The sequence below is a fragment of the Fluviicoccus keumensis genome (assembly GCF_004217445.1).
In the GTDB taxonomy this organism is placed as follows: Bacteria; Pseudomonadota; Gammaproteobacteria; order Pseudomonadales; family Moraxellaceae; genus Fluviicoccus; species Fluviicoccus keumensis.
The window spans coordinates 853,499-954,650 of record NZ_SHKX01000010.1 but is presented as its reverse complement, the minus strand read 5'-3'; the positions used below and the strand labels follow the sequence as shown (position 1 = coordinate 954,650).

Here is a 101,152-nt window from a genome sequence, read left to right as displayed (position 1 = left end):
CAAAACCCTATCCGATGCTGACAAAACCGAGGAAGATTGCGATTGAAGAGATCCGGCGAAATGGCCACCCGAAAAAGCTTAAGTAAGTGCCATTCCCCTCAAAGCCTTATTAGATCTTATTAAGGAAAAATCAGAAACTAATCAATTTATAATTTCAACCCACTCCAATATTGTACTACAGCACCTAGGCTGTGCAGCAGATGCAATAATCTACCACGTAACATCCGATAGAACAAATCAACCCTTTACAACCGCAATCGAATACATTCCGGAATCATCAGAAGCACGCATCAACATTCTTCGGGAGCTTGGATATTCACTTTCAGATTTTGATCTTTGGGAGGGATGGCTTTTTCTTGAGGAGTCTTCTGCCGAAGTGATAATCCGAGACTACTTAATACCCTGGTTCACTCCAACGCTTTCAAGAATAAGAACTTTATCGGTGGGCGGCACAGGTAAAATGGAGCCTGCTTTTGAAGACTTCAGAAGATTAACTTTATTTACGCACCTTGAAAAGGTATACAATGATCGTACATGGGTTCGTGTTGATGGAGACCCATCAGGTTTGAACGTCATCGAAAAACTTAAATCAAGTTACAAAAGCTGGAATCAAGACCGATTCAAAACATACAAGCATCCTTACTTTGAGCACTATTACCCAACCGAATTTTCAACCCAGATTGAGGCAGTTACTAATCCAGGACAGGTATTAAAAAAGGAAAATCGAGAACTTAAAAAGAATTTATTGCTAGAAGTGAAGGCATGGCTTGATCAAGATCATAAAAGAGGAAAAGAAGCCCTCGCTGAATCCGCCCGTGAAATAATTGATGACTTAGTTCAGATTCAAAAAACCCTGTTTCACAGATCAACTTAGTAATCTCACGAAATTTTTCTAGTCTTTTTTCTTCGGATGCTTCACCCCCCGCTGCGCCACCGCCGTGAACGGATCCTCCGGCCACGGATGCTTGGGATAGCGCCCGCGCAAATCCTTGCGCACCTCGGCATAGGCATTGGCCCAGAAACTGGCCAGATCCTGCGTCACCGCCACCGGCCGCTGCGCCGGCGACAGCAGATGGATGGTCAGCGGCACCCGCCCGTTGGCCAGCCGGGGCGTTGCCATCAGTCCGAACATTTCCTGCAGCTTCACCGCCAGCACCGGACAAGGATCGGCGGTGTAATCAATGGCGATGCGCGACCCGGTCGGCACCTCCAGCTGTGTCGGCAACTCGCGCTCCAGCGCCTGTTGTTGCGGCCAGTCCAGCATCGCCGTCAGTGCTTCGTGCAGCGGGAATTTCGCCAGATGGCTGAAGCGCGTCACCCCGTCCAGCCACGGCCCCGCCCACTCACCGAAGGTTTCAGCCAGCGCCGCATCACTGACATCCGGCCACTGTTCCGGCTCCAGCCGGTGCAGCCAGCCCACCCGCGCCTGCCATTGCCGCAGACCGTCAGTCCACGGCAGCAGGCCGACCCCGGCGGCGCGCACCGCCTCCACCATCACCCGCCGCACCTGTTCCGGCGAAGCCGAGGCCAGCGGCCGGTCTTCCAGCACCAACGCGCCCAGCACGCGCTGTTCGCGCGCCTGCACCGCTTGTGAGGCGCCGTCCCAGCTGACGAATTCCTCGCGGCGGATCGCCGCGCCCAGCACGTCTTCCAGATCAGTCACGCGCACGGTCGCGGCCAGATAGATCTTCGCCTCGCGCGCCTGCCCGTCCAGATCGGCCACCACCAGCCACGGCTCGCGCGCCAGCCGGTCCTCGTCGGGCAGGAACGCGCCGCGCCCGTTGGCCAGCACATAGCGCGCCGGACCCCCCGGCCGCCGCTGCGCCACGCGGTCGGGGAAGGCCAGCGCCAGCAGCAGTCCGGCGGCTTCGGTATCGCCGCGTTCGCGGGCACCGCCGCCGCGTTCATACAAGCGGCGCGCACTTTCGCGGACCAGTTTCAGGCGGCCCCGATCGACACCGCCGCCCGCGTGTTCGCCCTGCACCAGCAGCAGCCGGTCGTGCAGGTCCGCCCCGTGGCCCTTGGGCAGCAAATCCCGTTCGGACAGTAACGCCGCGAGATCGGCGGCCAGCTCCCCCAATCCCCGTTCACGCCCGCGCAGCACCATGTGCGCCAGGCGCGGCGTCAGCCCGAGCTTGAGCATGGCGCGGCCGTGGGCGGTGATCGCGCCCTTGGCATCCAGCGCCTCCAGCCATTGCAGCAGCTGCACCGCCTGCGCCCAGGAGGCGGCGGGCGGCACATCCAGCCAGGCCATCGTCGCCGGGTCGGAGACGCCCCATTGCGCCAGTTCCAGCACGGTGTCGCAAAGGTCGGCCTGGGCGATTTCCGGGGTGGCGAAGGGCGCGAGGCGGCTATGTTCGTCTTCCCCCCACAAGCGGATGCAGACGCCCGGTCCCAGCCGCCCGGCGCGGCCCTTGCGCTGCTCGGCGTTGGCGGCGGAGAGGCGGCGCGTCACCAGCCGGGTCATGGCGCTGCCGGGGTCGTATTCCGGCGCGCGCAAGAAACCGGCGTCGATCACCACGCGCACGCCCTCGATGGTGAGGCTGGTCTCGGCGATGGCGGTGGCCAGCACCAGCTTGCGCTGTCCGGCGGGCGGCGGCGCGATGGCGAAATCCTGCGCGTCACCGGCCAGCTGGCCGTAGAGCGGGGCCAGGCGCACATCGTCGGGCAAGCCCTCTTCCAGCCGCTCGGCCAGACGACGGATTTCACCCTCGCCGGGCAGGAACACCAGCACCGAGCCGGTTTCAGTCGCCAGCGTCTGGCGGATCACCAGGGCGAGATGGTCCAGCCACGGCGTGCGGCCGGGCGGGCTATAGCGCACGTCCACCGGATGCATCTGCCCCGGACAACGCAGCACCGGGGCATCGCCGAGCAGACGGGCGATGGGCGCGGCGTCGAGGGTGGCGGACATCACCAGCACGCGCAGATCCTCGCGCAGCACCTGCTGGCATTCACGCACCAGCGCCAGCCCCAGGTCGGCCTGCAGCGAGCGTTCGTGAAATTCGTCGAAGATGACGATGCCGTAGCCGCTCAGTTCCTCATCACCTTGCAACAAGCGGCTGAGAATGCCCTCGGTCACCACCTCGATGCGGGTGGCGGCGGAGACGCGGGTGTCGAGGCGGGTGCGGTAGCCCACCGTTTTCCCCACTTCCTCGCCCAGTTGCGCGGCCATGTAGCGCGCGGCGGAACGGGCGGCCAGGCGGCGCGGTTCCAGCATCACGATTTTCTGTCCGGCCAGGAAAGGGGCGTCGAGCAGCGCCAGCGGCACGCGCGTGGTCTTGCCGGTGCCCGGCGGGGCCTGCAGCACGGCGGCGGTGGCGTCGGCCAGCGTGGTCAGCAAGGAAGGAAGGACGGCGTCGATGGGCAGGGACATGCGCGGCGGTCGGCGGCTGAAGGAAAGCGGCATTATACCCGTGCTTCCCGGCGGGCCGGCATCATGGCCGAAGCGTCCGGGTCTTGATATTTGTTAAATTTCCTTATAAATCATATGGGTAAAACCCACTCCCCGCCGACCCGTCAAACCCGACTGTTTTCGTCAAATATTTCCTTAAAAAACAACAAGAATGATTCTCCTTAAGGGTAAAAATTTAGTGCTTCACAAGTGATACAGGCGGGTGTATAACTAACTCAAAGACCTTATTTCTACTGTGGAGATTGCATCATGAACTGGCGTCTGGCTGGCATTCTGTTTGCCCTGGTTTTTGTGGTGGTGGCGGGCTCGGTGATGACCGCTGCCTTGGCGATGGGTTACACCGACAGCACCGCGATGGTGGCGACTCTGGTTCTCGGCTTCCTGGTTTCGGTGCCGGCCACCATCGTCGTGACCAAGCAACTGCAGGAATTCATCAAGACCGTGCCGCACTGAGCGGGCCTGTTTTAGCAGGGACGGGGGTGCCCTATCTCCCCTGTCCCTTTTTTCCAACCCGGCTCCTGTATGCGCCGCCGCAGCTTTCCCGGCGGCGACCATGACATCTGACACTTTTCCCGGCGCGCATCCGCGCCCACACTCGGTTCCGTCCGTCCCCGACGCCGGAGTCCGAGATGCCTGTCGCCAAACCCTCGTCAGCCGTTGTCCCCCTCAACCCGCCCGCCCTGCCGGATATCCCCGGACTGGACCGTTTTGAAGGCCGCATCCTGCACGTCGCCGCGTGGGACCCCCAATACCCGCTGGAAGGACGGCAGGCCGCGATCGTCGGCGACCTTTTCGCCTGCGTACGGTTGATTCCCGCCATCGCCCCCCGGCTGCGGCACCTGACGGTGTTCCAGCAGGCGCCGGTGTGGGTGGCGCCGCAACCCGGTCCGGTGCTGGCGGCAATGCTGCGACGAATGAAGGCGACGCCGGGAAGCCTGCTCGGGGTCTGGCAGGACCGTGTCATGGAGGAGCTGTGCAAGTGGCATCTGCGGTCGCAGATTCCCGCCGCCGCACTGCGGCAGCGACTGATGCCGGACGAGCGTTGCCGCGAACGCCGCTATGTCTTCGCCAACGATTACTACCCGGCCTTCAACCGCCGCAACGTGACGCTGATTACCGAACCGCTGGCGCGCGTCCGGCCTGGCAGCCTGGAAACGGCGCTGCAACGCCGCCATCCGGTCGACATCCTGATCATTGCGCCCGGCTACGCGGCTCCGGCCGCCATGTCAGCGGCGGCCGTCATCACGCCACATCAAACTGGCTTTCAAACTGCGTCCACTTGATGCGCAGCACCTGATGCGGCGTGCGTTGCAGGGCGGTCAGGTCCGCAGGCGCGGCATTCGGGTTTTTCGGCAACGCCAGCAACACGTCGCCATCGGCCAGATCGACGACGAAGCCCACCTTCCCGGCCACCACCGTCACCGCTTCCGGTTCGCCCTCGGCGGGCTGGTGCACCGGGGCCAGCAGCAGCGGCCGCCGGTTGCGCGCCTTGCGGCCCTTGATCACGGCGGCGCGCGGGCGGGTTTCAAACACGTAGTCGGCGGGTTTCCAGTTGTTGCTCATGGGATGTCCTGGGGGTTGGCGGAAGCACGATGATTCCCGAAGTATTGTCCCCGGCACCGGTTTCGGCAAGCGGCTTTGCGCCGCATCGCGAGGGCGGTCGATACGCCTGAAATTTTTCGTCACAGATTTGCGAGGCAGGCCCGGTTTCGTGTCTTGCCACCGTCACATTTCCTCCCTAGTCTCGAAGGGTGCCTGCCCCGGCCGGGGCGGATGGTGACCGGTCGGACAGGCCGCCCCGTCCCCTGCCAACGGTGCCCGTGATTATGGAAAATTCCCACGCTTCCCGCCGCAAAGCCTACGTCATTGATACCAACGTCCTCATCCACGACCCCAACTCCGTCCTGCAGTTCGAAGAACACCGCGTCATCATTCCCATGACCGTGCTGGAGGAACTCGACAAGCTGAAATCCGTGAAAGCCGCCGTGGCCGGCGAATGCCGCGCCGCCATCCGCCTCATCGACCGCATCCTTGGCGACGCCGAGCCGGAACAGATCCGCCAGGGCGTGCCGATCTTCCGCGAGGCCGAACGCACGCACCTGGGCACGCTGTCGGTGCTGATGGACACCCACGACATGCCCACCAAGGAGCCGCTGTCGAACGAGCTGAACGACAACAAGATCATCAACCAGCTGGTGGCGCTGCAGGCGGGCGACATCAACACCAAGGTGGTGCTGGTGACCAAGGACATCAACATGCGGCTGAAGGCGCGCGCCTGCGGGCTGGCCGCCGAGGACTACCACAACGACCAGCTGGTGTCGGACATCAAGCAGCTGTCCAGCGGCTGCCTGGAAATCGAGGGCTCGTTCTGGAGCCGGGTCAAGGCGGTGGACACCCTGCACCGTCACGGCGAGGTGCTGCATTTCGTACCGCGCGAATACTTCACCGAGCCGCTGTTCCTGAACCAGTTCGTGATTGACGACGAAGGCTTCACCGGCATGGTGCGCGAAGTGACCGGCGAGAACGTGGTGCTGGCCGACCTGAAACGCGACACGCTGATGCACCGCCAGGCCTGGGGGCTGCGGCCGCGCAACCTGCATCAGGCGCTGGCGCTGCACCTGCTGATGGATCCTTTCGTGCATCTGGTGTCGCTGACCGGCGCGGCCGGTTCCGGCAAGACCATCCTGGCGCTGGCCGCCGCCATTGAAATGACCGTGGTCGGCAAGCGTTTCAACAAGATCATCGCCACCCGCTCCACGCCGCCGCTGGCGGAGGAGCACGGCTTCCTGCCCGGCACCGAGGAGGAGAAGATGGACCCGTGGCTGGGGGCGATCAGCGACAACATCGAGGCGCTGCATCTGGACGACCACAGTCCGTCCGGTTCCATCCAGTATGTGAAGGAGAAGGCGAACATCCAGTTCAAGGCGCTGAACTATATTCGCGGGCGCAGTTTCCAGAAATCGTTGATCCTGATTGATGAATGCCAGAACCTGACGCCGTACCAGATGAAGGCGATCATTACGCGGGCGGGGGAAGGGTCGAAGGTGGTGTGTTTGGGCAATCTGGCGCAGATTGATACGCCGTGGCTGTCGGCGACCAGTTCGGGGCTGACGTACATGTGCGAGCGCTTCAAGGGCTTCCGGCATGGCGGGCACATGCGGCTGCAGGGGGTGCCGAGGTCGGTGCTGGCGGAGTATGCGGAGGCGAACCTTTAAACGGGCAATGACCGGGGCGGGAGCGCATTGCTCCCGCTCCCCGGAACTGCTAGCGTGGACTTTCCCCAGCTTCCGGAGCCCGGCTCGTGTTCCCCACCCTTGCGCTGCTCATCGGCAGCTTCGCCGTGATCCTGATTGCCGCCCGGCTGCTGACCACCCCGGCCGCCCCCGCCGTCCGCAATGTCACCTGCCCCCGCTGCCAGATCACGCAGATCGCCCTGCGCAAACCGGCCAATGCGCGCCAATGGCTGTGGGGCGGCTACACCTGTCCCGGCTGCGGACTGGAAATGGATCGCTGGGGAAAACCGCTCAAGTCCTGAGGTGCGGCGGCCGCACTCGCCCGTCCGGCGGAATTCCGTGGCGGCCCCTTGGCATCCTCCGGCGGATGAACTATCACTACATCACCCCCATCCCGGATCAAGGAACCGAACCATGACCCCCTACCTCACCTACAACGGCAATTGCCGTGAAGCCATGCAGTTCTACTGCGACCGCTTGGGCGCGACGCTGCAGATGATGATGCGCATTGGCGACGCGCCGATGGCCGACCAGATTCCCGCCGACCAGCACGACCGCATCATGCATGCCCGCATCCAGCTGAACGGGCTGGTGCTGATGGCCTCGGACGCCATGTCCGGCTTTCCCTGGGAGGGCCACAAGGGCTTCTCGCTGTCGCTGAACCCCACCGACCCCGCCGAGGCCGAGCGCCTGTTCGCGGCGCTGGCCGATGGCGGCACCGTCACCATGCCGCTGGAAAAGACCTTCTGGGCGCGACTTTTCGGCACCGTCACCGACCGCTTCGGCGTGCCCTGGATGGTGAATTGCGAATGAAGACTTCCGGACAAGGTTTCAGCCTGCTGCTGGCCGGCAGCACCGGCGTGGTGGGGCAGGAAGTGCTGCGTCTCGCGCTGGCCGACCCGCGCGTGACACGCGTGGTGGCGCCCACCCGCCGTCCGCTGCCGCCGCATCCTAAGCTGGAAAATCCGGTGGTGGACTTCGGCGCCCTGCCCGCCGACGCGCCGTGGTGGCACGTCGACGCCGTGGTCTGCACGCTGGGCACCACCATCAAGGTGGCGGGCTCACAGGCCGCCTTCGCCGCTATCGACCGTGACCTGGCCATCCGCATGGCGACGCTGGCGCGTCAGGCCGGAGCCGCGCGCTTCGGCCTGAATTCCTCACTGGGGGCCAGCCCCTCCGGCAATTTCTACCTGAAGACCAAGGCGGAAGCCGAGGCCGGTATCCGGGCGCTGGGCTATGCCAGTTACACCATCGTCCGCCCTTCGCTGATTGACGCCAAGCGCGGCGAGTCGCGGCTGGGCGAGGAAATCGGGCTGGTGGCGATGGGCCTGTTCAAGCCGCTGGTGCCAAAGCGCTACCGGGCGGTGAAGCCGGAGGCGATCGCCCGGGCGCTGCTGGAAGGCGTGCTGGCCGGGCGGCCGGGCGAGGACATCGTCGAGTCGGAACGGCTGCAGGGCTGAACCGTCTCAGCCCTTGGGAAAGAGGATCATCTGCGTGCAGCGGAACAGGGCGATGGTCTTGCTGCTGGCGGCATCCGTCACCACGGAATCCCAGACCTGGGTGGTGCGCCCCGCGTGCACGGCCGTGGCGACGCAGCGGATGGTGCCCTCGCGGGCGGTGCCGAGGAAATTCGATTTCAGCTCGATGGTGGTGAAGCTGACCGCGCCCGGCGGCAGGCTGGCCATGCAGCCGTAACCGGCGGCGGAGTCGGCCAGGGTGATGACGGTTCCGGCGTGCAGGTAGCCGTTGGGGGCCAAGTGATGCGGCCGGATGTCGAGTTCGGCCTCCAGGCGCTTGTCGCCGACGGCGGTGACGCGCAGGCCGAGGTAGCCGGGCAGGCAGCCTTCGGCCTGACGGTTGAAGGCGGAAAGGTCGGGGGTGGTCATGGCGGAGGCTCCGGGTGGGGGATTCCGCCATAGTAGGTTCTTAAATGGAACTAATCAACCGGAAGCGATGAACCGGATGGTCGTGGTCAAACCCTCGTGCTACGATGTATTACAACGTAATACACTTTCAGGGGTGCCGCATGTCCACCACCATTTCCATGCGCGTTGATGACGAACTGGTGCATCAACTCGATCTGCTGGCGACTTCCATGGGTCGCAGCCGCAGCTATGTCGTCAGCGAGGCCATTCAGGCCTATGTCCGCGAACAGGCCTGGCAGGTGAAGGAGATCCAGGAAGCCTTGCGCGAAGCCGACGCCGGTGACTTTGCCGATGCGGCGGAGGTCAATGCGGTTTTGAGCAAGTGGAGTGCTCATGCGGGTTAAGTGGCTGCGGACGGCGCTGTGGAATCTGGATGAAGCGGCGGCATGGATTGCCCGGGATGACCCCAAGGCGGCGGCCGGGTTTGTCGCAGCTGTTCAGGAAACGGTGGGAAGGTTGGCGGAGTATCCGGCCATGGGGAAGGCGGGCCGGGTGGAGGGGGTGCGGGAAATGCCGGTTACGGGTTATCCGTATCTCATTCCTTACCGGGTCGTCGGTGAGGAACTACAGGTGTTGCGGGTGTTTCATGTGCGGCGGCAGAGGCCGGAGGAATGGGTGTAAGAAATGGATATCAAACAGCTGACGGACATCGTGTACGAAGATCTGAATCCAGTGATTACAAAGGTCTGTTTCGCTGCAGAACATAATATTGCCCTCACGCTGGAATGCGATGACTGGCAAGGAGGCGCTGATCGGAGAAAATTCTTGCTCCTCTGTGATTTAGTTCGAGAGTCCACGATCACGGTTGGGGATGCAGGATATTTGGATTTCTGTGATGACCATCCTGTCTTACAGGGTCATAAGGGACCGCAGGGAGAACTGTATTTCTCATCAGCCCCAGTGTTTCCTGAATCAGTCTTTTTCAAAGCCCATGATATTCTTGGGAAATATCTCAAAGACTGGCTTGATCCCAGTACCTTTCTGAACGGATCTCCAGAGAACCTCAAGAAGTACCTGCTGAGTGGTAATGGACTGTTGGCTCGGGGCCCCTTCGGACCCCTTGAGGCCCTTGCCAAAGGATTAAGCAACGAATTGAGGCTTAACCTCGTACCAACCGTGACACTCCATGAGGCCTGGAAAGCCCTGATCATTGATTCATCATGGATGATCTGCAAGACGGTTCATGTTCAAGAAATCAATGATTGAACGGGTGAAACTCACACATCAATCGCCGCCGCCGACCCCGCCTTCTTCCTTAACTCGAACTTCTGGATCTTCCCCGTCGACGTCTTCGGCAACTCCCCGAATTCCACCGCGCGCGGCACCTTGAACCCCGGCAAATGCTTGCGGCAATGATCGACGATCTCCGCCGCCGTCACGCTCGCCCCGGCCTTCAGCTCAATGAACGCGCACGGCGTCTCGCCCCACTTCGGATCGGGCCGCGCCACCACCGCCGCCGCCATCACCGCCGGATGCCGGTACAGCACATCCTCCACCTCGATCGAGGAAATGTTCTCACCGCCGGATATGATGATGTCCTTGTTGCGGTCCTTGATCTTCACGTAACCGTCCGGATGCAGCACCGCCAGGTCGCCGGTGTGGAACCAGCCGCCGGCAAAGGCCGCCTCGGTGGCGGAGGGATTCTTCAGGTAGCCCTTCATGGTGATGTTGCCGCGGAACATCACCTCGCCCATGGTCTCGCCATCGGCGGGCACCGGCTGCATCGTCTCCGGGTCCAGCACCGTCATGCCGCGTTGCAGGTGGTAATGCACGCCCTGGCGCGCGTTCAGGCGGGCGCGTTCGCCCACGTCCAGTTCATCCCATTCCGCATGCTTGACGCACACCGCCGCCGGACCATAGACCTCGGTCAAGCCGTAGGTGTGGGTGATCTCGAAACCCATCTGCTCCATGCCCTCGATCAGCGCGGCGGGGGGCGCGGCCCCGGCCACCATCGCCTTCACCGGATGGTTGATGCCCGCCTTAATGCTGTCGGGCGAGTTCACCAGCAGGTTGTGCACAATCGGCGCGCCGCAGTAATGCGTCACCTGCTCGGCGCGGATCAGGTCGAAGATCACCTGCGGGTCCACCTTGCGCAGGCAGACGTTGACCCCGGCGCGGGCGGCAATCGTCCACGGGAAGCACCAGCCGTTGCAGTGGAACAGCGGCAGCGTCCACAGGTAGACAGCGTGCTTGGGCAGGTCCCATTCCAGGATGTTGGAAATGGCGTTCAGCGCCGCGCCGCGATGGTGGTAGACCACGCCCTTGGGATTGCCGGTGGTGCCAGAGGTGTAGTTGAGGCTGATGGCGTCCCACTCGTCGGCGGGGAAATGCCAGTCGTAAGCGGCGTCGCCCTGCTGAAGGAAGGCCTCGTACTCGATGCTGCCGATGGCCTCGCCCGCGCCGGTGTAGAGCGGATCATCCACGTCGATCACCAGCATCGGGTGCTGGCGCTCCCGCGGGGCCACCGCCTGCTTCATCACCGCGCTGAATTCGCGGTCGACAATCACCGCCTTGGCTTCGCCGTGGTCGAGCATGAAGGCGATGGTTTCGGCGTCGAGGCGGGTGTTGAGCGTGTTCAGGATGGCGCCGGTCATCGGCACGCCGAAATGCGCTTCCACCATGGCGGGAATGTTGGGCAGCATCACCGCCACCGTATCGCCCTTGCCGATGCCGTGCTTCGCCAGCGCCGAGGCCAGGCGGCGGCAACGGGCGTAGGTTTCCGCCCAGTTGCGGCGGACGTCGCCATGCACCACCGCCAGCCGGTCGGGGTACACCGCCGCCGCCCGCTCGATGTAGGACAGCGGGGTCATGGCGTTGAAGTTGGCGTCGTTGCGGGGCAGGTCGCGGTCGTAGATGTTGGCCATGATGGGTTTCTCCTTGGGAATTTTTATGGGTTTGTTTGGGGGATAGGTTTATCAGATATTCCGTCGATGGCGGAAGGAATTACGCCCTCCTGTGGAACAGGGGGGCTGCCCGCAGGGCTGGGGGGTAACGGCGGTACGCTGAACACGACTCCTGTAACTAACCCCGTGTTCTGGCGACTTTCCGCAACCCCCCCGGCCCCTGCGGGCCTCCCCCCTACTGCGTAGGAGGGAATGACCAGTGGCCCTCAATGCTTGTGCGCCCCGTCCGCCCCGATGCCGGTCATCGAGCGGATGAACTGCGCGTCGAACAGATCGCGTTCCTGCTGCGCCCGCTTGCTGTTGTCGGTGATGGAGAAGAACCAGCAGCAGAAGAAGGAGAGCATCATCGAGAACATCGCCGGGTTCTGGTAGGGAATCGGCGCTTCGGTGCCGAAGTGGAAGGTTTCCACCCACACCGCCTTGGTCAGGCAGATCAGCGCCACCGAGGACACCATGCCCAGCACGCCGCCCGCCACCGCGCCGCGCGTGGTCAGCTTGCTCCAGAACATCGACATGATCAGCACCGGGAAGTTGGCGGAGGCGGCAACGGCGAAGGCCAGGCCGACCATGAAGGCCACGTTCTGCTTCTCGAAGATGATGCCGAGGATCATGGCGAACACCGCCAGGCCGATGGTGGCGAAGCGCGAGACCTTCATTTCCATCTTTTCAGTGCTGCGGCCGTGGGCTATAACGTTGGCGTAGAGGTCATGCGACAGCGCCGACGCGCCGGAGAGCGTCAGCCCGGCCACCACCGCTAGGATGGTGGCGAAGGCGACGGCGGAGATAAAGCCGAGGAACAGGTCGCCGCCCAGCGCATGCGACAGGTGCACCGCCGCCATGTTGCCGCCGCCGCGTAGCTCCAGTTTGCCGGTCACGGCCATCTTGGCGGCGTCCAGGTATTGCGGGTTTTGCGCCACGAACAGGATGGCGCCGAAGCCGATGATGAAGGTGAGCAGGTAGAAGTAACCGATGAAACCGGTAGCCACGAACACCGACTTGCGGGCTTCCTTGGCGTTGTTGACGGTGAAGAAGCGCATCAGGATGTGCGGCAGGCCGGCGGTGCCGAACATCAGCGCCAGGCCCAGCGAGATTGCATCCACCGGACTCTTGAACAGCGTGCCGGGACCCATGATCTTCAGGCCATCCGTCTTGTTCACTTCGCCATAGACGCGCACCGCTTCGCCGAACATCTTGTCGAAGCTGAAATCGAAGTGGTACAGCACCATGAAGGCCATGAACGACGCGCCGCCCAGCAGCATCACCGCCTTGATGATCTGCACCCAGGTGGTGGCCAGCATGCCGCCGAACAGCACGTAGGCCATCATCAGCGCGCCGACAATCAGCACGGCGGTGTTGTAGCTGAGGCCGAACAGCAGCTTGATCAGCTGCCCTGCCCCGACCATCTGCGCGATAAGGTAGAAGGACACCACCACCAGCGTGTTGATCGCGGCCATGGTGCGCACCGGCGTGCGGGCCAGACGGAAGGAAGCGACATCGGCGAAGGTGTATTTGCCCAGGTTGCGCAGGCGCTCGGCCACCAGGAACAGCATGATCGGCCAGCCGACCAGCCAGCCGATGGAGTACAACAGGCCGTCATAGCCCTTACTGAACACCATCGCGGAAATGCCGAGGAAGGAGGCCGCCGACATGAAGTCACCGGCAATCGCCAGGCCGTTCTTGAAACCGGAAATGCCGCCGCCCGCCGTGTAGAAGTCCGAGCTGGACTTCATGTGGCCGGACGCCCATTTGGTAATGCCCAGCGTCAGCCCGACAAAGACCACGAACATGCCGATGGCGGTCCAGTTGGTGGCCTGCTGCACGGTCTGGCCGAGGTCGCCGCCCGCCGCCAGCGCCGAGCCGCTGAGGAAAGTCAGGAGCAAGGCGCCCCATTTCGACATGGAATTCATAGTTTCACCTCGTCGCGCAGCAGCTTGTTGAGGGCGTCCAGTTCGCCGTTGGCGCGCCAGACATAGATGCCGCAGAGGATGAAGGCGCTGAGGATGACGAAGATGCCCAGCGGGATGCCGATGGTGGTGACACCGCCCGACAGCGATTCGTGCAACAGCTTGGGCTCGAAAGTCACGAGGAGGATGTAGCCGAAATAGATCACCCACATCAGGGCCGCGAGGCTCCAGCTGAGGACGCGCTTCTTGTGCACCAGTTCCTTGAAGTGCGGGTGGTCGAGGATGTCCTGTATCTGGTCTGGTTTCATGGTCTGTTCTTCTAGTTGTGGCCAGCTAGCCGGTAAGGAGTAACGTCGCGCTTGCCGGCGACGCGGGGACTTCTGATGATGAAAAACTAGCAGGCGGGAAGCCGCTTGGCTCTTAGACCTTGGTCGAGGCGGGACGGACGGCGGGGAATTGCCCCCCACCGCGCCTTCTGTCAGACTGACCCTTAGAATAAGAATGACATGGAGGACGCGGATGCCGCGCACACCGCCCCCGGAACCCGAACCTGCCGACACGCCGCTGACCGCGCGTGACTTCGCGGAAAGCGAACAGCGCCGCCGTCTGGATTACCTGCTCAAGGTGGGCGGCAGCGTCTGCCTGCTGATGGCCGCCATCATGGGCTCGTTTGTCTCGCCCGGCCTGGGCCTGCTGAACGCGGTGGGCGGCGTCTGCCTGTTCGCCTGCCTGCGCTGGGCGCTGGCCGGACCGGGCACCGGCCGCATCGAGGCGGGGCTCAACCTGGCCGCCGGGCTGATCACGCCCGTGATCCTGACCAACGCCTGGCTGACCGGGCAAAGCCAGTCCTTCATCATGGCCTTCATGCCCACCATCCCGCTGGTGGTGATCCTCATCTGCGGCCAGCGCTTGGGTGCGATGTGGATGGGCATCGCCGCCGCCGCCGCCATCGGCATGGGTGTCGCCACCGACCTGCTGCCCGCGCATCCTGTCGACCTGCCGTCCACTGTCATCCTGGTGCTGATCCAGCTGGCGCAGATCGCGGTGTTTTCCACCTACAGCTTCGCGGTGCGCCGCTCCACCGAGATCCACATCGAATCGCTGGACAGCGCCAACCGCCTGCTGACGCGGCAGAAACAGGTGATTGAAGAGCAGGCAGCCGCCCTCGCCCGCAGCCTGGCGACGGTGCAGGCGGCCAGCCAGGCCAAGTCCGACTTCCTCGCCACCATCAGCCACGAAATCCGCACCCCGCTAAGCGGCGTCATCGGCCTCAACAACCTGTTGCTGGATACGGAGCTGACCGACGAGCAGCGCCACTTCATCGAGCTGGCGGAACAGTCCGGGGAAACGCTGCTGCGCCTGATCAACGACCTGCTGGACGTGTCGAAGATCGAGGCCGGACGGCTGGAGCTGGAACACCTGCCCTTTGACGCGCGCGGCCTGATGGACGACGTGCTGCGGCTGACGCATGTGCAGACCCGGCAGAAGGGCCTGGGCCTGCGCGACGAAATTGAAATTCCGCAACAGCTCAGCGGCGACGCCGCCCGGCTGCGTCAGATCCTGACCAACCTGCTCGGCAACGCCGTCAAGTTCACGGCGCAGGGCGAAATCACGCTGCGCTGCCGCGTGCTGGAATCCCTGACAGACACGGTCTGGTTGCGTTTCGAGGTCAGCGACACCGGCATCGGCATCGCGCCGGAAATCCAGGCGCGGCTGTTCGAACCCTTCACCCAGGCCGACAGCTCCACCACCCGCCGCTTTGGCGGCACCGGGCTGGGACTGGCCATCAGCCGCTCGCTGACGGAGCTGATGCAGGGTCGCATCGGTCTGGACAGCGCCCCGGGCCGGGGCAGCACCTTCTGGGTGGAACTGCCGTTCGGACGGGTGGACAGCGGCGTTCAGGCCGCCAGCCGGAACAGCGGCGCCCCGGCAAGGCCGCCCGCGGATCACGGACAACCGCTGGTGCTGCTGGTGGAAGATCACGCCGTCAACCAGTTCATCACCCTGCACATGCTGCAACAGCTGGGCTGCCGGGTGGAGACGGCCGTCAACGGCCAGGCGGCGCTGGATGCGGTTCGCCACCATGCCTTCGATATCGTCTTCATGGATTGCCAGATGCCGGTGATGGACGGCCTGACCGCCACCTGCGCCATCCGCGCCACGGAAGCGCCCGGCGAACACCTGCCGATCGTGGCGCTGACCGCGCAAGCGATTACCGGCGACCGCGAACAGTGCCTGGCGGCGGGCATGGACGATTATCTGGCGAAACCGGTAACGGCGGAGGAGTTGCAGGCGGTGCTGGCGCGCTGGCTGAAACCGCTCAGCCCGCCTTCCGGAACGTCAGGTTGAAGCGGAATTCCCCGCATACCGGATGCCGTCCCGGCGGCACCGGCCGCACCGCATGAAAGCCCAGCCGCGCCGACCGCCCCCACACCAGCACATCGCCATCCTGCACCGGCAGGTCGCGGCCGCGCCCTTCCGGCCGGTCACCCCACCAGGCAAAGCGCGTCGGCAGCCCCAGCAACACCGAGACGATCGGCTGGCTGAAGTCCTGCTCGCTGTCGTCGTTGTGCCGTCCCATACCCACCCCGACCGCATAGCGGTTGACCAGACAGGCGTCCGGCACATAGTCGGCATAACCGGCCAGCGCCGCCGCCTCGCGGGCCAGCGCCAGCCACGCCGCCGGGATCGGCGGCCACGGCCTGCCGGTCTCAGGATCGACGGTGCGGTAGGCGTAACCGCGGGCGCTGCTGGTCCAGCCCAAGGCGCCGCAGTTGGTCATGGCGGCGGCGACCGGGTGACCCATGCGGGTCATCATGTGGCGGAAGGGCGCGACGGCGGCCACGGCGCACAGGTCCGCCCACAGCGCGGCGGCCGAGGTGAATTGCGGCAGCAGCCAGACTTCCGGCTGCACCGCTTCGGGCTGGAGCAGAAAGGAATCCTGACGCATGGCTAAGGCTCCACTCCCGCCATGCCCGCCTCCCGGGCGATCATCGCCTGCTTGCGCTCGCCGCCCCAACGGTAGCGGCTGAACTCGCCGCTGGCGCGGATGACGCGGTGGCAGGGAATCAGGTAGCCGATGCTGTTGCGCGCGATCGCCGAGGCCACCGCCCGCGTCGCCGCCGGTTCGCCCAGCCCGGCGGCCACGTCCTGATAACTGCGGATTTCGCCGCTGGGAATGGCCAGCAAGGCTTCCCATACCTTCAGCTGGAAGGCGCTGCCGCGCAGCAGCAGCTTCAGCGGCTGCTCCCGCTCGCCTTGGGCGGGAAAGGCCAGAGCCGCCGTCGCCGCCACGGCGGCGTCATCCCGCTCCAATACGGCGAAGGGCCACTCCGCACGCAGTTCCGCTTCCAGCGCCGCGAATTCCCCGGCGCGGTCGAAAAAGGCCAGCTTGCAGACGCCGCGCCCGGTTTCGGCCAGCAGGCAGTCGCCAAAGGGCGAGGCCGCCGCGCCGTAGCGGATGTGCAGGCCGCGACCGCCCTGCCGGTATTCGCCGGGGGTCATGCCCTCGCAATGCAGCATCAGGTCGTGCAGGCGGCCCGGCCCCGACAGGCCCGCCGACAGCGCCGCGTCCAGCACCGGCTCGCGGCGCAGGCGCTGCTTGGCGTTTTCCTTGGTCAGGTATTGCAGGTACTGCTTCGGCGACACCCCGGCCCACTCGCTGAACAGCCGTTGCAGGTGGAACTCGCTGAGACCGACATGACGGGCGATGTCGGCCAGCGCCGGTTGCCGCCGCCGGTGGTCATCCAGATAGCGGATGGCCTCGGCGACGACGGTGTAGGGGCGGCTGTCGGGAAGGGTCATGGCGGGTCGGTCCGGCGGTGGAGTACAGGAACAGGGTGGCGCAGCAGGCATCGTCCGGCAACCCGGTTCTTGCGCATGCAGACGTTGTACACCGGAACGCACCCGCGCCCGACTAGACAGCGATACCGCGATCCGGCCGCAGCACCCGGAAAGCCCCGAACGCCGCCAGCGCCAGCGCCGCCGCCAGCCCGAAGGCCGCCGCCGGATGCAGCAGCCACAGCGCCCCGGCCACGAGTGAGGCGGGCAGGTACAACACGCCGGTGACGAAGTTGTACAGGCCGATCGCCGAGGCGCGGCGCTCGTGTTCCAGATCGGCGATGAAGGCCTTGGCCTGCGCCTCGTCAATAGCGTAGAACACCCCGAACAGCACGAACAGCGCGATCACTTCCCCCTGGGTGCTGGCAAAGGCAAAGCCCAGGCACATCACGGCATAGGTCAGATAGCCCGCCTGGATCATGCGCGGCCGCCCCACCCGGTCGCTGAGCTTGCCGATCAGCGGCGCGGCTATCACGCAGGCAATGTTGAACAGGGCGTAAAGCAGCACGATGTCCTTCACCGCGAAACCGACGCTGTAGGCGCGCAGCAGCAGGAAGCTGAAGCTGAAATAGGCCAGCGAGAAAATGCCGGAACCGAGCAGATAGCGCTTGAAGGCGGGACTGAGCGTCCCCCAGGCGGCAAACAGCGGCTCGCGTTCATGCGGCGTGCCCGGCTTTTCCTCCACCCGCGCCAGTACCAGCACGCTCAGCACCGCCGGCACCAGCGCCACCGCGAACAGGATCTGGTAGGTGGACACGCCTTCCCCCAGCCACGACAACAGCGCCCAAGCCAGCAACGGCCCCAGCACCGCCCCGGACTTGTCCAGCGCCTTGTGCACGCCGAAGGCGTAACCGCGATTGCCCCGCGCCGCCACCGCCGCCAGCCAGGCGTCGCGCGGCGGCCCGCGAAAGCTTTTCCCCAGCCGCTCAATGACGCGGAAAACCGCCAGCCCGGTAATCGAGCTGCTGACCAGCAGGATCACCTTCGCCAGCGTCGAGAAGCCGTAACCGGCCAGCGTGAAGATCTTGCGCTGACCGGTGCGGTCGCTGAGCCGTCCGGACAGGTAATTCAGCGACGAGGCGGACAGGTCGGCCAGGCCTTCGATCAGGCCGAGCAGCGCCGCCGAGGCCCCGGCGACGGTGGTGAAGAAAATGGCGAACACCGAGAAGATGATCTCGGAACTGAGGTCGGTGAGGAAACTGACCAGACCGAGTTTGAGGATGTCGGGATGCAGCGCGGGCTTGTCGTCTTCGCGGGCTGTCGGCATGACAATTCCTGACGGGTGGAAAGGGGGAATTTCTTGAGTCTACGCCATCCGCCGCCGTCGGCCCGCAAGAATTGCGTCGGGAACCCGCCGATTATCCCGTTTATGGAAGAGACTTTCCCATAATCCGGTATTTATCCAATCTGGTACGAGCGTCTAAGGTAGACCTACTCCGGACAGGGCCATTGCCGCCCGCATCCGGTCCACAGGCATACCGTCCACCGGGAGTCCGCTTATGTTCGGTTGGGGCAAGCGCAGTCAGGAGCACAAGCTCGTCATCGGCGAACAGCCGCCGGTGGCGCTGGCGAAAAACGAAACCGTGCTCAACGGCGCGCTGCGGCACGGCATCGCCTTTCCGCACAGCTGCAAGGTCGGCGGTTGCGCCGCCTGCAAGTGCAAGCTGGTGTCCGGCCAGGTGCGCGAACTCACGGACAAATCCTACCTGCTGTCGAAAGAGGAAATCCGTGACAACTTCATCCTCGGCTGCCAGAGCATCCCGCTGTCGGACGTGACGGTGGAACTGCCGGTGAACCCGCTGGCCAACCAGCACACCACCGGCACCCTCACCCGGCAGGTGATGCTGACCCACGACATCGCCGAGGTCTTCCTGACGCTGGACGATCCCGTCCGCTACCTGCCCGGCCAGCACGCCTCGCTGCGGCCGCTGCAGGGCGACATTCCCGCCCGTTGCTATTCCTTCGCCCATCGCTGCCACGAGGACGGCAACCGCGAGATTTCCTTCTTCGTGCGCCGGGTGCCGAACGGCAGCTTCTCCAACTGGCTGCTCGATCCCGCGTCGCGGGATCAGCGCATCGCGGTGGAAGCCAGCCTCGGTGATTTCCACCTGCGTCCGGGCAACAGCGCACTGGTCTGCATGGCGGGCGGCAGCGGCCTGTCGCCGCTGATCTCCCTGCTGGAAGGAGCCTGCGATACCGACGCCATCAACCGGCCGGTGTTCCTGCTGATGGGGGCGCGCCGCCAGCGCGACCTTTACTACACCGACGAAATCCGCGCCCTGCAGCAACGCTGGCGCGCGACTTTCGCCTTCATTCCCGTGTTGTCGGAAGAACCGGCGGACAGCGACTGGCGCGGCCTGCGCGGCTGGGTCACCGAGGCGCTGACGCCGGAGATGGCCCGCAACGCCCAGGGCTACCTGTGCGGGCCGCCACCGATGATCGACGTGGCCATCGAGCGCCTGACCGCACTCGGCATGGACCGCGACGCCGTGTTCTTCGACAAATTCTCCGATCAAACCGCGAGGTGAACCTCATGTTCCGCTATGCACGCTTCTTTATCGGGCCGGTCTTCTTTACCGGCGTGTCGCTGCTGATGGTGCTGGGCCACCAGTGGCTGTGGCTGCCGGGTTTCCTGCTGATCCTGTCGGTGGTGCTGTTCGACCAGATGCTGTCGCACGACTCCGTCGACCAGCCCTATGCCCACAGCGGCATCCTCGACTTCGCGCTGTACCTGTCACTGCCCGCCGCCATGACCTTCTTTTTCATGCTGTTCTGGGTCGCCGGCAGCGGCACGCAGGACCCCTTCGGTTACGGCGCTTTCGTACAGTCGCTGACCGGGATCGATGTCATCGCTGCCCGCAACGACACCGCCTGGTATCACTACGCGCTGATGTTCGTCATCCTGGCGCTGCCCGCCACCGGCATCGGCGGTCTGGCCGGGCACGAACTGACGCACCGCACCGCCGATCCCTTCGCGCTGTGGCTGGGCCGCATCACCATGGCGCTGAACTGGGGCATCGCCTTCCCCATCGAGCATGTCTACGGCCACCACGCCTATGTCGGCACCATGAAAGACCCCGCCACCGCCGCACGCGGCGATTCGCTGTACCGGCACATTCCCAAGGCGATGCGGCGCACCGTGGTCAATGCCTGGGAAATAGAAAAGGCGCGGCTGGACAAGGTCGGCAAGCCCTTCCTGTCCCTGAACAATGTGCTGCTGCGCATGGCGCTGGTCGCCGCCGCCACCTCGGCCTTCGCCTTCTGGTGCGCGGGCTGGACCGGCCTGCTGTTCCACGGCATTGTCTGCTGCTCCACCAAGGTGGTGCTGGAAGCGCTGAACTATGTGGAACACTACGGCATCGTCCGCGTGCCGACGCAGCCGGTGCAGCCGCGTCATTCCTGGAACTGCAACCACGTCGTCAGCAGCGTCTTCACCTATAACCTGACCCGCCACAGCCACCACCATGCCGACGCACAGGTGCACTTCCAGGACCTGCACGCCCACGCTGAACAGCCGTCCATGCCGGGTGGATTCCTCGCCGCCATCCTGTCCTCGTTCATCCCGCCGCTGTGGCGCCGCATGATCACCCCGAAGCTGCTGGAATGGGATCGCACCCAGGCCGACCGCAGCGAATTCCCGCTGATCCGCGCCGCCAACCAGGCCAGCGGCTGGCCGGAGCTGCAGCAGAGCGTGGCGAACAACGCCGCGCCGGTGCAGGCGGTGCCGCAGGGCGGCCTCGGCTACTGAACTCTTCCTCCCGTACAACTTACCGTCATCGTTTAACCGTTGAATGTGTGTATACCCTCCTGCAAAGCAGGGGGGAGGCCCGCAGGGGCCGGGGGGGTCAACGGCGGTGCGTTGAACAGACTCTCAATAACGGAGTTTGTGCTCAGCCACTGTCCACAACCCCCCTGCCGCCTTCGCGGCTCCCCCCTGCTTTGCAGGAGGGAATGAGTTCAACGGTTAACGGCGGCACAGCCTTAGGCAATCACTCTCTTATCAGGTAACACCATGAAAATCCCCGCCCGCCGCGCCGACACCCTGCACCACGATGTCTGGCTGCCGCCGGAAACCCGCCGCGTCCGTCAGGAAGTCCGCGAATTCGCCGAAGCGGTGCTGCGCCCGGTCGCGCACCGCCTCAACAACACCCCGGAATCGGTGGAGTCCTTCCCGCACGAGGTTTTCCGACAGATGGCCGACGCGGGCCTGTACCGCATCCCCTTTGCCGCCGATGTCGGCGGCCGGGGGCTGGAATTCCCGACGCTGGCGACGATGGTGACGCTGGAAGAACTGGCCTATTTCTCGCCCGGCCTCACCTCGGCGCTCTATGACGGCCAAGCCATCCTGGTGGGGAAAACGCTGGAACGCGCGCAGGAACCGCTGCGCAGCCGCTATCTGTCAGCGCTGGTGCGCGGCGAGTTTGTCGGCTCCTTCGCCACCAGCGAGCCGGAAGCCAGCACCGATCTTTCCGCCGCCGCCATGCAAACCGTGGCCGTACCGGTCGAGGGCGGCTATTCCCTCACCGGCGGCAAGCGCTGGATCACCAACTCGGTGGTGGCGCGCTACATCCTGGTGCTGGCGCGCACGGAAGCACGGCTCAGCATGTTCCTGATCGGCATGGACAGCCCCGGCGTCAGTGTCGGCAAACCGGACCTGAAAATGGGCAATCACGCGCAATTGACGGCCGATGTCCGTTTCGAGCAGGTGTTTGTCCCGGCCGACCATGTGGTCGGCATCCCCGGCAACGGCCTGAAAGTGGCGCTGGGCGCGCTGGCGATGGGACGCATGGGTATCGGCGCCATCGGCGTGGCGATGGCGCAGTCGGCCTTTGATTTTGCCGCCGCCTATATCAGCGAACGCAAGGTCTTCGGCAAGCCGATCGCGGCGTTCCAGCACTGGCAGTTCACCTTCGCCGAGCATGCGATCAACATCGAAAATGCCCGCAACCTCTACCTGAAGGCGGCGTACCGCTTTGATACCGAGGGCGAGTCCGAAGTGGAAGGCGCGATGGCGAAATTCTACGGCAGCCGTCTGGCGGTCGACGTGGCGCGGGATGCCATTCAGGCCTGCGGAGCCTACGGCTTCGTGCGCGAACTGTCGGCAACCGGCCAGTCCTTCCCGCTGGAGTCGATCTATCGCGACGCCAAGATCGGGGAGATCTACGAAGGCACGAACGAAATCCAGCGCTGGATCATTGCCCGGCACATTTTCGGCCGGGATCTGGTGGGTTGATGATGAGCGACATTCTCTGCGAACCGCGCGGCGGTCTGGGCGTCATCACCCTGAACCGGCCGCGCCGGCTGAACGCCTTCCAGACCGGCATGGCCCGGCAACTGGACGAGGCCCTGAGCCGGCTGGCCGCCTCGGCCGAAACCCGCGTCATCCTGATCCGGGCGGAGGGCAGCTACTTCTCGGCGGGCGGCGACGTGGATTTCTTCAAGGAAACCGTGGCCGCCGGGCCGGAGGCCGCACAGCAGGCCTTCGCGGAACTGGTGGATGCCGTGCACGCGGTCATCCAGCGGCTGGCGGAGTTGCCGGTGCCGGTGGTGGCTGCCGTGCAGGGCGGCGCGGCGGGCTTCGGCCTCAGTCTGCTGGCGGCCTGCGACCTGGTGGTGGCGGAACGCAACAGCCGCTTCAATCCCGCCTATGTCGGCCTGGGCGCCAGCCCGGACGGGGGCATCAGCTGGATGCTGCCCCGCCTGCTGGGCCTGCGCGCCGCGCGGCGCCTGCTGATGCTGGGGGAAACGCCGGACGCCGTGGCCGCGCTTGATCTCGGCCTGATCGATGTCATTGCCGAACCGGGCGAACTGGCCGCCAACGCCGAAGCGCTGGCGGCGCGGCTGGCGGCGGGGCCGACGCTGGCCTATGGCCGCATCAAGGGATTGCTGGCGGACAGCGCCCGCCACACCCTGCCCGAGCAGCTGGACGCCGAGAAACGGAACTTCCTGGCCAGCGCCGCCAGCGACGATTTCCAGGAAGGGCTGCAGGCCTTCCTGACGCGGCGGCGGCCCGAATTCACCGGGCGCTGACACGCCTCACGACTTCACCACTCCGCGCTCCAGCGCCTCCCACGCGCCCTGCGCGCCCAAAATGCCCATCAGATGCTCCGCCAGCAGCGCCACCTTCGGCGTGCTGCGGCTGGCGCTGCGGTAAATCAGCCACAGCGGCAGCGCGTACTGATGCTCGGGCATCAGCGGCACCAGCGACCCGTTACGCACAAAACGCTGGCAGCTGATCTGCGGCAACCAGGCAATGCCCAGCCCGTCGAGGCAGGTCAGCCGCGCCATCAGCAATTCGTTGGTAATCATGCGGTAATTCAGCGGCAGGCCGTGCAGGGATTCGGGCGCATAGACTTCCATTGGCAAGGTGGTCAGCCGCACCATTTCATGCTGCGCCAGATCGGCCGGAACCTGCGGCACCCCGGCGCGTTGCAGGTAACGCGGACTGGCAAACAGGCTGATATGCGGCGTGCCCAGCGGAATCACCGGATGGTGGGTCTCCGGCCGCGCGCCATAGCCGAACAGCACGTCCATGGTTTCGTCATCGGGGTCCAGCGCACCGGGACGCAAGTGCGCCTCCAGGCTGATCTTCGGGTATTTGGCGAGGAAGGAGGAAATGACCGTCGTCGCCCAGCTGTCATCCACCGAGAACGGCATCGCCATGCGCAAATGGCCGGACGGCTCCTGCTTCAGGCGTTGCAGGGCGCGCCCGGCTTCCTCGGCCTGCGCCACCAGTTGCCGGCAATGCTGGAAATAGACCTGCCCGGCCTCGGTCAGCTTCTGGGTGCGGGTGGTGCGTTCCAGCAGGCGCGTCTCCAGCGCCTTTTCCAGCAGCGCGATGCGGCGGCTGACGGTGGACAGCGGCAGCTCCAGCTGGTTGGCGGCGGCGGTGAAGCTGCCCGCGCGCACCACGGCGGCGAACAGCGCCATGTCGTCAAGGTGGGGCACGGTGTCTCTCCGGCGGGATAGTAGCGGTGTTTATCCCATGATTATCCGTTGGTTGGAAGAGTCCGGCGACGCGTTGTCGCCGCCGCAGCGGCGTGCTAGCGTTCAGGGGACAACGTCAGGGAGAACGAACATGAAATACCACGGCAGCTGCCATTGCGGCGGCATTGCGTTTGACGTGGAAGGCGATCTGGGCGGGGTCATGTCCTGCAACTGCTCAATGTGCGCGCGCAAGGGAGCGCTGCTGTGGTTCGTGCCGCGCGAGGCGCTGGTGTTGAGCACGCCGCCGGAACGGATGAGCACCTATACCTTCAACAAGCATGTGATTCAGCACCGCTTCTGCCCGGTTTGCGGCATTCATCCCTTTGGCGAGGGAACCGGGCCGGACGGCAAGGCGATGGCGGCGGTGAATGTGCGCTGCCTGGAGGGGGTGGAATTCGAGAAACTGCCGGTGCAGCATTTTGACGGGAAGGCGTCTTGAGCAACGGGAGGCCGGATTGAAACCCGACTTCCCGTCCACCGCCCGTCGCGGCCCGCTCACCCCACCTTCGGCAACTTCTCCATCGACGCCCTGATCGCTTCCTCGGGATAGGCGAAATCCTCCAGCTTGCCCGCGAAATAGCTTTCGTAGGCCGCCATGTCGAAATGGCCGTGCCCGGACAGGTTGAAGAACAAGGTCTTCGGCTCGCCGGTTTCCTTGCAGCGCAGCGCCTCGTCAATGCAGGCGCGGATGGCGTGCGCTGACTCCGGCGCGGGAATGATGCCCTCGGCGCGGGCGAACATCACCCCGGCCTCGAAGGTCGCCACCTGCGGCACCGCCACCGCCTCGATCAGCCCCTCGTGGTACAGCTGGGACACCAGCGGCGAATCGCCGTGATAGCGCAGGCCGCCCGCATGGATGCCCGGCGGCATGAAGTCATGGCCCAGCGTGTACATCTTCATCAGCGGCGTAAAGCCGGATTCATCGCCGAAATCATAGGCGTAGACGCCCTTGGTCAGCGTCGGGCAGGAGGTCGGCTCCACCGCGACATGGCGGATCTTCTGCGCGCGCTTGTCGCCCGCCGCCGCGTCGCCCAGGAAGGGGAAGGTGACGCCCGCGAAATTGCAGCCGCCGCCGCAGGGCGCGAAGATCATGTCCGGGTACTCGCCGATCTTCTCGAACTGCTTCTTCGCTTCCAGCCCGATCACCGTCTGGTGCAGCAGCACGTGGTTCAGTACTGAACCCAGCGCGTACTTGGTGCCGGCGTCGCCCACCGCTTCCTCCACCGCCTCGGAAATGGCGATGGCCAGACTGCCGGGATTGTCCGGGTTCTCCGCCAGCAGGCGGCGGCCGGTGGCGGTCAGCGGACTGGGGCTGGGGATCACCTCGCCGCCCCAGGTCTGCATCATCAGACGACGGTAGGGTTTCTGGCCGTAGGACACCTTCACCATGAACACCCGCACCGGCAGCCCGAACATCTGCCCGGCGAAGGACAGCGACGAGCCCCACTGCCCGGCCCCGGTCTCGGTGACCAGCCGCTTCGTTCCGGCAATCTTGTTCAGGTAGGCCTGCGGCACGGCGGAATTCGGCTTGTGCGACCCGGCGGGCGACACGCCCTCGTACTTGTAGAATATCTTTGCCGGGGTGCCCAGCAACTGTTCCAGCCGCTCGGCGCGGCAGAGGGGGCTGGGCCGCCACAGCGCATAGACGCGGCGCACTTCCTCGGGAATGGGAATCCAGCGCTCGCTGGACATTTCCTGTTCCAGCACCGGACCAGGGAAGATGGCCAGCATGCGGTCGGGCGTGACCGGCTGCCCGTCCGGGCCCAGCGACGGCGCGGGCGGGTTCTTCAGGTCGGCGGCGATGTTGTACCAGTGGGTGGGGATTTCGCTCTGGTCGAGAATGATGCGGGTGGGTTTCATGGCGTCCTCGCGGGTGATGGCGCATCGGCTGCGCGCCTGCCCCCGAACTTACCACCCCGGTCATGACCTTGCAATTTGCAGGGCTATTCCCTCAGCCCGAGCGACCCGGCTCAGCCCGCCAGCGACAAGACCCGCTGCAGGCCCAGCAGGATGTTGTAGGGCGCGGAACGCTGCACGAAATTCGCCGCCCAGTCCGGCGCCTGTCCGCCCGGATCGAAGAAACCCTCGGCCTCCACCGCCAGTTGCCGTCCGGGCCGCACCGACACCTTCACCGTCATGTTCTCGGCGGGCATGCGCACCACGCCGGGCGTGGCCGGAATGTAGTTCGGCAGGGCCTCCACCGACAGCACCGCCTCGCCGGGCGACGATGACTTCACCTGCACCCGCACCACCACATCGCGGTCGGGCAGGCTGTACGGGGCCTTGTGCTTCAGGTAGACAATCGACTCCTGTGCCGAAATCCGCTTCAGCGTGCGCGATTCCAGGATCTGCCAGTGCCAGCGCCCGTAATTCTCCGCATCCAGCGCCGTTTGCAGGAAAGCCTCCAGCGTCCCGTTCAGCGTCGCCTCGATGCGGAAGGAGCGGATCTGGTGTCCGTCCTCGCGCTTCACCCAGGAGCGGATTTCCGGCTTGCTACTTTGCTTGATCAGCTGCCACTCCCGGCCCACCTTGTCCTGCAAGGACGCCAGGTCATTGTCGTCCTGCGCCTGCGCCGCCGAGCCACCCGCCAGCACTCCCATGATCAAAAAACTGATAATCGCTATTCTTTTCATTTACGACCTCGCCCCTGACATCCGGCTTATAATTGGTATGACAGTACTGTTCCGTAAAACAACACCCGACTCCTTTTACCAATTCATGCCGGTCAACGCAAACAAAATGGCGTTAGAAGTCAAATGATGCGCCATGGAAGCGCCGGGAAAAAACCGTCGCAAGGCGTGCGAACAGCCCTCGCCCGAATGAACCCGCCGGTCAGCCGCCGCCACTGACCGGCTGTCTGCCGGATGCCCGCAAACGTCGTTCTGGCCCGGGATGACCGTTAACTTCAATCCCCAGCCAGCGTATGGTTAGCAGGCTAGGCAACACCGGAGGCTACGCCTTCCGCACGCCATGGCAACCCCGGTATTCAGGCGCGGTTCTCCGCTCCGGCCTGATATCCGGCCCGGAGCGGCCGGAGCCAATGGAACACGGGCATGGATACCGTTCACAGGACTTAAGGAAGACCATAATGAAAATGAAAATGCTGAGCGCCGCTTTCCGCCACCTGACCGCTGCCGCCCTGGCAGTGCTGTTCACCACCACCGCCCATGCCTCACCCGACGATGTCAGCAAGCCGTTGCTGGTGATCGGCGCGTCCTTCGCCAACGGCAAGACACCCTTCAACGATGCCGGCGTCGCCCCGCTGGGCGGCGTGTCGGTGGGTCTGGGGTCATACCTCAGCCTGGGCGACGCGCTGGTCAAGAACCCTCGCCTGCCCGGCTATGTCATCAACGAGGCCCAGGCCGGAGCCACCTCGTTCGACCGCGTCGGCTGCAATCCCGGCCCGGCCTGCGTCTTCGGCAACTGGAAAAGCTATGACCGGCAACTGATGCAGGCAGCGGCGCGCGTCACCGTGCCGGGCGCCGGCACGCTGCTGGCCAAGTACGTGGTCATTTCGCTGGGCAACGACTGCCTGCACTCCGACGCTTTCGGCGTGCCGCAAAGCCAGGCCACGCCCTGCAGCTACAACGACATGAAGGCCTATGTCGACCGGCTGATCGCCGTCGGCCGCCACGCCACCGACCTCGGCCTGACGCCGATCTACGATATCTATCCCGCCTATGATTCGCTGAACCTGCCCTTCGCGGCGCAGGCATTCGGGCTGAACTGGATCATCGACCGCAGCAGTTACAACCAGCTGCGCGACCTGCACCGCACCCGCATCCCGGCGATGCTGCCGAACGCGGTGATGCTGGATATCTGGTCCAGCTACCAGAACATCGGCGACGGCCTGCATCCGGACCCCCGGACCACGCGCCGGGCGGCGGAACTGATTGCCTGGTACATCGGCCGCCCGCACTGAGGCGAACAGGCCAGGGACGGCCTACAAGCCCAGCTCGCTCAGGCCCGGATGGTCGTCCGGCCTTCTCCCCAAGGGCCAATGGAACAGCCGGTCGGCTTCCCGGATCGGCAGGTCGTTGATGCTGGCATAACGGCGCTGCATCAGGCCACGCTCATCGAATTCCCAGTTCTCGTTGCCGTACGAGCGGAACCAGTTCCCGTCCTCGTCATGCCACTCATAGGCGAAACGTACGGCAATGCGGTTGTCGGTGAAGGCCCACAGTTCCTTGATCAGGCGATAATCGTGTTCCTTCGCCCACTTGCGGGTCAGGAATTCCACAATCTGCGCCCGCCCGCGCGGAAACTCGGCGCGGTTGCGCCACTGGCTGTCCTCGGTATAAACCAGCGACACCCGCACCGGATCGCGGCTGTTCCAGCCGTCCTCGGCCAGACGCACTTTCTGCATGGCGGTCTCGCGGGTAAAGGGCGGCAGCGGCGGACGGCTGTCGGGGGAATGCGACATGATCTTTCTCCTGCTTGCATAAGAATTATCGGTTCGCCAGTTGCGCCTTCAGGTCGGCAATCTCGGCGTGCAGTTGTTCCAGCATCACTTCCACCTCGGGCACGGTGTAGCGCGGGGTGATGTGCTTGGGGCAGTTCCAGTCCCAAGCCTCGACGGTGATGACAATGCCCCGCTCCACCGGCGCGCGGTAAGACGGATCTTCCAGCCGCGCCACCAGCTCCGGCTCGTCGGCTTCATGCACAATCCGCGCCCGTCCCCAGATCTTCAGGCGGCGGCGGTTGGCGTAATCCATCAGGATCAGCGACACCCGCTCATCGCCCATCAGGTTACCGACGCTGAGGTACTGCACGTTGCCGCGAAAATCGGCATAGCCGATCGTGCGCTCATCCAGCACTTTCAGGAAGCCCGCCGGTCCACCGCGATGCTGCACATAGGGCCAACCGTTGTCACCAACGGTGGCCTGATAGAAGCTGTCGCGGGCGCTGATGAACTGCGCCTCGCGCGGGCCGATCTCGTGGCGGCCGTCCTCGGCCAGTTCGAAGCCGCGATTGGCGTCGCGGCTGCCATACAGGCTTTGTGCGGCTTTGACGCTGTCGGTGAAGGTGATGTCGGCGAAGGCGCGGGGCATGACGGTTCTCCGGTCAGTCGTGCAACAACGGTGACAACACACCCTGCTGTTCCAGCGCATGCAGCTCGCTGAAACCGCCGATGTGGCGCTCGCCGATGAAAATCTGCGGCACGGTGCGGCGGCCGCTGCGCGCGATCATGGTATCCAGCTGTGCAGCGGACTGGTCGACGCGGATCTTCTCCACCGGCGCGCCAATGCGGTTCAGCAAGTTCTCGGCCTGCACGCACCACGGGCAGGTGGCGGTGCTGTAGAGGGTGACGGTTTTCATGAGACTTTCTCCGGATTCAGTAAAAACACTTTCCCTCCTACGCAGTAGGGGGGAGTCGCGAAGGCGACGGGGGGGCCGCAGGCGGTAGACCGAACAGTCTCTCCGATACGACGGCCATGTTCCGGCCACCGCCCGCAACCCCCCGATGCCTGCGCATCGCCCCCCTGTTGCACAGGGGGGAAGGACAGCCGTAGGGCTTACAGCGCCACCTTCGGGAAATCGATATCCACCCGGCTGGCCTTGCCGATGATGTTCGTCAGGTAATTCAGCCCGACATGGGTGATCACCTCGACAATCTCGGCATCGGAATAACCGGCGGCGCGCATTTCCTGGATCTCGGCGGTAGTGACATCGCCGGTATGCTCGGACACGGCGCGGGCAAACTTCACCGCCACGGCGGCCTTGGCGTCCTGACTGGAACCGGTGCGGTTGATGCCCATTTCATCGTTGTCCAGACCGGCCTTGCGGCCGATGGCGGTGTGCGCGGAAACACAGTATTCGCAGGTGTTCTGCTGCGCCACGGCCAGTGCGATGCGCTCGCGGGTCTTCGGGTCTAGGCTGCCTTCACCGGCAATCCCGTGGAAGCCGAGGAAGGCGCGCAGCGCGGCGGGGGAATGGGCGAAGATCTTCAGGAAATTCGGCACCACACCCAGCTGGGCCTGGATGGCGTCGAACAGCGCGTTCTGCTCAGCGGTGGCGGTTTCACGGGTAACGGTGGGGATGCGGCTCATGGCGATGACCTCGGTATTTGGGGGTGATGGCGGCGTGTTCGCTGCCGGTGAAGCCATCTTGCCAATCTTCATGCGATTGAAGAATAATCAGCTTTGGCAATACATTCTTTCACCAAACGGAATAACCCCATGGACCGCCTGCACCTGATGACCGTCTTCGTCGCCGTGGCCGAGGAAGAAAGCTTCAACGGCGGCGCGCGCCGCCTGGCGATGTCGCCGCCCGCCGTGACGCGCTGCGTGGCGGCGCTGGAAGCGCGGCTGGGCGTGAAGCTGCTGGACCGCACCACGCGCTATGTGCGAGTGACGGAAGCGGGCCAGCGCTATCTGGACGATGCGCGGCGGATCATCGCCGAGGTGGACGAAGCCGACGAGGCGGTGGTGGGCATCAACGGCACGCCGAAGGGCCAGCTGACCGTGACCGCGCCGGTGCTGTTCGGCAAGCTGTTCGTGACGCCGGTGCTGGTGGAATACCTGCAACGCTATCCGCAAATGGACGTGAACGCGCTGTTCCTGGACCGGGTGGTGAACCTGATGGAGGAAGGCGTGGACGTAGGCGTGCGCATCGGCGAGTTGCCGGATTCGTCGATGAAGGCCTTGCGGGTGGGCGAGGTGCGGCGGGTACTGGTGGGGGCGACGGGGTATCTGGCGGAGCATGGCGTGCCGGGGGAACCGGGCGATCTTGCCGGGCACCGGATTGTGGCGGCGACGGGGGTGACGCCGTCGGTGGAGTGGAAGTTTGCGCAGGGACGGTCGGTGCGTTTGCGGCCCCGGTTGACGGTGACCTCGAACGAGGCGGCGATCGAGGCAGTAAGGGCGGGGTTCGGGGTGACGCGGTTGATGTCCTATCAGGTGGCTTCATTGGTGGCCGCCGGGGAACTGCAGGTGTTAATGGAGGATTTCGAGGTGCCACCGTTGCCGATTCATGTGTTGCATCGGGAGGGAAGGCACAAGTCGGCGAGGGTGAGGACGTTGGTGGATTTGATGGTGGAGAGGTTGAGGGGGGCGGTGAATTCCCGGATTTGAGCGAAGGTGGTTGGCGAGGGTTTCCGGCTTAGCCCGGTAGCCCGGTAGCCCGGTAGGATGGGTTGAGGAACGAAACCCATCATGTTGATTTAATTACGAAATGATGGGTTTCCTTCGTCAATCCAAGCCACAGAAACTACACTCTTATTGTTCAGCCATTTTGCTTAAGAATATCTTCAATGCGGCTAATAATAGTGCTCGTTTCATCAGGGCAGTTCTGGCAGACACAGAGGGTAAAGAGCTGAAGACAAGTGTGTCTATCAAGTCCCAAGTTCTTTGATATCTCGAAAAATTCGTTGTGCTTACCAGCCTGAAGGCCGTACTCCAACACATCCGCCATAACATCTTGGTCCGCGGATGTAACTTTGCAGATTGCTTCGATGAATTCAGTACTCTTTTGAACGATCCAAGATTCAGGCCATGTCTCACCCGGCAAATAGGCAATATGGGCTTGAAACCACTCAGAAAATCCTTCATCGACATTTTCAGCCATCTTTTTTGCGTGTCCTAAGTTCTCAGGCTCCTTCGACTTTTGATCTCCATCGAAAATAGCAAGCACTGGCCGTTCTTCACCGCGGATGTATAGGGCCGCTAGTTGCCTTGCTAGTGCCGTGGCCGAACCAATTACAGTAATAGTGATACGTGACCGAATAGTTGCTGGCAGAGCCGACTGTAAAAGTGCCTTAGCTACTTCGTCCTCAACATAAATATCCAATTCTTTCCCAGCAATTGCGGCCATTTTTGAAAAAGCGAATTCGGATGAAATAGAATCAGTAATCTTTGTCTTTCCATTAACACACTCAACGAAGAATCGTGCATCATAAGGGAGGCAGTCAAAAATTTCTTTGGAATGTGTGGTGCAAATAACCTGTGTATTTGTTTCGAGGCACACTTCTTTCAGACGATGGATAAACTTTCTCTGAGCCTCCGCATGTAACCCAAGCTCAACCTCGTCCATCACCAAAAGAGCACCGTCGCCGCAGGAATATATTGTCGAAAATATTTCGAAAAGAGCATTCTCTCCAGCACCCATGTTGAATCCTGAGTAAATAGCGGCTCCAACTTGAACAATAGGGAGGTTGTAGCGAGAATGTTCAAGATATCGGAAATTCTCGTAGGACTTCCCGAGAACATAGCCAACCGCATCTTTGACTTTATCTTCCCATCCCTTAGATTTCGTATCCTTAAATACCCGTGAATACGAGCGAGACTGACTGCGTTCGCTATGCGGAACTATTCGCTCAATACCCAGAAAAACAACGTTCTTTCGAACTCTATCGCCATAATCGTTCCACTTTCCTCCTTTACTTTTCCACCGGCGTTGATAACGTATCCCTACAGGATTAGGTGATGCCTCTGTCTTTCTCCAATTGTCATGTGCTATTCCATATTTTATTTCAATTCCTCCTGGTGGCACCTCTTCGGGATGCTGGAAGAAAAAATCAGAAAATGTATAGTAAGACAATTTCCGTTTCGGAAGTTTGAAACCATCTTTTTTATTGTGATATGCACAACAAGCCAGTGCTAAAATTGTCGATTTTCCTGCGCCATTCTTGCCAGCAATAGCTGTTATGGGAAAATCAAATCGTATATCTAACGAGTTAATTCCTCTGAGCTCACCCTCAGTCAAAGTGATTCTGCGAAGGTACGCATGCGAAAAGTCACTTGTAAATCGCAGCCTGAGCTTCTTGTCTTTCTGGCTCTCTCGGTACTTCATAATGATATGGCTTTGAATTCAACACCAAATTTGACGCGTTAATTTCCCTGAACTGGTGCTTAATTCGGGAGCATCACCCCATAAGGCATTGTTTTCAATGCTTCTATCATTTTCCACCAAACACTACAACCCCAACCCTTAAATTACCTCCAAATCAACTGTAACATTACATATTATTCCACTTCTGTCTATTCCGATTTATGGAATTATCCTTTCCGTTGACCACCTATTCTTCCATCACTCTCGCCCCCGCAAAATACCCCCATCCAAACCCGCCCCACCCCCGGAGCCCGCCATGCCCCACCTCGCCCTGGTCCGCACCCCCGCCCGACCGCCGCTGCAACCCGGCGAAACCCCCATGCCGCAGGCCCCAGCCGTCACCCTGCCTAACGGCGCGGTTGTCATCCCCCAGCACTACCTGCAATACCGCCAGACCGCCGACACCGTGCGCGCCCTGCTCGCCGACATCGAATTCGACCCGAACACCCTGCTGTTCGCCGGCCAGGACGCCAACGGCCTCTACCTGCAGGCCGGACTGGTCGGGCGTGAAAACTACGACCGCAGCAACACCCTGCGCCCGCGCAAGCTGGTCTACGGCCGCAAATGGCGCATCGACGCCGACACCCCCACCTCCGAGGTCATCCAGACCGCCTTCCTCGCCATCAGCAAGGCGCGCGAGCACGAAGTGCGCGAGCTGCTGACCCTGACCGACCCCGACAGCGGCAAGACCAGCGCCGCCTTCAGCCACCACCACGACCTGCCGCTGATGGCCGCCCACCCCGATCAGGTACTGGCCGACCACCGCCAGCCGCTGCTGTCCCGGCACGATGCCGAAGCCGTGGTCAGCGCGCTGCAGTTTGCCCAGCGCCGCTTCACCGTCACCGGCTTCGAGCGGCGTCACAACGGTTCGCTGCTGGTGGACCTGCAACTGGGTGAAGCGCCGTTGGCGCGGCGAGTGGAAGGCGATCTGGCGGAATATGACGGGCTGGCGCTGACCTTGATGCTGCGCGAAGGATTGGCGGTGGAACTGCTGTACGAACTGATGGAGGCGCTGGTGCGGCACAGCCACCGTTATGTGGAGGAACACTTCCGTTTCCGCGATTTCAACCGCTTCAGCTGGCGTACCGACCCGCGCCGTATCGCCGCGCTGTCGGTGCGCACGCGGCCTTATGCGCGGGATGCCGCCAACGGCCGCTTCATGCCGGTGTTCCGCAACCTGAACTATGAAACCGACCGCTCGCGCGCGCCGACCATGGGCAGCGGGCCGCTGGCGGTGAAGAACCGGGCGAAGCTGGCGCGCTTCGGGAAGTTGCAGGGGCACATGCCGGGCCTGTGAGGAGTCCCTACGCCGCCGCTTCCACCGCCTCCGCCTTCACGGCTTCGCGCTGCTCCAGGAATTCCGTCGGGGCCATGCCCGTCCAGCGCCGGAACGCCTTGGCAAACGCCGACGAATCGCCATAGCCCAGCATCATCGCCAGTTCAGTCACCGACTCGCCGCCGCGCTGGAAATACTGCTTGGCCAGCTTCTCGCGCACCGTATCCAGTTCCTGCTGGTACGAGGTGCCCTCTTCCGCCAGCTTGCGCCGCAGCGTCCGGCCGCTCATGCCCAGGTCGCTGGCGGCGTTCTCCAGCGAGGGAAACGCGCCGTAATAGCGCAGCAGCAACCGACGCAAGCGCAAGGGCAGCAGGCGGATGGCGCGGGTGGGAATGTTCTCGAACAGCGTCTTTTCCGCCGCCATCGCCATCAGCCGGTTGGCCAGCGGCAATTCGCAGTCGGACAGCGCCGCCGGGCCCACCAGAGCGGTTTCCGGCTGGTCGAACAGCACCGGGCAGCGGAAATAACGGCGGTAGATATGCCCCCACGGCGGCTCGGGATAGTGAAAGGCTACGTGATGCAGGTTCAGGCCGGTTTCCGCCACCAGTTGCTGCATGATGTTGTAGAAACTGACCATGTTCAGTTCCAGGAAGAAATGCGTGTACGGCGCCAGCGACAGGTTCTCGTGAATGGTGAAGGTGCCGATGTCCCCTTCAACCACGCCGTTCATTTCCAGCGGCGGGAACAGTTCGGCGCAAAAGCGGCTGATGGTGTCCAGGCAGCCGCGCAGGGTGGGTTGCGTCACCGCCGCCACGCCCGCCATGCCGTGGTGGGAAATGGTCATCAGGTTGCCCATCGCCAGCCCCAGGTAGGGCATGTCCAGCGCCTTCACCGCCTGGTCCACCAGCGCCAGCGTCTGCCGGGTGGAAATGAAGCAGCCGGTGTCGCCGGGCTGGTAGTCGATCTGGGCGTTGCGGTAGAAATCGTGCTGGTCGATGCCGACGATCAGTTCCAGCAGCTCATGGGGATTGCGCACCATCACCGGCGTCAGCTGCGTGCGCCGTTCCAGCCATTCGGCGTCGGGCACCAGCGTCTGGCGCAAGTCAAAATAGGTCTGGATGTGGGCCAGGGGAATGCAGGGGGTATCGATGTCCATGGCGAACCTCGAAAACGTTGACCGTGTTGTTGTTGTGATCCGGAAACCCTTGTCGGCCTGTCAGCTTAGGCAGGCGGCCGGCAGGCGGCAATCGGGCGGCCGGTCATTTTTTTGGCAATACCGGTCAGGGCGATGAACGCGCGGCGGGGCCGGAATCCAGCAGATGCGGCAGGCGTTGCTGCTCGGCGTCTAAACGACGAGTGCGTTCGGCAGGGTCATCGACGACATCCGCCAGCAACTGCTGCTGCAAGGCTTTCGCCTGCGCCGCATCCAGCGCCTGCCCGCGTACGCGGTCAGGGATTTCCGCCAGCAGCGACGCCGCCAGTTGCCGCCGTTTATCCGCCTCTTCCGGCTTCACCAGCGCTTCCCACGCCGCGCGCCGCTTGCTGAATTCCAGATTCGACACCAGCCGCGCCAACTCGGCTTTGGGCTCGGCATGCTGCGCCGCCACGGCTTGCAGCACCTGCCATTCCATGTCGGAGACAAAGGCGGGCCGCGCGTCAGGGTCCGGGGCCGCGATGGGCGGGGCCACGGGGGTCGAGGCCGGTTCTGCCGCCACCGCCGTAACCGGCGTCACGACTGCCACGGGCGGCAACGCCGGTTCCCGCACCGCCCAGCGCATCAGCAGCAGCGCCGCGATCACCACGGTCAGCAACAGCACGAGGCGCAGGGAAGGACGGGACATGGAGGCTCCTTGGATCATTGAAGTCATCAGAGATTACTCCTCTTCACTGAAAATTCCCCTCTCCCCTTAGGGGAGAGGGTCAGGGAGAGGGGGTGCGGAAAGTCACTCAAACACAGCCAACTCAAGACTCACCGCCGCGCCCCCTCTCCCCGGCCCTCCCCCCTTGGGGGGAGGGGGTTTTTCGTCACCAGGTCGTCGGCGCGGGCGGCGTCACCGTGAAGGCATAGGTCTGCCCGGGTCCCGACATCAGCGTGGTGAACAGGTCGTTGAACAGGCCGCAGTCCTTCATCGGCGGGAAGGTGGTGATGCCGGCGAAGCTGAGCTTGCCGTTGCCCAGCGAGGACAGCGGGCCGTCGAAGTGGATCGGCAAATCCACCGGAGCGCTGGTCTGGCAACCGAAGGGAATCTGCAGCACCGACACCCCGGCCGACACCACCTTGATGTTCACCCGCGCCATGCCGTGCACGTGCAGCTGGCCGTCGTTGTCCAGCGAGGCGGTGCCGCTCACCGGTTCGCTCGGCGTCACTTCCAGCTTCACGTCGGCGGGCAATCCGGCAATCTTCAGCGTGGTGGTGAAGCCGGGAATGCTCATGCCGCCCTTCAGGGTATTGGCGGTCATGTCGGTGTCGGCGGTGAAGGTGGAGGCGGCGGGCAGCGTCACCGACTGCTTCAACGTCTTCAGGCCCATCGTCCCGGCCAGCGGCCAGCTCTTCAGCGACACCACGAAGTTGCCACCACCCGGGTTGGCGGTACTGGTCGGCGCGGCCTTCAGCGACAGGCAGGTACCCAGCGTCGACTTGCCGTTGAAGCGGTCGCCGATCCACGACAGCACGGTCGGCGCGGCCTGGAACTGGGTGACGATGTGCTCGCTGGGATAGACGCCGAAAGTGACGTTGGCGAACTTGCCGCAATAGGCCTTCCGCAGCGCCACGGTCTGGTCGATGGGAATGAATTCATCGGCGACGCCGTGATACTGGTACAGCGGCACCGGAATCTTGCCGCTGCCCAGCGCCTGCGCCTTGATCGTCTGGTTGATGGAGGGAATGGCGGTCAGCTGCGCCAGCGTCTGGTTGTTGACGGTGTATTCCGACACCTTGTGGTTCATGAAGTCGTACAGCGCCTCAAACACGCACTCCGACTTGCCCTTGGCGACGGCGGCCTTGCCGGTGGCGTTGGTCAGCGTATCCAGCGGAATCTGCGTCGGGTACTGCGTGGACAGGCCGATCACCGCGCCCAGCAGGAAGGATGCGCCGGTGCTGCCGTCCAGATAGTTGGCGGTGCGCAGCAGGTCGGCGGGAATGCCCCCGGCAGCGACGGCGGACAGCTTCAGGTTGGGGGCGTAGGCGTTCTTCAGCTCCCCGGCCCAGGCGGCGGTCTGGCCGCCTTGCGAATAGCCCCAGATCGCCGCCTTGGCGTTGGCGCTGACGCCGGAACCGGGAATTTGCGCGGCGGCGCTGAAGATGTCCAGCAGCGCGCGGCCCTGCGAAACGCCGCTCATGTAGGTGGGCGTGGCGCCGGTGGTGTAGCCGGGGTTGTCGCTGACCAGCACCGCATACCCGGCGCTGAGCGCGGCGGCAATGTTGGCGCTTTCATAATCGGTGCCCTTGGCCATCTGGATCGACGGCGCACAGCCTTGCGCCAGGCCGTGGGTGCCGACGGCATAGCCGATCACCGGCCGCTCGCCGGAGCCGCTCCACAAGGTGGCGGGCACGATCACGGTGCCGGTGACCAGATTGGCCGCGCCCAGCGCATCGGTGGAACGGTAAACCACGTTCCAGGCCTGCGCGGCGGGCACGCCCGCGCCCAGGCTGATGCTGGCCGGGCGGTACCAGACCAGTTCGCCGTGCGCACCGGCGGTCAGGGCGGCGGGCGGGTCATAGAACGCGGCATCACCGGGACCGACGGCGGGCGCGGCCAGCGCGGTCACGGACGGCAGGGCCAGCGCGGCGGCCAGCAGGGGGCTGAAACGGAAGATTGACGGCATGGGTGTACTCCTGACACGGGGCATTTGTTCTTGTTGGGATGAATGCCTTTACCCGTCCGGGGCAATCAGGCATTTCAGTCCGCGACTGTAGAGAACACGCGTCCGGGGTGCAGGACTTGAACGGACAATGATCGGTGAATTCCGGCCACGACCGTCGGTCCCGCTTCGTGCTATATCTTTACCGTTGCTCCAACCCTTCCGGCCCCGAGACCCCCATGAAAACCGTCAACCCCAGCGACACCGAGATTGAACGCTTCCGCCGCGACGCCGATCCCCGCCACCCCATCATCATGGTCAACCTGTTGCGTTACCGCGCGCAGGCTATGTATGAAGACGGCCGCCCCACCGTCCTTTCCGGCCGTCAGGCCTACCAGCGCTATACCCGCAGCGTGCTGCCGCTGCTGTGGGAAACCGGGGGCAAGCTGCTGTGGATGGGGCATGTCCGCACCAGCTTTATCGCGCCCGACGACGAGGCCTGGGACGAAGTCGCGCTGGTCTGGTATCCCAGCCGCCAGGCCTTTCTGGACATGGTCACCTCGGCCCCCTACCAGGAGGTGATGAAACACCGCACGGCGGCGCTGGACGACTCCCGGCTGATTGAAACCCGGGCGGTGCGCATTCCGAAGACCCTGCTGAACCTGGCGCGCGGCGCGGTGCGGCTAAAGACGCTGGTGCGTCCGCGGCTGCGCTGAAGCCGCCGATTAAAGTCAGCGCGCCTTGTCGCACAAGCTCTTGGCCGAATCGCGGCGAAATGCACTATCATCGCCGCCCTGACCTCCCAGGAGCCGCTTCCCATGCAAGGATTCCGCCTTACCGCCCGCCTGCGCCGCACCGCGCTGGCGCTGGGCCTCGGCCTCAGCGCCGCCACGGCTTCCGCCCAGACCTTCTGTGTGTTTGACGTGCTCGGCACGCAGGGCAGCTTCTACAGCGCCATGCGCGAGTACTGGACCGCCGCCCGTCCGTGGAGTACCGCGACGCTGGAGCTGAAGCCCTACCTCAGCGAGGAACAGGCGGTGCAGGACTTCCAGTCCGGCGCTTGTGACATGGTGTCCACCACCGGCATCCGCGCCCGCGACTACAACCTGTTCACCACCAGCATCGAAGCTATCGGCGCGGTCACCAGCGACAGCCAGATGAAAACCGTCATCGAGGCGCTGGCCCGGCCCGATGCCGCCAAATACATGACCGTCAACAGTGTGGAAGTGGCGGGCATCCTGCCGCTGGGCGGGGTTTACATGTTCCTCAACGACCGCGCCATCAACAGCATCGACAAGATCAAGGGCAAGCGCATCGCCGTGCTGGCGCACGATCTGGTGCAGCTGCGCATGGCCGACCGCCTCGGTTTCCAGCCGCGCGCCGCCGACATCGACAGCTTTGCGGCCATGTTCAACAAGGGCGAGGCCGACATCGTGGTGGCCCCGGCGCTGGCCTACATGCCGATGCAACTGTTTCAGGGCGTCGGTAACCGGGGGCTGGTGCTGAAAATGCCCATCGCATACCTCAGCCTGCAGGTGCTGATGCACGCCGACAAATTCCCCGCCGGTTTCGGCCAGAAATCCCGGGCCTATTTCGCCGGGCAGTTCGATACCCTGATGAAGCCGGTGCGCGCCGCCGAACAGGAAATCCTCTACTTCCTGCCCGCCCCCGACGGCGAGTACGACCATTACCAGGCCTTCCTGCGCGAGGCCCGTCTGGGCATGACGGAAGAAGGCATCTATGACAAGCGGATGATGACCATCCTGAAGAAGATCCGCTGCAAGGAACGCCCGGACCGGGCCGAATGCACGGACGGCAAGGAGTAACCGCCATGAAAAAACCACTGCTCCTGCTGCTGGCGCTGGCCGCCGCGCCCCTGCACGCCGGGGAAGCGCTCGACACCGCCTCGGCGTCGCGTTTCCTGCAGGATTTCTACCAGGCCGTACAACAGCGCGATGAAGCAAAAATCAGCGCCGTACTGGCCGAGGATGCCCCGATCCGGCTGACCCTGCTGAAAAATGCGCAGACCTTCACCCTCAGCCGCGCCGACTGGCTGCAGCAGCTGCGGGCCGCCGCGCATTTCGGCAAAACGCCGCGCATCACCCTCGACGGCTTCACGCTGTCGCTGACCCAGGCGGGCTATTCCGGCACGCTGCATTTCCACAAGCGGGAAACCGGGGAAATGCTGGACCAGAAACTGCGCGTGGACGAAGACGTGGAAGCCGACCTGCGGGTGGAAGACGACCGGCTGAAAATCACCGGCCTGCGCATCCGTTCCTCATTCTGAATTCCCTCAAAACAGGCTGAGGGTCTCCCCCGGCAGCACGGCCGGGGCTTCGGGCGCACCCTCGCCCCCCCGCTTCGCCAGCGTGCCCACGCGCACGCCCAGCAAGCGGATGCGCCGGTCCAGCGGCACCCGCTTCAGGCACTCCCCCGCCAACCGCCGGATGGTCTTGGCGTCGGCCGTGAACTCCTCCACCGTGTGGTCGCGCGTTACCGCCCGGAAATTGTCGTAACGGATCTTGATGCCGATGGTGCGGCCGACATAACCCTTGCGCTGCAGGTCAGCGGCCACGCGCTCGCACAGGCGGGTGAAGGCTTCGGCCAGCGCGGCGCGGTCCTCGCGGACATGCAGATCGTTGCTGAACGTAGTTTCCCGGCTGACCGACACCGGTTCGCTCTCGGTCACCAACGGCCGGTCATCGCGGCCATGCGCCGCCGCGTGCAGCCAGGCGCCATAGCTTTTGCCGAAGCGGGCGATCAGCCAGGCCTCGTCGCGCGCCGCCAGCTCGGCAATGGTGTGGATGCCCAGCGCCTGCAAGCGCTGGTCGGTCTTGGGGCCGATGCCGTTGATCTTGCGGCAGGGCAAGGGCCAGATCCGGGTCGGCACATCCTCGGCAAAGACCAGCGAGATGCCGTTCGGTTTCTGGAATTCACTGGCCATCTTCGCCAGCAGCTTGTTCGGGGCGACCCCCACCGAACAGGTCAGGCCGGTGGCCGTGAAAATGGCGGCCTGGATGGCCTTGGCCTGCGCCAGTCCGCCATCCGCCTGCACACCGGGCAGGCCGCTCAGGTCGATGTAAACCTCATCAACGCCGCGATCCTCCATCACCGGCGCCAGCTTCAGGATTTCCGCCTTGAACAAGCGCGAGAAGTGACGGTAGCGATCAAAATCCACCGGCAGCATGATCGCCTCCGGACACAGCTTCGCCGCCTTCATCATGCCCATCGCCGACCCCACGCCGAAACGCCGCGCGGCATAAGTGGCCGTGGTAATGACGCCGCGCCCGACGTATTCGCGCAGGCGGGGGAATTCGGCGACGGGAATGGATGCGGTGGGCCGCTCGTCAGGCTGACGGCGGCCGCCACCGATCACCACCGGCAAACCCTGCAATTGCGGGTAGCGCAGCAGCTCGACGGACGCAAAGAAGGCATCCATGTCGAGATGGGCGATACGGCGGAGAGGCGCCGGGGATGGCGGCACGGACATGCATGGTTCCGGTGGGGGGCTGAGGCACGATGATTAGCGTAAAAAATAAACGCCGGCGGCACAAGCCAACGGAGCCCGTCAACGTCATCAGTTGTCGCGTTATCCGCCTGGCCTGAAATCAATACCCATGTAAATATCTTTATTAATCAATAACATAAATTGTATTACTGCCAGATCAGCGCACCTGTACCGGCAACGACATCCAGCCCAGCAAACCGGTCGCCAGCAGGATCGCGCCCAGCCATTTCAACCAACCCCACACACCCTGGCCGCGGCGCAGCACTTGCAGGTCTTCCACATACAGCGTTTCGCAAGCGCCATTCCCGGTATCCGTGCGCACGGTGCTGGTGCCGCGCTTGAAGGCAAAGCTGTGATGATGGGAATATTCGGCCAGATAACCGCGCAAACGGATCTGGTCGCCAATGCGCACATCCCGCAACCGGCGCGCCAGATCGGGATTGGCGGTCAGCAGGTGGTTGTTGGAAATCTGCGCCTGATTGAATTTGTGGTAAGCCTCGGACGAGCGCGTAAAGAAATTGCAGGTGAACTGGCCGCTCGAAAATTCGATGTTCCGCCACGCCGATTCGCTGACATTTCGTCCCCAGATCACGCACAGGTCCAGCACGTTCAGGTTGTCATTCCATTTTTCGTGCAGGTAATCCTTCCACGATCCGGCGTCATGCAGGCTCACCACCAAGCCGTACAGGGTGTAGTGAAATTTCGGCTGGATGGTGTAGGTAATGCCGCCGACAGTTTCCGTAAACGCAGGCCGGGAAATCGCCGTCTGCTCCGGTTCCTGCAGCAAGACCTGGTCATAGCCGACCCGGTCCGGCAGATCATCCTGTTTCCAGATGCCCAGGGCCAGCAGAATCAAGCCGCCCCACATCATCCATTTCACCAAACCGTGCATGCCGGTATCCGCTTGAAGGAGTATCGGGACATCATACCCCAGCCCTATGTTCCACGTGGAACATCAGGAGAAACTTTGCAAAAGCGAACTGAACCAGCTTTTGCCCTGTGTCAGCGACCGCAATTCGCGTTGCAGGTTTCGACGAGCCGCCGCTTCAAAGCGGCCGTGGAATTCCGGCAACTGATAGATACGATCCTGACGCAGGAAATTGTCCAGCACCTTGCGGCGGCCCTCGCGGAATGTCTCCTCGGGCACCCAGTGATACTCGGCGCGAATACCCTGCTGATAATGGGCATAATGTTCCGGCGCAGCGCCCAGCACCAGAATGTCGATATCGCGCAGCACCGCCTCGTCGCTCGTGGCCGGTCCGCCAACATGTCCTGAAGACAGGATCAGGCTGCGAATTCGGCCGACCATGGGGCCGGTGATTCCGGCCTCAAACATGGCGCGCTCCGCCAAATCGGCGCTGTCCGCCTCATTGGTCGAAGAGTGCGTGTCGTACACAACATCGTGGAACCAGAGCGCCAGCGCCACCTCGCCGGGATGACGGCAGTGACGGCTGACCGGCTCAAAGGCTTGCAGGCAGGCTTCCAGATGATCGCGGGAATGATAATGGCGATGCGGTTCATCCCAGGCATCCAGCACCTGTTGCATCCACCCGCGCGGAGGACTCGCCCCCAGTTCGTTCCAGGTCTGTTGCCAATGACGGGCTAGAAGTGTCATGACTTTTCCCCAAAAAAGTCTTTTGAAAACAACACTATGTTTTGATCACAAATTCTCCTTGGCTGGTCGCAGCCATCGTCGCAGGGCTTGGTAAAGTTCGTCACGGCGGAAAGGTTTCGACAAATAACCGTCCATGCCCGCCGACAGGCAATGTTCACGATCGCCGGACATGGCGTTGGCCGTCACGGCCACCACCGGGGTCCGGCGGCAGGGATTCCCCGGATCAATATCCTGCGCCGCCTCCCAGGCGCGAATCTGCCGCACGGCCTCGAAACCGTCCATTTCCGGCATCTGGCAGTCCATCAGCACCAGGTCATATTCCCGCACCCGGAACTGTTCCAGGGCTTCCCGGCCATTGGCCGTGCGGGTGACGGTCAGCCCCAGGCGCAGCAGCATCGCCGTCGCCAACTCCGCATTGACCTGATTGTCTTCCGCCAGCAGCACATGTCCGTCCAGACTCAGCAAGGGCGTCTTGCGGCCGATCGGAGGCTCCGCCGCCGGAACCGACCGCGCCAGCGGCAACTGCAGGCTGAAGCTGAAGGACGATCCCGTCTGCGGGATTCTCTCGGCCAGAATGGCGCCGCCCATCAACTCCAGCAATTGGCGGCAGATCGCCAGGCCCAGACCGGTGCCGCCAAAACGCCGCGCCATCGAACCGTCCGCCTGCGTAAAGGGTTGGAACAGTTGCGCCCGGGTCTGTTCGTCAAACCCAATGCCGGTATCGCGCACCTCGAAGCGCAGGTCGACGCCGGCGGCGGTTTGCCGCCCGGCCGTCACCGTCACCCGAACCTCGCCATGATCGGTGAATTTGATGGCGTTACTGACCAGGTTGCCCAAAATCTGTTTCAGCCGCAGCGCATCGCCATGCAGGGCGTCGGGCACGCCGGGTTCGATCATCAGGTGCAGCAGTAACCCCTTGATTGAAGCACGCGAACTGTACAGATCGGCCACTTCCTGCATCAGCAAGGCCAGACTGAAATCCTCGGTGCTGAGTTGCAGCTTGCCCGCCTCCATTTTCGAAAAATCGAGGATGTCATTGATGATGCGCAGCAGGGATTCGCCGGAGGTATAAACCGTTTTCGCCATCCGCTGCTGCACAAAGTCCAGCGGCGTATCCAGCAGCAGTTCGGTCATGCCCAGCACCCCGTTCATCGGCGTGCGGATTTCATGGCTGACCGTGGCCAGGAATTCCGATTTCGCCAGACTCGCGGACTCGGCCACGCGCCGGGCCAGATCGAGTTCCTCGTTGGCCTGCTGCAAGGCGGCGGTGCGTTCCTCCACCCGCGACTCCAGCGTCCGCGTCAGGTTTTCCAGTTCACGCAGGGCGGTGTTCTTGATCGACAGCGCCGCGACATAGAAATGCATGGCGTCGGAACGGGGAAACACCGACAGCTTCAGACCCGAATGCAACAATTGCGCAATATCGCCAAACTGCGGATAGCCCAGGAACAGGAATCCTCCGTCTGGCAAAGGGTAGAAACTGCCGCCCAGGCGCGGCGCATCCGCATTATCCAGTTCCAGCACCACCGCCTGTTCCAGCGTCTGCACCACCACCTCACGATCCAGCGACAACGGCGGGCTGGCCAGGCGGAACCGATCCGCCACCGCCTCCCCCGCCACCAGGCGCGGCGCCAGCACGCTGATCGCCGGTCCCCAGCCGCGCAGGCGCAACTGGTCGTCCATCCGCAAGTGAAAGGGGTGGGTGCGGGCAAACAGCGCTTCATCCAGCCGGATCAGCTCCGGCGGCAAAGCCTCAGGCAGCGGTCCGCTCGATCCGGAATTCGTCATAATCTCGCTCATCGGCGCGTTGGCGGATGTGGCTGACCGTTCCCGGCTCGCCAAAGAAATCGCACAGCCCTTCCAGCAAGCCGGTCACCAGCGGCGCCAGCCCGGCGCGGGTGGAGTAATAGCGGACGCGGATCACCTGCTCGCCATCGCGCTGCACCAGGAAAGACGGTGGACGCAGGCCCGGCATCTGGTTGCCCAGAGCGGCGTGCATGCTGTTGAGATTGGAGAGGAAGGTGAAGATGTCCGGGCCGTTGATGGTGAAAAGATCCTTGTACTCCCCGGCTGAATTCTCGCTCACCCAGCGGTGGCCGACACAACGCAGCAGGTTTTCCGGGGTATCGCCGGTCAGCTCGCACGCGGTCCCGACCATGGCGTAGGACCATTCATCCGGGTACGGTTTCATGCTGACGAAGAACGAGGCGTCAAACGGCAGCCGCGCCGCGATCTCGCGCCAGACAACATCACCGTACTGCCGCTGCAGGGTGCCCGCCAGCAGGTTGTTGACCAATCCGTACATACCCGGCCTCCGGGATTTTTTCCAGTTTTTACAGATTCACTCTAGGTCGGGGGTCGGGGCAAGTCAAATCAGCGGAAGGCGTAATTACTGATCGGGAAAGACTCGGCACCGCCTGCACCGCCCTCGCGCCAGCATCGAATGTGCGGGCTGTCGGACGCTTTTCACGGATCATTGTTGTCAATTCAGGCCATAAGTGCTAGATTTTCGTCAAATCTTGTACGGTCGTCCCATGAAACCCGATTTCGATCCCTCGCGTCCGGCGGTGCCGATCGCTTATCCCCGCCTGCTGGTGGAAATTCTGGTGGAGCAAGGCATACGCCGCGAAACCCTGCTGGAAGGCACCGGCATTGCGGCGGATGCCTTCGAGAACCCCGATAACCGCCTTACGCCCGCCCAGTTCCTGCATCTGGTGCTGAACGCTTTCTATTACGGGAAAAATCCGGCGCTGGGCTATGAATTGGGGTTGCGCACGCCGGTCACCTCGCACGGTTTCCTCGGCTATGGCGTCATGAGTTGCCAGACCTTGCGCGAGGCCATCGAACTGGCCTCGAAATTCGTGCGCCTGCGCACCATCCTGATGACTTTCCGCCTGTACGAGGACGGTGACGAGGCGGTGGTCGAAGCCAACGCCAACTATCCGGTCGGACCGTTGCGCCAGTTCGTATTCGAAAGCCTGCTGCTCAGCCTGGCGCGGGCCGGCACGTTCATCAGCGGCACCAGCCTGCAGGACGGGGAAATCCACTTCGACTTCCCGGAGCCGGACTATTACGCCCCCCGCCAACACCGCTTGCCGCCCATGCGGTTCAACCGCTCCGCCAACCAGCTGCGCTTTCCGCGCCATTACCTGGACCAGCCGCTGGTCATGGCCGACCCGGTGGCGGCGCGGCTGGCCGTGGAGCAATGTGAACGGGAAATGGCGCTGCTGAATGAGGGAACCGGCGATCTGCCGGCCCGGCTGCGGGCGCTGTTCGGCGCGTCGGACGGCAGCTATCCCAATCTGGAAACGGCGGCGGACAAGCTGTTCATGTCGACGCGGACGCTGAAACGGCGGTTGCAGCAACACGGCACCACCTTCCAGACGCTGCTGGACGAGTCACGCCGCCGCGATGCCATGCGCCTGCTGGAAAATTCGGGATTAAGCGTGGAACAGGTGGCGACGCGGTTGGGCTACAGCGATCCGGCTAATTTCACCCGCGCCTTCCGCAAGTGGCTGGGCGCCACGCCGCGCCAGTTCCGCGAACAGGCCCGGCAACGGGCGGCCAACGCCTGATACTCAGGGTTTCAGCTGTTCCCACATGGCGTCAATGTTGGATTCCAGCGTGGCGTCATGATCAGGCGCCCTGACCGGCGCAGAGGTATTCAGCACCGCAAATTCATACTGGCTGATGCTGGCCGTGGACAACACCAGCTTGGTCAATTGCGCCAGCACGGTTTGCCCGGCCAGGCTGATCTTGACATCGGAACCCACGGCGAAGGTGGTGCCCGACGTCACCAGGGTGGCGGGTTGATCCAGGGATTTCATCTCGGGAATCAGGAAGCCGCGCAGGTAGTCGCTGTCCTCGCGCAGGTTGCGGATACGGCAGATGCCGCACGGCTTGGCCTGCGCCGACAACAACTCCAGCCCCGCTTCAACCTGGTATTCCGTGGTCATGCGCACCCAGTGCAGCAGCCCGACATTCCAGCCCTTGCCGCGCTCCTCGCTGATGGCAATGATTTCACCCGGACGCAGCGACGCCGGCGGATTGCCCGGCCAGCGGATGCCGTAGCCGCCCGGTGAGACATTGAAGGCCTCGACATGGTAGGGAACGTAAGTGACCGCCGGAGCGACCTCCGCCTGCTCTTCCTTGTCACGATCGGCATCCTGATCAATGGTGGTCACCGTGGCGTAGGAAATCTGCCAGGCATCCGGCTGTTCCTCCACGGTCTCCTCTTCCAGGCCAAACAGGAACGCCGGCTGGGCGGCGGTCTTCTTTTCCTCGTTGCCCTTCACCACCACCCGGAACTCGCGTTGTCCGGCCAGAAAGTAATGGGCGGCGGAAAGGCCCAGACAAATCAGCACGGGCTTTTCACAAGGCCGACGCTCAAACATGCGTTCCCGCCCCCGCCGCCACAGTCCCAGCAGATGATCCTGCAAGCTGGCGGGAATGGCGCCGGGATTAGCCTGGAAATGCTGCACCAGCGCCTCGCTGCGGATGAACCAGCTGCCGGGCTTGGGCGCGGCGCGGTGGCGGAAGCCCGGCGCCAGATCGTCAGCATCACAAACCAGCAAGGCTTGCGCGGGTGAGGTTTCCAGCTTCAGCAGCGTCGCCCAGGATTCACTTTCAGCGTACAGGATATCCAGTTCGGATGGACGCAGTTTGTTGGTCTGGGAAGCGCCAAGCATCACGGCGCGCAGGTAGGTGTGGCGAATGCTGGTTTCCGCCAGATGCACGCTGTGCCGGTCTTTCACCGGCACATCAATCAGGTCGTGGGTCCAGGCCAGGCGGAACAGGCTGTGAATATCCAGCCACACGCCGTCCGGCAGCGGGAAATACAGCAGCGCGGCATGACGGATCAAGCGGATACATTCACCCAGACAGCGCTGGACGGCGTTCGCGGCCAACTGCTGGGCGCTGCGCTTGCCCAGGTTCATGAACCCGACCTTGCCGCCTTCCAGACGCTGCAGGGTGCCAACGGCGACCACCTTGTAATCCAGCGCCAACTGCAGGTGCAGCGCCTGACTAAGCACGGCGGCGCGGCGCGCGGCATGCGGCAGCTTGACCGGCTGGTTTTGCAGGCCATGGCTGAGGGCGCGGATCAGATTGGTAACGGCGGGTTCCAGGATTTCAACCAGTTCGTAGCGGTCATCATCATCAATATGCAGGGTCGCCAGTTCACCCAGCGTCTGGTACAGCTTCTTGCCGGTTTCCGCCGTATTCATGATCGGCAAGTTATTGACCCAGGCCTGCATCTCGCCCCGGCCGTGGCCGACCTGCGACAGGCGGGACAATTGTTTCTCGGGGATATTCAGGCCAGATGTCGTTGTCATTTCAAATCAAAACCTTGCATGGTTCGGCCGCTGGAATTTATCCGTTGTATCCGCGTAAAAACCCGAGAAGACGCTCTCGAAGCGTAGGGAGATTGCAGGAAGCAGACTGTGATCGTTTTATCATTTTAGTCCGCCATTAGCCAGACAGCCTCCCCATCGGTAAACAATATTCCCTGCAGGGTTAATGATTCGTTTTCATCGGCAGCAATCGTCCCGCCAGGAAGAGCAGGGTCGCACTGAGCACGATGCTGGGGCCTACGGGCGTATCCCACTTGAAGCTGGCCGCCAGGCCTCCGGAAACCGCCGCAACCCCCGCCAGCGCGGCCAGAAGCGCCATCGCGGTTGGCTGGCGCGCCAGGGGACGCACGGCCAGCGGCGGTATCACCAGCAAGGCCGTGATCAACAGACTGCCGGCCACCTTCATCGCCAGCGAGACCGCCAGCGCCAGCAGCAACAGCAGCAACACGCGCAGGCGCAGCACCGGCACGCCCTCCACCGCCGCCAGCCGCTCGTCCAGGGTCGACAGCACCAGCGGTCGCCACAACGCGAAAACCGTGCCCAGAATGACCACGGCCCCGCCCGCCAGCAACGGCAGGTCGGACGGCGTCAGCGCCAGCAGGTCGCCGAACAGCCAGGCCTGCAGATCCACCGGTGCGCCGGGATTGAACCGGATGGCGATCAGCCCGGCGCTGAGCAGGGTTGCCGACAGCAAGGACAATAGGGCGTCCGAGGGCAGGCGGCTGCGGTCAAGCAATCCAGCCAGCAGTAACGCCAGCAGCAGGCATACGCCCAGAATGCCGCCCCACACCGGAATGTGAAACAGCAGCGACAGCCCCGCGCCCAGCAAGGTGGCATGCGCCAGGCTGTCGCCGAAAAAGGCCAAGCGCCGCCAGACCAGCAGGCATCCCAACGGCGCGGCCATCAATGCCGCCAGCACCCCGCCCGCCCAGGCGGGCCAGAGAATTTCCCACATGGCTTAGCTCCCGGCCTGCGCCGACGACGGAGTCACGCATCCGTGAACATCGTGGCGGTGGTCGTGATGATGGCTGTAGACCGCCAACCCCTGACTGCCCTGCCAGCCGAACAGCCGCAGGTATTCGGGATGGCTGGTGACCGATTCCGGATGGCCTTCGCAACAGACATGGCCGTTCAGGCAGATCACCCGGTCGGTCGACGCCATCACCAGATGCAGATCGTGCGACACCATCAGGATACCGCAGCGGTAACGGCGCGGCACCTCGGCCAGCAAGCGGTACAACTCTTCCTGCCCGGTCAGGTCGACGCCCTGCATCGGTTCATCCAGCACCAGCAGATCCGGTTGCTGCAACAGCGCGCGCGCCAGCAGCACCCGCTGCCATTCGCCGCCGGACAAGGCATGCACCGACCGGTCATGCAAGTCGCCGACCCCGGTTTCCGCCAGCGCCTGACCCACGTCCGCCGCCGCCAGTTTGCGCGCCTGCAACCGCATGAAGCCGCCCACCGTCAGCGGCAGCGAGGGATCCAGTGTCAGCGCCTGCGGCACATAACCGATGCGCAAGCCCGGCTGGCGGCGGCAGACGCCGGCGTCCGGCTTCAGCAGGCCCACGGCGATCTGCACCAGCGTCGACTTGCCCGCGCCGTTGGGGCCGATGAGCGTGACGATCTCGCCACGCTGCACCGTCAGGCTCACCCGGTTCAGAATGCGGCGGCCTTCCCGCGACCAGTCAATGCCGGTCAGCTCCAGCAATGGTCCGGTCACGACGAAGCCGCTCCCGGTTCGCGGCAGGCGCGGCACAAGCCGCCGATTTCCAGCATCGGCTGGCGGATACGGAAACCGCGCTTGTCGGCGCTGGTCTGCAGGGCTTTCATCACGGCCAGGCTGTCTTCCAGCTCCTCCGCGTTTCCGCACTTTTCACACAGCAGAAAGCACGCCAGATGCTGGTGGGACGGATCGGCGCAGCCCATGTAGGCGTTAAGCGAGGCAATGCGGTGCACCAGGCCCTGCTCCAGCAGGAAGTCCAGCGCGCGGTAGACGGTCGGCGGCGCCGGTTTGTGGCCCTCGGCGGTCAGACGGTCCAGGATGCCGTAGGCGCCCAGCGGCTGATGGCTTTCCCAGACCAGTTCCAGCACGCGGCGGCGGATCTCGGTCAGGCGGACGCCGCGCTCGGCGCAGAGATGCTCGGCGGCGTGCATGGCGTCGTGAATGCAATGCTCATGGGCATGCGGCACAAAAGCGTCCGATTTCATGGGTTGGTAATCCCGCCAATAAATGCAACAATATAACGTACTGATTCTAGCACAGGGTTGTTTGAAGCCGCATGAGGAAAATCCTGATCGGGCTGCTGTCGGTCGCCCTCTTCGCCGGAGGGAGCGCCGTCGCCCAGGCTAACAGCGTTGTCACCACCATCAAGCCCTTGACGCTGATCGCCCGCGCAGTCACCGACGGCATCGAGCAGCCGGTGCAATTGTTACCGGACGGCCTGTCCCCGCACGACTATAGCCTGCGCCCTTCCGACCGCCAGCGGCTGAAACAGGCAGAGCTGGTCATCTGGGTCGGCCCGGCGCACGAACGCTTTCTCGCCGGACTGATCAAGAACGGACCGGGAACGCTGAATGTCACCGCTCTGCCCGGCCTGAAGCGGCTGCCCCGGCGCAAGGCCGAGGACGGCTCGCCCCTGCCCGGCTCGCTGGATACCCATGTCTGGCTGGATCCGGACAACGCCATCCTGATCGCCCGCGCCATCGCCGAAGACCGCGCGCGGCGGCAACCGGCGCTGGCCGACCGATACCGCGCCAACGCCGAACATTTCGCGCAAACGCTGAAGACAGCCTGGCAACCCCTGCAACAACGCATCGCCGCCCTGCCTCGCCATGAATACGTCGCCTACCACGATGCCTATCAGTATCTGGAAAAAAGCCTGAACCTGCATCTGGCGGGCAGCCTCAGCAGCGAGACGGAAAGCCGGCCGGGAGCGCGACATCTGCTGGCGATGAAAAAGCGGGTGCATGAACGCGGCATTACCTGTCTGGTGCGCGAACCGGCCTCCGGAGCCGGATTGCTGCAGCAGGTCGCCGGCCCGAAAGACCGCATTGCGGTGCTGGATGAAGGCTTACGCCAGGCGGACAGTTTTGTCGGCGGGCTGACCTTACTCGGTCAGGCCATGGAACAATGTCTGGGCCGGTAGGAAAATTTCCGTCCCCGGCATGCGGAAATTTCTGAATTTCCGTTACTTGCCGATGCAGAATGATCCGAAAATTTTCCCGAGCAGATCGTCCGCCGAGAATTCGCCGGTAATCTCGCCCAGCGCCTGCTGTGCGGCCCGCAAGTCTTCCGCCATCAATTCCCCCAGCGCCGCGCCATGCAGCTGCGCATCGGCCGCCTGCAAGGCTTCCCGCGTGCGTTGCAGGGCGTCCAGATGACGCCTTCTGGCAATGAACGGACTATGTTCGGCATCCTGATAGCCCACCAGCGCCTTGAGATGATCGCGCAACAAGCCCATGCCTTCGCCATTGCGGGCGGACAAGGTGATATGACGGTATCCGCCCGCCTCGCCCACGCTCACCGGCTCACCGGCCAGATCCGCCTTGTTGGCGACAAAACACAGCTTGTCCGGCGGCGGCAAGGGATCGAAGAAGCGCTGCGCCAGGGCCAGCGGAATTTCCCCTGTGGATAATTCTGTGGATAAATCATAAACCAGCAGAATTCCGTCCGCCTGCCCCATTTCCCGGTAGGCGCGGCGAATTCCCTCCTGCTCCACCCGGTCTTCCGTCTCCCGCAATCCGGCGGTGTCGATGATATGCAGCGGCAAACCGTCCAGATGAATTTGCTCGCGCAGCACGTCACGGGTGGTCCCGGCGATATCGGTCACGATCGCGGCCTCATACCCGGCCAGCGCGTTCAGCAGGCTGGATTTGCCGGCGTTCGGCTTCCCCGCGATCACCACCCGCACGCCTTCCCGCAGCAGACTGCCCTGCCTGGCCTCCTGCATCACCCGATCCAGATTCGCCATGACGGCCTGCAACCTGCCCGCCACCACGCCGTCGCTGAGGAAATCGATTTCCTCATCCGGAAAATCGATCGCCGCTTCCACGTACAAGCGCAGTTTGATCAGGCTATCGAGCAGCACCTGGATGCGTTGCGAAAATGCCCCCTGCAGGGAACGGGTCGCCGACTTCACGGCCGCCTGCGAGGAAGCGTCAATCAGGTCGGCGATAGCCTCGGCCTGCGCCAGATCCAGCTTGTCATTGAGAAAGGCGCGCTGCGAGAATTCGCCCGGCTGGGCCATGCGCGCCCCCAGTTCCAGCGTCCGCTTCAGCAACATGTCCATCAGCACCGGTCCGCCATGCCCTTGCAGTTCCACCACGTCTTCCCCGGTAAAGGAATTCGGCCCCGGAAAATAGAGGGCAATCCCCTCGTCCAGTACCTCGCCGGCGGCATCATGAAAACGGCGGAAATGCGCCTGACGCGCTTGCAGCGGTCGTCCCGGATCGGTCATCCGCAGCGCGAATTCCAGCGCCTTCGGGCCGGAGAGACGTATGATGCCAACGCCGCCGCGACCGGCGGGCGTAGCAATGGCGGCAATGGTGTCGGTACGGGCAAGCGGTTTCATGGCAAGGATTTTCCAGCAACGGATGCAAACGGCAGGGCTTCTACCCTAATAAAAAAAGGCCGTTCAGAGAACGGCCTTTTTGGCGGAACAGCCTGGAAGATCAGGCTTTCTTCGCCGCCGCCTCGATCTGGCGGGTGATGATGGCCTGCTGGATGATGGACAGGGTGTTGTTGACCACCCAGTACAGCACCAGGCCGGACGGGAACCACAGCATGAACACCGTGAACATGATCGGCATCATGCGCAACACCTTGGCCTGCATCGGGTCGGTCGGTTGCGGATTCAGCATCTGCTGACCATACATGGTGGCGCCCATCAGCAGCGGCAGCACGAAGTACGGATCCATCGCCGCCAGGTCGTTGATCCACAGCAGCCACGGCGCATGACGCAGTTCCACGCTTTCCATCAGTACCCAGTACAGCGCCAGGAACACCGGCATCTGGATCAGGATCGGCAGGCAGCCGGCCACGGGATTGATGTTTTCACGCTTGTACAGCGCCATCATTTCCACGGACATCTTCTGGCGGTCGGCGCCGAACTGTTCCTTGATGCGCTGCAGTTCCGGCGTCACCCGGCGCATGTTGGCCATCGACTTGTAGCTCTTGGCCGACAGCGGAAAGAACAGCGCCTTGACCGTCACGGTCAGGCCGATGATGGCCCAGCCCCAGTTGCCGACCAGGGCATGAATCGTCTTCAGCAACCAGAACAGGATCTGGCCGATGAACCACAACCAACCGTAATCCACCGTCAGCTCCAGACCGGGGGCCAGATGCTTCAGCTTGTCCTGAACCTTGGGACCGGCATAGAAGGTGGCGGCCACCTGTTGCTGCTGCCCGGCGGGAACCACGAATTCCGGCGTGGTGAAGCCGATGAAATGAAAACGCTGGTCCGCCGACTGACGACTGGTCAGCTGATTGGCGGTGGAAGCCGACGGCACCCAGGCAGTCACGAAATAATGCTGCACGATCGCCGTCCAGCCGCCCTTGACGGTCTGGTTCAACGGTTCATCCACAAAATTCTTGAACTGCAGCTTGTTGAACGTCTTGTCCGGGGTTCCCCAGGCCGCGCCCAGATACGTCGACATCCCCATCATGCCCTGATGGTTCTTGCTGGGGTCTTCGGTATTGTCACGCTTCAGCTGGCCATACAGGGAACCACGCCAGGGCTGGGTCGAGCGGTTGATGACTTCATACGCCACCTTGACGTCGTAGTGACCGGCGCTGAAGGTGTAAATTTTGTGAATTTCGACCCCGGCGGCGTCCGCGAATTTCAGGTCAACCTTCAGCTCTTGCTGGCCGGGTTGCAGCTGCCAGGAATTCTTTTGCGCCTGATACAGCGGACGGCCTTCGGGACGGGCATCCGGACCATTCGCGCCGATCAGACCCGACTGGGCGACAAAGACGCGTTGCGGGCTGTTTTCCAGCAGGTGGAACGGTTCCTCGCTGGTGACGGTGCGGGTATATCCCGGCAAGGCGACATTGACGATATCGCCGCCCTGCGGATCAATCGTCACATCCAGCACATCGGTGCGCACCTTGACCAGGCCGGTCGACAGCGGCTGGACGGCCGTGACCGGCAGGGGGCCGGCGGCGGACGGTGCGGGCGGAATGTCGCTGTTGGCCACAGGCGCAGCCGGCGCTCCCGGCAAGTCAGAGCCGGCGGGAACAGCGGCCGGTGCCACGGCGGCGGTCGGCGCCGGTGGTACGGCGCCATAATCTTTTTGCCAGGCGAGGATCAGCAGATAGCTGACAATCGCCAGGCCCACCAATATCAGGTTGCGAACCCATTGCATATTCAAGATTCCAAACGAGACCAGGAAAAGGTTTCAGGGACAGGGTCGTAGCCGCTGCCTCCCCACGGGTGACAGCGCAGAAGGCGGCGCGAGGCAAGATAACCGCCCTTTAATGCACCATGGGTGCGGACAGCTTCTTCAGCGTAAGCGGAACAGGTTGGATAAAAACGGCAGTTGGCGCCCATCAGGGGGCTAAGGGCGTACTGGTAAGCCCGGATCGGCAGGAGCAGCAGAATTTTCATGGCTGGCCACTGGCTTGGGTGAAGCGCGAAAACGCCGGTTCAGCTGTTGCCAGGCCTTTTCGAGCAGGGCCAGAAAGGCGGCGTTGTCCAGCTGGTCCAGACCTTGCCGCGCCACGAACACCACATCGGCGGCGGGCAGCTCGTGCTGGTGCAGGCGAAAGCTCGTTCTGACCAGACGTTTCAACCGGTTGCGTTCAACGGCAAACCGGACTTTTTTTCGTGCAAACACCAGACCCAGACGCGGGACATCCCCGGCATTGGCGCGAATCAACATCACAAAGGCGGGTTGAACCACCTTGCACTGCGGGCTGTCAAATACAGCCTGAAAATCACGCGGGGTTAGCAGGCGATGTTCAGGCCGGAAAAGACAGCGTTCAACGGTACTCACACGGTCAGACGCTTGCGACCCTTGGCGCGACGACGGGCCAGAACCTGGCGGCCATTCTTGTCGGCCATGCGAGCGCGGAAACCGTGAGTCCGTTTGCGCTTGATCACGCTGGGCTGGAAGGTACGCTTCATGATTTTTCACTCAAAAAATTGGGCCAGGAAAAGGCCGGATGCACAAAAGCCCGCCATTTTAGGGGCCACTAAAAGGTGTGTCAAATGATATTGCCGGAAATTTCCTGTGACGGGGCGGGTCACAAAATTCGAAATTCGGCTTATCCCCAGAACGATGCGAAGCTTACTACAAGAATTTATAAATTTAAATTCAAATTTGAATTTGGAATTTATACTGGGATATGGCAAATTCTGTGGATAAATGCGGGGCACAACGCAGGGCATTGAATTTTTGCTGTGGATAACCTTGGGGAGCGGATGTGGATAAATTCCCGTTGAATTTCCCTAAGGAAGTTATCCACAGGGTTACCCACAAGACATATCCACATAGTTATCCACAGGTTTGTATGCGAAACGCCTTGAAACATCACGGAAAAGCCCGGCTTGACGCCGATTGCCGGGCCGGAACGCCGGGAGACGGCCGATGATTTGGGAACAATGCACGGAAATCCTGAAGGACGAGATGCAGGTCCGGCTGTACGGGATGTGGATCCGGCCGCTGCAGGCCGAGGAATCCGGGACGACGTTGCGGTTGTTCGCGCCAAACCCGATTTTCCAGAAGCACATCGCCAAGGAATACTTGGGCCGCATCCGCGAACTGGTGCTGGAACGCAGCGAAGGCAAGATCCAGGACGTGATGCTGGAGGTCGGCACCCGTCCGGTGCGCGCCGATGACATGCAGCTGGCGGTGGCGATGACCTCGCCGACCGCCCGCAAGCCGCGGCCGTCGCTGAATCCGCTGTACACCATGGCGAATTTTGTTCAGGGCAAGTCAACGCAGATGGCGCACGCGGCCTGCATGGAAGTCGTCCAGCATCCGGGGCAGGGCGGTTACAACCCGCTGTTCCTGTACGGCGCCACCGGTCTGGGTAAAACGCACTTGATGCAGGCGGTGGGCCATGCCCTGCTGGAAGCCAAGCCGGATGCGCGAATTCTCTACCTGCCGGCTGACAAATTCGTCGGCGGATTCGTGTCGGCGGTGCAGCGCGGCGCCACCGAGGAATTCAAGCAGTCCTGCCGCGAGCTGGATCTGCTGCTGATCGACGATATTCACCAGCTGGCGGGCAAGAAGGCGACACTGGAAGAATTCTTCTATACCTTCAACAGCTTGCTGGAAACCGGCGGTCAGATGATCCTGACCTCGCTGTATCATCCCAAGGAAATTCCCGATCTGGATGACCAGCTGAAATCGCGATTTTCCTGGGGGCTGGCGGTGGAGCTGGAACCACCGGAACTGGAATTGCGCGTCAACATCCTGCGCAAGAAGGCCGAGAACCAGAAGGTGGAATTACCGAAGGCGGCCGCTGTCTTCATTGCCCAACACATTCAGGCCAATGTCCGCGAACTGGAAGGGGCGTTGAATAAGGTCATCGCCACCGCCAAATTCCGCGGCCGGCCGATTGATATTGATGTCGTGAAGGATGCGCTGAAGGACATGCTGGCCATCCGGTCGCGAAAAGTGAACGTGGACAGCATTCTCAAGCTGGTCGCGGAGTATTATCGTATTCCGCCGCGTGAACTGACCGGCAAAAGCCGCCTGCGCATTTATGCCCGGCCCCGGCAGATGGCGATGGCGCTGTCCCGCGAACTGACGGATGAAAGCTTCCCTGATATCGGCGGGGCATTTGGCGGCCGCGACCATACGACAGTCATGCATGCCTGCGATAAGATCGAAGAGTTGCGCAAGCTGGATAAAGAGGTTGCGCAGGATTATCACAATTTGTTGCGTTCACTGCAGGTTTAGAACTCCAAGGAATAAAAGATGAAACTTTCAATTACCCGTGAAACATTACTCAAGTGTCTGCAACAAGTGGCCGGCGTCGTGGAACGCAAGCACACCATGCCGATCCTGGCCAATGTGCTGATCCGGATTCATGACAATGAATTGTCGTGCACCGGCACCGATCTGGAAGTGGAGCTGGTGGCGACGCAGCGCCTGGATGCCGGGCAGGTGATGGAAGCCGGGGAAATCACCGTGCCGTGCCGCAAGCTGCTGGATATCTGCAAATCCTTGCCCGCCAACGCCCGCATCGATCTCAGCCTGGAAGATCAGAAGCTGCAGCTGCGTTCCGGCCGCAGCCGTTTCACGCTGACCACCTTGCCGGCGGCCGATTACCCGAGCCTGGAGGATGATGAAGGCGCGTTCTCGCTGAAGATCAGCCAGCGCAACCTCAAGCACCTGATGGATCGCACCGCCTTCGCCATGGCGCTCCAGGACGTGCGTTATTACCTGACCGGCATGTTGTTCGAGGTCAACCATAACCAGTTGCGCGCAGTCACCACTGACGGTCACCGTCTGGCGTTGTTTGATGCGGTTGCTGAAGCCACGCCGGCGGAACGCATCCAGGTCATCTTGCCGCGCAAGGGTGTGCAGGAATTGCAGCGTCTGGTGTCGGAAGATGATTCACTGCTGCACCTGACCTTTGGTACGGGTCACATGCAGGTGACGGTGCCGGTGCTGTCGCCGAAGGCGAAAGAAGGAGAAGACAGCCACGAAGGTTATGTCGCCTTCACCTCGAAACTGATTGACGGCAAATTCCCCGATTACAACCGCGTGCTGCCGAAGGGCGGCGACAAGATTGTGCTGGTCAACCACGACGAGTTCCGTCAGGCGCTGCAGCGCGCGGCCATCCTGACCAACGAGAAATACCGTGGTGTGCGCCTGTTCCTGAAGGACAACGAACTGCATATCCAGGCCAACAACCCCGAGCAGGAAGAAGCGCGCGAGGAATTGCAGGCCGAATATCAGGGCGATGCGCTGGAAATCGCCTTCAACGTCCAGTACCTGCTGGATGTGCTGGCGGTGCTGCAGGGCGCCAACGCCAAGCTGGTGCTCAGCGACGGCAATGCCTCGGCGCTGGTGCAGGAGTCCGACAATCAGGACGCGCTGTATGTCGTGATGCCGATGCGCCTGTGATTCCGCACCGGTGATCAAGCGTCTGGACGTTCATGGGGTCCGCAACCTGACGGCGGCGGATTCCCTGTCCCTGGCACGCCTGAACCTCTTTTACGGCCTCAACGGCAGCGGCAAGAGCTCCTTGCTCGAAGCCGTGCATATCCTCGGACTCGGCCGGTCCTTCCGTTCCCCGCAAGCCCGCCATTACATCCAGGACGGTCGCCCGTCCTGTACCGTCTATGCCGAACTCGATTCCGGTCATGCCTTGGGTATTGCCAAGCTGATGGATGGTACCCACCAGTTGCGTCGCAATGGTGTCAGTATCAACCAATTGGCCGAGTTTGCCTTTGACCTGCCGGTGCAGCTGATCCATCCCGACGGCATGGACCTGCTGGACGGCGGCAGCCGCCCGCGTCGGCAGTTGCTCGACTGGCTGGTGTTCCACGTGGAACATTCCTTTTACGGCTTGTGGATCCGTTACCAGAAAGCATTGGCGCAGCGGAATGCCTTGTTGAAACTGCCTGCCGCCAATGATGCCGAATTCCAGGTCTGGGAGGCCGAAATGGCGCGCACCGCCCAGCTGATTGACGGTATGCGGGCGCGCACGGTGGAAATCTGGCGGCAGCATCTGGAACGGGTATTGCCGGTGCTTCTGCCTGATATTGCCCTGAGAATGGAGTATAATGCGGGGTTCGCTGCAGACCGGGAACTGGCGGAGCAATGGCGTGAGACGCGCTTCCGCGACCGGGAACGAGGGCATACCCAACTGGGGCCGCACCGCGCCGATTTGCGCCTGAAATGCGATTTGGGGCAGGTAGAGGCGGTCCTGTCGAGGGGACAGAAGAAACTCCTGATATGCGCCCTGAAACTGGCGCAGGTGGCCTTCCTGCACGCGCAAGAGCGTCGTTGTGTGGTGTTGCTGGATGACCTGGCGTCCGAACTGGATGCCGGGGCGCGGCAGCGCCTGCTGGCGACCTTATTTGACCTTCAGGCCCAGGTGCTGATCACGTCCGTCGAGGCGGATCAGCTTTGGCCGTTGTTGCAACAGCTGGATTCGCAGGCGGAATTGTTCCACGTGGAACAGGGCAAGATTTCGCCCGCCCGTTATACACCCGAGGAAACAACATGAGTGATGGCAGCAATTACGATTCCTCCAGCATCAAGGTCCTGAAGGGCCTGGATGCGGTACGCAAACGTCCGGGCATGTACATCGGTGACACCGATGACGGTTCCGGCTTGCATCACATGGTTTTCGAAGTGGTGGATAACGCGATCGACGAAGCACTGGCCGGGTATTGCACCGAGGTCACCGTCACCATCCATACCGATGAATCGATTACCGTCACCGACAACGGTCGTGGCATTCCCGTCGACATTCACGAGGAAGAAGGCGTGTCTGCCGCCGAAGTGATCATGACGGTGCTGCACGCCGGCGGCAAGTTCGACGACAACAGTTACAAGGTCTCGGGCGGTCTGCACGGCGTCGGCGTCTCGGTGGTGAACGCGCTGTCGACCAAGCTGCGTCTGGTGATCCGCCGCAACGGCAAGGTCTACGAACAGGAATACGGCCATGGCGAGCCGCAATTCCCGTTGCGCGAAGTCGGTGAGACCGAACGGCGCGGCACCGAAGTCCATTTCTGGCCCAGCCCGGAAACCTTCACCAACATCCATTTTTCCTATGACATCCTCGCCAAGCGCCTGCGTGAGCTGTCGTTCCTTAATGCCGGGGTGCGCATTGTCCTGAAGGACGAGCGCAGCGGCCAGGAAGAAATCTTTGCCTATGAAGGCGGCCTGGCGGCCTTTGTCGCCTACTTGAACACCAACAAGACCACGCTGAACAAGGTCTTCCACTTCATCGTGCCGCAAGGCCCGGAAACCAACGGCATCGGCGTGGAAGTCGCTTTGCAGTGGAATGACGCCTATCAGGAAAACGTCTACTGCTTTACCAACAACATTCCGCAGCGCGACGGCGGCACGCACCTGCAGGGCTTCCGCACCTCGCTGACGCGGACGCTGAACAACTACATGGAGAAGGAAGGCTTCTTCAAGAAGGAGAAGGTGTCCGCCACCGGCGATGACATGCGCGAAGGCCTGACCGCCATTGTGTCGGTGAAGGTGCCGGACCCGAAATTCTCCAGCCAGACCAAGGACAAGCTGGTGTCGTCGGAAGTGACCAACGTCGTGGCCCAGACCATGAACGAGAAGCTGGACGAGTACCTGCTGGAAAATCCGAACGTCGGCAAGACCATCGTCGGCAAGATCATTGACGCCGCCCGCGCCCGCGAAGCCGCGCGCAAGGCCCGCGAAATGACCCGCCGCAAGGGCGCGCTGGACATCGCCGGCCTGCCCGGCAAGCTGGCTGATTGCCAGGAAAAGGACCCGGCGCTGTCCGAACTGTACATCGTCGAAGGTGACTCCGCCGGCGGCTCCGCCAAGCAGGGCCGCAACCGCAAGATGCAGGCGATTTTGCCGCTGAAGGGCAAGATCCTCAACGTCGAAAAGGCGCGCTTCGACAAGATGCTGTCCTCCGCCGAAGTCGGCACGCTGATCACGGCGCTGGGCTGCGGCATCGGCCGCGACGAATACAATCCGGACAAGCTGCGTTACCACAAGATCATCCTGATGACCGACGCCGACGTTGACGGTTCGCACATCCGCACGCTGCTGCTGACCTTCTTCTTCCGCCAGATGCCGGAACTGCTGGAGCGTGGCCATATCTACATCGCCCAGCCGCCGCTGTACAAGGTGAAGCGCGGCAAGCAGGAACAGTACGTCAAGGATGATGACGCGCTGGAAAACTACCTGACCAATACCGCCCTGGACGATGCCGCGCTGTATGTGAATCCGGAGGCGCCGCCCTTGTCCGGTGTGGCGCTGGCCGCCCTGATGACCGATTACCGCCGCGTTCAGAACCTGATCCGCCGCATGGCGCGCCTGTACCCGGAAGTGATGCTGGAACAGCTGCTGAGCCTGCCGGTGCTGTCGGTCGAGGCCCTGGGCAACGAAGCCGAAGTGCGCGCCTGGGGCGTGAAACTGCAGGCCGCCCTCGACAACGCTGCCGATCCCAGCCAGCGTTTCCTGGTGGAAGTGATGCCGGATAGCGAACAGCACCGCTTCATTCCGCAGATTGAAGTGGTGGCGCACGGCGTACCGCACAACTACCGCCTCAGCTATGACTTTTTCGCCTCGCCGGAATACCGCCGCATTGGCGACCTGACCGCGCAATTGCTGGGCCTGCTGGAAGAAGGGGCTTACATCAAGCGCGGGGAGCGCGTGCTGCCGGTTTCGCGTTTCAAGGATGCCTGGCTGTGGCTGATGAGCGAATCGCGCCGCGGTAACGCCATCCAGCGCTATAAAGGGCTGGGGGAAATGAACCCCGAGCAGTTGTGGGAAACCACCATGGATCCCAACAACCGCCGCATGCTGAAGGTGACCATTGAAGACGCGATCCGCGCCGACCAGATGTTCACCTGCCTGATGGGGGATGCCGTGGAACCGCGCCGCGAATTCATCGAGATGAACGCGCTGATGGTGGCGAACCTCGACGTGTAAATTTTCAGGACGATAAAAAAACCCCTGCGGGAAATTTCCGCAGGGGTTTTTTTTATGCCTGCTATCCAGTGAATTTATAAATTCTCAACAGCATGTATAGCTCAGTAAATTTCCCGGGATGTGATTGAAATTTTCAGCATCGGCAGCGTCGTGCTGAATTTTCAAGGCGGCATGAATTACGCTGAAATTCCGGGAGGGCGCTGAGTCGGTTCAAGATTCTGTGTCCGGAGGAGGGTTTCTGTATTTGATCGCTTCCGGCTCGGAGTCTGGTTTTTAGATACGGCATCAAACGCTCAGGAAGGGCCGGGAAGGCCCGTATATTGACGGAAATGACTCTTGGTACTGCTCAGCCCCATTAATAGGCTTAATGGCGCTCTTGGGGCCGCTTCGGCAGGAGGCGTTTCTTGTGGACGCGTTCAGCACGGCTATCATCCTGCTGCAGAATTTCCTGTGGCTCTTTCGTGATGAATTTCGGACGGGCACGGATGAAAATTTCAGGAGATTTTGATATCCGGCATTTCGCAAATTCCGGCATGAAACCGATTGAGAGGCCGAAAATTTATAAATTCATCATGATGGCGTGTCTGGCATGGGATGCGGAAATTCTTGATTGCAGCTGAGTCTCCCGTCTGCAGCTTTGGGTCGATAGCCGTGTTGTTTCAATGCCGGGCCGTGCCCGTGATTTTATGTCATGAGGGAATTCGGCTGTAGTGCATTCCTCCGTTTGCTTACGCGATATTGTTCTGTCCGGCATTGGATATCAGGGATTACCATCATTCGTGCTTATGGGCGAAAAGAGGTGCACGCACTAGAGGCTGATGCGACTTCGGATGCGTCGTGAGGGGTGATCTGGCCGAATGCATCTGCTTGGCGAGCCTGCTGAGAGACCCCTGATTCAGGAACATCGCGGGCTCATTCTTGTGCGCCGCATCCTGTGTTTCCCGAGCTCGACAGTTGTTCTTCAATGATTTCCACTCGTGGCCATTTTTCCTCGTTCGGTACGTTCGCCGGGTTTCACACTCTCCTGAATAAGTGATCAGCCTTATTCAGGAGTTCAATTCCGACACTAGCGACTCAGCTCTGGATTCATCGTGTTAGTTCCCCTTCGACTTAGGCTGCCTGTTTAAATGCATCCCTGAACACACGGTGGATGAATTCGATTTTGGGACTGCCCTGCGCCTTCCCCAGTTTGTACCAATTGAGAGCTTCTATGGTCGTTTTTCCTTGGGTACGAATACTGATTGAAGCGCCATCCACTCAGGTTGATTCGCAGCCTGCATGCTTGGATGTTCCACGTGGAACATCCTGACGTTGGGCCAGCGGGCAACGCAAAAAGACCACCAACTAATTTCACAAAGCCATGACTGCGTGCCGAATAACGCTACTGGCGCTTCGGCAAGCTGCCTGGATCTAGTTATAGATAATTCCCCTGGATGGGGAGACTGGTCTGGTCAGGAAAATCCATGGTCAGGGAGTTGAGGTATGGCTGGAAGGATGGGTAGTGCGGCGCCAGGCCAAAGCGCTATCCGAATCAGAATGAGAAATTGAAGGCGTTGTTACCGAATGAACGATCGGTTTGATCCTGGGTGATTCAGGTGAAACCGTGATGAGGAGGGGAGGAGAGGTCGATCAGGTGAATTGATCCGCAGGCACCCGCTATTCCCGCTACGCGGGAATAGCAAAATGGGCATTTTTCAGACCAATTTTCAGAATTTGGAAAAATCGTGCTGCCTGAAAACAGCATCAGGGTTTCTAAATCCGGGTTTTGGCCGGATTTCCGGAAGAATTCCCTGAGGAGCGCATAACCCGGAATGGGGGTTTGAGTCTGGCTCTGACGCATTTTTCCAAGGCAATATTACGTATTACATAATCATTATATAGATTACATTTGGGGTTGCCGGGCGAGTACTGTAGGGAAGAGAGCCTGGATGACCGGGCCAGAAGTTGAGTTTGCATGAGTGATGACCACCCGGCCCCGTGCGGTTCAGCTGGAGGCGGTATCCTGCCGAGAGGGAGGTTCAAGGGATCGGGCAGCGGAATTTTACATCCGTGACATGGGTGGAATCCAATGCCTGCCGACCACCGGTAAGGGGCTCCGGTCGTCCGAAGTTGTCGTGGATTCCGGATCGGAAATCGGGATTGCCGGTGGTGGAGAACCCAAAAAGGGCTTTAGCCCGGTAGCGGCCGGCTTCCGGGCAAGTGAAGTAATTTATGGAGAGGGGGTATTTACCGGCGCTTCGGAAAGATCCGAGACTGTGCGGCCAAGCACGGAGGCGCGGCCGTCCATACGCACGCGCAGGCTGGACGGCCAGCGGAAGTACTGTTCGCGGGAAATACACAGATACTGGGTGGCGCCGGCATGCAAATCCGGTGAAGTGATCTGGTAGTCGCAGGCGCCTGAATAAGCAGCGTGCTGTTTCGTGACGGTCATTTCGGCCTGATAGTGATGCCCGAAACTGGCGGTATAGAGGGCTGCGAATCCATGAACGAAGGCCAGCCATAAAACCGACAGGTAGAATACCGAGCGGACGCTGCCTGCGAGCAGGGTTTCAAAGGTGCTGCTGGAACTGACATAGAAACGCTGGCTGCGATCGTCGCTGTCGATGGCCTTGGCGCCGAGGACAAGGATGGCCAGCAGGCTGACCGCGAAAAAGCCGCCGCCTTGGGTCCAGCCTTGGTCAGGGACGAATGGCGCCAGCAGGCCATAGACGGCCAGGATGAAGGAAATCACGATGATGCCGGTCATGATCTGGTGAACCGGCGTGGGTTCGTGGTCGCCGTAAAGGAAGTGTCTCAGGGCCATGGTCGTGGTTCTTGGTGTTGGAAATTATAGTCCTTGTCATGGGTTTCCCGAACCGCAAGTGTGCTGCAGTTCACAGTCGTTATACGATAATTCCCGCCAAAAACAAGGGGAATAGCGGCTGGTCTGGACGCCTTTCCTCCGGGCGTCAGGAATTCCCGGATGAGTGGTAGACGCCCCGGATGCCGGTGTTAAGATGCCGCCTTTCCTCCCGCATCCGGAATACCGTCATGGCCGTCAAATCCACCATTTTCAAGGTTGCCCTGCAAGTCAGCGATCTGGATCGGGACTATTACGCCGCCCATGCCCTGACCATTGCCCGCCATCCTTCCGAAACGGACATGCGGATGATGCTGCGCGTGGTCGCCTTTGCCCTGTATGCCGGCGAGGCCTTGGAGTTCACCCGTGGTCTGAGCAGCGAGGACGAGCCCGACATCTGGCGCAAGAACCTGCGTGATGAGGTGGAGTTGTGGATTGACCTGGGCCAGCCGGACGAGAAGCGCATTCGCAAGGCTTGCGGCCGGGCGCAGCAGGTGGTGATCCTGACTTACGGCGGCAGCGTCGCGGATATCTGGTGGAAGAAGACGGCGGACAAGCTGACGCGCTTCGACAACCTGACCGTGCTCAACATTGCCCTGGCGGAGTCGGAAGCGCTGGAGGCGGTGGTGGAGCGCACCATGCAGATCCAGTGCACGGTGGATCATGGGCAGTTGTGGCTGACCGTGGGGGAGCAGTCGCTGGAAGTGTCGCCGCAGACCTGGAAAAAACCCGCCTGACGGCGGGATTCCGCTAGAGATCGCCAGTCGCCGGAGCCCATTCCGGCGGTGCCCGCCAGTGGTGGATCCAGTCCGGAACGGCGTCCGCGGGCATGGGCCGCGCAATGCCGTAGCCTTGCGCCAGCTCGCAGCCGAGTTGCAGCAACGCCACCCCGTGTTCCACGGTTTCGACGCCTTCGGCGATGACCTTGCGGCCGAAGGTTCTGGCCATGCCGACGACGGCTTCCACGATGGCGCAGTCGTCCGGATCGGTCAGCATGTCGCGCACAAAGGACTGGTCAATCTTGAGGATGCGCGTCGGCAGGCGGCGGAAATAGGTCAGGGAGGAATAGCCGGTGCCGAAGTCGTCCAAGGCGAAGCTGACGCCCAGTCGTGAGCAGGTCTCGATGACGCCGGATACCCGCTCGATATCCTCCATCGCCGTGGTTTCCAGGATTTCCAGCTCGATCCATTCCGGGCGCAGTTCGGGGTGGTCGCGCAACATGGCCGCCAGGCTGTCGACAAATCCCTCCTGCTGCAGCTGCTCGCCGAAGACATTGATGCTGACCGGCAGCGCCAGCCCCTGCCGCGCCCAGGCAGCCGCCTGCAGCACCGCTTCCCGCACCACCCATTGCCCCAGCGGCAGCGCCAGCTCGGAGTTTTCAATCATCGGCAGGAACAGGCCGGGCGTCAGCAGCCCCTTGTCGGGGTGCTGCCAGCGGATCAGCGCCTCGACGCCGATGACCTCGCCCCGGCGCATGTCGACCTTGGGCTGGTAGTACAGGCGGAATTCCCCTGCCGCCAGCCCGGCGGTGGCGCGGGCGACCACGTCCCAGTAGGCGCGCAGCCGCCGGTCCTGCTCGGCGTCAAAAATGTGGAAACGGTTCTTGCCGGACTCCTTGGCGCGATACATGGCCTGGTCGGCATGCCGCAACAGCGCGTCGGCATCGGCGTCATCTTCCTGGGTGAATAACGCCACGCCGATGCTGGCGGAGACTGTGACCTGCACATCCGCGACCGGTTGCGGCGTGGCGATGAGCGCCAGCACCCGCTCCAGCACGCTCTGGCATTCATGGATGTCGGCCAGGTCGTTGAGCAGCAGCACGAATTCGTCGCCGCCCAGCCGGGCCACGGTATCGTCGCCGCGCAGGGCGCCCAGCAGCTGACGCGTGATCAGCACCAGTAACTGGTCGCCGGCGGCGTGGCCGTGGTTGTCATTCACCGGCTTGAAGCCGTCCAGGTCGAGGTAGCAGACCGCCAGCAGGCGGCCGCTGCGGCGGCTGCGGGCAATGGCCAGCGCCAGCCGGTCCGCCAGCAGGCGGCGGTTGGGCAGGCCGGTCAGCGAGTCATAGTGAGCGATGCGATCGAGTTCGGCTTCATGCGCCTTGAGATGGCTGATATCGGAAAAGACGGCGACGTAATGGCGGATGACGCCTTCGCTGTCGCGGAGGGCGTCGATAGCGATGCGCTCCGGGTAGATTTCCCCCGACTTGCGCTTGTTCCACAGCTCGCCGTGCCAGCCGCCCTCCTCGTCCAGCGCCCGTCGCAGTTGCTCGAAAAATTCGGGGGTGTGCAGGCCGGAGCCGAGCATTCTCGGGGTTTGGCCGAGGACTTCCTCGCGGCTGTAGCCGGTGATGCGGCTGAACGCGGGATTGACATCGACAATGCGGCGGTTGCCGTCGGTGATGACGATGCCTTCCTGGCTGCAGGCGAAGACGCTGGCGGCCAGGCGCTGCGACTCTTCGGCCTGCTTGCGGGTGGTGATGTCGCGCGACAGCATGATGAAGCGGTCGCCGTCGCGCCCGGCCTTGCGTGAGGTTGAGAGTTCGAACCAGCATTCGCCGTGCGGCAGCTGCAGGTGGATCACATGCCCCTGCGAGCGGCCCTGCCGCCCGGCTTCGGCCAGGGCGGACATGACGATCGCGGCCGCGGCCGGCGGCAGCATGTCCCGCACATTCTGTCCCAGCAGCGCTTCACGCTGGGCGGCCAGCAGGGAGGGATCGTGGGCCCAGACATTGCGGTAGCCGCCGTCGCTGTCCAGTTCAAAGAGCAGGTCGGGCACCGCCTGCAAGGTGGCGTCCAGTTCGGCGTGGCTGTCCTGCAGGCGCTGTTCGGCCCGCTTGCGTTCGGACATGTCCACGTCAAGGCAATACATTTCCGGTTCGCCGTTGGCGTTGTATTGCAGGGTATGGCTGGAAAAGACCGGCACCGTAGAGCCGTCCTTGCGGCACAACTCCAGTTCGGCGGCGGGAATGGGAATGCCCTGATGCATCCAGCGGTCGACATCGGCGATGACGTGCGGCCGCATGGCGGGGGGGATGATCAGCTCTTCCAGCAGGCGGCCCATCGCTTCCTCGCGGCTGTAGCCGTAAAGCGCGGTGCTGGCGGGATTCCAGTAGATGACGCGGCGATGCCGGTCATAGCCCTGGACGGCGACATTGCTGACGGTTTCGAATATGTCACGGAAGCGGGCATCATCCTGATGCGGCATTCTTATCTTGTTGTTCATGATGGCCGAAGCTTTGATCATTGCTTTCTGAACAATAGCACAGAACCTGCAGGGTTAAGCGTCGTCTGACGTTCCGGCCGGACTCTTTGTCCGTCCGGTCGCCGGATGCTTGCCGGGGTTGCCGAAACGCAGTATTAGTCCCGACAGGCCTGCCGGCTGATGGCCGGACCAAAACAACAAGACCGCCCGGAAATGATCCATGAATCCTGACCTGAGCGCCTTTCCCGGCGACAACGGCTTCCCCTTTATCGGCCATACGCTGGCCTTCATCCGTAACCCGCGCCTGCTGGCGGCCGATCGTTTCCGGCGGCATGGCGAAGTCTCGCGCGTCAATATCGCCGGAAATCGCGGCGTGCTGCTGCTGGGGCCGGACGCCAACGAATTCCTGACCCTGGACCGCGAGAAGGTGCTGTCGTCGCGCGCGGCTTACGAGCCCTTCCTCAAGGATACCTTTCCCGACGCGCTGGGCCTGCTGGACTTTGACGAGCACGCGCATCACCGCCGTATCCTGCAGTCGGCATTCAAGAAGGATGCGATGCTGGACTATGTGGACCTGTTGCAGGACAGCGCGGCGGCGGCCATTGAAAGCTGGCGGCCGTCTTCGCCTTTCCTGTTTGCGCCGCAGGTGAAACTGTTGCTGTTCAACCAGGCGGCGTTGTTGTTCATGGGCGAAAGCCAGGGCGAGGAGGCGGCGCGGTTGATTGGGCATTACACCCGGGCGGCGGCGGGAACAGTGGCGCTGATCCGGCTGATGATTCCGGGCACGGCCTACTGGCGGGCGGTGCGCAGTTCGCTGCTGTTGCGGCGGATACTGCAAGACAAGATTCCCGGCAAGCGCGCCAATCCCGGCCGCGACCTGTTCAGTCACCTGTGTTTTGCGCGGTCGGAGGAAGGGGAAGTCTTTACCGACGACCAGATCGTCAAGCACATGCTGGGACTGATGAGCGCCGCCCATGAAACCACCACCAGCGCCATCGTCGCCATGGCCTATGCGCTGGCGAAGTATCCCGAGGCGCAGGAACGGGTGCGCACGGAAATCCGCGAGGCGGTCGGGGACGGCGCGCCCTCCTACGAAGCGCTGGACGCGCTGGCGTTCACCACGCGGGTGTTCCAGGAGTGCCTGCGGCTGTGGGGGTCGTCACACACCATGCCGCGCAAGGCGTTGCGCGATGTCGTCTATAAGAACTACACCATTCCGGCGGGAACGATGGTGTTCATCAGCCCGTCATTCGTGCACCGTCAGCCGGAATTCTGGACCGAGCCCGATCGTTTCGATCCCGAACGCTTTGGCGACGGGCGCAAGGAGCACCGCCAGCATCGCCACCTGTTCATGCCTTTTGGCGGCGGCGCACACAAGTGCATCGGCATGCATCTGGCCGAGCTGCAGCTGAAGATTTTCTTTGTGAACCTGCTGCGGCGTTACCGGCTGGCCCTGCCCGACCCGGCCTACGAGATGAAGACCAAGTATGTGCCGGTGCCGGAGTCGGCGGACGGCTTGCCGCTGCTGCTGACGCCGGTCTAGTCCGGGTCGTGGTGGAAGGTCTTGTTGACGATTTTCCAGTCGCCGTCGATGTTCAGCAGGGCGAGGTATTCGGTGTAGCGCAGCGCCTGGAACAGGTAGCGGGTGCGGACGCTGGCGATCCGGCCGATCTGGTCGATGCCGCTGATTAACATGTCGAATTCTTCCCCGAGCAGCACCGGCGGCGACTGGCGCTTGAGGATGTTGAGGTATTCGCGGAGGGTGATTGTGACGAGTTCGCCTTCGTAGTAGCCGAAAATTTCGGCTTCCGGCAGGAAGGCCTTTTGCACCAGGTCCGGATTACCCTGGTGCAATCCCTGGAAATACGCATGAATGACGGCTTCGATGGCGGCCAGTTCGGACATCGGAAAAACTCCGGCGGAATGATCCTTTCAGTATCCGCCGCCGGGCCTTATTCCACAAGTTTTATATGGCTATAGGCGTCCCGGCCGCCAGCCTCATTCGTCGTTGAGCGCGCATTCGTAGCTGGCCGGGTCGTAGTGACAGCGCACTTTCTTCATCAACGCCATCATCCGGCCGTCGTAATAGCCTTCGCGGGTCAGGCGGATGCGGGTGTCGCGCATCATGTGCACGTATTTTTCCTGCTCGGCGGGCGGAAAATCCAGCCACAGCCCGGCGGGAATCGCCTGTTCCTGACGGCGGATATAGGCGATGGCCTTGTCCATTTCCGGCAGCGCCAGCCGGCGCAGGGTATGGATGCGCGCGTCCAGGTCGGGGATGGTCTTCTGCAAGCGGGTACGGTTGATCAGCAGTGCGCCGGTGACTTGGGTCAGCGGCAGGCGGTAAATGCCGCCGTAGTCGCCCATGCCCCGCTCCAGTTCCAGCGGTTTCACGGCCAGCGCCGGGGCGGTGATGATGTCCACTTCGCCGTTGTTGAACTTGTTGGCGAAGCGGTAGTAGTCCGTCGGCACCGCCTGCGCGCCCAGACGCTGCACGATCAGGCTTTGCGGCTTGTCGAAGTCCAGCACCGCCACTTTCTTGCCCAGCGCCTTGTCGATGCTGTCGATATGACGGTTGTTGACCATGATGTAGGACGCGCCCACCGGCATGATGGTGACCACCTGGTAGTCGCCGTTGATGGTCAGCGGATTGATCTTGGGATGGTCGAACGTGGCCGCCAGCGCGCGGATGTGCCGGTAATCCGGAGCCGCGCCGATGGAGTCGATGCTGCCGATGAAAGGATTGAAGGCGCGGGCGCGCAGCGTGGACATGACCACGCCGTCGCACTGACCGGCCTTGAAGTCCTCGGCGGCGATGCGCTCGTCGGTGTAGCTGTGGATATCCAGCGTGATGTTCCAGCGCTGGGCTTGCAGGCCCAGGTCGCGGGCGTAGCGGCTGATGTCGCCCTTGGCGCCCTGGAAGTCGAAGACGCACAGCGAAACGTTGTAGGGAGCGGCGGGTACGGTTTCTGCAGCGGCGGGCAGGCTGCCAAGCAGCAGGCCGGCGGTCCATGCCAGGCAGGCAAACGGCAACGCCGGATGCCGGATTAAGGAACGGGCCATATGCATTACCTCGTATGACGGCTGACTCATGGCGGTGGCGGTAAGCCACACGCCTTCAAGCTAGCACCTGCGTTTGGTCAATTCATTAAAATTGACCAGCAGTCAGACAATTCATAAATAATTCACGACAAATGCCCGGCGCGTTTGACGCCGGTAACGGTTTTTTTCGGGAAACGGGGTGGCCGGTGCTACCATTCCGTCCTGACCCGACCCGTTTCACTTCTGCCCCCGGAATGCCCGCATGATCGCTCTTGGCCAGTTCAACACCCTGCCCGTGCTTCGCCTGACTCCCGACTATGTGTGGTTGGACGGCGGTGAAACCGGGGAGATCCGTCTGCCGCGCGCCGGGCTGTCGCCCCTGCCGCAGGCGGGCGAAAGCGTGCAGGTCTTTGTCTATACCGGTGAGGACGGCTATCCCGCCGCTTCGGTGCGCACGCCGTTGGCTCTGGTCAACGAGGTGGCCAGCCTGACGACGCTGGAAGCCGGGCGTCAGGGGGTGTGGCTGGATTTGGGCGTGGAGGAAGCGGTGTTCATGCCGCGCGCCGAGCAGCAGCAGCGCCTGGAACCGGGTTGGCGCTCGGTGGTGATGATCCTGGAAGACGAGCGGCTGGGGCTGATCGCCTCGGCGCGGCTGAACGATTTCCTGGAAGACGAGGCCGAGGGTCTGGCGGCCGGGGAAAAAGTGTCGCTGGTGGTGGCGCTGCGCACCGACCTGGGCTTCAAGGCGGTGGTGAACAACCGCTACTGGGGCATGCTCTACGCCGATGAGGTGTTCGAGCCGCTGCGCATCGGCGACCGCCGCGAGGGCTACATCAAGCGCCTGCGCGACGACAGGCGGCTGGATGTTTCGCTGGCCCCGCCGGGCTACGCCAAGGTGGAAGGCGCGTCGGAACTGGTGCTGCGGCGGCTGGAGCAGGCGGGCGGTTTCCTGCCGCTGGGCGACCACAGTTCGCCGGAGGCGATACACGCCGAATTCGGCATCAGCAAGAAGGTGTTCAAGCAGGCGATCGGGGCGCTGTTCCGGCAGCAGCGCCTGGTGATAGAAAACGACGGTATCTCGCTGGTGCGCGAGCGCCGCTGAGCGGTCAGCGCCCGCCCGCCGGTTCGGCGCAGCTGGCGCGCAGGGCTGCGCCGTTATCGGGATAGGCGGCGTCGGGCGGAGTAGTTCCCGGCGTGCCGGGACATTTCTTTCGGCCCAGTTGCGCGGGCGGTGCTTGCGGCCGTTCGACGCCGTTCAGTTTTTTCAGCGTGCCGATGACATCGTCCGGCAACAGCATGTCGGCGGCGAACAGGCCGACCATCAGCAGCGGCAGCACCGCCCCGGTGCGCTTGAAGCGGGCCTGCAGCGCCGCCGTGTCCGGCTTCATGCCGCCATTCCAGTCGCGTTGCTGCGCCAGCAGTTCGCGGACACCGCGCATGTACCAGCCGCCAAAGCCCAGGAACAGCGGAAACAGCAGGTCGGTGAAGGCCAGCCTGCCGTCCGAGACCATCACGCCCAGCACGATCATCGCCGCGACCATCAGCCCGGAACTGAGGCCGCCCAGCAGTTTCAGCGCCTTCTCGCGGTCGGCGGGGGTCAGGGTCAGCGCCGCCGGGGTTCCCGGGGTGGCGTCGGCGGCCAGCGGCAGCGGAATACGCCAGCCGGTGCCCGCCGATCCGGGAGCCTGCAGCAGCAGTTCCAGCCGCAAGGTTGCCGGTGAGGCGGCGGCGGGTGGACTGGGAACGGTCAGCGTGCATTGCCAGTCGGTGCCGTCGCGGTGCGGGAAGGTGGCGGCGGTCAGTTCGCGGGCGGTTTGCGCCAGCGCCTGGCGGGTTTCGCCGTCGGAATCGCGGCTGACCTGAGCCCATTGCACCACCGCCACCGGCTTTTGCCCGGACGGCCAGACGCGGTTGAACGCCAGGCTGATATTGGCGGTGTCGCCGGGACGCAAGGCGGGCAAGTTCTTGACGGCGGGCGCGCCGTAGCGGCGGGTAAAGGTGCTCCAGCGCCACCAGCTCAGCGCCATCCAGCCACCCACCCCGAAGAACAGGCTGTAGAACAGCAGCAGGCCGAGGACCGCCGGTTTGTTCCAGAAAGCGCCGATCATGAAGAAGGCGTGGACGGTGACAAAGCCGTTCCAGACCATCACGAAGGGCAGCGGCGCGGGCTTGGTGATGGGTTCGGGGCGCGGGGGGACGGGAAGCATGGGCCGGGTTCCGGATGAACAGGATTTGACCTTAGCACGAAGGCCGGGACGGCGGCAGGTTCAGCCCCACAGCTTCTTGAAAAAGCGCTTGATCGGGCTGCTGTTCTTGGGCGCGGACTTGCGCGGCGCGGCGTCGTCGGTCTTCGTTTTCGCCGGTTCCCGTCGTTGCTCCCGCAAGGCTTTCAGTTCGGCATGGCTGGGCTCTGCCAGCAGGCCGGTAGCGATCTGGCGACGCGCTTCCGCGTCGTCGTGGCGGGCGATCGCGTCTTTGGCCAGCCCCAGGCTGACGGCGGCGATGCGCTGCAAGCCCTGCCGCGCTTGCGGGTTGTCCTTGGCCAGCGTCAGTACCTGGCCGAAATAGTAAACGGCGTTGTCGTTGGCGGGCTGCGCCAGACGGTTTTCGGCAAAACGTTGTTCCGCCCGTTTCAGCCATTGCGCTATGCGCGCCTGTTTCACTTGTTCCAGCCCTTGCAAAGCCCGGGTGTTGCCGGGATCCAGCCGCAGCGCTTCCTGATAGAGGAATTGGGCGTTGTCGCGCGCGGGTGCAACCAGTTGCCCGGCTTGCAGGTGTTGTTCGGCCGTGTGCAGGGTGCGCCACAGCGTGACCTGCCGCGCCATCGACGGCCATGCCGCCGCCAGCCCGACGGCCAGGAAGGCCGCGAACAGCCAGCCCCGGTGACGGAAGCCGCCCAGCCGTGCCGCGAGCGGGAGGCGCGGCGCTGCCGGCAGCCGGTCCAGCGCCGCCAGCAGGGTGCGGCAGTCGGGGAAACGGTCGTCTAGGTTGCGCGCCAGCAGCCGCTGCACCAGCGGTTGCAGGTGCCGGAGTTCCGGCGGCAGCGTTGGCGGCGGCAGGTGCAGGTGGTTGGCGACGGTCTGGGCGTAGCTGTCGGCCTTGTAGGGGTTCCGGCCGGTCAGCAGTTCCAGCAGGATCACCCCCAGGCTGTAGAGGTCGGTGCGGCGGTCCACGGTCAGGCATTGCGCCTGTTCCGGGCTGCTGTAGGCCGGGCTGCCGACGGCGACCCCGGCCTGTGTCAGTTCGCTGTCCACCCGCAGGTCCTTGGCGATGCCGAAGTCGCTGATCACCACCTGGTCGGCGTCGCGGCAGAGCAGGTTGGCGGGCTTGATGTCACGGTGGATCAGGCCGCGATCGTGCACCACCGCCAGCCCTTCCGCGACTTGCCGCAGGATGGCCAGCGCCCGCGCGGGCGGCAGCGGATGGCCCCGGAACTGGGTCAGGTCGCCGCCGCCGACAAATTCCATCGCCAGATAGGGACGGCCGTCGGGCAGGCGGTCGATGTCGTGGATGGTGATGATGGCCGGATGGCGCAGCGAGGCGACGGTATGCGCCTCGCGGATGAAGCGTTGGGTGAAGCTGTCGTCGGCGCTGTCGAGCAGCAGCTTCACCGCCACCTTGCGTTGCAGTGAATCCTGCGTGGCCAGCCAGACCTCGGCCATGCCGCCGCGGCCGAGCAGGCCGTGAACGGTGTAACCGGGAATGACGGGCGGAGTTGGGGTCATGGCAGGCGCTGCGGATTGACGATGGCGGAAATTGTACCTGCTTGGGCGGCGGCGTACAGGGTGGCGGTTCTCACTCCGTGACCCGTCCGCGCAGCGCCTTGACCTGGCCGCGCTGCACTTTTCCCTCCACCCGCCGCCGTTGCGAGCCGCGCGTGGGTCGGGTGGGGGTGCGCGGCGGCAGTACGTGCGTGGCCAGCGTCAGCAGTTCCTTGAGGCGGGCGATGGCGTCGTCGCGGTTCTGCTCCAGGCTGCGGAAGCGCTGCGCCTTGATGACAATGATGCCGTCGCTGCTGATGCGGTGGTCGCGGTACTGGCGCAGCAGGATCTTGATGCTCTCCGGCAGCGACGAGGCGTTGATGTCGAAACGCAGGTGCACGGCGTTGGACACCTTGTTGACGTTCTGTCCGCCCGCGCCCTGGGCGCGGATGGCGACGAATTCCAGCTCATCGGGGTTGAGCAGGTCGGCGGCGGGACGGGACGGCGGCATGGGCGGATCTCGGCAGGGATGGCGGCATGATGACCGCTTGGGTGCATGATGACAAATTGTATCGCAGGCTGGCGGACCGGGCGGCTTTTCGCGATAGTTCCGTTTTGCCGTGCGACCGCTGTGCCGTGTTGGTCGGTCCCTATCCCTTGGAGGACATCCCCTTGCCTGTTCCCCCGCCGTCTGTCCGGCCGCTGACCGACCTGTTCCGGCGCTTCCTGCGCAGTGAAAGCCAGTCCGGCATCATACTCATGGCCTGCACATTGCTGTCGCTGCTGCTGGCGAACTCCGCGTTCGGCCCCGGCTATACCCACTTCTGGCACAGCCTGCTGCCGGGCGGTATGTCGGTCGAGCACCTGATCAACGACGGCCTGATGACGCTGTTCTTCCTGCTGGTGGGTCTGGAAATCGAGCGCGAGGTCTATCAGGGCTCGCTGGCCGATGTGCGCGCCGCGCTGCTGCCGATTTTCGCCGCCGTCGGCGGCATGCTTTGCCCGGCGCTGATCCACGCCCTGTTCAACGCCGGCGAGCCGACGCAGCGCGGCGCGGGCATTCCCACCGCCACGGACATCGCTTTTGCCTTGGGCGTGCTGTCCTTGCTGGGCAGCCGGGTGCCGCCCGCGCTGAAGGTGTTCCTGACCGCGCTGGCGATCATGGATGATCTGGGTGCGATCGTGGTGATCGCCGTGTTTTACAGCGGCGGGTTGGCGTGGGGATGGCTGGGCGCGGCGCTGGCGGTATTCGCCGGGCTGGCGGTGCTGAACCGTCGCGGCGTCAACCGGTTGCGGTATTACCTGCTGCCGGGGCTGCTGGCGTGGTTCTGCCTGCTGCACAGCGGCGTGCACGCCACGCTGACCGGGGTGATCCTGGCGTTCCTGGTGCCGTTCCGCGACGGCGGCGCGTCCTCGCCGTCACACATTCTGGAACACCGCCTGACCGGGGTGGTGGCTTATGGCGTGTTGCCGCTGTTCGCGCTGGCGAATACCGGCATCGTCATTCCCGAGGGCTGGCTGGACGGTCTGGCGTCCGCCAACAGCCTGGGCATTGTGCTGGGGCTGGCCGTGGGCAAGCCGGTGGGGATTTTCCTGTTCACCCTACTGGCGGTAAAACTGGGCCTCAGCCGTCTGCCGCACGGCGTTGGCTGGCCGCAGGTGCTGGGGGTGGGACTGCTGGGCGGCATCGGCTTCACCATGTCCATGTTCGTGACGATGCTGGCCTTTGCCGATCCGTCGCTGGTGGTGGCCTCGAAAATCGCCATCATGGCGGCGTCGGTACTGAGCGCGGCGGCGGGGCTGGCGTGGCTGCGGCTGCATTTGCGGGCCGCGCCCGCCGCCTGAGGGCGCGGTACGGATCGAATTCCGGTTACCGGCGGGGACGGCGTCGCTTCGGCAAAAATTGACGGTTATTCGGAATTTGGCGATCATCCGCCTAACTTTTCCCCGGTGCGCCGCCATGCCCCGAGTCAACCGCCTCAAGACCGACCGGCCGCCGCCCCAGCAGCGGGTGCAGCCGGTGCAGGCCCGTTCCCGCCAGAAGATCGACGCCATCCTGGACGCTACCGCCGGCTTGCTGCGGGAGCACGGCGTCGAGGCCGTCACCATTCTGGCCATCGCCGCCCGGGCGGGCGTGCCGCCCGCCACGGTCTACCATTATTTCGAAAACCGGCTGGCCATCTTCGCCGCCCTGGCCAAGCGCATCATGGACGCGGTGGATGCCGAACTGCTGGCAGTCCTGGCCGAGAAGCTGGAAGCGGCCGCGCCGGATTTCCGCACCATCCTGCAAGGGCTGTTCGATGCCTATGCGCAGGCGCCCGGCTACGTGCCGGTGCTGGGCGCGATGCGCGCCGAACCGGCGTTGCAGGCGCTGGTGCGCGAGTCCAACCAGCGCTCGGCCGTTTTCATCGCCGGATTGTTGCAGCATCGCACCCGGCTGCCGCCGGAGCGGGCGCAGCGCATTGCCTGGATCATCAGCGAGGAATGTGAAACGGTGTTGCAGGAGGCCCTGACCTCATTGCCGGATCAGGCCCGCGCCCTGCTGGACGAGAAAGCGGAAATGGTCGAGGTGCTGTTCCGCCATTACGCCCGTCCCTAGGCGGCTTCCGCGGTCAACCCTGACCGCGCGGTGGTCGTCGCGGTGGCCCGCCACAGCCACAGCCAGCCGGTCAGCGCGACACCCGCCGCGAGCGAGAACACCGCCGTTCCGCCCAGGGTGTTCCAGGCCAGCCCGGCCGCGCCCGCACCCAGCGAGGTGCCCACCCCCCAGGCCAGCCCGTACAGGGCCTGTCCCCGGCCGCGATGCGCTTCCCCGAAATGTTGCGCCACCAGCTGCATGCTGGCGGCATGCACGGCGGCGAAACTGGCCGCCTGCAGCAGCTGCATGGCGACCAGCGCGGCGGCATGATCGGCCCCGAGACCGATGCCCCACCAGCGCCCGGCGGCCAGCAGCATGGCGGCCAGCAGCACCGGCCGCGCCCCGAAGCGGCCCAGCAGGCGGTGCAGTTGCGTGAAGGCCAACACTTCCGCCGCCATGCCCAGCGCCCACAGCGCGCCGATCGCCAGATGCGGATAATGGCGCGACTCCAGGAACAGGCTGTAAAAGGCGTAATACGGAGCGTTGGCCATTTGCAGCAGGCAGCCCGCGCCCAGGAAGGCGGCGACCTCCGGACGGCGCAGCAGCGGCCAGACCGGCTGCGCCGCCGCCCGCGTTCGCGTAACCGGCGCTTCCGGCACGCTCAGGCTGACCAGCCACACCGCCAGCGCCATTCCCGCCAGAATCAGCGGCAGCCAGTGCAGCGGCAGCCGGTCGAACAGCCCGCCCAGCCCCGCCACCATCGCCATGAACCCCAGCGAGCCCCACAGCCGGATGCGGCCGTAGTACGCCCGGTGCGGCCCCAGATGCGCCAACGTCACCGCCTCGAACGGCGCCATCACCGCATTCTGGAAGAACGTGCAGGCCAGCATCAGCAGCGCCAGCAGGACATAGTCGGTGGTGAAGGTCAGCGCCAGCCACAGTCCCGCCAGCATGAACGTTCCCAGCCGCACTACCGCCAGCGCCCGCCCGGAACGGTCGGCCAGGCGGCCCCAGAAGCCGGGGGCCAGCAGCCGCGGCAACAGCGTCAGCGCCATCAGTTGACCAATCAGCGCCGGGGAAAAATGCAGCTCGCGCGCCAGATAGAGGTTCCAGTAGGGAATGAAGCCGCCGAGCAGGCCGAGATAGCTCAGGTAGAACGCGGAAAGACGCCAGTAGGGCACGGTTTGCGGCACGGGGTCGCCTCCTCTTCTGCGGGGGAGTTGCGCGTGGATAGATGATCAATGATCACATTATAGCAGGAAAGAGTCCGTCGTCATGGCTGGCAGGGGGTCTGCTGACGAACGGTGCGTTCAGGCGGCGGTGACGATGCGGTTGCGTCCGGCGGCCTTGGCGGCGTAGACCGCCTGGTCGGCGGCATCGATCAGTTCCCCGCAGACGCTGTCGGGCGTCGGCGTGGTTGCCGCCACGCCCATGCTGACGGTAATGCGCTCGGCCACCGCCGACCGCCCGTGCGGAATCGCCAGCGCGGCGATGGCGGCGGCCATGCGCTCGGCAATGGCGTGAGCGCCGTCCAGATCGGTATCGGGCAGCAGCACCACGAATTCCTCGCCGCCGTAGCGCGCCGCCAGGTCCGCCGGCCGGCCCACGGTCGCCGCCAGCGCCCGGCCCACCTGCCGCAGCACGGCGTCGCCGGCCGGGTGGCCGTAGGTGTCGTTGTAGGGCTTGAAGAAATCGACATCGAGGAAGATCACGGCGATCGATTCCTGGCGGCGGCAGGCCAGCCCCCATTCGCGGGTCACGGTTTCGTCAAAGCAGCGGCGGTTGGCCAGTCCGGTCAGCGCGTCCTGCCGCGACAACTGCTCGACCTCGGCGGCGTATTCGTCCAGCCGGTCCTTTTCCAGCGCCAGCAGTTGCGATTGCAGGAAGGTGACGCGGTCGCGCGATTCCAGCAGGAAGGACAGCAGGATGCCGATGGCATTGGCGAGACCGCCGTAGGCGAGCAGGTAGCCGAGGTCCAGCCACAACCCCTGCGACCGGATGGCCGCGATCGCCAGCAGCACCGCCGCTAGGCAGGCGACGGCCGTGTGCCGCGTCACCAGCCCCGCGACGCCATAGGTGACGACGGTGGCGAGGATCACCACATAGCTGATGAAGACATTGAAGTAGGGTTCGGGAAACAGCGATGCGCCGTAGAACAGCACGCCGACCGCGCCGCCGCTGCTGAACGAGGCATACAGCCGGTAAAAGCGTTCGCGGCCGGGCAGGTAGGGAATGCTGAGCACGAAGGCCAGCAGGAAGCCTTCCACCACCAGCAGCCAGGCCATCGCCGCCAGGTTGCCGTCGCGATAGACCGGATCGGAAAAGCGGTCCACCTGCCACAGGCCCAGAACGGCGGTGACCAGGTACATGATGATCGTGATCCACAGGCTGTCGCGCGACAGGCGCTGGGCGCGGTCGCGGACATGGGCGATGAAGCCCTCCTCCAGTTCCGGGCGGAAGCGGCGGAACTGCAGGTTGGAAGCCAGCAGCGACTGGATGTCCCGGATGCGGGATTCGCGGTCGCCGCCGGAGCGGGAGGACGTCATGGTTGGCCTGAAGGCGGAAATCTCTTCAAGCAGGTTAGCGGAGGCGGGCGGCCCCTGCAACGGACACCGGACCGGCCTGTCGGTTGCCCGGTCCGGCGGCGGGTTCACGCCGGGGTGCGGCCGGGACGGCGCACCGGCACCGGCAGGTTGGTGCGCAGCGCCAGTTCGGCGGCCGGGGCGGGCTGCGGCCGGGTGGCGCGGTCGTGGCGGCGTTGTCCGGCCGGGCGCGCCAGCTGCCGCGCCAGCGCCGCGAAAGCGGTCTGGAACGCTGCGCCGGTCCATTGCCCGAAGATGGTGTGGCCGCCTTCGTAGGCCTGTTCCTGGTATTCCTCGTTCGTGGTGACATAACCCATGTAATCGTTGCAGTAGGTGCAGATCAGCACCTGTTCCACCCCGGCGGGGTGCAGGGCTTCCTGAACTGCCTGCACCACCCGCCGTCCGGCCATGGTGGTGAATTCGCCCGGACAGCAGACCAGCGCCAGCGGTCCCAGCCGCACGATCTGCAGGGGCAGCACCGTCGGCACCATCGCGCTGAAGTTCATCGCGCCCTTTTGCGCCTGCCGCTTCATTTCCGCCACCAGCGGGTCGGCGAAGCTCGGCACCATCAGTCTGGCAATCGGCTGGCCCAGCACCTGCTTGCGCCCGGCTTCCAGCAGGATGTCCTTCGGTCCCTGCGCGGCATAGAGGCGCTGGTAATAGGCGCGGTCTTCGGCGCTTTGTCCGGCGGGATGCCCCAGCCGGTTGCGCTTCACCCAGCGCGCCACCTTTTTCGCCACCGCGCCCAGCGGCTGCGGCATGCCGGGGCCGTCGACTCGGGTGCCGGTGAAGAAGGCGACACCGTGGCAGGGGTCGCTGGTGAAGGCGTCGTCGCGGCCCTGGGCGAAGCGCGGGTCGGCCTGCTGCACGGTGAAGTCGAGGTAGGTCAGCACCGCGTCGATGCCGCCCTCGACCGGCTGGCCGTTTCCGGCGGCGAGCATCTCCAGTGCCTGCGTGCTCTGGTAGCGGCCGTTGCGTTCAGCGTAGGCATGTTCCGCCTCGCCGCTGAGACGGGCGCGGCGGGCAATGTCGCCCGGTCCCTGATAGTGCGGCGAGACATCGCCGGCCGTGGCTTGCGCGAACAGCGCCACCGGCTCGCTCGCGCCGTTGGCGGCCAGTTGCGCTTCCGCCGCCAGCGCCGCGTGGCCCTTGTTGTCGCCGGAGTAGCGGGTGTTGGTGTTGCCGATGCAGGTAGCGTGCACGCCGAACAGCGACAGCAGCGCCTGCACCTTGCCGTCGCGGCGGAAGGCCAGTACCTGCATCTCGCGGTCCAGCGCCAGATGCGTCTCATGCTCGGTGCGCGGGGTGACATCGGGATTGCGGTTGTAGGCGGCCAGCGAGCGGTTCCACGCCACCGGCACCGGCTCGTCGAAGCCGCCGCGCGCCAGCATCAGTTCGGTCGGAGCGGCGCTTTGCCAGGCGGCGGTGACGGCATCGACGATGGCGCTGACAATCGCCTCCACGTGCTCGGGTACAAAACCGGGGGTGACGACGTTGTACATGGCGTCATGGCTGCAGCCGCCGGGGCCGGAATGGGTGTGGGTGCAGGTCAGCACCAGCGCTTGTTCCTCAAAGGCTTCGCCCATGACCTGAGTCAGGCGCGCCACCACGCCGCTGCGCATGGCGTGGGTGATGTAGCCGAGGTCGAGCAGCACAAAGACGAGGCCGCGCCCGCCGCCGTCGCGCAGGTAGAGGGCGCGCGCGTACAGCGCCGTGGCCTGGCCCCAGGCGCGGTTGTGCCACATGCCATAGCCCATCATGGCGTGACCCTGCGTCCTGACCGTGATCCCGCGCTTGCTCCAGCCTGCTTCGTACATCGTTCACCCCGTGCCCTGTTGGAAAGAAGAACCGGGCGCGGCCCGGCCTGTAAAACCGATGAATGATCAGCTTTCAATGTGACAGCTGCGGCCGCCGGCTGTCAATCGACGGACCCGCCGTTCGGCGGAAGCGCGTTGACAGGCTTTCCTTAAAGCTGATATTTATTCAGCTATTGTCGGGTTTGCACAATTTTAAGTCAACAAGGCGGGCGGAAAACGCCGGGAGCGGGGGATGAACATTCTGGTGGTGGGGGCCGGGGCCATCGGTCAGGTCTATGCGCTGCATCTGGCGCGGGCAGGGCATGCGGTCAGCTTTTTTGTGAAGGCGAAGTACGCCGATGACCTGAAGGCCGGGCTGGACCTGCACCGGCTGCGGCGCGGCGGGGCGGTGACGGAACGGCTGGACGGCTTCGGGCTGCTGACCGATCCGGCCGAGGTGGCCGCCGGGCGCTGGGACCAGGTGTGGCTGACGCTGCCCTCCGACGCCCTGCGCGGCGAGCTGGCGCGGCAGGTGCTGGCGGCGGTGGGCGACGCCACCGTGATCTGCCTGCAGCCGGACATCCATGACGGGGAATTCGTGCGCAGCCGGACGCCGCAACGGCAACAGGTCGTGCAATCATTGATCCCCTTCATCAGCTTCCAGTCGCCGCTGCCGGGGCAGCCCGGCCCGGCGGGCATCGCTTTCTTCCTGCCGCCGCTGACCCCGGCGCTGGTGGCCGGGGAACCCGCCCGCGCCGCCGCTGTCACCACGACGTTGAAGCAGGCCGGGGTGCCGGCGCGACAGGTGGCGGATTTTGCCCGCAGCACCGCCGCCTTCGTGGCGATGATGCAACCGCTGATGGCGGCGCTGGAAGCCAACGGCTGGGATCTGTACGGCCTGCCCGCCAGTCCCCGGTTGCGCGAGGGGCTACAGGCGTCCCGCGAGGCCATGCAGGCGGCGGCGGCGGAAACCGGCGGCAGCACCTGGGCGCTGCACCCGCTGGTCTGGCCGCTGACCTGGCGGCTGGCGCTGCCCCTGTTGAAGCGCGTCTTCCCCTTCGACCTGCAGGTGTACCTGCGCTTCCATTATTCCAAGGTGGGCGTGCAGACGCGGTTGATGCTGGACAGCTATATCGAACTGGGCGCGGCGCGGCGGCTGCCGGTGTCGTCGCTGCAGACCTTGCGGTTGTCGCTGCCGGAACCGGCGGGAGTGTGATCATGAAGCTCAAGGTAATCGCCACCCTGCTGCTGGCCATACTGACGGCCTCCCCGGTGCTGGCGGCGTCGGCCGATGATGACGGCAGTCTCGACGAATTCCAGACCCGCTTCGGCAGCGAATGGCGGCAGATCCGCCACGACGCCAAGCGCAACATCACCACCTGGATGCGCCAGGAGGACGGCAAGACTTTCCGTTCGTTCAAGGTGCAGGCCGAGCTGGAAGGCTCGATGGAAGCGGTGGCGCGGCTGATGCTGGATTTTCCCGGCTATGACAAGTGGTACTGGCAGGTGATGGAATCGAAGCTGCTGAAGCAGGTGTCGCCCACCGAGTACGTGGTCTATGTGGTGCACCGCGCCCCGGCGGGGCTGCCCGAGCGCGACGTGGTGCTGCGCGGGGTGGTGATTCCGCAAAGCCGCAGCCAGAAAATGCTGACGCTGAAAATCATCGCTGACCCCGATTATTTGCCGCTGAAGCCGCCGCGCGTGCGCATGCCCGCGCAGGAAATCACCAGCCGTTTCCAGCCGCTGGAGAACGGCAAGGTGCTGCTGGAAACGGAAGGCTATGTCGACCCGGGCGGCAAGGTGCCGTTGTGGGCGGCCAATTTCGTGCAGCGCAGCGCGCCCTATGCGATCGTGGTGGCGATGCAGCGGCGGCTGAAATCGGGGGATTACGACCAGGGCAAGCCATTGCCCTTCCCGGTCTATGACAGCGGCGATTACCGGCAGACGGTCAGCCGCTGAGAGTGGCGCGGCGGAATTCCTGCGGCGTCAGGCCGGTGGTCTGGCGGAACCAGCGCGAGAAGGAACCGGCGCTGCTGAAGCCGAGCCGGGCGGCGATGTCGTCCAGTCCGTCCCGGCTTTGCAGCAGCTGCTTGTGCGCCAGCTCCGAGCGCAACTCATCCAGAATGGCCTGATAACGGCAGCCTTCCTCCTGCAAGCGCCGGTGCAGGTGGCGGGGACTGAGACCCAGTTCCGCCGCCACTGCCTCGCGCGAGCTGAGGCCGCGTGCCAGCAGCCCGCGCAGGCATTCCTTCACCCGGTCGGCCAGACGCGGCTGCGCGCCCAGTTGCTGCACCAGTGTCCGCGCCTGCTGGCGCAGCGTCTCGAAAATGGCGGCATCGCCAAAGGGCAGGGGCCGGTTCAGCGCCTGCGGATCGACCACCAGCGCCGACCGGCGCTGGTCAAAGCGCACCGGACAGGGAAAGGCGCGGGCGTACAGCGGATGGGGCAGGCCTGCTTCCATGGCCGGCGCATGGCGCAGGCGCACGCCCAGCAGCGCTTCGGGAGTTTGACGGTGGATCAGCTGCGCGCACAGCGCCAGATAGCCCTCCTCGCTATGGCGCGCAAAGACTTCCGATCGTGAACGAACCTCGACCGCCCACAGCGACACGCCCGGCTCGTGGGTTATCGACGGGGCGTGCACGGTGGAAATGAGGCGGCTGAATTCGGTCAGCGCCTGCTGCATGTCGATCAGGGTGGGGCAGCACTGCATCAGGTAGCCCAGCACGCCCATCATGGCGGGATCCATCGCCAGCACCACGCGCAAGGTCACCACCGGGTCGCGCCAGTAATCCAGCGAACAGAGCAGCAGCCGTTCCAGCACGTCCTGGCGCACCCAGCCGTCGGCGGGGGCGAGATCGGCCTCGCTGACGCCCGCCCGCGCCATCAGCGGCTCGCGGCCGACCCCCAGCTTGTGGCCCAGCTGCATGACGTGGCGGATGACGAAAGCGGAAACGACACCCGGCGCGATGGCGGCGTCCGGCGGAGGCGCGGTTATTGTCATTGTTGGCGGCCCATGTTCCTGAACGCGGCGATTTTAACGTGGAAATCCGCACCGCAAGCAAGATTCCGACAGGCCTGCCGCCGCGTCCGCCCCCGATATCCGAGCAATGGCCGGATTTGTGATGCCGTTCGTCCTTTTTGGTGGTTTGGCGACAGGCGGCGCTTAATTATGATTCGCCTGTCTTGACAAGGGGTGATTGACCCTTGGGACCACAACAAAAACACAGTTCAGGGGAAACACCATGAAACGGATGATGATCGCCGCCGGCATCGCATTGAGCCTTTCCGCCATTCCGGCCCACGCCGCCTCCACGTATGCCCAGACCAAGTACCCGGTGGTGCTGGCCCACGGCATGTTCGGCTGGGACAAGATGCTGGGCGTGATTGATTACTGGTACCAGATTCCCACCGACATGCGCAGCAACGGCGCCAATGTCTTCGTGACGCAGGTCTCGGGTCTGGAAAGTTCGGAAGTGCGCGGCGAACAGCTGCTGAAGCAGACCCAGGACATTCTCGCCATCAGCGGCGCGGTCAAGGTCAACCTGATCGGCCACAGCCACGGCGGCCACTCGGTGCGTTATGTAGCGGCCATGATGCCGTCGAAGATTGCCTCGGTGACCACGATGGCCACACCCGCCAAGGGTGCGCCGATGGCCGACTTGATTGTCAACGGCGGTAAGGCGGGCGCGATCGGCGCGCAGGTGTTGCAGGCGGCGGGCACCATCCTCAATTACCTGACCGGCGGCAGCAGCCAGGGTCTGGATGTCAACGCCAACAAGAGCCTGGCCTCGCTGAGCACCGCCGGATCGGCGGCCTTCAACATCAAATTCCCGCAAGCCATTCCCGTCACCGCCTGCGGCGAGGGCGCCTATGAAGTCAACGGCGTGAAGTATTTCTCCTTCGGCGGCACCACGCAGGTGACCAACCTGCTGGATCCGCTGGACGGCGCGGTGAAGCTGGTGTCGCTGGCCTTCACCAACGGCGAGGCCAATGACGGCTTTGTCGGCCGTTGCAGCGCGCACGTCGGCAAGGTGGTGCGCGACAACTACGACATGAACCACATCGACTTCATGAACCACATCTTCGGCCTGCGGGCGCTGACCACCGACCCGAAGGCGGTCTATCGCGAGCAGCTGAACCGGTTGAAGCTGGCGGGGATGTAAGCGGGTTTTCGGCATAAAAAAAGCCGTTCCTTCGGCAGAGGGAACGGCTTTTTGCATGATGGGATGTAGGTCGGGTTTCAACCCGACAACCGGCCTGCGGGCGGAGGGGGTTGTCGGGCTGAAGCCCGACCTACAGGGGCTGGGGTTTCAGAGCGCCGCCGCCAGCTCCGTCCCCTGCTTGATCGCATGCTTCGCGTCCAGCTCCTTCGCTTCGAACGCGCCGCCGATCAGGTGCACCGGTATCCCGGCCGCCTTCAGCCCGTCCTCCAGTTCGCGCAGCGGGTCCTGCCCGGCGCAGACGATGACGTTGTCCACCGGCAGCACGATGTCCTTGTCGCCGATGCTGATGTGCAGGCCGGCATCATCCACCTTGCGGTAATTCACCGAGGACAGCATCTCCACCCGGCGGTTCTTCAGCCCGGTGCGATGGATCCAGCCCGTGGTCTTGCCCAGGCCGTCGCCCACCTTGCTGGCCTTGCGCTGCAGCAGGTAGACCTGACGCGGTGACGTTTCCACCTCGGGATGGGTCAGGCCGCCGCGCTGGGTGTACTCGCGGTCGATGCCCCATTCCGCGTAGAACTTGGCCGGGTTCTGCGTGCCGCTCTCGCCCTCGTGGGTCAGGTATTCGGCCACGTCGAAGCCAATGCCGCCCGCGCCGATGATCGCCACGCTCTTGCCCACCGGCTTCTTGTCGCGCAACACATCCAGGTAGCCCAGCACCTTCGGGTGGTCGATGCCCTCGATCGGCGGACGGCGCGGTGCGATGCCGGTGGCCAGCACCACCTCGTCGAATTCACCCTTCAGGTCGGCGGCGGCCACCCGGCGGTTCAGCACCAGCTTCACCCCGGTCAGCTCGATCTGGCGGCGGAAGTAACGGATCGTTTCGTAGAATTCGTCCTTGCCCGGCACCTGCTTGGCGATGTTGAACTGGCCGCCGATCTCGGCCGCGCTGTCGAACAGGGTCACGTCGTGGCCGCGCTTGGCGGCGCTGGTGGCGAAGGCCAGGCCCGCCGGACCGGCGCCGACCACGGCGATGCGCTTGACGGTGGCGGTGGGAATCAGGTTCAGCTCGGTCTCGCGGCAGGCGCGCGGGTTGACCAGGCAGGAGGTGACCTGGCCCTTGAACACATGGTCCAGACAGGCCTGGTTGCAGCCGATGCAGGTGTTGATCTCGTCGGCGCGGTTTTGTTCGGCCTTGACGATGAATTCCGGGTCGGCCAGCAGCGGGCGGGCCATCGACACCATGTCGGCGAAACCGTCGGCCAGCAGCGCCTCGGCGGTTTCCGGGGCGTTGATGCGGTTGGTGGTCACCAGCGGGATCGACACCTGGCCCTTCAGCTTCTGCGTCACCCAGGCAAAGGCGGCGCGCGGCACCTTGGTGGCGATGGTCGGCACGCGGGCCTCATGCCAGCCGATGCCGGTGTTGATGATAGTCGCCCCGGCGGCCTCGATGCCCTTGGCCAGCTCGATCACTTCGTCGAAGGTGGAGCCGTTTTCCACCAGGTCCAGCATCGACAGGCGGTAGATGATGATGAAGTTCGGGCCGACGCGCTCGCGGGTGCGGCGGACGATTTCCAGTGGGAAGCGGGTGCGGTTCTCGTAGCTGCCGCCCCATTCATCCGTGCGGTGATTGGTGTGCGCGGCGATGAACTGGTTGATCAGGTAGCCCTCGGAACCCATGATTTCCACGCCGTCATAACCGGCCTTCTGCGCCAGCGCCGCGCAGTTGGCGAAGTCGTCGATGGTCTGCAGGATTTCCTCGTGGCTGAGTTCACGCGGCGGGAAGGGGTTGATCGGCGCGCGGATGGCGCTGGGGGCCACCGAGGTCATCTGGAAGGAATAGCGGCCGGTGTGCAGGATCTGCATGGCGATCTTGCCGCCCTCGCGGTGCACGGCCTCGGTGATGACGCGGTGTTCTTCCGCCTCGTGCTCGGTGTTCAGCTTGCTGCCGCCGCCCACCACCGCGCCTTCCGGATTGGGGGCGATGCCGCCGGTGACGATCAGGCCGACGCCACCGCGCGCCCGCTCGGCGTAGAAGGCGGCCATGCGCTCGAAACCGTGTTCGATTTCTTCCAGCCCCAGGTGCATGGAGCCCATCAGCAGGCGGTTGCGCAGGGTGGTGAAGCCCAGGTCGAGGGGTTGAAGCAGGTGCGGGTAGGCGGTCATGGCGTGTCTCCGGACAATTATGCAACCAGTTGCATATATTTGTACGGCAAAGCCGGTTAGTATGCAACCAGTTGCATAGATAAATTCCATGACCCGTTGTTCACGTTTGCAGGTGCCGCCATGTCCTTGCCCCACGCCCTGATGACCTCGCTGCTGGAGAAGTCCTGTTCCGGCTATGACCTGGCGCGCCGCTTTGAAAAATCGATCGGCTATTTCTGGCGGGCCAGCCACCAGCAGATCTATCGCGAGCTGGGGCGCATGGAGGAGGCCGGGTGGATCCGCTCGGAGGCGGCGGAGGACGCGGGCAAGTCGCGCAAGCGGGTGTACGAGGTGCTGCCGGCCGGGCAGGAGGAGCTGAAGCGTTGGGCGCTGGAGCCGGTGGACCCGCCGTCGCCGCGCGATGAGTTCTTCGTGAAGCTGCGGACGGATGCGGTGATGGGGCCGCTGGGGCTGGAGGCGGAGATCGAGCGGCGGATGGGATTGCACAAGTTAAGGCTGGCGGCGTATCGGGCGATCGAAGCAAGGGATTTTGCGGGGAAGACGTTGTCGCGGTTGGGGGAGATTCAGTATTTGATCTTAAGGGCGGGGATTATGCAGGAGGAGGGGTTGGTGAAGTGGTCGGAGGAGGCGTTGGGGGTGTTGGCTGATGAAAAAACTTTGAAAAATAAGAATTTAGGAGATTTAAAATGATGGAGGTCTTGGCGAGGCTAAGCGACATAGCGGAACAGGGTATTGAGGACGTATATCTCAACGATCCCGTGAGTTCAGAATTGCTGGAAGCAACCAAGCTTCAGGTTTTGACTGGCGTGGGTTTCCCCATGCCTGACGAATATGCGACTTTTCTCAGCGTTTTCGATGGTGTGCAGATAGGTAATGCAATTTTTCTTGGAACTCAAGAGCTTGTGCCATTAACCAAGGATGCAGGCTATGAGGGCTGTCTGGTGTTGGGCAATTCTGGAAATCATACGGAGTATGTCTACGAGGAAGCAGTTGGTTGTTACAGAGCGATCAACCTTGGTCATCGGGATGAAGTCTTATCTTCGTTTGACAGCTTTTCTGATTTGCTTTGTGTGTTGATTGACCGTGTAGTTTCGTAGGGTGGGTCGAGACCCACCATCGGTTTCCGGTCGAAGGCTTGCCGGTGGGTCTTGACCCACCCTACAACTGAAATCCCGTTCCGTCCACCGCCGCAACCCCCCAGCCCTGCGGGCAGCTCCCCTGTTCCACAGGAGGGCGTAAAATCGGGTGGCAGTTTCGCATGCCTGACAACCCGGCCGGTTACCCCTATTACGGAATGAGTGTGGTCGCAGAGCGCCAACAGCGGGCATAATCGACGCTTTCCCATCCTCCACCGGAGCCACCCCCATGACCCAGGAAATCGGCTTTGCCGGGCAGCTGTACCCCGAGCAGATGCAGGAAGTCGCCGCGCGCGGCTTCAAGTCCGTGATCAACAACCGCCCCGACTTCGAGGAAGGCCCGCAGCAGCCCACCGCCGCGCAGGTGCAGGAAGCCGCCGAGGCGCTGGGGCTGGTCTACATTCACCAGCCGGTCATCAGCGGCCAGATCACCCAGGATAACGTCGAGCAGTTCGCCGCCCACATCAACAGCCTGCCGAAGCCGGTGCTGGCCTTCTGCCGCACCGGCAACCGCTGCAACAACCTGTTCCAGCTGGCCAAGCAGATGGATCTGCTGGACGATTGACTCCAGGTCATCCGGCGGTGGCATACGCCGCCGGGTCCCGCTAGCTGATCCGCACGTTCCGCCGCGTCAAAACCCGCTCCGTTTCCCTGCGCCGTCTGGCCGTCGCAAGCCTGTCCTCGCAGTCGTATTTCATTTCATTCCATTCGTCGTTCAGGTGCACATCCTGTCATTTTGTCGTCTTTTCATTAGACGAAAAGTATTGTAGTGAGTAGTTAGCTTTCTAGTGTCAACGATCAACCTGCCGTGCCTATCCACAATTGGCGCGGAATAACAAAGACGAGCTGACAATGAAAAAAATACTGGCGGGACTACTGTTGTGTTCCAGTCTTCCCCTGACGGCCCTGGCCGCCCGGGATGATCTGGATGAGCTGCGCGATAGCGGCGTGAACAAGAACGAATGGCGTTTGTCGAAGTATGACAAGCTGCGGGACATCAAGGTCTATGTCAAAAACGACGAGGGCAAGAACATCCGTTCGTTCAAGGTGGAGGCCATGTTCAACTACCCGGTTGAAGACCTGGCGCGGCTGCAGGCGGATGTCGACAGCTACAGCAAGTGGTACTTCACTACGCTGGAGTCCAAGCTGCTGAAAAAGGTTTCGGACAAGGAATTCATTTTCTACATGGTGCATGACGCCCCGGTCAGCATGCCGGACCGCGATGTCATCATGCGCGCGGCCATTGAACCCATGACCAAGTCGCGGCCTTATGTGCTGATCCGCATGACGGCGTTACCGGACTACCTGCCTCCCAAGCCCCCCTATGTCCGCATGGAGTCCGAGAACTACACCGTCAAATTCACCCCCGTCGGCAAGGACAAGACCCTGCTGGAGTCCGAGGGTTTTATCGATCCGGGTGGAGTCTCCCCGACCTGGGCCATCAACTTCCTGCAAGGCAAGGGCCCTTACGCCAACATGATGGGGATGACGCGCATGTTGCAGTTGCCCAAATACCGGGACAAGGATCAGAAGGAACCGAATCCCTTCAAGTTCTTTGAATGATCGGGCGGCTGGCGTAAGTCAGATGGATCCGGGGCAGGGCCGTTTCACTCCGGCAGATGCCCCGTCTTCACCCAGATCAGGCAGCCTTCCGTGCTGAACGGTGCATGCATCGACAGATGCGGGCTGCGCAGCCAGCTGCCGGCCGGATAGCGGCCGTGCTCGTCTTCAAACACCCCTTCCAGCACCAGGATCTCCTCGCCGCCCCAGTGGCGGTGCGGGGTGAAGCGCGTGCCGGGCGCCCAGCGCACCAGCGCGGCGTGCTCGGCGCCGAATTCATGCAGCGGCAGCACCCGCAACCCCGGCACCATGCCCTGCCGCCACGGCGCGCTGTGCCGGTTGATCACCACCCGTTCGCGGTCTTCCGCGTCACTCTGATGCAGCTTGACGAAGATCGTGCAGCCCTCGCGGCTGAATGGCGCGTGGCGGCTGCCGACCGGATTGCGGACATAGCTGCCCGCCGGGTAATCGCCGGACTCATCGGAAAAGGTGCCGTCCAGCACCAGGAATTCCTCGCCGCCGTCGTGGAGGTGTTCGCGGAAGGTCGAGCCGGGCGCGTAGCGCACCAGCGAGGTGGCGCGGCCGTGTTCCGCGCCCAGGCGATCCAGCATCATCCGTTCGACGCCGGGCAGCGGCGAGGGCGCCCAGCGGTAGTCCTCGGGACGGATGACCACGCGCCGGGTGAAGTCGGCGTTCAGGCGGAATTCCGGCTGTGCCGTGGCGGGGGCATCGGCGGGGAGCATGGCGGTGTCCTTGTTCAGGGGTGAATGAAACGGCATTGTGCGGCGACGGCCCGGCTTCCGGCAATAGGACAGCCATATATGCAACTAGTTGCATATATCCCCGCCCGGGATTAAGCTCGGTTATCCGTGATCGCCGCTGAAGGCCGAAGCCCATGTCCACCCTCCGCACGCCCTTGCCGGCGACGGCCCCGCGCCGCGCGCGCGGCCAATTGCCCGATGTTCACGCCCACGACAATCCGCAGAGCCGCCGCCTGCTGGACGCGCTGCCGCGCCTGCACCGTCCCTACCGGCCCACGCCCTGGCTGTTCAATACCCACCTGCAACTGGTGTTCCTGAACGCGCGCAAGAAGACCGACAGGCTGCCCTATGACCGTATCCAGCCGCTGGTCATGGCCGATGGCGGCAAAACGGAACTGCACTGGCTGGGTTTCCACCTGCCGCCGCAAACGCCGACCATCGTCGTGCTGCACACCATCACCGGCAGCCCGGCCAGTATGCAGGAGCTGGTGCGCGATCTGCACGAAAGCACCGGCTGGCGGGTGGTGCTGTGCCTGCGGCGCGGCCATGCCCACCTGCCGCTGGCCACCCCGAAACTCAACATCCTGGGTTGCACGCAGGACCTGCGCGAGCAGCTGGCGGCGATCCGCGCGCAGTTGCCGGAGTCGGTGCTGTACGGCGTCGGCTCGTCGGCGGGGTCGGGGCTGCTGGTGCGTTATCTGGGGGAAGAAGGGGAGCAGGCGCTGTTCCGCGCCGCCTTTGCCTACTGCCCCGGCTACAACACCGACGACGCCTTCACCAAGGCCCATCCCTTCTACAGCCGCCTGATGGCGAAGAAGCTGACGAAACAATTCATCCGGCCGCATGCCGAGCGCCTGGCGCACCTGCCGACCGTGCGCACCCTGCACGCGGCGCGCAGCCTGGCGGAGTTCCACGACCACATCTACGAACTGGCCGGTTTCGACAGCCTGGCCGAGTACAGCGCCGCCAGCAACCCGATGCGGGTGTTCGGCGGCATCACCGTGCCGGTGATGATCCTCAACTCGGAGGACGACCCGGTCTGCCGTTTCGAGAACATCGCGCCCTACCGCGAGGCGATGGCGCGCATGCCCAATATCATCCTCGTCACCACCGGCCAGGGCAGCCACTGCGCCCACTACGAAGGCTGGTCGCCCAGGTCGTGGGCGGGGCGGTTGATGGGGGAATATTTTCTGGCGGTCGCCACTACGGAAACCCTGTAGGGGCGCACTGCGTGCGTCCCTCTCCGCCGGACATGCCGGTTTGGCGGGGGAAATGCGTGTTTGTTTGAGAGGGCGCACGCAGTGCGCCCCTACGATCCAGTCTGAATGCCAATGAGGAATTCCGCATGCCCACCTTCACCACCCTCGACGTCAGTCTCGACCACGGCGTCGCCACCATCGCCCTCAACCGTCCGGACAAGCTCAACGCCATGAACGCCGAGCTGTGGGCGGAGCTGAAAACCGCCTTCGAATGGCTGGATGAAACCCCGGAAGCGCGGGTGGGCATCCTCAAGGCCAACGGCCGCCTGTTCACCTCCGGCATCGACCTCAGCCTGCTGTTCGGGGTGCAGGGGCGGGTGGCGGATGACTGCACCGGCCGTTCCCGCGAGAAACTGCGCCGCCTGATCCTGGAGCTGCAGGACAGCTTCAACGCCATCGAGCGCTGCCGCAAGCCGGTGCTGGCCGCCATCCACGGCGCCTGCATCGGCGGCGGCATCGACATGGTCACCGCCTGCGACATGCGCTATTGCTCGGCCGATGCTTATTTCACGGTCAAGGAAATCGATGTCGGCCTGACGGCGGACGTGGGCACGCTGCAACGGCTGCCGCGCATTGTCGGCGAGGGCATGGCGCGCGAGCTGGCCTATACCGGCCGCAATGTCAGCGGCGCGGAGGCGCAGGCCATCCGTCTGGTCAACAAATGCTATGACACGCCCGAGGCGCTGTTTGCCGGGGTGGAGGAGATCGCCCGCAGCATCGCCGCCAAGTCGCCGCTGTGCATTCGCGGCACCAAGGAAATGATCAGCTACGCCCGCGACCACAGCACCGCCGACGCGCTGAATTACGTGGCGACGTGGAATGCCGCCATGCTGTTTTCGAAGGATTTGGAGGAGGCCGCAGCCGCCTTCATGCAGAAACGCCCCGCCACCTTCCGCGACTGAATCCCGCCTGCCGGGGCGTCCTTATCCGGACGCCCCCTTTTCAAAACCGCGCCGTTCCGCGATAGTGGCGGGCATAAAACCAGAATACGAACGGCCCGTGGCGGCCGGTCATCCATCCCTAACAAGAGAACATCCCGATGCAGAGCTGGCGCCAGCGTCTGGCCTCCGTGCTGGAATGGAGCATCACCGACAAGAGCATCCTGCTGATGGGGCTGGTGGCCCCGATCCTGGTCGGCTATGCGCTGTTCACCCAATACCTGCTGGGGCGTCCCGACGTCACCCGGCTGGCGCATGTCGGACCCTTGCTGGAATTGCGCCAGATCCTGCTGGCCTTCATTGCCGGCACCGGCGTCATCGCCCTGAGCGGCCTGGTTATCCGCCGCCGCAATCCGCACTGCCTGCCGCTGCAATACGTGGCGACGCTGTATTACGCGGGCATCCTGGTCACCTCCAGCTACTATGTCGGCACCATGACCTTCTGCACCGGGGTGGTGGCGCTGGGCGCGCCGGTGTTCGGTTTCATCCTGCTGGAGCGGCAGGTGATCTGGGCGGCGACGGTACCGGCCTTGACCGCGCTGGCGGGACTGGGCTACGCCACCGCCTACGGCTGGCTGCCCTATGCGCCCATCGTCGCCCCGCCGCAGGACGCGACGGCCAACCTGTTCTGGATGAACGCCATCTACCTGCTGACCGCGCCGCACCTGCTGGTGATCCTGCTGCTGGCCGACCAGACGCTGTGCCGCTGGCGCGTGCGCGAGGACCTGGTGCGCACCCTCAGCCTGACCGATCCGCTGACCGGCATCGCCAACCGCCGCCATGTGCTCGACCTGCTGGAGAAGGAAGTGGCGCGCACCGTCCGCCACGGGCCGCCGCTGGCGGTGGCGGTACTGGACCTCGATCATTTCAAGCGCATCAACGATACCTGGGGGCACCCGGCCGGGGATGCGGTGCTGCAGGCGGCGGCCCGCGAGCTGGGCGCCTGCGTCCGCCGGAATGACACAGTGGGTCGTTTCGGCGGCGAGGAATTCATGCTGCTGTTGCCCGATACGCCGCTGGAAGGGGCGAAGGCGCTGGCGGAACGTTGCCGCGCCCGGCTGGAGGCGCTGGATATCCGCGCCGAGAACGGCGAACGCATCCCGTTGACCGGCAGCTTCGGCTTGGTCAGCAATGAACAGGACCTGTCGGCGGAAGCGGAGGCGTTGGTGAAGGCGGCGGACGCGGCGCTCTATCGCGCCAAGGCGGGGGGACGGAACCGGGTGGAGGCGGTGGCGCTGCCGCCCGCCGGCTGAAGCCGGGGGCGGCGGTCGGGTTGCGCCGTTTACTGCGGTGGCAGGGTGCTGAAGCAGCGATTGCGGCTCACATTCTGCTCCGGGTGGTTCGGCACGGTATGGCTCAGGGAGAAGCTGAAAGCCCCGGTGGGTACGGCGCGGTGGATGATCAGGACGGAATTGCCATCCGGCGTCAGGTAGCGGGCGCTGTCCAGCAGACGGGGGTTGACCGTGCCGCCCAGCAGCAGGCTGGAAACGTTTTCGTTCAGCTGCAGGCCGTCGTCATCGCGGTCGCGCTGGACTTCCGAGGCGTCGGTCAGACTGGCCAACGGCAGTTCCAGAGCACCCGCCTTCAGCACGCCGGCGCTGACCGACACCGGTGTATCCGGCGCACCCGCTTCTGTACGGCAATCATAGTTGCCGTCCGGCAGCCATTCCTGCAGCCGCTTTTCGGCGCTGATCCGCGTGCGGTCGGGGAATGACGGGAAACCGGTGCATTGCCACTCGTTGCCGCCGCTGCGGACCTGGCCGTAACCGTTGCCGTTGAAAATGACTTCGGAAATGCGGGTAAGTATCACCTCGAACTGCGGAAAGCAGCCGTCCGGAGTAATGGAAATGCTCACGCCGTCGCGCTTGGGCGCGGTATTACAGGTGCTGAAAAGGGCTTTGCTGCCAAAGGCCGCGCCCGGCGGCGTTAACCGGGGCATCCGCCGTTCCTTGCGGCGGCCCAACTGCCAGTATTCCGGTATGTCTCCGATCTGTTTCCATTCCAGCAGCGCACTGCGTCCGCCAAAAGCCATGCTGCCCCAGCCGCCGCTCAGCAGCCAGCCGCCGCCCTTGCCGATGGTCAGGCGCGCGTTCGGTTCGCCGGTGTCTTGGGCAGTCGGTGCGCAATGCAGCGGATATTCCCCCTGCATGCTGCGCGCCAGCCAGCGTGCCGTCGGGGTAAAGCCGTTTTCGGCAAAGTCACGTACCCGCTGTGTCAGGGAAATGCGCAGGTTATCGGCACTGGCGCCGCCGTTGGTAACGTAGAACGCATCGTCAATGTCGGTGGTTGCCTGTTTGCCGTTCAGCAGACCGTCGCTGAAGTCATCCGCCAGCTTTTTCACCATGTCCAGCAGGGGATCACAGGCGGTGTCGGCTACGCAGTCGGGATGCTGAGAAGCAGCGTAGTCGGCCAGCGCCGCCAGCAGGTAGGCGTGTTTGCCTGCCGGGGTGGCGGCATCGGGATGGTCGTCGGGCGAGCCGACCAGCGTTACCGGCGCGGTGATGTCGGTGACGTTATTGCCGCCCAGCGCGGCGGCGGTTTCCTGATTGGCCTGACGGATCAGGGCGGCGGTCAGCGGCTTGCCGGCTCCGGCCAGGGCGCGGGCGCGCTCGTGGGCGATGGTGGTCAGGGCGGTGACGGTCACCCGGCGGGACTCGTCAGCCACGGCGGCGCTCAGCACCGCTCCGGCGGGGAACGGCCGGTCAGCGCCCAGCGCCTCATCGAAATAGGTGGCCCCGGCCTTGCCGAAAACCTTGACGGTGAAGCCGTCCGGGAGCGGCTTGGAAGGGTCGAGGGTGATTTCCCCCCGGTTGTCCAGTACGCCCTGGCCGATTTCGGCGCCGGCGGCGCCGGCGGCGTCGTACAGGCGCACATCCGCGCCGACAATGCGGCCCAGCGACGGGGTAATGGTGATGGCGGTTGAAGGTTTGGCGTCGCTGCCGCCGTCGCCGCAGCCGCCCAGAGCGAGCAGGCCCAGCAGCACGGTGGACAAGGCGATTTTCCTGGTCATCATGGTTTCTTCCTGAAGGTTGCCGAGTGCAAGACCCCGATTCTAGCATGCAGGATTGGCCAGGAGACGCGCCTTGGTCCGCCCGTGGGCTTAGTGGCTGCCGTGGCCCAGCTGCTTGGCCTTGAGCTGGATCAGCCAGTCGGTGGCGGCGATGAACATGGCCGAGAACACCAGCACGATGTGGATGATCACTTCCCATTTCAGGGTGTGTTCGTCCAGGTTGGCGGCGTTGATGAAGCTGCGCAGCAGGTTGATGGAGGAAATGGTGATCAGCGCGATGCCCAGCTTCACCTTCAGCACCCCGGCATCCACATGGTCCAGCCATTCCGGCTGGTCGTGGCTGTCGCCCAGATCCAGACGGCTGACGAAGATTTCGTAGCCGCCGATGATCACCATCACCAGCAGGTTCGCGATCATCACCACATCAATCAGCGTCAGCACCTGGATGAGGATATCGGTTTCCTTGAGGCTGTTCAGGTTCATCACCAGATTGAACAGCACCAGCATGAATTTCCAGGCGTAGACGCCCAGCGCCACGATCAGGCCCAGATACATGGGCAATTGCAGCCAGCGGCTCCAGAAGATCATCTTGCCGATGGCGTTTTTTTGCAGGCTCATGGGGAGTTTCCGTTAACAGACCGAAGTGCCGCGATGGTAGCGAAGCCGCGCCGCCAACGGCATAGGACGGAAACGAAAAACCAACCAAAACACTCGGTCTTTCCCGGTCTCAGCCCTCCAGCGCTTCTTCCGGCGGCGGCGCGCGGAATACCCGGTACTGATGCCGCCCCTGTTCCTTGGCCTGATAGAGGGCGGTGTCGGCCTGGCGCAAGGCTTCCTGCAAGGGCTGGCCGGGCGTGGGTGTCACCGTGGTGACGCCGATGCTGACGGTAACGTGCGGCGCGACACTGGAGGAGGCGTGCGTGATCCGGCGCGCATCCACCGCCTGCAGCACCCGTTCCGCCACCTCGGCCGCGCCGGTTGCGTCGGCGCCCGGCAGCAGCAGCACGAATTCCTCGCCGCCGTAGCGCGCCGCCAGATCGGCGGGCCGCAGCAGGGTATCGTGGATGGCGCGCGCCACGGCCTGCAGGCAATGGTCGCCGCCTTCATGGCCGTAGGTGTCGTTGTAGCGCTTGAAGAAGTCCACATCCAGCAACAGCAGCGACAGCGGTTGCTGTTCGCGCAGGGCGATTTCCCACTCCCGCTCGGCGGCCAGATCGAAGCTGCGCCGGTTGGGAATGCCGGTCAGGGCGTCCTGATGGGCGATGCGGTCCAGCTGCCGGTTCAGCCGCGTCAGTTCTTCCGACTGGTAGTTCACCAGCAGTTCCTGCAGGAAGGCGAAGCGTTCCTGCCGTTCGGCGATGCCCGCCAGCGCCGACACCACCGCCCCGAAAATGCCGTAGTAATAGCCGAAGGCCAGCATGTCCAGCGGCAGGCGTATCGCCGCGCCCAGCGCCAGCGCCGCCACCCCGGCGGTCATGTATAACGCCAGCAGCACCTTGAAGGTGAAGCGCAATCCCAGCGCGATCAGCAGCATGCAGATCAGCAGGTTGAGGATGGAATACAGGAAATAGCCGTTGCCCGCCGAGATCAGGATATGCAGCTGGATGGTGATCAGCTGGAACAGCGCCACCGGAAACATCACCCGGTGGAAGTGCCGCCGCACGACGGGAATGCGATGGCCGAAAATGATGAACAGGATGGTGACGCCCAGCGGGATCTCGATGAACTTGAGTTGCAGGTAATCCTGCACGCTGAGCAGCGCCGGGAAGTAGATCCAGGCCACGGCCACGATCACCGAGAACATGAACAGCAGCGGCCATTGCCCGGTCTGGATGTAGAAACCGCTGGACTCGACGCGTGTCTCCAGGAAGTTCTTTTCCAGATGACGCGGGAAGTGGCAGAACAGCGGCCGGGCGGCCAGCGTCTCCCGGATATAGTCCAGGTCGGCGGCGCGGTCCGGGGCGGCGGATGGCGTGGTCATGGGGGCGGAAGTCCGTCAGTTATGATTATTGTCCGCCAAGCATACCAAGAGGCATGGCGTTTTTGACCGGAATTTCTGCCTGCCGGCCTGCACGGCGTTGCGCGTATTTCGCGCAGGGTCTTGCGAGTGCAATTAATTGCTATTTATTGTCGGACAGCCTGACCAAATCCTCTTGAAAGCCATGGACCACCGGCCTAAGTTCGAAACAACGGCGCTGGCGTCGTACGTTGTCCCGCTTCCTGTTTTGCCCATATCCACAACCAGAACAATCCTTCTGATTTTCGGCGGCTGCCCCGGCCCGGCGGGGTGCTGACATATTTCTGACCCATGGTCATGACACAGTCCGGGTGAAGGCGTTATCCGACGAATGAGGTACATGACATGAACAGTTTCAAGCGTGTGGCGGTGTTGGCGATATTGGCGGCGGCGTGTCAGGCAGCCGGCGCGCAGGTGCTGGACCTGAAGCCGAAAGCGGCGGCGGAAGCCCCGGCGGCCGGTCGTCCTGACGGGGAATGGCGGCCGGTGAAGACCGACACCAAGCGCAATATCCGCACCTGGGCGCGGCTGGAGGATGACAAGCCGTGGCGCTCGTTCAAGCTGGAGGCGCTGCTGAACACCAGCCTGCCCGCCCTCGAACAGGTGTTTTCCAGTTTCGACACCTACCATGAGTGGTACTGGCAGGTGACGGAAGCGAAGCTGCTGAAGGCGGTGTCGCCGACGGAATTCTACCTGTACATGGTGCAGAACGAGCCGGTCAGCCTGCCCGACCGCGATGTGATCCTGCACGTGACCGTGGAGCCGCGCACGGCGACGCGGCCGGTGGCGCGCATCCGCATGGTGGCCGAACCGGATTACCTGCCGTTGCGGTCGCCGCTGGTGCGGATGAAGGCGGAGGAACTGACCATTACGCTGACGCCGCAGGCGGACGGGGTGCTGTTGCAGGCGGAAGGCTTCACCCTGCCGGGCACGCAGGTGCCGGTCTGGGCCGCCAACTTCGTGCAGCGCACCGCGCCCTTCACCATGGCGGTGGGGCTGGAACGCAAGGTGCGCAATCTGGCGGCGGCCGGTAAAGAGCCGTCACCGTTCCGGTTGTCGCTGGCGCAGTAAGCGGCCTCAGCCCGGCACCCGTCCGCGCACGGCATGGGCGCGGGCGGAGCAGGTGACGCCGCCGTCCGCGTCCAGCGGCAGGTGCGCGCGCACGAATTCGCGCATGGCCTCGACATCCGCCGGGGCCATCTTCGCCAGCGCCGGGGCCAGCGACGGCCCCAGCAGCGCAGTTTCCCAGAAATCGTCAAAGCCGTTGTAGCGGCGCTGCACGGTGATGACGGCGGTTTCCACGTCCGTCAGCCCCGCGCCCGTCCAGACCGCTTGCAAGGCGTCCAGCGCCGCGACGGCGGCCTGCGGCGGCGCCAGCGGCGTCTTGCCCTGCGCGCGCAGCGCGTCCTGCAGCACGTGATACGGAAAGCCGCCGCCGGGCAGGTCCCAGGCATAGGCGGAAACGCTGCCGCCGGGCCGGGTGACGCGCGCCATTTCCGCCACACCCTTGGCCGGGTCGGGCACGAAGAAGATCACCAGCGCCATGACGGCGGCATCGAAGCTGTCGGCGGCGTAGGGCAGGTCCATGGCGTCGCCGGTGCGGAAGTCCGCCAGCCGCGTGGTCGGGCGCGCCTTGGCGAAACGGATCTGTTCCGGCGAGGGGTCGATTCCGTCCAGCGACAGCGGCTCTGTGCGCTGCGCCAGCATCTCGCTGAACGCGCCGTTGCCGCAGCCGACATCCAGCCAGCGCAGCCGGGGCGCGGGCGCCAGCCAATCCAGGAACTGCGCCCCGGCCAGACGGCTCCAGACGCCCATGAAGCGCTCGTAGGCGGCGCCGTCGTCAAAACGGATGGCGGGTTCGGTCATGTCGGTCTCCGGGCGGATCGGGGGAAGTTCTCCACTGTAGTTGACTTGTGTTCCCGCCGCCACTTCTTCACCATCGGGTAACGCTTCCCGTGCAGGTGCCCGCCATGTCCCCGCTGTTCGCCTTCAGCTACCACAACCCGACGCAGATCCACTTCGGCCCCGACAGCTTCGCCGCGCTGGCAACGCTGGTGCCCGCTGACGCCCGCGTGCTGCTGCTGTATGGCGGCGGCTCGATCAAGGCCAACGGCGTGCACGCGCAGGTGACGCAAGCGCTGGCGGCCCACCATGTCGTCGAATTCGGCGGCGTGGAACCGAACCCGACGCTGGAAACCCTGACCC

General features: G+C 63.6%; 97 protein-coding genes and 1 pseudogene (1 of these 98 only partly in view). 46 read left to right on the top strand and 52 right to left on the bottom strand.

What is annotated here, in order from left to right:
• The first annotated feature begins 376 nt into the window (after positions 1-376).
• Positions 377-874, top strand: coding sequence for a hypothetical protein (locus EV700_RS05385; RefSeq protein ID WP_130411439.1), 498 nt, complete (start codon positions 377-379; stop codon positions 872-874).
• Between the two features lie 18 nt (positions 875-892).
• On the opposite strand, the gene hrpB is transcribed toward EV700_RS05385, so the two are convergent.
• Entirely contained in the window at positions 893-3,373 is a 2,481-nt protein-coding gene (gene hrpB, locus EV700_RS05380) for an ATP-dependent helicase HrpB (protein ID WP_130411437.1), read from the bottom strand.
• 288 nt (positions 3,374-3,661) lie between these two features.
• On the opposite strand from hrpB, the gene EV700_RS05375 reads away from it, so the two are divergent.
• Positions 3,662-3,865, top strand: coding sequence for a CTP synthetase (locus EV700_RS05375; RefSeq protein ID WP_130411436.1), 204 nt, complete (start codon positions 3,662-3,664; stop codon positions 3,863-3,865).
• Between the two features lie 176 nt (positions 3,866-4,041).
• Positions 4,042-4,695: an NAD(P)/FAD-dependent oxidoreductase gene (locus tag EV700_RS05370; protein ID WP_130411434.1), complete on the top strand. Its 654-nt coding sequence runs from the start codon at positions 4,042-4,044 to the stop codon at positions 4,693-4,695.
• Here EV700_RS05370 and EV700_RS05365 read toward each other — a convergent pair.
• A complete protein-coding gene (locus tag EV700_RS05365) occupies positions 4,655-4,975 on the bottom strand; it encodes a hypothetical protein (RefSeq protein ID WP_130411432.1) in 321 nt (106 codons plus the stop codon). The two genes, EV700_RS05370 and EV700_RS05365, sit on opposite strands and share 41 nt — an antisense overlap.
• A gap of 263 nt (positions 4,976-5,238) precedes the next feature.
• Here EV700_RS05365 and EV700_RS05360 point away from each other — a divergent pair, with 263 nt between their 5' ends.
• The 4 genes from EV700_RS05360 (at position 5,239) to EV700_RS05345 (ending at position 8,105) form a co-directional block, all read left to right on the top strand.
• Positions 5,239-6,627: a PhoH family protein gene (locus EV700_RS05360; protein WP_130411430.1), complete on the top strand. Its 1,389-nt coding sequence runs from the start codon at positions 5,239-5,241 to the stop codon at positions 6,625-6,627.
• A gap of 86 nt (positions 6,628-6,713) precedes the next feature.
• Entirely contained in the window at positions 6,714-6,947 is a 234-nt protein-coding gene (locus EV700_RS05355; protein WP_130411428.1) for a hypothetical protein, read from the top strand.
• A gap of 112 nt (positions 6,948-7,059) precedes the next feature.
• The gene (locus EV700_RS05350; protein WP_130411427.1) at positions 7,060-7,458 is read left to right on the top strand and encodes a VOC family protein; all 399 of its coding nucleotides are present in this window, start codon (positions 7,060-7,062) and stop codon (positions 7,456-7,458) included.
• Complete coding sequence (locus EV700_RS05345; protein WP_130411425.1) at positions 7,455-8,105, top strand: NAD(P)H-binding protein; 651 nt, start codon at positions 7,455-7,457, stop codon at positions 8,103-8,105. The genes EV700_RS05350 and EV700_RS05345 overlap by 4 nt, the downstream gene beginning before the upstream one ends.
• A 6-nt stretch (positions 8,106-8,111) precedes the next feature.
• Here the strand turns inward: EV700_RS05345 and EV700_RS05340 are convergent, their stop codons facing one another.
• A complete protein-coding gene (locus EV700_RS05340; protein WP_130411423.1) occupies positions 8,112-8,531 on the bottom strand; it encodes a PaaI family thioesterase in 420 nt (139 codons plus the stop codon).
• A 140-nt stretch (positions 8,532-8,671) separates the two neighbouring features.
• On the opposite strand from EV700_RS05340, the gene EV700_RS05335 reads away from it, so the two are divergent.
• The 3 genes from EV700_RS05335 to EV700_RS05325 are packed head-to-tail and all read left to right on the top strand — an operon-like array spanning position 8,672 to position 9,776.
• Positions 8,672-8,914 carry a CopG family ribbon-helix-helix protein gene (locus EV700_RS05335; protein WP_130411421.1) on the top strand — a complete coding sequence of 81 codons (243 nt, stop codon included), beginning with the start codon at positions 8,672-8,674 and terminating at the stop codon, positions 8,912-8,914.
• Complete coding sequence (locus EV700_RS05330) at positions 8,904-9,191, top strand: type II toxin-antitoxin system RelE/ParE family toxin (RefSeq protein ID WP_130411419.1); 288 nt, start codon at positions 8,904-8,906, stop codon at positions 9,189-9,191. The genes EV700_RS05335 and EV700_RS05330 overlap by 11 nt, the downstream gene beginning before the upstream one ends.
• Positions 9,192-9,194: 3 nt before the next feature.
• Complete coding sequence (locus tag EV700_RS05325) at positions 9,195-9,776, top strand: hypothetical protein (RefSeq protein ID WP_130411417.1); 582 nt, start codon at positions 9,195-9,197, stop codon at positions 9,774-9,776.
• 11 nt (positions 9,777-9,787) lie between these two features.
• On the opposite strand, the gene EV700_RS05320 is transcribed toward EV700_RS05325, so the two are convergent.
• The 3 genes from EV700_RS05320 to EV700_RS05310 form a co-directional block, all read right to left on the bottom strand.
• On the bottom strand, positions 9,788-11,434 hold the full coding sequence (locus EV700_RS05320) for an acyl-CoA synthetase (RefSeq protein WP_130411415.1): 1,647 nt from the start codon (positions 11,432-11,434) through the stop codon (positions 9,788-9,790).
• Between the two features lie 245 nt (positions 11,435-11,679).
• Positions 11,680-13,371, bottom strand: coding sequence for a cation acetate symporter (locus tag EV700_RS05315; RefSeq protein ID WP_130411539.1), 1,692 nt, complete (start codon positions 13,369-13,371; stop codon positions 11,680-11,682).
• A 5-nt stretch (positions 13,372-13,376) separates the two neighbouring features.
• Complete coding sequence (locus EV700_RS05310; RefSeq protein WP_130411413.1) at positions 13,377-13,685, bottom strand: DUF485 domain-containing protein; 309 nt, start codon at positions 13,683-13,685, stop codon at positions 13,377-13,379.
• Positions 13,686-13,896: 211 nt separating this feature from the next.
• On the opposite strand from EV700_RS05310, the gene EV700_RS05305 reads away from it, so the two are divergent.
• Positions 13,897-15,726 (top strand): ATP-binding protein, encoded by a 1,830-nt coding sequence (locus tag EV700_RS05305; protein WP_130411411.1) that lies wholly within the window; start codon positions 13,897-13,899, stop codon positions 15,724-15,726.
• On the opposite strand, the gene EV700_RS05300 is transcribed toward EV700_RS05305, so the two are convergent.
• The 3 genes from EV700_RS05300 to EV700_RS05290 form a co-directional block, all read right to left on the bottom strand.
• Positions 15,698-16,327 (bottom strand): alpha-ketoglutarate-dependent dioxygenase AlkB, encoded by a 630-nt coding sequence (locus tag EV700_RS05300; protein ID WP_130411409.1) that lies wholly within the window; start codon positions 16,325-16,327, stop codon positions 15,698-15,700. The genes EV700_RS05305 and EV700_RS05300 overlap by 29 nt on opposite strands.
• Positions 16,328-16,329: 2 nt before the next feature.
• Positions 16,330-17,181, bottom strand: coding sequence for a bifunctional transcriptional activator/DNA repair enzyme AdaA (locus EV700_RS05295; protein WP_130411407.1), 852 nt, complete (start codon positions 17,179-17,181; stop codon positions 16,330-16,332).
• A gap of 112 nt (positions 17,182-17,293) precedes the next feature.
• Positions 17,294-18,484 (bottom strand): MFS transporter, encoded by a 1,191-nt coding sequence (locus EV700_RS05290; protein WP_130411405.1) that lies wholly within the window; start codon positions 18,482-18,484, stop codon positions 17,294-17,296.
• Positions 18,485-18,716: 232 nt separating this feature from the next.
• Between EV700_RS05290 and EV700_RS05285 the strand changes: the two genes are divergently transcribed.
• The 4 genes from EV700_RS05285 to EV700_RS05270 all read left to right on the top strand — a co-directional run bounded on the left by EV700_RS05285 (position 18,717) and on the right by EV700_RS05270 (position 23,247).
• Entirely contained in the window at positions 18,717-19,745 is a 1,029-nt protein-coding gene (locus EV700_RS05285; RefSeq protein WP_130411403.1) for a 2Fe-2S iron-sulfur cluster-binding protein, read from the top strand.
• Between the two features lie 5 nt (positions 19,746-19,750).
• Positions 19,751-20,965 carry an alkane 1-monooxygenase gene (locus EV700_RS05280; RefSeq protein WP_130411401.1) on the top strand — a complete coding sequence of 405 codons (1,215 nt, stop codon included), beginning with the start codon at positions 19,751-19,753 and terminating at the stop codon, positions 20,963-20,965.
• 264 nt (positions 20,966-21,229) lie between these two features.
• Entirely contained in the window at positions 21,230-22,450 is a 1,221-nt protein-coding gene (locus tag EV700_RS05275) for an acyl-CoA dehydrogenase family protein (RefSeq protein ID WP_130411399.1), read from the top strand.
• A gap of 2 nt (positions 22,451-22,452) precedes the next feature.
• Positions 22,453-23,247 (top strand): enoyl-CoA hydratase/isomerase family protein, encoded by a 795-nt coding sequence (locus EV700_RS05270; RefSeq protein WP_165391340.1) that lies wholly within the window; start codon positions 22,453-22,455, stop codon positions 23,245-23,247.
• 6 nt (positions 23,248-23,253) lie between these two features.
• Here EV700_RS05270 and EV700_RS05265 read toward each other — a convergent pair whose 3' ends face one another.
• Entirely contained in the window at positions 23,254-24,165 is a 912-nt protein-coding gene (locus EV700_RS05265) for a LysR family transcriptional regulator (protein ID WP_130411395.1), read from the bottom strand.
• Positions 24,166-24,295: 130 nt separating this feature from the next.
• On the opposite strand from EV700_RS05265, the gene EV700_RS05260 reads away from it, so the two are divergent.
• On the top strand, positions 24,296-24,643 hold the full coding sequence (locus EV700_RS05260) for a GFA family protein (RefSeq protein WP_130411393.1): 348 nt from the start codon (positions 24,296-24,298) through the stop codon (positions 24,641-24,643).
• 56 nt (positions 24,644-24,699) lie between these two features.
• Here the strand turns inward: EV700_RS05260 and EV700_RS05255 are convergent, their stop codons facing one another.
• A complete protein-coding gene (locus tag EV700_RS05255) occupies positions 24,700-26,064 on the bottom strand; it encodes a TrpB-like pyridoxal phosphate-dependent enzyme (RefSeq protein WP_130411391.1) in 1,365 nt (454 codons plus the stop codon).
• Between the two features lie 110 nt (positions 26,065-26,174).
• Positions 26,175-26,837: an SRPBCC family protein gene (locus EV700_RS05250; RefSeq protein WP_130411389.1), complete on the bottom strand. Its 663-nt coding sequence runs from the start codon at positions 26,835-26,837 to the stop codon at positions 26,175-26,177.
• A gap of 455 nt (positions 26,838-27,292) precedes the next feature.
• Here EV700_RS05250 and EV700_RS05245 point away from each other — a divergent pair, with 455 nt between their 5' ends.
• Positions 27,293-28,126 (top strand): SGNH/GDSL hydrolase family protein, encoded by an 834-nt coding sequence (locus tag EV700_RS05245; RefSeq protein WP_130411387.1) that lies wholly within the window; start codon positions 27,293-27,295, stop codon positions 28,124-28,126.
• A 21-nt stretch (positions 28,127-28,147) separates the two neighbouring features.
• On the opposite strand, the gene EV700_RS05240 is transcribed toward EV700_RS05245, so the two are convergent.
• The 4 genes from EV700_RS05240 to EV700_RS05225 all read right to left on the bottom strand — a co-directional run bounded on the left by EV700_RS05240 (position 28,148) and on the right by EV700_RS05225 (position 30,254).
• Positions 28,148-28,627, bottom strand: a complete 480-nt coding sequence (locus tag EV700_RS05240; protein ID WP_130411385.1) for a nuclear transport factor 2 family protein — start codon at positions 28,625-28,627, stop codon at positions 28,148-28,150.
• 25 nt (positions 28,628-28,652) lie between these two features.
• On the bottom strand, positions 28,653-29,255 hold the full coding sequence (locus EV700_RS05235) for a pyridoxamine 5'-phosphate oxidase family protein (RefSeq protein WP_130411383.1): 603 nt from the start codon (positions 29,253-29,255) through the stop codon (positions 28,653-28,655).
• A 13-nt stretch (positions 29,256-29,268) separates the two neighbouring features.
• Complete coding sequence (gene grxC / locus EV700_RS05230; protein ID WP_130411381.1) at positions 29,269-29,523, bottom strand: glutaredoxin 3; 255 nt, start codon at positions 29,521-29,523, stop codon at positions 29,269-29,271.
• Between the two features lie 197 nt (positions 29,524-29,720).
• A complete protein-coding gene (locus EV700_RS05225; protein WP_130411379.1) occupies positions 29,721-30,254 on the bottom strand; it encodes a carboxymuconolactone decarboxylase family protein in 534 nt (177 codons plus the stop codon).
• On the opposite strand from EV700_RS05225, the gene EV700_RS16775 reads away from it, so the two are divergent.
• Positions 30,253-30,402 (top strand): hypothetical protein, encoded by a 150-nt coding sequence (locus tag EV700_RS16775; RefSeq protein WP_165391339.1) that lies wholly within the window; start codon positions 30,253-30,255, stop codon positions 30,400-30,402. The two genes, EV700_RS05225 and EV700_RS16775, sit on opposite strands and share 2 nt — an antisense overlap.
• Positions 30,384-31,277, top strand: coding sequence for a LysR family transcriptional regulator (locus tag EV700_RS05220; RefSeq protein ID WP_130411377.1), 894 nt, complete (start codon positions 30,384-30,386; stop codon positions 31,275-31,277). Before EV700_RS16775 ends, EV700_RS05220 begins: the two co-directional genes overlap by 19 nt.
• A gap of 151 nt (positions 31,278-31,428) precedes the next feature.
• Here the strand turns inward: EV700_RS05220 and EV700_RS05215 are convergent, their stop codons facing one another.
• Positions 31,429-32,907, bottom strand: coding sequence for an ATP-dependent nuclease (locus tag EV700_RS05215; RefSeq protein ID WP_207224577.1), 1,479 nt, complete (start codon positions 32,905-32,907; stop codon positions 31,429-31,431).
• A gap of 382 nt (positions 32,908-33,289) precedes the next feature.
• Here EV700_RS05215 and EV700_RS05210 point away from each other — a divergent pair, with 382 nt between their 5' ends.
• Positions 33,290-34,330, top strand: coding sequence for a hypothetical protein (locus EV700_RS05210; protein ID WP_130411373.1), 1,041 nt, complete (start codon positions 33,290-33,292; stop codon positions 34,328-34,330).
• Positions 34,331-34,337: 7 nt separating this feature from the next.
• Here EV700_RS05210 and EV700_RS05205 read toward each other — a convergent pair whose 3' ends face one another.
• The 3 genes from EV700_RS05205 to EV700_RS05195 form a co-directional block, all read right to left on the bottom strand.
• Positions 34,338-35,465 (bottom strand): AraC family transcriptional regulator, encoded by a 1,128-nt coding sequence (locus EV700_RS05205; protein WP_130411371.1) that lies wholly within the window; start codon positions 35,463-35,465, stop codon positions 34,338-34,340.
• A gap of 124 nt (positions 35,466-35,589) precedes the next feature.
• On the bottom strand, positions 35,590-36,150 hold the full coding sequence (locus EV700_RS05200; RefSeq protein ID WP_130411369.1) for a hypothetical protein: 561 nt from the start codon (positions 36,148-36,150) through the stop codon (positions 35,590-35,592).
• Positions 36,151-36,334: 184 nt separating this feature from the next.
• On the bottom strand, positions 36,335-38,134 hold the full coding sequence (locus EV700_RS05195) for a lipase family protein (RefSeq protein ID WP_130411367.1): 1,800 nt from the start codon (positions 38,132-38,134) through the stop codon (positions 36,335-36,337).
• A 215-nt stretch (positions 38,135-38,349) separates the two neighbouring features.
• Here EV700_RS05195 and EV700_RS05190 point away from each other — a divergent pair, with 215 nt between their 5' ends.
• The 3 genes from EV700_RS05190 to EV700_RS05180 all read left to right on the top strand — a co-directional run bounded on the left by EV700_RS05190 (position 38,350) and on the right by EV700_RS05180 (position 40,397).
• The gene (locus EV700_RS05190) at positions 38,350-38,826 is read left to right on the top strand and encodes a DUF1330 domain-containing protein (protein WP_130411365.1); all 477 of its coding nucleotides are present in this window, start codon (positions 38,350-38,352) and stop codon (positions 38,824-38,826) included.
• A 102-nt stretch (positions 38,827-38,928) separates the two neighbouring features.
• Positions 38,929-39,936, top strand: coding sequence for a putative solute-binding protein (locus tag EV700_RS05185; protein WP_130411363.1), 1,008 nt, complete (start codon positions 38,929-38,931; stop codon positions 39,934-39,936).
• Positions 39,937-39,941: 5 nt separating this feature from the next.
• Entirely contained in the window at positions 39,942-40,397 is a 456-nt protein-coding gene (locus EV700_RS05180; protein WP_130411361.1) for a nuclear transport factor 2 family protein, read from the top strand.
• Positions 40,398-40,403: 6 nt separating this feature from the next.
• Here EV700_RS05180 and dinB read toward each other — a convergent pair whose 3' ends face one another.
• From dinB to EV700_RS05155, 5 genes are all read right to left on the bottom strand, one after another.
• Positions 40,404-41,600, bottom strand: coding sequence for a DNA polymerase IV (dinB, locus tag EV700_RS05175; protein ID WP_130411359.1), 1,197 nt, complete (start codon positions 41,598-41,600; stop codon positions 40,404-40,406).
• 175 nt (positions 41,601-41,775) lie between these two features.
• Positions 41,776-42,510: a hypothetical protein gene (locus EV700_RS05170; RefSeq protein WP_130411357.1), complete on the bottom strand. Its 735-nt coding sequence runs from the start codon at positions 42,508-42,510 to the stop codon at positions 41,776-41,778.
• Positions 42,511-42,573: 63 nt separating this feature from the next.
• Positions 42,574-43,233, bottom strand: a complete 660-nt coding sequence (locus EV700_RS05165) for an HD domain-containing protein (protein WP_130411355.1) — start codon at positions 43,231-43,233, stop codon at positions 42,574-42,576.
• A gap of 45 nt (positions 43,234-43,278) precedes the next feature.
• Positions 43,279-45,021 (bottom strand): ATP-binding protein, encoded by a 1,743-nt coding sequence (locus EV700_RS05160; protein ID WP_130411353.1) that lies wholly within the window; start codon positions 45,019-45,021, stop codon positions 43,279-43,281.
• Positions 44,987-45,538: a heme NO-binding domain-containing protein gene (locus EV700_RS05155; RefSeq protein ID WP_130411351.1), complete on the bottom strand. Its 552-nt coding sequence runs from the start codon at positions 45,536-45,538 to the stop codon at positions 44,987-44,989. Before EV700_RS05155 ends, EV700_RS05160 begins: the two co-directional genes overlap by 35 nt.
• Positions 45,539-45,767: 229 nt before the next feature.
• On the opposite strand from EV700_RS05155, the gene EV700_RS05150 reads away from it, so the two are divergent.
• Positions 45,768-46,808 (top strand): AraC family transcriptional regulator, encoded by a 1,041-nt coding sequence (locus tag EV700_RS05150; protein WP_130411349.1) that lies wholly within the window; start codon positions 45,768-45,770, stop codon positions 46,806-46,808.
• Between the two features lie 3 nt (positions 46,809-46,811).
• Here the strand turns inward: EV700_RS05150 and EV700_RS05145 are convergent, their stop codons facing one another.
• The 4 genes from EV700_RS05145 to EV700_RS05130 form a co-directional block, all read right to left on the bottom strand.
• Positions 46,812-48,566 carry a hypothetical protein gene (locus EV700_RS05145; protein ID WP_130411347.1) on the bottom strand — a complete coding sequence of 585 codons (1,755 nt, stop codon included), beginning with the start codon at positions 48,564-48,566 and terminating at the stop codon, positions 46,812-46,814.
• 181 nt (positions 48,567-48,747) lie between these two features.
• Positions 48,748-49,539, bottom strand: a complete 792-nt coding sequence (locus EV700_RS05140) for a metal ABC transporter permease (protein WP_130411345.1) — start codon at positions 49,537-49,539, stop codon at positions 48,748-48,750.
• Between the two features lie 3 nt (positions 49,540-49,542).
• On the bottom strand, positions 49,543-50,304 hold the full coding sequence (gene znuC / locus EV700_RS05135) for a zinc ABC transporter ATP-binding protein ZnuC (RefSeq protein ID WP_130411343.1): 762 nt from the start codon (positions 50,302-50,304) through the stop codon (positions 49,543-49,545).
• Entirely contained in the window at positions 50,301-50,792 is a 492-nt protein-coding gene (locus EV700_RS05130) for a Fur family transcriptional regulator (RefSeq protein ID WP_130411341.1), read from the bottom strand. Before EV700_RS05130 ends, znuC begins: the two co-directional genes overlap by 4 nt.
• A 71-nt stretch (positions 50,793-50,863) precedes the next feature.
• Between EV700_RS05130 and EV700_RS05125 the strand changes: the two genes are divergently transcribed.
• Positions 50,864-51,730, top strand: coding sequence for a zinc ABC transporter substrate-binding protein (locus EV700_RS05125; RefSeq protein WP_130411339.1), 867 nt, complete (start codon positions 50,864-50,866; stop codon positions 51,728-51,730).
• A 42-nt stretch (positions 51,731-51,772) separates the two neighbouring features.
• Here the strand turns inward: EV700_RS05125 and mnmE are convergent, their stop codons facing one another.
• The 5 genes and pseudogenes from mnmE to rpmH all read right to left on the bottom strand — a co-directional run bounded on the left by mnmE (position 51,773) and on the right by rpmH (position 55,708).
• Positions 51,773-53,155, bottom strand: coding sequence for a tRNA uridine-5-carboxymethylaminomethyl(34) synthesis GTPase MnmE (gene mnmE, locus EV700_RS05120; protein WP_130411337.1), 1,383 nt, complete (start codon positions 53,153-53,155; stop codon positions 51,773-51,775).
• Positions 53,156-53,255: 100 nt separating this feature from the next.
• Positions 53,256-54,947: a membrane protein insertase YidC gene (gene yidC / locus EV700_RS05115; protein ID WP_130411335.1), complete on the bottom strand. Its 1,692-nt coding sequence runs from the start codon at positions 54,945-54,947 to the stop codon at positions 53,256-53,258.
• Between the two features lie 35 nt (positions 54,948-54,982).
• Positions 54,983-55,189, bottom strand: a pseudogene (gene yidD / locus EV700_RS05110) (membrane protein insertion efficiency factor YidD); the annotation flags it as partial.
• The gene (rnpA, locus tag EV700_RS05105) at positions 55,140-55,577 is read right to left on the bottom strand and encodes a ribonuclease P protein component (RefSeq protein WP_130411331.1); all 438 of its coding nucleotides are present in this window, start codon (positions 55,575-55,577) and stop codon (positions 55,140-55,142) included. The pseudogene yidD and the gene rnpA, both read right to left, overlap by 50 nt.
• Positions 55,574-55,708, bottom strand: coding sequence for a 50S ribosomal protein L34 (rpmH, locus tag EV700_RS05100; protein ID WP_130411329.1), 135 nt, complete (start codon positions 55,706-55,708; stop codon positions 55,574-55,576). Before rpmH ends, rnpA begins: the two co-directional genes overlap by 4 nt.
• Before the next feature lie 463 nt (positions 55,709-56,171).
• Between rpmH and dnaA the strand changes: the two genes are divergently transcribed.
• From dnaA to gyrB, 4 genes are read left to right on the top strand one after another with little or no spacing between them, the layout of a single operon-like run.
• Positions 56,172-57,491, top strand: a complete 1,320-nt coding sequence (gene dnaA, locus EV700_RS05095; RefSeq protein ID WP_130411327.1) for a chromosomal replication initiator protein DnaA — start codon at positions 56,172-56,174, stop codon at positions 57,489-57,491.
• 18 nt (positions 57,492-57,509) lie between these two features.
• Complete coding sequence (gene dnaN / locus EV700_RS05090) at positions 57,510-58,664, top strand: DNA polymerase III subunit beta (protein WP_130411325.1); 1,155 nt, start codon at positions 57,510-57,512, stop codon at positions 58,662-58,664.
• Positions 58,665-58,674: 10 nt separating this feature from the next.
• Positions 58,675-59,772, top strand: coding sequence for a DNA replication/repair protein RecF (gene recF / locus EV700_RS05085; protein ID WP_130411323.1), 1,098 nt, complete (start codon positions 58,675-58,677; stop codon positions 59,770-59,772).
• The gene (gene gyrB, locus EV700_RS05080; RefSeq protein WP_130411321.1) at positions 59,769-62,195 is read left to right on the top strand and encodes a DNA topoisomerase (ATP-hydrolyzing) subunit B; all 2,427 of its coding nucleotides are present in this window, start codon (positions 59,769-59,771) and stop codon (positions 62,193-62,195) included. The genes recF and gyrB overlap by 4 nt, the downstream gene beginning before the upstream one ends.
• Positions 62,196-63,786: 1,591 nt before the next feature.
• Here gyrB and EV700_RS05075 read toward each other — a convergent pair.
• Complete coding sequence (locus EV700_RS05075) at positions 63,787-64,035, bottom strand: hypothetical protein (protein WP_130411319.1); 249 nt, start codon at positions 64,033-64,035, stop codon at positions 63,787-63,789.
• 369 nt (positions 64,036-64,404) lie between these two features.
• On the bottom strand, positions 64,405-64,998 hold the full coding sequence (locus tag EV700_RS05070) for a hypothetical protein (RefSeq protein ID WP_130411317.1): 594 nt from the start codon (positions 64,996-64,998) through the stop codon (positions 64,405-64,407).
• Positions 64,999-65,225: 227 nt separating this feature from the next.
• Here EV700_RS05070 and EV700_RS05065 point away from each other — a divergent pair, with 227 nt between their 5' ends.
• A complete protein-coding gene (locus EV700_RS05065; RefSeq protein WP_130411315.1) occupies positions 65,226-65,771 on the top strand; it encodes a YaeQ family protein in 546 nt (181 codons plus the stop codon).
• Positions 65,772-65,784: 13 nt separating this feature from the next.
• Here the strand turns inward: EV700_RS05065 and EV700_RS17190 are convergent, their stop codons facing one another.
• Complete coding sequence (locus EV700_RS17190; RefSeq protein ID WP_130411313.1) at positions 65,785-68,280, bottom strand: sensor domain-containing protein; 2,496 nt, start codon at positions 68,278-68,280, stop codon at positions 65,785-65,787.
• Between the two features lie 178 nt (positions 68,281-68,458).
• On the opposite strand from EV700_RS17190, the gene EV700_RS05055 reads away from it, so the two are divergent.
• Complete coding sequence (locus EV700_RS05055; protein WP_130411311.1) at positions 68,459-69,781, top strand: cytochrome P450; 1,323 nt, start codon at positions 68,459-68,461, stop codon at positions 69,779-69,781.
• Here EV700_RS05055 and EV700_RS05050 read toward each other — a convergent pair.
• Both EV700_RS05050 and EV700_RS05045 read right to left on the bottom strand, forming a co-directional pair.
• Entirely contained in the window at positions 69,778-70,143 is a 366-nt protein-coding gene (locus EV700_RS05050) for a nuclear transport factor 2 family protein (protein ID WP_130411309.1), read from the bottom strand. The genes EV700_RS05055 and EV700_RS05050 overlap by 4 nt on opposite strands.
• A gap of 93 nt (positions 70,144-70,236) precedes the next feature.
• Positions 70,237-71,301 (bottom strand): putative solute-binding protein, encoded by a 1,065-nt coding sequence (locus EV700_RS05045; RefSeq protein ID WP_130411307.1) that lies wholly within the window; start codon positions 71,299-71,301, stop codon positions 70,237-70,239.
• A gap of 241 nt (positions 71,302-71,542) precedes the next feature.
• On the opposite strand from EV700_RS05045, the gene EV700_RS05040 reads away from it, so the two are divergent.
• Positions 71,543-72,382, top strand: a complete 840-nt coding sequence (locus EV700_RS05040; RefSeq protein ID WP_130411305.1) for a CvfB family protein — start codon at positions 71,543-71,545, stop codon at positions 72,380-72,382.
• 4 nt (positions 72,383-72,386) lie between these two features.
• On the opposite strand, the gene EV700_RS05035 is transcribed toward EV700_RS05040, so the two are convergent.
• The 3 genes from EV700_RS05035 to arfB all read right to left on the bottom strand — a co-directional run bounded on the left by EV700_RS05035 (position 72,387) and on the right by arfB (position 75,492).
• Positions 72,387-73,487, bottom strand: a complete 1,101-nt coding sequence (locus EV700_RS05035) for a hypothetical protein (RefSeq protein ID WP_130411303.1) — start codon at positions 73,485-73,487, stop codon at positions 72,387-72,389.
• Positions 73,488-73,547: 60 nt separating this feature from the next.
• Positions 73,548-75,005, bottom strand: coding sequence for a serine/threonine-protein kinase (locus tag EV700_RS05030; RefSeq protein WP_130411301.1), 1,458 nt, complete (start codon positions 75,003-75,005; stop codon positions 73,548-73,550).
• 70 nt (positions 75,006-75,075) lie between these two features.
• Positions 75,076-75,492 carry an alternative ribosome rescue aminoacyl-tRNA hydrolase ArfB gene (gene arfB, locus EV700_RS05025; protein ID WP_130411299.1) on the bottom strand — a complete coding sequence of 139 codons (417 nt, stop codon included), beginning with the start codon at positions 75,490-75,492 and terminating at the stop codon, positions 75,076-75,078.
• A gap of 26 nt (positions 75,493-75,518) precedes the next feature.
• On the opposite strand from arfB, the gene nhaA reads away from it, so the two are divergent.
• Both nhaA and EV700_RS05015 read left to right on the top strand, forming a co-directional pair.
• A complete protein-coding gene (gene nhaA / locus EV700_RS05020; RefSeq protein WP_242610183.1) occupies positions 75,519-76,826 on the top strand; it encodes a Na+/H+ antiporter NhaA in 1,308 nt (435 codons plus the stop codon).
• A gap of 115 nt (positions 76,827-76,941) precedes the next feature.
• Positions 76,942-77,580 (top strand): TetR/AcrR family transcriptional regulator, encoded by a 639-nt coding sequence (locus EV700_RS05015; protein WP_130411297.1) that lies wholly within the window; start codon positions 76,942-76,944, stop codon positions 77,578-77,580.
• Here EV700_RS05015 and EV700_RS05010 read toward each other — a convergent pair.
• The 3 genes from EV700_RS05010 to EV700_RS05000 all read right to left on the bottom strand — a co-directional run bounded on the left by EV700_RS05010 (position 77,577) and on the right by EV700_RS05000 (position 81,958).
• Positions 77,577-78,752, bottom strand: a complete 1,176-nt coding sequence (locus tag EV700_RS05010; protein WP_165391338.1) for an MFS transporter — start codon at positions 78,750-78,752, stop codon at positions 77,577-77,579. The genes EV700_RS05015 and EV700_RS05010 overlap by 4 nt on opposite strands.
• Positions 78,753-78,869: 117 nt before the next feature.
• A complete protein-coding gene (locus EV700_RS05005) occupies positions 78,870-80,105 on the bottom strand; it encodes a GGDEF domain-containing protein (RefSeq protein ID WP_130411293.1) in 1,236 nt (411 codons plus the stop codon).
• A 104-nt stretch (positions 80,106-80,209) separates the two neighbouring features.
• Positions 80,210-81,958, bottom strand: coding sequence for a neutral/alkaline non-lysosomal ceramidase N-terminal domain-containing protein (locus EV700_RS05000; RefSeq protein WP_130411291.1), 1,749 nt, complete (start codon positions 81,956-81,958; stop codon positions 80,210-80,212).
• A gap of 232 nt (positions 81,959-82,190) precedes the next feature.
• Here EV700_RS05000 and EV700_RS04995 point away from each other — a divergent pair, with 232 nt between their 5' ends.
• Together EV700_RS04995 and EV700_RS04990 are read left to right on the top strand one after the other, a co-directional pair.
• Entirely contained in the window at positions 82,191-83,153 is a 963-nt protein-coding gene (locus EV700_RS04995; protein ID WP_130411289.1) for a ketopantoate reductase family protein, read from the top strand.
• A 2-nt stretch (positions 83,154-83,155) separates the two neighbouring features.
• Complete coding sequence (locus EV700_RS04990; protein ID WP_130411287.1) at positions 83,156-83,896, top strand: SRPBCC family protein; 741 nt, start codon at positions 83,156-83,158, stop codon at positions 83,894-83,896.
• Here EV700_RS04990 and EV700_RS04985 read toward each other — a convergent pair.
• Positions 83,886-84,938, bottom strand: coding sequence for a helix-turn-helix domain-containing protein (locus EV700_RS04985; RefSeq protein WP_130411285.1), 1,053 nt, complete (start codon positions 84,936-84,938; stop codon positions 83,886-83,888). The two genes, EV700_RS04990 and EV700_RS04985, sit on opposite strands and share 11 nt — an antisense overlap.
• A 241-nt stretch (positions 84,939-85,179) precedes the next feature.
• Here EV700_RS04985 and EV700_RS04980 point away from each other — a divergent pair, with 241 nt between their 5' ends.
• Positions 85,180-86,100 carry an esterase/lipase family protein gene (locus EV700_RS04980; RefSeq protein ID WP_130411283.1) on the top strand — a complete coding sequence of 307 codons (921 nt, stop codon included), beginning with the start codon at positions 85,180-85,182 and terminating at the stop codon, positions 86,098-86,100.
• Positions 86,101-86,247: 147 nt separating this feature from the next.
• On the opposite strand, the gene EV700_RS04975 is transcribed toward EV700_RS04980, so the two are convergent.
• Positions 86,248-88,266 (bottom strand): NADPH-dependent 2,4-dienoyl-CoA reductase, encoded by a 2,019-nt coding sequence (locus EV700_RS04975; protein ID WP_130411281.1) that lies wholly within the window; start codon positions 88,264-88,266, stop codon positions 86,248-86,250.
• Positions 88,267-88,386: 120 nt separating this feature from the next.
• Between EV700_RS04975 and EV700_RS17185 the strand changes: the two genes are divergently transcribed.
• From EV700_RS17185 to EV700_RS04955, 4 genes are all read left to right on the top strand, one after another.
• Entirely contained in the window at positions 88,387-88,956 is a 570-nt protein-coding gene (locus EV700_RS17185; RefSeq protein WP_130411279.1) for a PadR family transcriptional regulator, read from the top strand.
• A complete protein-coding gene (locus EV700_RS04965) occupies positions 88,953-89,363 on the top strand; it encodes a hypothetical protein (RefSeq protein ID WP_130411277.1) in 411 nt (136 codons plus the stop codon). Before EV700_RS17185 ends, EV700_RS04965 begins: the two co-directional genes overlap by 4 nt.
• 268 nt (positions 89,364-89,631) lie before the next feature.
• Positions 89,632-89,967 carry a protein tyrosine phosphatase family protein gene (locus EV700_RS04960; RefSeq protein ID WP_130411275.1) on the top strand — a complete coding sequence of 112 codons (336 nt, stop codon included), beginning with the start codon at positions 89,632-89,634 and terminating at the stop codon, positions 89,965-89,967.
• A 287-nt stretch (positions 89,968-90,254) separates the two neighbouring features.
• Positions 90,255-90,965: an START domain-containing protein gene (locus EV700_RS04955; protein WP_130411273.1), complete on the top strand. Its 711-nt coding sequence runs from the start codon at positions 90,255-90,257 to the stop codon at positions 90,963-90,965.
• Positions 90,966-91,009: 44 nt separating this feature from the next.
• Here the strand turns inward: EV700_RS04955 and EV700_RS04950 are convergent, their stop codons facing one another.
• Positions 91,010-91,705 carry a cupin domain-containing protein gene (locus EV700_RS04950; RefSeq protein WP_130411271.1) on the bottom strand — a complete coding sequence of 232 codons (696 nt, stop codon included), beginning with the start codon at positions 91,703-91,705 and terminating at the stop codon, positions 91,010-91,012.
• A 152-nt stretch (positions 91,706-91,857) separates the two neighbouring features.
• Here EV700_RS04950 and EV700_RS04945 point away from each other — a divergent pair, with 152 nt between their 5' ends.
• The 3 genes from EV700_RS04945 to EV700_RS04935 all read left to right on the top strand — a co-directional run bounded on the left by EV700_RS04945 (position 91,858) and on the right by EV700_RS04935 (position 95,173).
• Entirely contained in the window at positions 91,858-92,943 is a 1,086-nt protein-coding gene (locus EV700_RS04945; RefSeq protein WP_130411269.1) for a YheT family hydrolase, read from the top strand.
• Between the two features lie 125 nt (positions 92,944-93,068).
• Positions 93,069-93,884: a crotonase/enoyl-CoA hydratase family protein gene (locus EV700_RS04940; RefSeq protein ID WP_130411267.1), complete on the top strand. Its 816-nt coding sequence runs from the start codon at positions 93,069-93,071 to the stop codon at positions 93,882-93,884.
• Between the two features lie 137 nt (positions 93,885-94,021).
• The gene (locus tag EV700_RS04935; protein ID WP_130411265.1) at positions 94,022-95,173 is read left to right on the top strand and encodes a GGDEF domain-containing protein; all 1,152 of its coding nucleotides are present in this window, start codon (positions 94,022-94,024) and stop codon (positions 95,171-95,173) included.
• Positions 95,174-95,202: 29 nt separating this feature from the next.
• Here the strand turns inward: EV700_RS04935 and EV700_RS04930 are convergent, their stop codons facing one another.
• From EV700_RS04930 to EV700_RS04920, 3 genes are all read right to left on the bottom strand, one after another.
• On the bottom strand, positions 95,203-96,933 hold the full coding sequence (locus EV700_RS04930; RefSeq protein WP_130411263.1) for a hypothetical protein: 1,731 nt from the start codon (positions 96,931-96,933) through the stop codon (positions 95,203-95,205).
• Between the two features lie 87 nt (positions 96,934-97,020).
• Positions 97,021-97,548: a TIGR00645 family protein gene (locus tag EV700_RS04925; protein ID WP_130411261.1), complete on the bottom strand. Its 528-nt coding sequence runs from the start codon at positions 97,546-97,548 to the stop codon at positions 97,021-97,023.
• 109 nt (positions 97,549-97,657) lie between these two features.
• Positions 97,658-98,911, bottom strand: a complete 1,254-nt coding sequence (locus EV700_RS04920; protein WP_130411259.1) for a GGDEF domain-containing protein — start codon at positions 98,909-98,911, stop codon at positions 97,658-97,660.
• 381 nt (positions 98,912-99,292) lie between these two features.
• Here EV700_RS04920 and EV700_RS04915 point away from each other — a divergent pair, with 381 nt between their 5' ends.
• Positions 99,293-100,018 (top strand): SRPBCC family protein, encoded by a 726-nt coding sequence (locus EV700_RS04915; protein WP_130411257.1) that lies wholly within the window; start codon positions 99,293-99,295, stop codon positions 100,016-100,018.
• A 6-nt stretch (positions 100,019-100,024) separates the two neighbouring features.
• On the opposite strand, the gene EV700_RS04910 is transcribed toward EV700_RS04915, so the two are convergent.
• Positions 100,025-100,813, bottom strand: coding sequence for a class I SAM-dependent methyltransferase (locus EV700_RS04910; protein WP_130411255.1), 789 nt, complete (start codon positions 100,811-100,813; stop codon positions 100,025-100,027).
• 104 nt (positions 100,814-100,917) lie between these two features.
• Between EV700_RS04910 and EV700_RS04905 the strand changes: the two genes are divergently transcribed.
• Positions 100,918-101,152, top strand: partial view of an iron-containing alcohol dehydrogenase gene (locus tag EV700_RS04905; protein WP_130411253.1) — the beginning only. 920 nt of this gene lie beyond the right edge of the window; only the first 235 of its 1,155 coding nucleotides appear in the window; the start codon lies at positions 100,918-100,920; its stop codon lies off the right edge, out of view.

Coding starts and splice junctions, on each gene's coding strand:
- EV700_RS05030 (WP_130411301.1), bottom strand. CDS start 75,005: ATGACCCCAACTCCGCCCGTCATTCCCGGTTACACCGTTCACGGCCTG.
- EV700_RS05235 (WP_130411383.1), bottom strand. CDS start 29,255: ATGCCCCGCGCCTTCGCCGACATCACCTTCACCGACAGCGTCAAAGCC.
- EV700_RS05145 (WP_130411347.1), bottom strand. CDS start 48,566: ATGACAACGACATCTGGCCTGAATATCCCCGAGAAACAATTGTCCCGC.
- EV700_RS04960 (WP_130411275.1), top strand. CDS start 89,632: ATGACCCAGGAAATCGGCTTTGCCGGGCAGCTGTACCCCGAGCAGATG.
- EV700_RS04980 (WP_130411283.1), top strand. CDS start 85,180: ATGAAACGGATGATGATCGCCGCCGGCATCGCATTGAGCCTTTCCGCC.
- EV700_RS05330 (WP_130411419.1), top strand. CDS start 8,904: ATGCGGGTTAAGTGGCTGCGGACGGCGCTGTGGAATCTGGATGAAGCG.
- EV700_RS05075 (WP_130411319.1), bottom strand. CDS start 64,035: ATGCGTCAGAGCCAGACTCAAACCCCCATTCCGGGTTATGCGCTCCTC.
- EV700_RS05165 (WP_130411355.1), bottom strand. CDS start 43,233: ATGACACTTCTAGCCCGTCATTGGCAACAGACCTGGAACGAACTGGGG.
- EV700_RS04955 (WP_130411273.1), top strand. CDS start 90,255: ATGAAAAAAATACTGGCGGGACTACTGTTGTGTTCCAGTCTTCCCCTG.
- EV700_RS05200 (WP_130411369.1), bottom strand. CDS start 36,150: ATGTCCCGTCCTTCCCTGCGCCTCGTGCTGTTGCTGACCGTGGTGATC.
- EV700_RS04920 (WP_130411259.1), bottom strand. CDS start 98,911: ATGACCACGCCATCCGCCGCCCCGGACCGCGCCGCCGACCTGGACTAT.
- EV700_RS05320 (WP_130411415.1), bottom strand. CDS start 11,434: ATGGCCAACATCTACGACCGCGACCTGCCCCGCAACGACGCCAACTTC.
- EV700_RS05360 (WP_130411430.1), top strand. CDS start 5,239: ATGGAAAATTCCCACGCTTCCCGCCGCAAAGCCTACGTCATTGATACC.
- EV700_RS04935 (WP_130411265.1), top strand. CDS start 94,022: ATGCAGAGCTGGCGCCAGCGTCTGGCCTCCGTGCTGGAATGGAGCATC.
- EV700_RS05290 (WP_130411405.1), bottom strand. CDS start 18,484: ATGCCGACAGCCCGCGAAGACGACAAGCCCGCGCTGCATCCCGACATC.
- EV700_RS05375 (WP_130411436.1), top strand. CDS start 3,662: ATGAACTGGCGTCTGGCTGGCATTCTGTTTGCCCTGGTTTTTGTGGTG.
- yidC (WP_130411335.1), bottom strand. CDS start 54,947: ATGCAATGGGTTCGCAACCTGATATTGGTGGGCCTGGCGATTGTCAGC.
- EV700_RS05000 (WP_130411291.1), bottom strand. CDS start 81,958: ATGTACGAAGCAGGCTGGAGCAAGCGCGGGATCACGGTCAGGACGCAG.
- EV700_RS04925 (WP_130411261.1), bottom strand. CDS start 97,548: ATGAGCCTGCAAAAAAACGCCATCGGCAAGATGATCTTCTGGAGCCGC.
- EV700_RS04940 (WP_130411267.1), top strand. CDS start 93,069: ATGCCCACCTTCACCACCCTCGACGTCAGTCTCGACCACGGCGTCGCC.
- EV700_RS05140 (WP_130411345.1), bottom strand. CDS start 49,539: ATGTGGGAAATTCTCTGGCCCGCCTGGGCGGGCGGGGTGCTGGCGGCA.
- EV700_RS05185 (WP_130411363.1), top strand. CDS start 38,929: ATGCAAGGATTCCGCCTTACCGCCCGCCTGCGCCGCACCGCGCTGGCG.
- EV700_RS05180 (WP_130411361.1), top strand. CDS start 39,942: ATGAAAAAACCACTGCTCCTGCTGCTGGCGCTGGCCGCCGCGCCCCTG.
- EV700_RS04910 (WP_130411255.1), bottom strand. CDS start 100,813: ATGACCGAACCCGCCATCCGTTTTGACGACGGCGCCGCCTACGAGCGC.
- dnaA (WP_130411327.1), top strand. CDS start 56,172: ATGATTTGGGAACAATGCACGGAAATCCTGAAGGACGAGATGCAGGTC.
- nhaA (WP_242610183.1), top strand. CDS start 75,519: ATGATGACCGCTTGGGTGCATGATGACAAATTGTATCGCAGGCTGGCG.
- EV700_RS05345 (WP_130411425.1), top strand. CDS start 7,455: ATGAAGACTTCCGGACAAGGTTTCAGCCTGCTGCTGGCCGGCAGCACC.
- EV700_RS05225 (WP_130411379.1), bottom strand. CDS start 30,254: ATGAGCCGCATCCCCACCGTTACCCGTGAAACCGCCACCGCTGAGCAG.
- hrpB (WP_130411437.1), bottom strand. CDS start 3,373: ATGTCCCTGCCCATCGACGCCGTCCTTCCTTCCTTGCTGACCACGCTG.
- EV700_RS05155 (WP_130411351.1), bottom strand. CDS start 45,538: ATGTACGGATTGGTCAACAACCTGCTGGCGGGCACCCTGCAGCGGCAG.
- EV700_RS05150 (WP_130411349.1), top strand. CDS start 45,768: ATGAAACCCGATTTCGATCCCTCGCGTCCGGCGGTGCCGATCGCTTAT.
- EV700_RS05195 (WP_130411367.1), bottom strand. CDS start 38,134: ATGCCGTCAATCTTCCGTTTCAGCCCCCTGCTGGCCGCCGCGCTGGCC.
- mnmE (WP_130411337.1), bottom strand. CDS start 53,155: ATGAAACCGCTTGCCCGTACCGACACCATTGCCGCCATTGCTACGCCC.
- EV700_RS05035 (WP_130411303.1), bottom strand. CDS start 73,487: ATGCTTCCCGTCCCCCCGCGCCCCGAACCCATCACCAAGCCCGCGCCG.
- EV700_RS05240 (WP_130411385.1), bottom strand. CDS start 28,627: ATGTCGCATTCCCCCGACAGCCGTCCGCCGCTGCCGCCCTTTACCCGC.
- EV700_RS05015 (WP_130411297.1), top strand. CDS start 76,942: ATGCCCCGAGTCAACCGCCTCAAGACCGACCGGCCGCCGCCCCAGCAG.
- EV700_RS05270 (WP_165391340.1), top strand. CDS start 22,453: ATGAGCGACATTCTCTGCGAACCGCGCGGCGGTCTGGGCGTCATCACC.
- EV700_RS05350 (WP_130411427.1), top strand. CDS start 7,060: ATGACCCCCTACCTCACCTACAACGGCAATTGCCGTGAAGCCATGCAG.
- EV700_RS05065 (WP_130411315.1), top strand. CDS start 65,226: ATGGCCGTCAAATCCACCATTTTCAAGGTTGCCCTGCAAGTCAGCGAT.
- EV700_RS05295 (WP_130411407.1), bottom strand. CDS start 17,181: ATGACCCTTCCCGACAGCCGCCCCTACACCGTCGTCGCCGAGGCCATC.
- EV700_RS04985 (WP_130411285.1), bottom strand. CDS start 84,938: ATGACAATAACCGCGCCTCCGCCGGACGCCGCCATCGCGCCGGGTGTC.
- EV700_RS05050 (WP_130411309.1), bottom strand. CDS start 70,143: ATGTCCGAACTGGCCGCCATCGAAGCCGTCATTCATGCGTATTTCCAG.
- EV700_RS05275 (WP_130411399.1), top strand. CDS start 21,230: ATGAAAATCCCCGCCCGCCGCGCCGACACCCTGCACCACGATGTCTGG.
- EV700_RS05220 (WP_130411377.1), top strand. CDS start 30,384: ATGGACCGCCTGCACCTGATGACCGTCTTCGTCGCCGTGGCCGAGGAA.
- arfB (WP_130411299.1), bottom strand. CDS start 75,492: ATGCCGCCGTCCCGTCCCGCCGCCGACCTGCTCAACCCCGATGAGCTG.
- EV700_RS05260 (WP_130411393.1), top strand. CDS start 24,296: ATGAAATACCACGGCAGCTGCCATTGCGGCGGCATTGCGTTTGACGTG.
- EV700_RS04965 (WP_130411277.1), top strand. CDS start 88,953: ATGATGGAGGTCTTGGCGAGGCTAAGCGACATAGCGGAACAGGGTATT.
- EV700_RS05370 (WP_130411434.1), top strand. CDS start 4,042: ATGCCTGTCGCCAAACCCTCGTCAGCCGTTGTCCCCCTCAACCCGCCC.
- EV700_RS05205 (WP_130411371.1), bottom strand. CDS start 35,465: ATGGACATCGATACCCCCTGCATTCCCCTGGCCCACATCCAGACCTAT.
- grxC (WP_130411381.1), bottom strand. CDS start 29,523: ATGAAAACCGTCACCCTCTACAGCACCGCCACCTGCCCGTGGTGCGTG.
- dnaN (WP_130411325.1), top strand. CDS start 57,510: ATGAAACTTTCAATTACCCGTGAAACATTACTCAAGTGTCTGCAACAA.
- EV700_RS05365 (WP_130411432.1), bottom strand. CDS start 4,975: ATGAGCAACAACTGGAAACCCGCCGACTACGTGTTTGAAACCCGCCCG.
- EV700_RS05300 (WP_130411409.1), bottom strand. CDS start 16,327: ATGCGTCAGGATTCCTTTCTGCTCCAGCCCGAAGCGGTGCAGCCGGAA.
- EV700_RS05005 (WP_130411293.1), bottom strand. CDS start 80,105: ATGACGTCCTCCCGCTCCGGCGGCGACCGCGAATCCCGCATCCGGGAC.
- EV700_RS04995 (WP_130411289.1), top strand. CDS start 82,191: ATGAACATTCTGGTGGTGGGGGCCGGGGCCATCGGTCAGGTCTATGCG.
- EV700_RS04945 (WP_130411269.1), top strand. CDS start 91,858: ATGTCCACCCTCCGCACGCCCTTGCCGGCGACGGCCCCGCGCCGCGCG.
- EV700_RS04915 (WP_130411257.1), top strand. CDS start 99,293: ATGAACAGTTTCAAGCGTGTGGCGGTGTTGGCGATATTGGCGGCGGCG.
- EV700_RS05040 (WP_130411305.1), top strand. CDS start 71,543: ATGATCGCTCTTGGCCAGTTCAACACCCTGCCCGTGCTTCGCCTGACT.
- EV700_RS05055 (WP_130411311.1), top strand. CDS start 68,459: ATGAATCCTGACCTGAGCGCCTTTCCCGGCGACAACGGCTTCCCCTTT.
- EV700_RS04930 (WP_130411263.1), bottom strand. CDS start 96,933: ATGATGACCAGGAAAATCGCCTTGTCCACCGTGCTGCTGGGCCTGCTC.
- EV700_RS05325 (WP_130411417.1), top strand. CDS start 9,195: ATGGATATCAAACAGCTGACGGACATCGTGTACGAAGATCTGAATCCA.
- EV700_RS17185 (WP_130411279.1), top strand. CDS start 88,387: ATGTCCTTGCCCCACGCCCTGATGACCTCGCTGCTGGAGAAGTCCTGT.
- EV700_RS05210 (WP_130411373.1), top strand. CDS start 33,290: ATGCCCCACCTCGCCCTGGTCCGCACCCCCGCCCGACCGCCGCTGCAA.
- EV700_RS05250 (WP_130411389.1), bottom strand. CDS start 26,837: ATGAAAAGAATAGCGATTATCAGTTTTTTGATCATGGGAGTGCTGGCG.
- EV700_RS05255 (WP_130411391.1), bottom strand. CDS start 26,064: ATGAAACCCACCCGCATCATTCTCGACCAGAGCGAAATCCCCACCCAC.
- EV700_RS05285 (WP_130411403.1), top strand. CDS start 18,717: ATGTTCGGTTGGGGCAAGCGCAGTCAGGAGCACAAGCTCGTCATCGGC.
- EV700_RS05305 (WP_130411411.1), top strand. CDS start 13,897: ATGCCGCGCACACCGCCCCCGGAACCCGAACCTGCCGACACGCCGCTG.
- EV700_RS05245 (WP_130411387.1), top strand. CDS start 27,293: ATGAAAATGAAAATGCTGAGCGCCGCTTTCCGCCACCTGACCGCTGCC.
- dinB (WP_130411359.1), bottom strand. CDS start 41,600: ATGTCCGTGCCGCCATCCCCGGCGCCTCTCCGCCGTATCGCCCATCTC.
- EV700_RS05160 (WP_130411353.1), bottom strand. CDS start 45,021: ATGACGAATTCCGGATCGAGCGGACCGCTGCCTGAGGCTTTGCCGCCG.
- EV700_RS04950 (WP_130411271.1), bottom strand. CDS start 91,705: ATGCTCCCCGCCGATGCCCCCGCCACGGCACAGCCGGAATTCCGCCTG.
- EV700_RS04975 (WP_130411281.1), bottom strand. CDS start 88,266: ATGACCGCCTACCCGCACCTGCTTCAACCCCTCGACCTGGGCTTCACC.
- EV700_RS05125 (WP_130411339.1), top strand. CDS start 50,864: ATGAGGAAAATCCTGATCGGGCTGCTGTCGGTCGCCCTCTTCGCCGGA.
- EV700_RS17190 (WP_130411313.1), bottom strand. CDS start 68,280: ATGATCAAAGCTTCGGCCATCATGAACAACAAGATAAGAATGCCGCAT.
- EV700_RS05315 (WP_130411539.1), bottom strand. CDS start 13,371: ATGTCGAAATGGGGCGCCTTGCTCCTGACTTTCCTCAGCGGCTCGGCG.
- EV700_RS04990 (WP_130411287.1), top strand. CDS start 83,156: ATGAAGCTCAAGGTAATCGCCACCCTGCTGCTGGCCATACTGACGGCC.
- EV700_RS05070 (WP_130411317.1), bottom strand. CDS start 64,998: ATGGCCCTGAGACACTTCCTTTACGGCGACCACGAACCCACGCCGGTT.
- EV700_RS05340 (WP_130411423.1), bottom strand. CDS start 8,531: ATGACCACCCCCGACCTTTCCGCCTTCAACCGTCAGGCCGAAGGCTGC.
- EV700_RS05310 (WP_130411413.1), bottom strand. CDS start 13,685: ATGAAACCAGACCAGATACAGGACATCCTCGACCACCCGCACTTCAAG.
- EV700_RS05170 (WP_130411357.1), bottom strand. CDS start 42,510: ATGCACGGTTTGGTGAAATGGATGATGTGGGGCGGCTTGATTCTGCTG.
- rpmH (WP_130411329.1), bottom strand. CDS start 55,708: ATGAAGCGTACCTTCCAGCCCAGCGTGATCAAGCGCAAACGGACTCAC.
- EV700_RS05335 (WP_130411421.1), top strand. CDS start 8,672: ATGTCCACCACCATTTCCATGCGCGTTGATGACGAACTGGTGCATCAA.
- EV700_RS05280 (WP_130411401.1), top strand. CDS start 19,751: ATGTTCCGCTATGCACGCTTCTTTATCGGGCCGGTCTTCTTTACCGGC.
- EV700_RS05045 (WP_130411307.1), bottom strand. CDS start 71,301: ATGGCCCGTTCCTTAATCCGGCATCCGGCGTTGCCGTTTGCCTGCCTG.
- gyrB (WP_130411321.1), top strand. CDS start 59,769: ATGAGTGATGGCAGCAATTACGATTCCTCCAGCATCAAGGTCCTGAAG.
- EV700_RS05130 (WP_130411341.1), bottom strand. CDS start 50,792: ATGAAATCGGACGCTTTTGTGCCGCATGCCCATGAGCATTGCATTCAC.
- EV700_RS16775 (WP_165391339.1), top strand. CDS start 30,253: ATGGCGATGACCTCGGTATTTGGGGGTGATGGCGGCGTGTTCGCTGCC.
- EV700_RS05190 (WP_130411365.1), top strand. CDS start 38,350: ATGAAAACCGTCAACCCCAGCGACACCGAGATTGAACGCTTCCGCCGC.